The sequence below is a fragment of the Enhydrobacter sp. genome (assembly GCF_030246845.1).
GTDB lineage: Bacteria > Pseudomonadota > Alphaproteobacteria > Reyranellales > Reyranellaceae > Reyranella.
The window spans coordinates 2,283,323-2,393,163 of sequence record NZ_CP126889.1; the positions used below are offsets into that span (position 1 = coordinate 2,283,323).

At 66.8% G+C, this 109,841-nt stretch carries 113 protein-coding genes, 1 tRNA gene, 1 pseudogene and 1 riboswitch (1 of these 116 cut by a window edge); of the genes and pseudogenes, 64 read left to right on the forward strand and 51 right to left on the reverse strand.

Features of this window, described 5'->3' with window-relative positions:
* From OJF58_RS11420 to OJF58_RS11450, 7 genes are all read right to left on the reverse strand, one after another.
* Positions 1–540: the 5' portion of an FMN-binding glutamate synthase family protein gene (locus OJF58_RS11420; RefSeq protein WP_300784378.1), read on the reverse strand. The gene continues 1,083 nt to the left of window position 1, outside the view; only the first 540 of its 1,623 coding nucleotides appear in the window; its start codon is at positions 538–540; its stop codon lies beyond the left edge, outside the window.
* 70 nt (positions 541–610) lie between these two features.
* Entirely contained in the window at positions 611–961 is a 351-nt protein-coding gene (locus OJF58_RS11425) for a winged helix-turn-helix domain-containing protein (protein ID WP_300784380.1), read from the reverse strand.
* An 11-nt stretch (positions 962–972) separates the two neighbouring features.
* Positions 973–2,031, reverse strand: a complete 1,059-nt coding sequence (gene modC, locus OJF58_RS11430) for a molybdenum ABC transporter ATP-binding protein (protein WP_300784381.1) — start codon at positions 2,029–2,031, stop codon at positions 973–975.
* Positions 2,028–2,714: a molybdate ABC transporter permease subunit gene (gene modB / locus OJF58_RS11435; protein ID WP_300784382.1), complete on the reverse strand. Its 687-nt coding sequence runs from the start codon at positions 2,712–2,714 to the stop codon at positions 2,028–2,030. The genes modC and modB overlap by 4 nt, the downstream gene beginning before the upstream one ends.
* The gene (gene modA, locus OJF58_RS11440) at positions 2,711–3,514 is read right to left on the reverse strand and encodes a molybdate ABC transporter substrate-binding protein (RefSeq protein ID WP_300784383.1); all 804 of its coding nucleotides are present in this window, start codon (positions 3,512–3,514) and stop codon (positions 2,711–2,713) included. The genes modB and modA overlap by 4 nt, the downstream gene beginning before the upstream one ends.
* A gap of 10 nt (positions 3,515–3,524) precedes the next feature.
* Positions 3,525–4,376: a ferric reductase-like transmembrane domain-containing protein gene (locus OJF58_RS11445; RefSeq protein WP_300784385.1), complete on the reverse strand. Its 852-nt coding sequence runs from the start codon at positions 4,374–4,376 to the stop codon at positions 3,525–3,527.
* 47 nt (positions 4,377–4,423) lie between these two features.
* A complete protein-coding gene (locus tag OJF58_RS11450) occupies positions 4,424–5,101 on the reverse strand; it encodes a DUF4286 family protein (RefSeq protein WP_300784387.1) in 678 nt (225 codons plus the stop codon).
* A 59-nt stretch (positions 5,102–5,160) separates the two neighbouring features.
* On the opposite strand from OJF58_RS11450, the gene OJF58_RS11455 reads away from it, so the two are divergent.
* From OJF58_RS11455 to OJF58_RS11480, 6 genes are all read left to right on the forward strand, one after another.
* Positions 5,161–6,345, forward strand: coding sequence for a mandelate racemase/muconate lactonizing enzyme family protein (locus OJF58_RS11455; RefSeq protein WP_300784389.1), 1,185 nt, complete (start codon positions 5,161–5,163; stop codon positions 6,343–6,345).
* A gap of 12 nt (positions 6,346–6,357) precedes the next feature.
* A complete protein-coding gene (locus OJF58_RS11460; protein ID WP_300784391.1) occupies positions 6,358–6,996 on the forward strand; it encodes an NIPSNAP family protein in 639 nt (212 codons plus the stop codon).
* 50 nt (positions 6,997–7,046) lie between these two features.
* The gene (locus tag OJF58_RS11465; RefSeq protein ID WP_300784393.1) at positions 7,047–9,395 is read left to right on the forward strand and encodes a xanthine dehydrogenase family protein molybdopterin-binding subunit; all 2,349 of its coding nucleotides are present in this window, start codon (positions 7,047–7,049) and stop codon (positions 9,393–9,395) included.
* 78 nt (positions 9,396–9,473) lie between these two features.
* The gene (locus tag OJF58_RS11470) at positions 9,474–10,493 is read left to right on the forward strand and encodes an aspartate-semialdehyde dehydrogenase (RefSeq protein ID WP_300784395.1); all 1,020 of its coding nucleotides are present in this window, start codon (positions 9,474–9,476) and stop codon (positions 10,491–10,493) included.
* A 133-nt stretch (positions 10,494–10,626) separates the two neighbouring features.
* Positions 10,627–11,382 (forward strand): SDR family oxidoreductase, encoded by a 756-nt coding sequence (locus OJF58_RS11475; protein ID WP_300784396.1) that lies wholly within the window; start codon positions 10,627–10,629, stop codon positions 11,380–11,382.
* 10 nt (positions 11,383–11,392) lie between these two features.
* Positions 11,393–12,334, forward strand: a complete 942-nt coding sequence (locus OJF58_RS11480) for an acetamidase/formamidase family protein (RefSeq protein ID WP_300784397.1) — start codon at positions 11,393–11,395, stop codon at positions 12,332–12,334.
* On the opposite strand, the gene OJF58_RS11485 is transcribed toward OJF58_RS11480, so the two are convergent.
* Positions 12,331–13,554, reverse strand: a complete 1,224-nt coding sequence (locus OJF58_RS11485) for an MFS transporter (protein WP_300784398.1) — start codon at positions 13,552–13,554, stop codon at positions 12,331–12,333. The genes OJF58_RS11480 and OJF58_RS11485 overlap by 4 nt on opposite strands.
* 59 nt (positions 13,555–13,613) lie before the next feature.
* Here OJF58_RS11485 and OJF58_RS11490 point away from each other — a divergent pair, with 59 nt between their 5' ends.
* Positions 13,614–14,591: a tripartite tricarboxylate transporter substrate binding protein gene (locus tag OJF58_RS11490; RefSeq protein ID WP_300784400.1), complete on the forward strand. Its 978-nt coding sequence runs from the start codon at positions 13,614–13,616 to the stop codon at positions 14,589–14,591.
* Here the strand turns inward: OJF58_RS11490 and OJF58_RS11495 are convergent.
* Positions 14,588–15,778, reverse strand: coding sequence for a hypothetical protein (locus OJF58_RS11495; protein ID WP_300784402.1), 1,191 nt, complete (start codon positions 15,776–15,778; stop codon positions 14,588–14,590). The genes OJF58_RS11490 and OJF58_RS11495 overlap by 4 nt on opposite strands.
* A 35-nt stretch (positions 15,779–15,813) precedes the next feature.
* Between OJF58_RS11495 and OJF58_RS11500 the strand changes: the two genes are divergently transcribed.
* Positions 15,814–17,028 carry a glycoside hydrolase family 5 protein gene (locus OJF58_RS11500; RefSeq protein WP_300784404.1) on the forward strand — a complete coding sequence of 405 codons (1,215 nt, stop codon included), beginning with the start codon at positions 15,814–15,816 and terminating at the stop codon, positions 17,026–17,028.
* On the opposite strand, the gene OJF58_RS11505 is transcribed toward OJF58_RS11500, so the two are convergent.
* The 3 genes from OJF58_RS11505 to OJF58_RS11515 are packed head-to-tail and all read right to left on the reverse strand — an operon-like array spanning position 17,025 to position 19,691.
* Positions 17,025–17,738: an MBL fold metallo-hydrolase gene (locus tag OJF58_RS11505; protein ID WP_300784406.1), complete on the reverse strand. Its 714-nt coding sequence runs from the start codon at positions 17,736–17,738 to the stop codon at positions 17,025–17,027. The two genes, OJF58_RS11500 and OJF58_RS11505, sit on opposite strands and share 4 nt — an antisense overlap.
* A gap of 13 nt (positions 17,739–17,751) precedes the next feature.
* The gene (locus OJF58_RS11510) at positions 17,752–18,639 is read right to left on the reverse strand and encodes an alpha/beta hydrolase (protein ID WP_300784408.1); all 888 of its coding nucleotides are present in this window, start codon (positions 18,637–18,639) and stop codon (positions 17,752–17,754) included.
* Positions 18,636–19,691, reverse strand: coding sequence for a serine hydrolase (locus OJF58_RS11515; protein WP_300784410.1), 1,056 nt, complete (start codon positions 19,689–19,691; stop codon positions 18,636–18,638). Before OJF58_RS11515 ends, OJF58_RS11510 begins: the two co-directional genes overlap by 4 nt.
* 50 nt (positions 19,692–19,741) lie before the next feature.
* Here OJF58_RS11515 and pyrC point away from each other — a divergent pair, with 50 nt between their 5' ends.
* The 4 genes from pyrC to OJF58_RS11535 are packed head-to-tail and all read left to right on the forward strand — an operon-like array spanning position 19,742 to position 23,584.
* Positions 19,742–20,815, forward strand: a complete 1,074-nt coding sequence (gene pyrC / locus OJF58_RS11520) for a dihydroorotase (RefSeq protein ID WP_300784412.1) — start codon at positions 19,742–19,744, stop codon at positions 20,813–20,815.
* Between the two features lie 18 nt (positions 20,816–20,833).
* Positions 20,834–21,628 carry an NUDIX domain-containing protein gene (locus OJF58_RS11525; RefSeq protein ID WP_300784414.1) on the forward strand — a complete coding sequence of 265 codons (795 nt, stop codon included), beginning with the start codon at positions 20,834–20,836 and terminating at the stop codon, positions 21,626–21,628.
* Positions 21,629–21,632: 4 nt separating this feature from the next.
* Complete coding sequence (locus OJF58_RS11530) at positions 21,633–22,973, forward strand: ActS/PrrB/RegB family redox-sensitive histidine kinase (protein ID WP_300784415.1); 1,341 nt, start codon at positions 21,633–21,635, stop codon at positions 22,971–22,973.
* Positions 22,974–22,993: 20 nt separating this feature from the next.
* The gene (locus OJF58_RS11535) at positions 22,994–23,584 is read left to right on the forward strand and encodes an ActR/PrrA/RegA family redox response regulator transcription factor (RefSeq protein ID WP_300784416.1); all 591 of its coding nucleotides are present in this window, start codon (positions 22,994–22,996) and stop codon (positions 23,582–23,584) included.
* A 63-nt stretch (positions 23,585–23,647) separates the two neighbouring features.
* Here OJF58_RS11535 and OJF58_RS11540 read toward each other — a convergent pair whose 3' ends face one another.
* Both OJF58_RS11540 and OJF58_RS11545 read right to left on the reverse strand, forming a co-directional pair.
* Positions 23,648–24,985 (reverse strand): enoyl-CoA hydratase/isomerase family protein, encoded by a 1,338-nt coding sequence (locus tag OJF58_RS11540; RefSeq protein ID WP_300784418.1) that lies wholly within the window; start codon positions 24,983–24,985, stop codon positions 23,648–23,650.
* A gap of 26 nt (positions 24,986–25,011) precedes the next feature.
* A tRNA-Gly gene (locus OJF58_RS11545) sits at positions 25,012–25,086 on the reverse strand.
* A gap of 42 nt (positions 25,087–25,128) precedes the next feature.
* On the opposite strand from OJF58_RS11545, the gene OJF58_RS11550 reads away from it, so the two are divergent.
* The 3 genes from OJF58_RS11550 (at position 25,129) to OJF58_RS11560 (ending at position 27,824) form a co-directional block, all read left to right on the forward strand.
* On the forward strand, positions 25,129–26,301 hold the full coding sequence (locus OJF58_RS11550) for an acyl-CoA dehydrogenase family protein (protein WP_300784420.1): 1,173 nt from the start codon (positions 25,129–25,131) through the stop codon (positions 26,299–26,301).
* On the forward strand, positions 26,298–27,299 hold the full coding sequence (locus tag OJF58_RS11555) for a proline racemase family protein (RefSeq protein WP_300784422.1): 1,002 nt from the start codon (positions 26,298–26,300) through the stop codon (positions 27,297–27,299). Before OJF58_RS11550 ends, OJF58_RS11555 begins: the two co-directional genes overlap by 4 nt.
* A gap of 102 nt (positions 27,300–27,401) precedes the next feature.
* On the forward strand, positions 27,402–27,824 hold the full coding sequence (locus OJF58_RS11560) for a leucine-rich repeat domain-containing protein (RefSeq protein WP_300784423.1): 423 nt from the start codon (positions 27,402–27,404) through the stop codon (positions 27,822–27,824).
* Positions 27,825–27,847: 23 nt separating this feature from the next.
* On the opposite strand, the pseudogene OJF58_RS11565 reads toward OJF58_RS11560, so the two are convergent.
* Both OJF58_RS11565 and OJF58_RS11575 read right to left on the reverse strand, forming a co-directional pair.
* Positions 27,848–28,689 (reverse strand): annotated as a pseudogene (locus OJF58_RS11565) (IS5 family transposase).
* An 81-nt stretch (positions 28,690–28,770) separates the two neighbouring features.
* On the reverse strand, positions 28,771–29,925 hold the full coding sequence (locus OJF58_RS11575) for an aminotransferase class I/II-fold pyridoxal phosphate-dependent enzyme (RefSeq protein WP_300784424.1): 1,155 nt from the start codon (positions 29,923–29,925) through the stop codon (positions 28,771–28,773).
* Between the two features lie 185 nt (positions 29,926–30,110).
* On the opposite strand from OJF58_RS11575, the gene OJF58_RS11580 reads away from it, so the two are divergent.
* Positions 30,111–30,737, forward strand: coding sequence for a TetR/AcrR family transcriptional regulator (locus OJF58_RS11580; RefSeq protein WP_300784426.1), 627 nt, complete (start codon positions 30,111–30,113; stop codon positions 30,735–30,737).
* Here OJF58_RS11580 and OJF58_RS11585 read toward each other — a convergent pair.
* Genes OJF58_RS11585 through OJF58_RS11600 form a run of 4 tightly spaced genes read right to left on the reverse strand, consistent with a single transcriptional unit; the run spans position 30,734 to position 34,118 of the window.
* Complete coding sequence (locus tag OJF58_RS11585; protein ID WP_300784428.1) at positions 30,734–31,273, reverse strand: gamma-glutamylcyclotransferase; 540 nt, start codon at positions 31,271–31,273, stop codon at positions 30,734–30,736. The genes OJF58_RS11580 and OJF58_RS11585 overlap by 4 nt on opposite strands.
* Entirely contained in the window at positions 31,270–32,154 is an 885-nt protein-coding gene (locus OJF58_RS11590) for a prephenate/arogenate dehydrogenase family protein (RefSeq protein WP_300784429.1), read from the reverse strand. The genes OJF58_RS11585 and OJF58_RS11590 overlap by 4 nt, the downstream gene beginning before the upstream one ends.
* Entirely contained in the window at positions 32,151–33,242 is a 1,092-nt protein-coding gene (gene hisC, locus OJF58_RS11595) for a histidinol-phosphate transaminase (RefSeq protein ID WP_300784431.1), read from the reverse strand. The genes OJF58_RS11590 and hisC overlap by 4 nt, the downstream gene beginning before the upstream one ends.
* A gap of 24 nt (positions 33,243–33,266) precedes the next feature.
* Positions 33,267–34,118, reverse strand: a complete 852-nt coding sequence (locus OJF58_RS11600) for a chorismate mutase (RefSeq protein WP_300784433.1) — start codon at positions 34,116–34,118, stop codon at positions 33,267–33,269.
* Positions 34,119–34,221: 103 nt separating this feature from the next.
* Positions 34,222–34,297: riboswitch (SAM riboswitch) on the forward strand.
* A 113-nt stretch (positions 34,298–34,410) separates the two neighbouring features.
* On the opposite strand from OJF58_RS11600, the gene OJF58_RS11605 reads away from it, so the two are divergent.
* Together OJF58_RS11605 and metW are read left to right on the forward strand one after the other, a co-directional pair.
* Positions 34,411–35,544 carry a homoserine O-acetyltransferase gene (locus tag OJF58_RS11605; protein ID WP_300785252.1) on the forward strand — a complete coding sequence of 378 codons (1,134 nt, stop codon included), beginning with the start codon at positions 34,411–34,413 and terminating at the stop codon, positions 35,542–35,544.
* Positions 35,541–36,149, forward strand: a complete 609-nt coding sequence (metW, locus tag OJF58_RS11610; RefSeq protein WP_300784435.1) for a methionine biosynthesis protein MetW — start codon at positions 35,541–35,543, stop codon at positions 36,147–36,149. The genes OJF58_RS11605 and metW overlap by 4 nt, the downstream gene beginning before the upstream one ends.
* Before the next feature lie 9 nt (positions 36,150–36,158).
* Here the strand turns inward: metW and OJF58_RS11615 are convergent, their stop codons facing one another.
* The 4 genes from OJF58_RS11615 to OJF58_RS11630 form a co-directional block, all read right to left on the reverse strand.
* Positions 36,159–36,809, reverse strand: coding sequence for a LysE family translocator (locus OJF58_RS11615; RefSeq protein ID WP_300784436.1), 651 nt, complete (start codon positions 36,807–36,809; stop codon positions 36,159–36,161).
* A 117-nt stretch (positions 36,810–36,926) separates the two neighbouring features.
* Positions 36,927–37,430, reverse strand: a complete 504-nt coding sequence (locus tag OJF58_RS11620; protein ID WP_300784438.1) for a YbaK/EbsC family protein — start codon at positions 37,428–37,430, stop codon at positions 36,927–36,929.
* Positions 37,420–38,352 carry a DUF1932 domain-containing protein gene (locus OJF58_RS11625; protein WP_300784439.1) on the reverse strand — a complete coding sequence of 311 codons (933 nt, stop codon included), beginning with the start codon at positions 38,350–38,352 and terminating at the stop codon, positions 37,420–37,422. The genes OJF58_RS11620 and OJF58_RS11625 overlap by 11 nt, the downstream gene beginning before the upstream one ends.
* Complete coding sequence (locus OJF58_RS11630) at positions 38,352–39,131, reverse strand: methyltransferase domain-containing protein (RefSeq protein WP_300784440.1); 780 nt, start codon at positions 39,129–39,131, stop codon at positions 38,352–38,354. The genes OJF58_RS11625 and OJF58_RS11630 overlap by 1 nt, the downstream gene beginning before the upstream one ends.
* A gap of 35 nt (positions 39,132–39,166) precedes the next feature.
* On the opposite strand from OJF58_RS11630, the gene gloB reads away from it, so the two are divergent.
* The gene (gene gloB, locus OJF58_RS11635) at positions 39,167–40,030 is read left to right on the forward strand and encodes a hydroxyacylglutathione hydrolase (RefSeq protein WP_300784441.1); all 864 of its coding nucleotides are present in this window, start codon (positions 39,167–39,169) and stop codon (positions 40,028–40,030) included.
* A 144-nt stretch (positions 40,031–40,174) separates the two neighbouring features.
* Positions 40,175–40,972, forward strand: coding sequence for a hypothetical protein (locus tag OJF58_RS11640; RefSeq protein ID WP_300784443.1), 798 nt, complete (start codon positions 40,175–40,177; stop codon positions 40,970–40,972).
* A gap of 5 nt (positions 40,973–40,977) precedes the next feature.
* Here OJF58_RS11640 and OJF58_RS11645 read toward each other — a convergent pair whose 3' ends face one another.
* Entirely contained in the window at positions 40,978–42,120 is a 1,143-nt protein-coding gene (locus OJF58_RS11645) for an MFS transporter (protein ID WP_300784444.1), read from the reverse strand.
* Between the two features lie 75 nt (positions 42,121–42,195).
* Here OJF58_RS11645 and OJF58_RS11650 point away from each other — a divergent pair, with 75 nt between their 5' ends.
* On the forward strand, positions 42,196–43,083 hold the full coding sequence (locus tag OJF58_RS11650) for a LysR substrate-binding domain-containing protein (RefSeq protein ID WP_300784445.1): 888 nt from the start codon (positions 42,196–42,198) through the stop codon (positions 43,081–43,083).
* A gap of 7 nt (positions 43,084–43,090) precedes the next feature.
* Here the strand turns inward: OJF58_RS11650 and OJF58_RS11655 are convergent, their stop codons facing one another.
* A complete protein-coding gene (locus tag OJF58_RS11655) occupies positions 43,091–44,047 on the reverse strand; it encodes an alpha/beta hydrolase (RefSeq protein WP_300784446.1) in 957 nt (318 codons plus the stop codon).
* A 146-nt stretch (positions 44,048–44,193) separates the two neighbouring features.
* Between OJF58_RS11655 and OJF58_RS11660 the strand changes: the two genes are divergently transcribed.
* The 3 genes from OJF58_RS11660 to OJF58_RS11670 all read left to right on the forward strand — a co-directional run bounded on the left by OJF58_RS11660 (position 44,194) and on the right by OJF58_RS11670 (position 47,268).
* Positions 44,194–45,225 (forward strand): DUF2333 family protein, encoded by a 1,032-nt coding sequence (locus tag OJF58_RS11660; RefSeq protein ID WP_300784447.1) that lies wholly within the window; start codon positions 44,194–44,196, stop codon positions 45,223–45,225.
* A 312-nt stretch (positions 45,226–45,537) separates the two neighbouring features.
* Positions 45,538–46,089, forward strand: a complete 552-nt coding sequence (locus tag OJF58_RS11665; protein ID WP_300784448.1) for a NifU family protein — start codon at positions 45,538–45,540, stop codon at positions 46,087–46,089.
* 99 nt (positions 46,090–46,188) lie between these two features.
* Complete coding sequence (locus OJF58_RS11670) at positions 46,189–47,268, forward strand: glucosaminidase domain-containing protein (protein ID WP_300784449.1); 1,080 nt, start codon at positions 46,189–46,191, stop codon at positions 47,266–47,268.
* 7 nt (positions 47,269–47,275) lie between these two features.
* On the opposite strand, the gene ddpX is transcribed toward OJF58_RS11670, so the two are convergent.
* Positions 47,276–47,854: a D-alanyl-D-alanine dipeptidase gene (gene ddpX / locus OJF58_RS11675; RefSeq protein WP_300784451.1), complete on the reverse strand. Its 579-nt coding sequence runs from the start codon at positions 47,852–47,854 to the stop codon at positions 47,276–47,278.
* A gap of 51 nt (positions 47,855–47,905) precedes the next feature.
* Here ddpX and tsaB point away from each other — a divergent pair, with 51 nt between their 5' ends.
* A complete protein-coding gene (gene tsaB, locus OJF58_RS11680; protein WP_300784453.1) occupies positions 47,906–48,583 on the forward strand; it encodes a tRNA (adenosine(37)-N6)-threonylcarbamoyltransferase complex dimerization subunit type 1 TsaB in 678 nt (225 codons plus the stop codon).
* The gene (rimI, locus tag OJF58_RS11685) at positions 48,580–49,050 is read left to right on the forward strand and encodes a ribosomal protein S18-alanine N-acetyltransferase (protein ID WP_300784455.1); all 471 of its coding nucleotides are present in this window, start codon (positions 48,580–48,582) and stop codon (positions 49,048–49,050) included. Before tsaB ends, rimI begins: the two co-directional genes overlap by 4 nt.
* On the opposite strand, the gene OJF58_RS11690 is transcribed toward rimI, so the two are convergent.
* Positions 49,051–49,347, reverse strand: coding sequence for a sulfurtransferase TusA family protein (locus OJF58_RS11690; RefSeq protein ID WP_366526830.1), 297 nt, complete (start codon positions 49,345–49,347; stop codon positions 49,051–49,053). It lies immediately after the preceding gene.
* Between OJF58_RS11690 and OJF58_RS11695 the strand changes: the two genes are divergently transcribed.
* The 7 genes from OJF58_RS11695 (at position 49,346) to ybeY (ending at position 55,163) form a co-directional block, all read left to right on the forward strand.
* Positions 49,346–49,783 (forward strand): Fur family transcriptional regulator, encoded by a 438-nt coding sequence (locus OJF58_RS11695; RefSeq protein ID WP_300784459.1) that lies wholly within the window; start codon positions 49,346–49,348, stop codon positions 49,781–49,783. The two genes, OJF58_RS11690 and OJF58_RS11695, sit on opposite strands and share 2 nt — an antisense overlap.
* Positions 49,784–49,849: 66 nt before the next feature.
* Entirely contained in the window at positions 49,850–50,692 is an 843-nt protein-coding gene (locus OJF58_RS11700; RefSeq protein ID WP_300784461.1) for a GNAT family N-acyltransferase, read from the forward strand.
* Between the two features lie 58 nt (positions 50,693–50,750).
* A complete protein-coding gene (locus OJF58_RS11705; protein WP_300784463.1) occupies positions 50,751–51,527 on the forward strand; it encodes a lysophospholipid acyltransferase family protein in 777 nt (258 codons plus the stop codon).
* Positions 51,524–52,294, forward strand: coding sequence for an enoyl-CoA hydratase/isomerase family protein (locus tag OJF58_RS11710; protein ID WP_300784466.1), 771 nt, complete (start codon positions 51,524–51,526; stop codon positions 52,292–52,294). Before OJF58_RS11705 ends, OJF58_RS11710 begins: the two co-directional genes overlap by 4 nt.
* Positions 52,295–52,334: 40 nt before the next feature.
* A complete protein-coding gene (gene miaB, locus OJF58_RS11715) occupies positions 52,335–53,744 on the forward strand; it encodes a tRNA (N6-isopentenyl adenosine(37)-C2)-methylthiotransferase MiaB (RefSeq protein ID WP_300784468.1) in 1,410 nt (469 codons plus the stop codon).
* 44 nt (positions 53,745–53,788) lie between these two features.
* Positions 53,789–54,721, forward strand: coding sequence for a PhoH family protein (locus tag OJF58_RS11720; RefSeq protein WP_300785254.1), 933 nt, complete (start codon positions 53,789–53,791; stop codon positions 54,719–54,721).
* Complete coding sequence (ybeY, locus tag OJF58_RS11725) at positions 54,690–55,163, forward strand: rRNA maturation RNase YbeY (RefSeq protein WP_300784470.1); 474 nt, start codon at positions 54,690–54,692, stop codon at positions 55,161–55,163. Before OJF58_RS11720 ends, ybeY begins: the two co-directional genes overlap by 32 nt.
* Before the next feature lie 18 nt (positions 55,164–55,181).
* Here ybeY and OJF58_RS11730 read toward each other — a convergent pair whose 3' ends face one another.
* Complete coding sequence (locus OJF58_RS11730; protein ID WP_300784472.1) at positions 55,182–56,012, reverse strand: aldo/keto reductase; 831 nt, start codon at positions 56,010–56,012, stop codon at positions 55,182–55,184.
* A gap of 51 nt (positions 56,013–56,063) precedes the next feature.
* Here OJF58_RS11730 and OJF58_RS11735 point away from each other — a divergent pair, with 51 nt between their 5' ends.
* The 4 genes from OJF58_RS11735 to metK all read left to right on the forward strand — a co-directional run bounded on the left by OJF58_RS11735 (position 56,064) and on the right by metK (position 60,658).
* Positions 56,064–57,011: a hemolysin family protein gene (locus OJF58_RS11735; protein ID WP_300784474.1), complete on the forward strand. Its 948-nt coding sequence runs from the start codon at positions 56,064–56,066 to the stop codon at positions 57,009–57,011.
* Positions 57,012–57,028: 17 nt separating this feature from the next.
* Positions 57,029–58,531 (forward strand): apolipoprotein N-acyltransferase, encoded by a 1,503-nt coding sequence (gene lnt, locus OJF58_RS11740; RefSeq protein WP_300784476.1) that lies wholly within the window; start codon positions 57,029–57,031, stop codon positions 58,529–58,531.
* Between the two features lie 200 nt (positions 58,532–58,731).
* Complete coding sequence (locus OJF58_RS11745) at positions 58,732–59,190, forward strand: helix-turn-helix transcriptional regulator (protein WP_300784479.1); 459 nt, start codon at positions 58,732–58,734, stop codon at positions 59,188–59,190.
* 181 nt (positions 59,191–59,371) lie between these two features.
* Positions 59,372–60,658, forward strand: coding sequence for a methionine adenosyltransferase (metK, locus tag OJF58_RS11750; protein WP_300784481.1), 1,287 nt, complete (start codon positions 59,372–59,374; stop codon positions 60,656–60,658).
* A 6-nt stretch (positions 60,659–60,664) separates the two neighbouring features.
* Here the strand turns inward: metK and OJF58_RS11755 are convergent, their stop codons facing one another.
* From OJF58_RS11755 to OJF58_RS11765, 3 genes are read right to left on the reverse strand one after another with little or no spacing between them, the layout of a single operon-like run.
* Positions 60,665–61,129 carry an MmcB family DNA repair protein gene (locus OJF58_RS11755; protein WP_300784483.1) on the reverse strand — a complete coding sequence of 155 codons (465 nt, stop codon included), beginning with the start codon at positions 61,127–61,129 and terminating at the stop codon, positions 60,665–60,667.
* Positions 61,130–61,139: 10 nt separating this feature from the next.
* The gene (locus OJF58_RS11760; protein WP_300784485.1) at positions 61,140–62,339 is read right to left on the reverse strand and encodes a tetratricopeptide repeat protein; all 1,200 of its coding nucleotides are present in this window, start codon (positions 62,337–62,339) and stop codon (positions 61,140–61,142) included.
* Complete coding sequence (locus OJF58_RS11765) at positions 62,336–62,833, reverse strand: hypothetical protein (protein WP_300784486.1); 498 nt, start codon at positions 62,831–62,833, stop codon at positions 62,336–62,338. Before OJF58_RS11765 ends, OJF58_RS11760 begins: the two co-directional genes overlap by 4 nt.
* An 874-nt stretch (positions 62,834–63,707) precedes the next feature.
* On the opposite strand from OJF58_RS11765, the gene OJF58_RS11770 reads away from it, so the two are divergent.
* Complete coding sequence (locus tag OJF58_RS11770; protein WP_300784488.1) at positions 63,708–64,331, forward strand: TetR/AcrR family transcriptional regulator; 624 nt, start codon at positions 63,708–63,710, stop codon at positions 64,329–64,331.
* A 183-nt stretch (positions 64,332–64,514) separates the two neighbouring features.
* Here OJF58_RS11770 and OJF58_RS11775 read toward each other — a convergent pair whose 3' ends face one another.
* Positions 64,515–64,976 (reverse strand): cytochrome c, encoded by a 462-nt coding sequence (locus OJF58_RS11775; RefSeq protein WP_300784490.1) that lies wholly within the window; start codon positions 64,974–64,976, stop codon positions 64,515–64,517.
* A 239-nt stretch (positions 64,977–65,215) separates the two neighbouring features.
* On the opposite strand from OJF58_RS11775, the gene OJF58_RS11780 reads away from it, so the two are divergent.
* From OJF58_RS11780 to OJF58_RS11840, 13 genes are all read left to right on the forward strand, one after another.
* Positions 65,216–66,151, forward strand: coding sequence for a cytochrome c (locus OJF58_RS11780; RefSeq protein WP_300784492.1), 936 nt, complete (start codon positions 65,216–65,218; stop codon positions 66,149–66,151).
* A 118-nt stretch (positions 66,152–66,269) separates the two neighbouring features.
* Positions 66,270–67,118 (forward strand): MoxR family ATPase, encoded by an 849-nt coding sequence (locus tag OJF58_RS11785; protein WP_300784493.1) that lies wholly within the window; start codon positions 66,270–66,272, stop codon positions 67,116–67,118.
* Positions 67,119–67,137: 19 nt separating this feature from the next.
* On the forward strand, positions 67,138–68,319 hold the full coding sequence (locus OJF58_RS11790) for a VWA domain-containing protein (protein WP_300784495.1): 1,182 nt from the start codon (positions 67,138–67,140) through the stop codon (positions 68,317–68,319).
* 34 nt (positions 68,320–68,353) lie between these two features.
* Positions 68,354–69,985, forward strand: coding sequence for a thiamine pyrophosphate-requiring protein (locus OJF58_RS11795; protein ID WP_300784496.1), 1,632 nt, complete (start codon positions 68,354–68,356; stop codon positions 69,983–69,985).
* A gap of 72 nt (positions 69,986–70,057) precedes the next feature.
* Positions 70,058–71,116 (forward strand): TlpA disulfide reductase family protein, encoded by a 1,059-nt coding sequence (locus OJF58_RS11800; RefSeq protein WP_300784498.1) that lies wholly within the window; start codon positions 70,058–70,060, stop codon positions 71,114–71,116.
* A 409-nt stretch (positions 71,117–71,525) separates the two neighbouring features.
* On the forward strand, positions 71,526–71,975 hold the full coding sequence (locus OJF58_RS11805) for a (2Fe-2S)-binding protein (protein WP_300784499.1): 450 nt from the start codon (positions 71,526–71,528) through the stop codon (positions 71,973–71,975).
* 10 nt (positions 71,976–71,985) lie between these two features.
* Positions 71,986–74,145, forward strand: coding sequence for a molybdopterin cofactor-binding domain-containing protein (locus OJF58_RS11810; RefSeq protein WP_300784501.1), 2,160 nt, complete (start codon positions 71,986–71,988; stop codon positions 74,143–74,145).
* A 39-nt stretch (positions 74,146–74,184) separates the two neighbouring features.
* Positions 74,185–74,322 (forward strand): hypothetical protein, encoded by a 138-nt coding sequence (locus OJF58_RS11815; RefSeq protein ID WP_300784503.1) that lies wholly within the window; start codon positions 74,185–74,187, stop codon positions 74,320–74,322.
* Positions 74,323–74,326: 4 nt separating this feature from the next.
* Positions 74,327–74,773 carry a sulfur oxidation c-type cytochrome SoxX gene (gene soxX / locus OJF58_RS11820; protein ID WP_300784504.1) on the forward strand — a complete coding sequence of 149 codons (447 nt, stop codon included), beginning with the start codon at positions 74,327–74,329 and terminating at the stop codon, positions 74,771–74,773.
* Positions 74,774–74,822: 49 nt separating this feature from the next.
* Positions 74,823–75,593, forward strand: a complete 771-nt coding sequence (soxA, locus tag OJF58_RS11825) for a sulfur oxidation c-type cytochrome SoxA (protein WP_300784506.1) — start codon at positions 74,823–74,825, stop codon at positions 75,591–75,593.
* Between the two features lie 133 nt (positions 75,594–75,726).
* Positions 75,727–75,999 (forward strand): hypothetical protein, encoded by a 273-nt coding sequence (locus OJF58_RS11830; RefSeq protein ID WP_300784508.1) that lies wholly within the window; start codon positions 75,727–75,729, stop codon positions 75,997–75,999.
* 64 nt (positions 76,000–76,063) lie between these two features.
* On the forward strand, positions 76,064–76,555 hold the full coding sequence (locus OJF58_RS11835) for an Lrp/AsnC family transcriptional regulator (protein WP_300784509.1): 492 nt from the start codon (positions 76,064–76,066) through the stop codon (positions 76,553–76,555).
* 69 nt (positions 76,556–76,624) lie between these two features.
* Positions 76,625–77,422 (forward strand): class II aldolase/adducin family protein, encoded by a 798-nt coding sequence (locus OJF58_RS11840; RefSeq protein ID WP_300784511.1) that lies wholly within the window; start codon positions 76,625–76,627, stop codon positions 77,420–77,422.
* 134 nt (positions 77,423–77,556) lie between these two features.
* Here the strand turns inward: OJF58_RS11840 and OJF58_RS11845 are convergent, their stop codons facing one another.
* The 3 genes from OJF58_RS11845 to OJF58_RS11855 are packed head-to-tail and all read right to left on the reverse strand — an operon-like array spanning position 77,557 to position 80,814.
* A complete protein-coding gene (locus OJF58_RS11845; RefSeq protein ID WP_300784513.1) occupies positions 77,557–78,039 on the reverse strand; it encodes a DUF3237 domain-containing protein in 483 nt (160 codons plus the stop codon).
* Complete coding sequence (locus tag OJF58_RS11850; RefSeq protein ID WP_300784515.1) at positions 78,039–79,205, reverse strand: acyl-CoA dehydrogenase family protein; 1,167 nt, start codon at positions 79,203–79,205, stop codon at positions 78,039–78,041. The genes OJF58_RS11845 and OJF58_RS11850 overlap by 1 nt, the downstream gene beginning before the upstream one ends.
* Positions 79,206–79,218: 13 nt before the next feature.
* Entirely contained in the window at positions 79,219–80,814 is a 1,596-nt protein-coding gene (locus OJF58_RS11855; RefSeq protein ID WP_300784517.1) for a GMC family oxidoreductase N-terminal domain-containing protein, read from the reverse strand.
* Between the two features lie 76 nt (positions 80,815–80,890).
* Between OJF58_RS11855 and OJF58_RS11860 the strand changes: the two genes are divergently transcribed.
* Entirely contained in the window at positions 80,891–82,540 is a 1,650-nt protein-coding gene (locus OJF58_RS11860; protein WP_300784519.1) for a thiamine pyrophosphate-binding protein, read from the forward strand.
* A 58-nt stretch (positions 82,541–82,598) separates the two neighbouring features.
* Here OJF58_RS11860 and OJF58_RS11865 read toward each other — a convergent pair whose 3' ends face one another.
* Complete coding sequence (locus OJF58_RS11865; protein ID WP_300784521.1) at positions 82,599–83,381, reverse strand: aldolase/citrate lyase family protein; 783 nt, start codon at positions 83,379–83,381, stop codon at positions 82,599–82,601.
* Between the two features lie 51 nt (positions 83,382–83,432).
* Here OJF58_RS11865 and OJF58_RS11870 point away from each other — a divergent pair, with 51 nt between their 5' ends.
* From OJF58_RS11870 to OJF58_RS11900, 7 genes are all read left to right on the forward strand, one after another.
* A complete protein-coding gene (locus OJF58_RS11870; RefSeq protein ID WP_300784523.1) occupies positions 83,433–83,810 on the forward strand; it encodes a VOC family protein in 378 nt (125 codons plus the stop codon).
* A gap of 78 nt (positions 83,811–83,888) precedes the next feature.
* The gene (locus tag OJF58_RS11875; protein WP_300784524.1) at positions 83,889–85,484 is read left to right on the forward strand and encodes an ABC transporter substrate-binding protein; all 1,596 of its coding nucleotides are present in this window, start codon (positions 83,889–83,891) and stop codon (positions 85,482–85,484) included.
* Between the two features lie 140 nt (positions 85,485–85,624).
* Positions 85,625–86,572: an ABC transporter permease gene (locus OJF58_RS11880; RefSeq protein WP_300784525.1), complete on the forward strand. Its 948-nt coding sequence runs from the start codon at positions 85,625–85,627 to the stop codon at positions 86,570–86,572.
* Positions 86,573–86,577: 5 nt separating this feature from the next.
* Positions 86,578–87,471 (forward strand): ABC transporter permease, encoded by an 894-nt coding sequence (locus tag OJF58_RS11885; protein WP_300784527.1) that lies wholly within the window; start codon positions 86,578–86,580, stop codon positions 87,469–87,471.
* Between the two features lie 14 nt (positions 87,472–87,485).
* Positions 87,486–88,475 (forward strand): ABC transporter ATP-binding protein, encoded by a 990-nt coding sequence (locus OJF58_RS11890; RefSeq protein WP_300784528.1) that lies wholly within the window; start codon positions 87,486–87,488, stop codon positions 88,473–88,475.
* Positions 88,468–89,439 (forward strand): dipeptide ABC transporter ATP-binding protein, encoded by a 972-nt coding sequence (locus OJF58_RS11895; RefSeq protein WP_300784530.1) that lies wholly within the window; start codon positions 88,468–88,470, stop codon positions 89,437–89,439. Before OJF58_RS11890 ends, OJF58_RS11895 begins: the two co-directional genes overlap by 8 nt.
* A 193-nt stretch (positions 89,440–89,632) precedes the next feature.
* Entirely contained in the window at positions 89,633–91,249 is a 1,617-nt protein-coding gene (locus tag OJF58_RS11900) for a choline dehydrogenase (protein WP_300784532.1), read from the forward strand.
* Positions 91,250–91,331: 82 nt separating this feature from the next.
* Here OJF58_RS11900 and OJF58_RS11905 read toward each other — a convergent pair whose 3' ends face one another.
* The 9 genes from OJF58_RS11905 to OJF58_RS11945 form a co-directional block, all read right to left on the reverse strand.
* The gene (locus OJF58_RS11905; RefSeq protein WP_300784535.1) at positions 91,332–91,937 is read right to left on the reverse strand and encodes an alkylhydroperoxidase domain protein; all 606 of its coding nucleotides are present in this window, start codon (positions 91,935–91,937) and stop codon (positions 91,332–91,334) included.
* Positions 91,934–92,527, reverse strand: coding sequence for a CMD domain protein (locus OJF58_RS11910; protein WP_300784536.1), 594 nt, complete (start codon positions 92,525–92,527; stop codon positions 91,934–91,936). The genes OJF58_RS11905 and OJF58_RS11910 overlap by 4 nt, the downstream gene beginning before the upstream one ends.
* The gene (locus OJF58_RS11915) at positions 92,524–93,561 is read right to left on the reverse strand and encodes a putative FMN-dependent luciferase-like monooxygenase (protein WP_300784537.1); all 1,038 of its coding nucleotides are present in this window, start codon (positions 93,559–93,561) and stop codon (positions 92,524–92,526) included. The genes OJF58_RS11910 and OJF58_RS11915 overlap by 4 nt, the downstream gene beginning before the upstream one ends.
* 65 nt (positions 93,562–93,626) lie before the next feature.
* Positions 93,627–94,691, reverse strand: coding sequence for a 2-dehydropantoate 2-reductase (locus OJF58_RS11920; protein ID WP_300784539.1), 1,065 nt, complete (start codon positions 94,689–94,691; stop codon positions 93,627–93,629).
* Positions 94,692–94,703: 12 nt separating this feature from the next.
* Positions 94,704–95,468 (reverse strand): alpha/beta fold hydrolase, encoded by a 765-nt coding sequence (locus OJF58_RS11925; protein WP_300784541.1) that lies wholly within the window; start codon positions 95,466–95,468, stop codon positions 94,704–94,706.
* Positions 95,468–97,315 (reverse strand): alpha/beta hydrolase domain-containing protein, encoded by a 1,848-nt coding sequence (locus tag OJF58_RS11930; RefSeq protein ID WP_300784543.1) that lies wholly within the window; start codon positions 97,313–97,315, stop codon positions 95,468–95,470. Before OJF58_RS11930 ends, OJF58_RS11925 begins: the two co-directional genes overlap by 1 nt.
* 28 nt (positions 97,316–97,343) lie before the next feature.
* Positions 97,344–97,745: a VOC family protein gene (locus tag OJF58_RS11935; RefSeq protein ID WP_300784544.1), complete on the reverse strand. Its 402-nt coding sequence runs from the start codon at positions 97,743–97,745 to the stop codon at positions 97,344–97,346.
* A gap of 10 nt (positions 97,746–97,755) precedes the next feature.
* A complete protein-coding gene (locus OJF58_RS11940; RefSeq protein WP_300784545.1) occupies positions 97,756–98,955 on the reverse strand; it encodes an acyl-CoA dehydrogenase family protein in 1,200 nt (399 codons plus the stop codon).
* A 1-nt stretch (position 98,956) separates the two neighbouring features.
* On the reverse strand, positions 98,957–100,357 hold the full coding sequence (locus tag OJF58_RS11945) for an MFS transporter (RefSeq protein WP_300784548.1): 1,401 nt from the start codon (positions 100,355–100,357) through the stop codon (positions 98,957–98,959).
* A gap of 195 nt (positions 100,358–100,552) precedes the next feature.
* Here OJF58_RS11945 and OJF58_RS11950 point away from each other — a divergent pair, with 195 nt between their 5' ends.
* The 3 genes from OJF58_RS11950 (at position 100,553) to OJF58_RS11960 (ending at position 103,685) form a co-directional block, all read left to right on the forward strand.
* The gene (locus OJF58_RS11950) at positions 100,553–101,410 is read left to right on the forward strand and encodes an isocitrate lyase/PEP mutase family protein (protein WP_300784549.1); all 858 of its coding nucleotides are present in this window, start codon (positions 100,553–100,555) and stop codon (positions 101,408–101,410) included.
* Between the two features lie 401 nt (positions 101,411–101,811).
* Complete coding sequence (locus OJF58_RS11955) at positions 101,812–102,555, forward strand: SDR family oxidoreductase (protein WP_300784550.1); 744 nt, start codon at positions 101,812–101,814, stop codon at positions 102,553–102,555.
* Positions 102,555–103,685, forward strand: a complete 1,131-nt coding sequence (locus OJF58_RS11960) for a zinc-binding dehydrogenase (RefSeq protein ID WP_300784551.1) — start codon at positions 102,555–102,557, stop codon at positions 103,683–103,685. Before OJF58_RS11955 ends, OJF58_RS11960 begins: the two co-directional genes overlap by 1 nt.
* A gap of 10 nt (positions 103,686–103,695) precedes the next feature.
* On the opposite strand, the gene OJF58_RS11965 is transcribed toward OJF58_RS11960, so the two are convergent.
* From OJF58_RS11965 to OJF58_RS11980, 4 genes are read right to left on the reverse strand one after another with little or no spacing between them, the layout of a single operon-like run.
* Positions 103,696–104,532 carry an NADPH-dependent oxidoreductase gene (locus OJF58_RS11965; protein ID WP_300784553.1) on the reverse strand — a complete coding sequence of 279 codons (837 nt, stop codon included), beginning with the start codon at positions 104,530–104,532 and terminating at the stop codon, positions 103,696–103,698.
* Positions 104,520–105,773 (reverse strand): MFS transporter, encoded by a 1,254-nt coding sequence (locus OJF58_RS11970; protein WP_300784555.1) that lies wholly within the window; start codon positions 105,771–105,773, stop codon positions 104,520–104,522. The genes OJF58_RS11965 and OJF58_RS11970 overlap by 13 nt, the downstream gene beginning before the upstream one ends.
* Positions 105,757–106,599, reverse strand: a complete 843-nt coding sequence (locus OJF58_RS11975) for a fumarylacetoacetate hydrolase family protein (protein WP_300784557.1) — start codon at positions 106,597–106,599, stop codon at positions 105,757–105,759. Before OJF58_RS11975 ends, OJF58_RS11970 begins: the two co-directional genes overlap by 17 nt.
* Positions 106,600–106,656: 57 nt before the next feature.
* Positions 106,657–107,082 (reverse strand): Rrf2 family transcriptional regulator, encoded by a 426-nt coding sequence (locus OJF58_RS11980; protein WP_300784558.1) that lies wholly within the window; start codon positions 107,080–107,082, stop codon positions 106,657–106,659.
* A 58-nt stretch (positions 107,083–107,140) separates the two neighbouring features.
* Here OJF58_RS11980 and OJF58_RS11985 point away from each other — a divergent pair, with 58 nt between their 5' ends.
* Together OJF58_RS11985 and ric are read left to right on the forward strand one after the other, a co-directional pair.
* Positions 107,141–107,620 (forward strand): group III truncated hemoglobin, encoded by a 480-nt coding sequence (locus tag OJF58_RS11985; RefSeq protein WP_300784560.1) that lies wholly within the window; start codon positions 107,141–107,143, stop codon positions 107,618–107,620.
* Positions 107,601–108,281 (forward strand): iron-sulfur cluster repair di-iron protein, encoded by a 681-nt coding sequence (gene ric, locus OJF58_RS11990; protein WP_300784561.1) that lies wholly within the window; start codon positions 107,601–107,603, stop codon positions 108,279–108,281. The genes OJF58_RS11985 and ric overlap by 20 nt, the downstream gene beginning before the upstream one ends.
* Positions 108,282–108,450: 169 nt before the next feature.
* Here the strand turns inward: ric and OJF58_RS11995 are convergent, their stop codons facing one another.
* On the reverse strand, positions 108,451–109,824 hold the full coding sequence (locus tag OJF58_RS11995; RefSeq protein ID WP_300778536.1) for an IS1380 family transposase: 1,374 nt from the start codon (positions 109,822–109,824) through the stop codon (positions 108,451–108,453).
* Positions 109,825–109,841 lie beyond the last annotated feature (17 nt).

Below are 109,841 nucleotides of genomic sequence, written 5' to 3' on the forward strand. Positions count from 1 at the left end.
AATCGCATTGGCCGAGAGGGCGCCGAAGCTCATCGCCGAGACGTTGAACACCGAGGCCGAGTAGGGCTTCGTGCACTCCGGTCCGCCGATGGTGATGCGGAAGGGCTCCCGGCTCATCCGCCCCGGCGCCATCGAATGGTTCACCCATTCGAAGCCCGCGCGGTAGACGTCGTAGGTCGTGCCGAAGGGGCGCACGTCCAGCACCATCTTGGCGCGCTGGTAGACGACGGCCCGCTTGTCGCGGCCGAAGGGCAGGCCGTCCTTCTCGTCCTCGAAGAAGTACTGGCGCATCTCCGGACGGATCGCTTCCAGGAGGAAGCGAAGATGCGCGGCGATCGGGTAGTTGCGCAGCACCGAATGCCGCGTTTGCACCATGTCGTGCACGCCGACGAGCAACAGTGAGGCAGCGGCGCCGAAGCCGAGCCAGAGCCATGTCGTGTGCGGAGAGAGAACGAGGGCGACGGCGAACGCCACGCTCAGGAGAAGGGCCAGCAGAAAGGGCAGGAAGCGGATCTCGAAGATCGGGAAGAGGGTCGGCATCACTCGTGAGCAGTCGGTATCGGGTCGGAACATATCGGCGCCGCGCGTTGGCGGCGCTGCAGGATAGCGTCTAGCCGCGCTTGGGGCTGCGGGAAATCGCCTGCAGCGCCTTGAGATGCGCCGCGGTCGCCGACAGCGCCTTGCGCTCGATGGCGCGATAGTGCCGGATCAGCTCCTGGCCGCGTTGGGTGAGCGCCGCGCCGCCGCCGGACCGGCCGCCGGTCTGGGCCGTGACCAGCGGCTTCTCGAAGCTGCGGTTGATGTCGGCCACCAGCTCCCAGGCGCGCTTGTAGGACATGTTCATCGAGCGGCCGGCGGCGGAGATCGAGCCTTCCCGGGCGATGCGCTCGAGCAGCATCACCTTGCCCGGCCCGAGCCGGCCCTCGTCGTCGAAATCGATCCGGATGCTGAGGCGGGGCATGACGAGGACTCCTAGCTGCGCTCGAACGAGACACTCTTGATCACGGCATAGACCGGCCGCCCCGGCACGAGCGCTAGGCGCTGCACCGATTTGGCGGTGACGCGCGCCATCAGGATAGCGCCGTTGCAGTCCAGGCGGATATCGGCCTGCGCGCCGGCCGGCACGATCTGCACGATCCTTCCCGCCAGCACGTTGAGCGCGCTGATCTCCTGCGGCGGGTGAAGCGACAGCATGACGTCGCGCGCGCGAATATAGGCGCGGACCGGGGCGCCGCATGGCGCCGTCAGGCGCGGCACCTGCAGCTCGCCGGCCGCGGTAACGAGGGTGGTGAGCTGGAACCTTTCGTCGTGGTGCGCGATCCTGGCGTCGAGGGCACTGCCGCCATCGGTGGCATCGGCCAGCGGCAGGATGTCGAGCACCGGGCCGACGGCGGTGACCTTGCCATCCGCCAGAATGACGACGGTGGTCGCGAGCCGCGCCACCTCGGCGACCGAATGGCTGACATAGAGGATGGGAACGCCCGCCTTGTCCCGCAGCCGCTCGATATAAGGCAGGATCTCGGCCCGCCGCGCCTCGTCGAGCGAGGCGAGCGGCTCGTCCATCAGCAGGAGCCGGGGATGGGCAAGCAGGGCGCGGCCGATGGCGACACGCTGCTTCTCGCCGCCCGACAGCGACTCGGGCCGCCGGTCGAGCAGGGGAGCAATGCCGAGGAGTTCGACGACCGAATCGAAGTCCGCGGCGGCGCCGCCCTTGCCGCGCGAGAACCAGCGGCTGTAGAGCAGGTTCTGGCGCACGCTGAGATGGGGGAAGAGGCGGCTGTCCTGGAAGACATAGCCGATGCGGCGCCGGTGCTTGGGGACGAAGAGGCCGCGGCCGGTATCGACCAGCGGCTGGCCGTCGACCGTCACCCGGCCGCGCGTGGGCCTGATCAGCCCGCCTACGATATTGACGAGCGTGGTCTTGCCCGAACCGGAGCGGCCAAACAGCGCCGTCACGCCCGGCCGCGAGACGAAACGGGCCGCGAGATGGAAGGCGCCGTACTTGTGCTCGACGTCGACGTCGAGACTCATGTCGCCGCGCGCCGGGCGCCGATGCGGCGCGCCAGCAGCTCCGAGCCCAAAAGCGCCACCATGGAAATGATCACGGAAACGAGGGTGAGCCGGAGCGCGCCCGCATCGCCACCGGGCACCTGCGTCAGGGTGTAGATGGCCGAAGGCAGGGTCTCGGTCTCGCCGGGAATGTTCGAGACGAAGGTGATGGTGGCGCCGAACTCGCCCATCGATTTGGCAAAGCACAGGATCGCGCCCGCGATCACACCGGACAGGCAGAGCGGCAAGGTGATGGTGGCGAAGACCAAGAGCGGATGGGCGCCCAGCGTTCCGGCCGCGCTTTCCAGTCGCGTGTCGACGGCCTCGATGGACAGGCGGATGGCGCGCACCATCAGCGGAAAGCCCATCACGGCGCAGGCGAGCGCCGCGCCCGTCCAGCGGAAGGCGAAGACGATCCCGAAACTATCGTTCAGGAACTCGCCGATCGGCCCACGCCGGCCGAACAGGATCAGCAGCAGATAGCCCGTCACGACCGGCGGCAGGACCAATGGCAGGTGGACGACGGTGTCGAGCAGGCTCTTGCCCCAGAAACGTCGGCGCGCCAGCAGCCAGGCGATGGCGATGCCAAACGGCAGGCTGGCCGCCGTCGCGGTGACGGCGACCAGCAGGCTCAGCCGGACCGCCGACCACTCTTCCGCCGTCATGTCGAAGAATTGGACTTCACCAGCACCGTAAAGCCCTGTTTCTCGAAAGCGATCCGCGCTTTCGAGCCTTTCAGAAAATCGAGGAAAGGCCTGGCGTCGGCCGACTTCGACTCCTTGGTCACGGCCGCAGGATAGATGATCGGCTTGTGCGAATCGTCGGGAAAGGTGCCGATGATCTTGACGTCGGGCTCGACCGCCGCATCGGTGCTGTAGACGATCCCGAGCGGGGCTTCGCCGCGCGCGACCAGCACGAGGGCCGCACGGACATTGTCGGCCTGGGCGATCCTGCCCTTCACGCCGTCCCAGGCGCCGAGCTTCTGCAGGGCCGCCTTGCCGTACTTGCCGGCCGGCACGGCGTCCACGTTGGCCATGGCGAGCTTGCCGTCGCCCAGCGCCTTGGCGAGGTCGAAACCCGGCTTCACCTCGATTGTGGTTTTCGAATCGCGCGGCGCGATCAAAACGATCTTGTTGCCGAGCAGGTTCACGCGCGTCTCGTCGCGGATCAGCCCCTTCTTCGCGACATAGTCCATCCAGTCGATATCGGCCGAGATGAAGATGTCCGCCGGCGCACCCTGCTCCAGTTGCCTGGCGAGCGCCGAGCTTGCCGCATAGGAGATCTTCGGCCTCGCCTTGCCGGCTTCCTTGGCCCAGCCGCCGGCGATCTCGTCGAGCGCGTTCTTGAGGCTCGCCGCGGCAAAAATCACCAGGCTCGCGTCCGCCGCCTTCGCCGCCGCGAGCGGCGCCGCCGTCGACGCCAAAACCAGGCCGAGCAGGCTGCGGCGCCCTATCGACAAGCCCATGCCAACCTCCTTACGAGGTCGGTATAGTTGTCCGGATATATCGACGCGTCCAGTGGTGTTTCAAGGCGAGGGCGCCGCGGCGAACGCCGACGAGGACGATCGCGGCCAGCGATACGATCAGCACCTTGTGCACCGGACGCGGAAAGAGATCGGGGTCGATGTCGGCCGCGACGAGGCGCTGCGGGCCGATGCCGTTCACGATGCCGTACCAGGCGACTTCGAACACGAAGGCGGCCAGGGTCGCCCCGACGGCCAGGAGGAGAAGGCCCGCGAAGCCCGTGCGCAGCTTCGTGGGCATCGCACGCCACAGCATGAGCCAGGCGAACAGGCCGGCCGCCACGGTCGGTTCGCCGACATTGGCCTTCGACTGGATGAAGAAATGCAGGATGGCGAGCACCGCGGCGGGATAGATCAGCCAGTGCAGGCGCTTCCAGTTGCGCTTCAGCCGCCGCTGCCAGCCGTTGGTCGAGGTGATGGCGAGAGCCGCAAGCATGAGCAGCGCGGTGAAGCCGATGGTGAGGTAGAAGCGCCTCGCTATCTCCAGCGCCACCACGATCAGGTTCCATTTCTGGTCGGCGACATAGATCAAAAAATGCAGGCCGGCGTAGAGCGCCGCGGCCACGCCGATGCGGCGTCGGATCTGCACCAGCGGCATCCAGTTGAAGGTGGACCGCGCCGGCGTCAACGCCAGCGAGCAGAGCAGGAACACGACGGTACAGTCGCCCGTGACATGCGTCGCCTCGGTGACCGGACGCGCGCCGAGATCGTCCGTGTACCAGCGCCAGGCGAGATGAAGCGCCGGCAGGCACAGCAGCACCAGCGTCGCCTGACGCAGCCAGAAGATCAGCCCTTGAATGGACACATCGCCAACTTAGCGATTCGCCGGCTCACCTACAGGTCAAACTTGCGTTAGCGCTGATTGCCATAAAGAAGCCGATATGTGCCGATCGTGGGCGCTGCTTCGACGCCGAACGGCTTGAGAGTGGTTGCCTTGAACAGAAGACGGGCCGCCGTTCCGGTCGCCGCGGCTTCGGCGCCTTCGAGCAGCACCACCCATTCGACCTCGTCGGCTCGGGGATGGTCCATGCTCTTTTGCTGCGCCGGGGCGTTGGCGATCTCGAGGTCGTTCTCGCCGACCGCCGCGCCCAACATGCCGGGCCGCTTGATGGCCCGCGGCAGCGCCGTCTCGCGCAGCCATTCGATAAGGGCGCGCCGCCGCGCCGGATCGGGCACGAAGCGCACGACCGTGACCGCGCCACCGACGCCATGCGTCAGGTCGATCTGCATGCGCAGGGTCAGGCGATTGAAGTGGGTGAAGCGCGCCATCACCGACTGACTCCAGGGCGTCTGGTTGGCGAGCAGGGCGAGATAGCCCGGCGTCGCCAGATCGTTCACGCTGTCGCATTCGTAGGTGGCGAGGTACTTCGGCGAGCCGCGCACCGCGACGTAGCGCCGCGCCCGGTGAAAGCCCGGCAGGTTGACGCGCTCGTCGATATGTTCGCGGTTGTACCATTCGTTGAAATCGCGCTCGTCGCGCGGTTTCACCTCGGTGAGCACAACCAGCATCCCCTTGCCGAAGAGCGCCATGTCCATCCCCCGCCGTCGCCGTTCCAGTCTATGCTGGCGGACGTAGCGGAGGAAACAGCATGAAAATCGCCAAGATCGAGGATTTGCACTGCGATGCCGGCTGGCGGGACTTCTCCTTCCTGAAGGTGACGACCGACGACGGGCTGGTCGGCTGGTCGGAGTACAACGAAGGCTACGGCAGCGCGGGCCTCACGGCGGTGATCCGGCGCATGGCGGCGAGCCTGGTGGGCCAGGATCCGCGACCGATCGAGCGCATCATGACCACGCTCTACGCCGTCACGCGCCAGGCGCCCGGCGGCATCAACCAGCAGGCGATGGCGGCGATCGAGAACGCCCTGCTGGATGTCAAGGCGAAGGCGCTCGGCATTCCGGTCCATGCCCTGTTCGGCGGTCCGGTGCGCGACCGCCTGCCGCTCTACTGGTCGCATTGCGGCAGCTATCGCTTCCGCCACGCGCAGATGATGAAGGTCGAGCCGGTGCGCTCCCGCGACGACCTGGTGAAGCTCGGCAAGCACGTGAAGGAGCGCGGCTTCAGGGCGCTCAAGACCAACATCTTTCGCTTCGACCTCGATCCGCCCAACATGCACCAGCCGGGTTTCGGCCGCGGCGTTGGCGGGCCGGAACTCAATGCCGACGGCGCTACTCTGGCCGCGATCACCGAAGGTCTGGCGGCCTTTCGTCAGGGCGCGGGCCCGGACATGGGCATCCTTCTCGACACCAACTTCAACTTCAAGACCGAGGGCTATATCAAGGTCGCGCGCGCCTGCGAGCCCTTCGATCTCTTCTGGCTCGAGATCGATTCCTACGACCCCGAGGGGCTGCGGTTGGTCCGCGACCGCGCCGCGATGCCCATCGCCTCCTGCGAGTCGCTGTTCGGACGGCGCCAGTTCCGACCATACTTCGAGAATCGCTCGATCGACGTCTCGATCATCGACGTGCCGTGGAATGGGCTGATGGAGTCGCTCAAGATCGCGGCCATGGCCGATCCCTACGAGATCAACTGCGCCCCGCACAATTTCTACGGCCACATGTCGACGCTGATGAGCGCCAATCTCTGCGCCGCGATGCCGAACTTCCGCATCATGGAAATCGATATCGACGACGTGCCATGGAAGGACGATCTGGTGACGCATCCGCCGGTCATCCAGAATGGTGAATTGATCGTGCCCACCCGACCGGGCTGGGGCGCCGACGTCAACGAGGAAGCGGTGCGCGCGCATCCGCCCAAGAATCCGCATCCCTGAGAGGAAAACGCCATGGTCTACGAGCTTCGCTGCTACACGCTGTTTCCGGGCAAGATGCCGGAGTACCTGAAGGCCGCCGAGACGATCGGGCGACCGGCGCGCGGCCAGAAGTTCGGCATCAACTGCGGCTACTGGACGGCCGAGTTCGGCGCTCTGAACCAGATCTGGCATCTCTGGAAGTACGACAGCCTAAACGATCGCGAGCGCCTGCGCGGTGAGCTCGCGAGGCACAAACCGTGGATCGAGGGCTACGTGCCCGTCATCCGCCCCCTGATCCAGCGTCAGGATCTGCGCGTGATGAACGCCGTGATCGACATCCTGCCGGACGACGGCACCACCGGCAACGTCTATGAGCTGCGCATCTACCGCACGGTCATGGGCGGCGCGGCGCAGTATGGCGAGAACTTCAAGAAGGTCCGCGCGGCGCGCGACAAGTACTCCAGGATCTGGGGCGCTTGGACGGGCGAGTTCCCGCAGCCCAACGAATGGATTCATCTCTGGCGCTACAAGAATCTGCAGGAGCGGTTCGAGGCGCGGGCGGCGGCGATGAAGGATCCCGACTGGCAGGCCTATCTCGCCAAGGGGCCGGCACTGCTGGCCGAGATGCACTCGACCCTGCTGATCCCGACGAACTACTCACCGCTTAAATGAGTCCAGGGGATGCGCCACTCCAGTGGCGCGCTCCTATGAGGAGAGTCGCGATGGACGCTTTGAATGACGCCAGTCTTGCCTTGATGAAATTCGGCGTCGGCCAGCCGGTATCGCGCAAGGAGGACCCGGTGCTGCTGCGCGGAGAAGGGCGGTACACCGACGACATCAACCTGCCGGGGCAGGTCCATGCGGTCATGGTGCGCAGCCGCATCGCGCACGGCAGGCTCAGGGACGTCGGTGTCGAAGCAGCACGCGCGATGCCGGGCGTGATCGTCGTTCTGACGCATGCCGATCTCGACGCGGCGGGCTTCGGGCCGCTCAAGTGCGCGCTGAACATCCCGGATCGCGAGGGCAAGCCGATGAAGACGCCGCCGCGACCCTCTCTTGCCAAGGACAAGGTCCGCTTCGTCGGCGAGCCGGTGGCCTGCGTCGTCGCCCAGACCGCGCTCCAGGCCAGGAATGCCGCGGAGCTCGTCGAGCTCGATATCGAGGAATTGCCGGCTGTCACGAACCCGGCCGATGCACTGAAGCCCGGTGCGCCGCAGCTTCACGACGACGCGCCGGGAAATCTCGCGCTCGACTTCCACTATGGCGACGCGGAGGCGGTAAGGAAGGCCTTTGCCGAAGCCGCCCATGTCACGAGGCTGGAGATCGTCTCCAACCGCATCATCGTCAATCCCATGGAGCCGCGCTCGGCGATCGGCGCCTACGACCCGACGTCCGGACGCTGGACGCTCCATGTCGGCTGCCAGGGCGTGATGGGTCTGCGGGGCGGCCTTGCGCGCGACGTGCTGAACGTGCCGCCGGAAAAGGTCCGCGTGCTCACCGGCAATGTCGGCGGCTCGTTCGGCATGAAGTCGCAGGTCTATCCCGAGTACGGGCCGCTGCTGCTGGCGTCGAAGCTCGTCGGTCGCCCCGTGAAGTGGACCGACGAACGATCTGAAAGCTTCCTCAGCGATCATCACGGTCGCGACCACCAGCGCATCGCCGAGCTCGCGCTCGACAGGGACGGCAACTTCCTCGCCGTCCGCCTCACCGGCTACGGCAATGCCGGCGCCTACATCTACCCGCCGATGCCGGCCACGACCAACGCCGTGAAGAACCTGATCGATGTCTACAGGACGCCGGCCATGGAGGTGAATTCCAAGGTGGTGTTCACCAACACGACGCCGGTCGGCGCCTATCGCGGCGCGGGACGCCCCGAAGGCAATTACTACATGGAGCGGCTGATCGATCGGGCGGCGCGCGAGATGGGCATCGATCGTGTCGAGCTCAGGCGGCGCAACCACATCCAGCCGCAGCAGATGCCCTACAAGGCGCCATCGGGCATGAACTACGATTCGGGTGACTTCACCGCGCTCCTCGACAAGGCGCTGGCGGCCGCCGATTGGCAGGGCTTCGAGGCGCGCAAGCAGGGGAGCGCGAGGCGCAACAAGCTGCGGGGCCGCGGCATCGGCTCCTATCTCGAGGTGACGGGGCCACCCAGCAAGGAGTATGGCGGCATCCGCTTCGAGCCGGACGGCACCGTGACCATGCTGAGTGGCACGCTCGACTACGGCCAGGGCCACGCCACGCCCTTCGCCCAGGTGCTGAGCGAGAGGACCGGCATTCCCTTCGACCGCTTGCGGCTGCTGCAGGGCGATTCGGATCAGCTCAAGGTCGGCGGCGGCACGGGCGGATCCAAGTCGGCGCTGGTGGGAAGCCAGGCGTTCATCGAGGCCGCCGACAAGCTGATCGAGCAGGGCAAGCAAATCGCCGCTCATGTACTCGAGGCGTCGGCCGTAGACATCGAGTTCGCGCAGGGCCGCTTCACCATCGCCGGCACCGATCGCGGGATTGGCGTCATGGAGCTGGCCGGGAAGCTGCGCTCCGGCCTCGAGCTGCCGCCCGACATCCCGCAATCGCTCGACGTCAGCCACATCTCGGACAACCCGCCGTTCTCGTTCCCCAATGGCTGCCATATCGCCGAGGTCGAAATCGATCGAGAGACCGGCGAAGTCGACGTCGTCCGCTATTTCATGGTCAATGACTTCGGCACGGTCATCAATCCGATGCTGGTCGAGGGGCAGGCGCACGGCGGCGTGGTGCAGGGTATCGGCCAGGCGATCTTCGAGCGCACCGTCTACGACGCGCAGGGCCAGCCGCTTACCGGTTCCTATATGGATTATGCCCTGCCGCGCGCCTCGGACGCGCCGTCCTTCACCGTCCAGAGCCATCCCGTGCCCTGCAGGACCAATCGCCTGGGCGTGAAAGGCTGCGGCGAGGCGGGCTGCGCCGGCGCACTGCCGTCGGTGATGAACGCGGTAATCGACGCCCTCGCGGAAATCGGCGTGACGCAGATCGACATGCCGCTCACTCCGGAAAAAGTGTGGCGCGCAATCAACGGAAATAGGGTCTGAGCCGGCCCTTTTCGTGCTTCCCTTGACAGGCGGGCCCGCCTGGGACACACGGCGGGCGTCAACACCGGGAAAAGGGACATGCCAGCCAGGAATATTGCCGTCGTGGGTGCTACCGGAGCCGTCGGGGTCGAGATCCTGCGCGTGCTCGAACGCCGGAACTTCCCGGTCGGTAAGCTGAAGCTTCTCGCTTCGGAGCGCTCGGTCGGCAAGACCCTGGACTTCAAGGGCAAGCCTGTGAAAGTCGAGCTCCTCGAGCGCGACGCCTTCAAGGGCACCGACATCGCCTTTTTCTCGGCCGGCGCCACGCGCAGCCGCGAGTTCGTGCCGGCGGCCAAGGCGGCGGGCGCGGTGGTGGTCGACAACTCGTCGGCCTTCCGCATGGATCCGAACACGCCGCTGGTCGTCCCGGAGGTGAATGCGCGCGACCTCACGCGCCACAACGGCGTGATCGCCAACCCCAACTGCACGGCCGCGATCCTCGCCACCGCGGTCTGGCCGATCCATCAGGCGGTCGGCATCCGCAAGATCGTGGTGGCCACCTACCAGTCCGCCTCGGGCGCCGGGGCGGCGGCGATGCGCGAGCTCGAGGAGCAGGTGCACCAGTACGCCGAGGGCAAGGAGATCACCCACACGGTCTTTCCGCACCAGATCGCCTTCAATCTCTTCTCGCACAACACCAAAGTGGCCGAGAACGGCTACAACGAGGAGGAGAACAAGGTGATCGAGGAGATGCGCAAGATGTTCCATGCGCCCGATCTCCCGATCCTGCCGACCTGCATCCGCGTGCCGGTGCTGCGTGCGCATTCGGAGGCGGTGGCACTCGAGCTCGAGGCGCCGATGTCGCCGGAGGAGGCGCGCGAGATCCTGCGTCGCGCGCCGGGCATCAAGATCGTCGACGATCCGGCGGCCAACCACTTCCCGATGCCGCTGGAGGCCAGCGGCGATCTCGACGTGCATGTCGGCCGGATCCGCCGCGACCTCACCAACCCGAATGGCCTCGCGCTGTTCGTGGCGGGCGACCAGCTCCTTAAAGGCGCGGCCTGGAACGCCGTCCAGATCGCCGAGGAGCTGGCGAAGCTCACGGTCGAGGTCGCGTAGGGTTCCTCCGGCTCCCGGAATGATTTCAGCGGCGGCAGCGATGCCGCCGTTGTTACTTGGGCTCGATGCGCGATGCTGGCCGCAGCGGTGCGACCGTGGCACGCTGGCGCCCTCGATTGACAGGGGAACGGCCATGGACCTTGGATTGAAGGGCAGGAAGGCTGTCGTCACCGGCGGCAGCAAGGGCATCGGTCGCGCGATCGCCGACGGCTTCGCGGCCGAAGGAGCGGATGTCGCCTTGTGCGCGCGCAACGCACAGGAAGTAGCGGCCGCGGTGGGCGCTCTCAAGGCAAAGGGCGTCAAGGCCTTCGGCCGCGCGCTCGACGTCGCCGACGGGCCGGCGCTCAAGGCCTGGATCGCCGATGCCGCCGGCGAGCTCGGCGGCATCGATGCACTGGTCTGCAATGTGAGCGCGCTTGCGGTCGGTGATTCGCCGGAGAGCTGGGAGAAATCCTTCAAGACCGACATGATGCACACGGTGAACGCGGTTGCCGCGGCCGTGCCGTTCCTCGAGAAGTCGAAAAGCGCCTCGATCGTGCTGATCTCCAGCGTCTCCGGTTTCGAGGTCGATTTCGCCGCCGGTTCCTACGGCGCCATCAAGGCGGCGCTGATCCACTACGCCAAGGGACTTAGCCGGCAGCTCGTCGGCAAGGGCATTCGCGTCAACTGCGTGTCGCCGGGCAACACCTATTTCGAAGGCGGCATCTGGCAGAACATCGAGAAGAACATGCCCGATCTCTTCGCCTCGACGCTGAAGGTCAATCCGACCGGCAAGTTCGGCACGGCCCAGGAGGTCGCGAACGGCGTCGTCTTCATCTCGAGCCCGATGGCGAGCCGCATCTCCGGCACCAACCTCGTGATCGACGGCGCGCTCACGGTCGCGGTGTAGGGGGAGCGTCATGCACGATCACGCCAACCATACGATCCACCGCGACCACATCCATCACGGCTGGAACAACGCCTTCCCGCCGTGCCTCACCATCGCGCCCGGCGAGACCGTCCAGTTCGAGACCAAGGATGCGTCGTCGGGCCAGCTCTCGAAGACTTCGGCGGCGGCGGATCTCGCCAGGCTCGATCTCGCCTTCGTAAATCCGGTCACCGGGCCGATCTACGTCGACGGCGCGAGGCCCGGCGACGCCCTGAAGGTCACGATCCTGTCGTTCAAGCCGTCCGGCTGGGGCTGGACCGGCAACATCCCCGGCTTCGGCCTGCTCGCCGACCAGTTCCCGGAAGCGAGACTGCATCACTGGAACTACGATCCGGGCCTCGCACCCGCGATGTACGGGCCCGGCGGGCGCGTTCCGCTGAGGCCGATGACGGGCACGATCGGTGTCGCGCCGGCGGCGCCGGGGCTGCACAGCATCATCCCGCCGCGCAATGTCGGCGGCAACATGGACGTGCGCGACCTGTTCGAGGGCGCCGAGCTCTATCTGCCGATCGAGGTGGAGGGTGGCCTGTTCTCGGTCGGCGACACCCACGCGGCGCAGGGCGACGGCGAGGTCTGCGGCACGGCGATCGAAAGCCCGATCGACGTGGCGTTGAAAATCGACCTCGTGAAGGGTGCCAGCCTGCGCTCGCCGCGCTACGTGACGCGCGGTCCGGTGACCGACCATTTCGACAAGAAGGGCTACGAGGTGACGACCGGCATCGGTCCCGACCTGATGGCCGGCGCGCGCATGGCGGTGTCGGAGATGGTCGATCTCTTGAGCAAGCGCTACGGCTATGCGCCGGTCGACGCCTATATGCTCTGCAGCGTCTGCGCCGATCTGCGCATCAGCTCGATCGTCGATGTGCCGAACTGGGTCGTGTCGTTCTACTTCCCCCGCATCGTCCTCGACTAGCGGCGGCGCAGCGCGGCCGAAAGCGCGATCGTCGCGGCGAGGCCGAGGCTTGCCATCACGACGATGGCGTCGCGCGGACCGAGCATGCCGGCAAGCAGGCCAATCGCCAGCACGCCGAGCGGACCGGTGCCGATGCAGACGGTGACGATACCCATCAGGCGCGAGCGCATCTCGGCCGGTGCCTCGGTGAGCATCAAGGTCGACTGCATGTTGCCGAAGCCCGCCGTGCCGAAGCCGCCCGCGATCATCACGGCGACTGCCAGCCAGTAGGAGGGCGACAGCGCCATCACGATCAGGGTGCACATGAAGAAGGCGGCGCCGCCGGCGAAGGCGAGCCGGCGGTCCATGCGCAGGAAGCCCGCGGCGATCAATGCTCCGCCGACCAGGGCGCCCAGCGGCTCCCCGGCCGCGAGCAGGCCGACCAGCGTCGGCGAGACACCGAACTCGCCGAGGCCGAGCGGCGCCACCAGGGCCGAATAGGCGAAGGCAAAGGCGTTGGTGACGATCGTGATGCCGAACACCAGCAGAATCACCGACCTCGTCCGCGCGAACGCGAAGCCTTCGGCAATGTCGACGAAGATGTGGCCGAGGGCGAGGCGGCGCGTGACCTGGCTGTGGGCCAGCCCCGCCATGGCGAGCGCTCCGAGCAACTGCACGAGCGCCGTCATGGTGTAGGTGCCGCTCATATGCAGCCACTGGAATGCCGCCCCGCCCAGCAGCGGGCCGATCATGCGGGTCGCCGCCGAGGTCGTGGAGTCCAGCGCAATCGCCGGCACGATGCGCTGCGAGCCCGCGACCTCGCCCACCATGCGCCGCCGTGTCGACATCTCGGTGGCCCACATGCTGCCCGACACGAGATTGCCCAGCGCCACATGCCACAAGGCGAGATGACCCGTCATGGCGAGCGTCGCCAATACCGCCGACACACAGGCGGGTACGGTGAGCGACAGCATCACGATCAGCTTGCGATTGACGGCCTCGGAGACGGCGCCCGCGAAGGCGCCGAGGAAAAGCTGCGGCAGTTGGCGGGCGGCGACGACACCGGTGACGGCCAACGCCGATCCGGTGACCTCGTAAGCGAAAAGACCCGAAGCGAGGAGTTCCAGCCAGCGCATGGCGTTGGCAAAGGCGCCGACCAGCCACAGCCGCAGGAAATCCGGCGATGCCAGCAACTCGCGCGTCGCCGGCCGCGGCAGCGCCATTTCCTCCGTCGAATCCATTCGGCTTCACGCTAACGGCACCGCTATGGTCGGGCCAAGAAGAAAGCGTGGAGGGTTTCATGAAACGCCGTCATCTGTTGCTGGGCAGCGCTGCAGCGATCGCACCGTCTTTCGCAGCGCGCGCCGACACGGCATGGCCGGCCAAGCCGATCCGCTTCATCGTGCCGTTCGCGGCGGGGGGGGGGGGGGGAACCGATACGGTGAGCCGGCTGATCTGCGACCGGCTCGGCCATACGTTCGACCAGTCGTTCGTGATCGACAACAAGGGCGGCGCCGGCGGCAATATCGGCACCGCCGAGCTCGCCCGCTCGGCGCCGGACGGCTACACGATCGGCCTTATTTCCGTGTCGAGCCACACGCTGAACCCCATGCTCTACCGCAAGCTGTCTTACGATCCGGACAAGGATCTGGTGGCGATCTCGCGCGTGGCGCTGCTCGCCAATTTCCTCGGCGTGACGCGCTCGCTGCCGGTCAGTGACATGGCCGAACTCATTGCGCTCTGCAAAAAAGAACCCGGCAAGTACGCCTTCGCGTCGTCCGGTCCCGGGACGTCGCTGCACCTGAGCGGCGAGCTGTTCAAGACGATGGCGGGCATCGATATCCAGCATGTGCCGTACAAGGGTGCCGGCGTCGCCTACGGCGACCTGATCGCCGGCACCGTCCACATGATGTTCGCCAACATGCCGTCGATGCTGCCGCAGGTTCGTGACGGCAAGCTGAAAGGGCTCGCTGTCACCTCCGCCGAACGCTCCAAGGCGGCGCCGGACGTTCCGACGATTGCCGAGACGTTGCCGGGATACATCGCGACCTCGTGGTACGGCATTGCCGCGCCCGCCGGCACGCCGGAGCCGATCCTGGCGAAGCTCGAAGCGGCGCTCGCGGCGGCGCTCGCGACGCCGGAGGTCCAGAAGCGCTGGCAGGACGATCTCGGCCTCGACATGCCGCCGGCGGGCCGCGCCGGCTTCGCCGAGTTCCTGGCGGCGGACCGCGCGCACTGGGCGCCGGCCGTGAAGGCCTCGGGCGTGAGGCTCGACTAGAGAACGAGGCGCAACAGGGCGACCACGACCAGGGCGGCGCCGGCGACGACGACGCTGCCGAGCGAGATGGTTCGGAGTGCGCGCGCGGGCGAGAGCCCCGCGATGTGGGCGGCGATCCAGAAGAAGGGATCGTTGACATGGCAGATGGCGATCGATCCGGCGCCCGCCGCGGCGGCAGCGAGCGCACGCCCGGCGTCGTTGTCGAGGCCGAGCGCCGGCAGAAGCGGTTCGACCATGCCCGATGCCGTCAGCACGGCGGAGAGCGAGTTGCCCTGCATGGTCTTGACGATGGCGGCGGCGAGAAAAGGGACCAGCAGGCCGAGCCTGGGGTCGAGCACGTACTCCGCCAGCAGCTCGGCCATGCCCGTCTCGTCGAGCACGCGGACGAAGCCGCCGGCCGCGCCGACCGTGAGAAGCAAAGGTGCCCAGCGCATGTCGGCGAGCGCCTCCGGTTGCCAGCGCCGCGACAAAAGCAGAGCCAGCGCCACGGCAAGAACCAGCAAAATCAGAGGATGGCTGATGCCGGTGTAGAACTCGCGCGCGCCACCCTTGCCCAAGGGCTCCGTCGGCATCTGGGCAATCGCCTGGACGATCAACAAGGCCAGGGGAATGGCCACGGCCAGCCAGCTTACCGAGAGGCGGCCGCGTTCGGTGTCGCGCGCTGTGCACGAGAGGGCGAAGAGCCAGCCGGCCGTGGCTGCGACGATCGCGGTCGGCAGCGTGATCCACGGCTCGAACGAAGCTGCGGTCCCGAACACCGAGGTCGCCGCCACGGCGAGCGGGGCGGGAACGACCAGCGCCTGCACCGCGAGCAGGGTCAAGGCGAGTCCCAGCGTTCGGCGCGGTGCGCCGCTGCCGGCGGGCTGAAGCAGCGCCAAGCCGCCTGCGGCCGACCCGCCAAGGCCGGCCAATGCACCTGCCGCGGCCGCCGCCGGCCCGGGCAGGGGTTGCTTGATCAGCAGGAGGCACAGGAGACTCCCCGCGACGATCAGCAGGCCGGCCTGCTCCAGCGCCGAGGCGAAGCCGAGACCGAAGGCCTTGCCGATCGACTGGACGGTCATGTCGGCCGCGATGCCGTACCCGACCACCACGGCGATCAGGGCGAGAAACGTGGGAACTCGGAAGCGTTGCACGCAAAGCAGGAGAAGGCCGATCGCGACCGGCAGGAGCAGGGCGGCAAGAATCATGCGGCCCGACCTTATTCGCCTGCTAGAGTGACGTCATGCGCTTCGTGTCGGCAATCGTCGTGGTTCTGCTCGGCTTGTACGCGCCGGCTTTCGCGCAAGGGGGGCTCGTCCGAATCGAAGGCAAGCACTTCATCGCCCCCGACGGCCACGAGCTGCATCTCAAGGGCATCAATCTCGGCAACTGGCTGATGCCCGAAGGCTATATGTTCAAGTTCGAGGTCGCCAAGGCGCCGCACCAGATCTACCAGGCCTTCGACCGCCTGCTGGGACCGGCCGAGGCAGCCCTCTTCTGGGCGGAATTCCGCGATCGCTACGTGGCCCAGGACGATATTCGCTTCATCAAGTCGGTCGGCTTCAATGTCGTGCGCATCCCGCTCCACTACGGGCTGTTCATGGCCGACGATGGCGCGATGACGGGGCCGGGCTGGGCGCTGCTCGACCGGGTGATCGGCTGGGCACGCGAGGCCGGGCTCTACGTCATCCTCGACCTGCACGCCGCCCCTGGCGGCCAGACCGGCATCAACCATGACGACGGGCCGGGCTACCCGCTGATGTTTTACGTGCCGCGCGATCGCGACCTCACGGTGAAGCTGTGGCGGGCGATCGCGCAGGTTTATGCCGGCAATCCGACAATCCTGGGCTACGATCTCCTGAACGAGCCGATCGCGCCCTATCACGACACCGCAACCCTCAATCCACGTCTCGAGCCGTTCTACAAGCGGCTGACCGCGGCGATCCGCGCCGTCGATCCGGGCCGGGTCGTCTTTCTCGCCGGCGGCCAGTGGAGCTCGAGCTTCGACATGCTCGGTCCGCCGTTCGCGCCCAATCTGGCCTATACCTACCACTCGTTCTGGGCGAGCACGAAGCGCGACTCGATCCAGCGGCATCTCAACTTCTCAAACCGCTACAACGTGCCGCTGTTCCTGGGCGAGACGGGCGAGCTTACTGACCAGTGGAACGCGGCCTTCCGCACGCTGCACGAGGCGCACGATATCGGCTGGGCGTTCTGGACCTACAAGAACCTGGACTCGCCCTCGACGGTGGTCTCGATTTCGCGGCCCGAAGGATGGAACGAGATCGTTGCCTTCGTCGACGGCAAACGTCGCGACAAGCCGCCACCCGCCCTCGTCGATCGTGCCGTCGCGCAATACCTCGCGGGCATTCCTCTTGCCAACGCGACGATCCGATGGAGCTACCTCGCCTCGCTGGGCCTCAGGCCTGGACCTGATGCGCCTTCGGCGACCCGTTAGCTCATCTTGCCGGCATAGTAGTCGGCCAAGGCATCGAGAGCGGCGGCACCATCGCCCGTGAAGGCGGGGCCGTGCATCAGGGCGATGGTCTTCGGTGCAAGCGCCGCCAGCCGGCGGAGCGTCGGCGCGGCCTGTGGTGTCGCCGGCATGAAGGGCACGGCCTTCTCGGTTGCGATGGCAGGGGCGACGATGTCGGAGGCCGTGGTCGCGGGACAGGCGCCGCCCTGGGTGAAGAGGTCGCTGCTGAAGAGCGTGCCCGTCGTCTCCTCGTAGATGAGGCCGGCATCCCAGTTGTGAGGCACGTGCGGCGTGTCGAGCCAGCGCACCTTCTTGCCGCCGAGATCGACCGTCTCGTCGTTCTTCAGCACGCGCGGCTTGCGGTCTGCCATGTCGGTGAGCCAGATGTTGCAGCCGACCTGGCCGTGCGCCGGTGTGGCGTTGGGCGCCGCGGCCAGCCACTGGTTGAGCGCGCCGCTTTCGTCGGCCTCGACATGGCTGCAGGTTGTCCAGCGCAGCTTGGCGAGCGGAATCACGCTCTTCACCGCCTCCGACACGAGCGGAAAGAGCGAGCGCTGACCGTAGTGGAACAGCATCGGCTCATCGGCATCGATCAGGAACTGGTTGAACGCCAATCCCGTCGGCCCGACCGCGGGCACGAACGTGGACAGCCGGTAGATCCTGTCGGCGATCTCGGTGACTTCTGTCTTCATCGCTGGCTCCCAGCTAGCGGGCGAGAATCTCGATCAACGTGGCATTGAACGCCTCGGGCGCCTCATAGGCAACCCAATGGCCGGCGCCCTCGACGACGTTCATCTCGAAATCCGGCTGCAGTGCCCGGAAGAGGTCGATGCGCTCCTGGATGTAGGGATAGGTGGTCGAATCGAATTCGCCCCAGATGCCGGCGAGCGGCGTGCGGACCTGCGGCAGCACGTTGCTGAGGGCGCCGGCGATTCCCATGTCGCGGCTGCGCGTCCTGGCGCGCGTGGTGTTCAGGATCTGCATGTAGATCGCCACGCCATCGACCTTGGCCGGATCGTGCAGCATCAGGATCCCGAGGTTGCGCCGTGCTTCGTCGGCGAGCGTCTCGGCCGGCATCTCGGGCAGGAGCTTGTGCAGCTTCGGACCGGGTCTGCGCGTCGCCCGGAGGCCGCCGGCGCCGACCAGGACGATGCGTTCGATGCGTTCGGGCATCAGGGTGGCGAGATGCCCCGAAACCATGCCGCCGAAGGAGAAGCCGACGAGCCGGAACGGCTGGTTCCCCGGCAGGATTGCATCGACCGCGGTCCGGACGCATTTGGTGACCGACCAGATGTCGCGCACATCGTCCGGCGGGTCGCTGTCGCCGAGGCCCGGCAGGTCGGGTGCATAGACGGTATAGTGCTGCGAGAGCGGCACGACATTGCGGATCCAATGGATCCACGAGCCCGAGCCGCCATGGAACAGCATCAGAGCCGGCTTGCCCCGGCCGGCTCCCCAGATGTGCCACATCATCTGGCCGCCATTTCCCATCGGCACGCGCACGGCCTGGGAAAGAGCGGCAACGGATTCGATATGCTCGCGCGCCGTGCGGCCGTCCGGCAGGCGCGGCACGGCGGAGTAGTCGAGACTCATTTCGCGATCGCAGCCAGGAGACGCTCGACGAAGCCCGCCGCCTGCTTGCGGTCGATCCAGCGCAGCACGGTCATGAGGTCGTGGTCGGGATCGATCCAGACGATATGGCTGCCCCAGCCCAGCGCGAAATAGCTTCTCTCCGACGCCGCGGCGAACTGGCGCCGATCGGTGTTGAGCCACCACAACAAGCCGTAGAACGGCGCTACGGCACACGGCTTCACGAGCTCGTCTGTCCAGCCCTCGGGCAGGATCTGCCGGCTGTTCCAGCGACCGCCCCGTGCCACCAGCAGGCCAACCAGCGCGAGATCGCGTGCCGAGATCACGATGCCGCCTCCCCAGTGGCCGCCGCCCGGCACGGAGACCATTGGCTTGCCGTCGATCGTGACGGTCGAGTTGCGATAGCCGTCCCATCGCCAGCCCGACGAGGCGCCGATCGGGTCCATGATGCGGCGCCTCAGGACGGCGGGCAGCGGTTCCTTGAAGACCTGCAGCAGCGAAAGGCTGAGGCGGTTCACGCGGACGTCGTTGTATTCGTAGAAGCTGCCGGGCTTGCGGAGAGCCCGCCGCGTGCCCTTGGGCGCCTCGGCGACAGCGAGTCCGACGACCCGGTTGTGGTCGATACGGTCTTCCTTGCCGAACAGCGTGCCCTGCCATTCGCTGGTTTGCGTGAGCAGATGCCGCCAGGTGATGTCCTTGTTCTGCTCGCTCTGGAAGCCGTCGTCGAGCGCATAGGCCGCGACCTTGTCGTCGAGGCTCCGGATCAGCCCGTCGCCCAGCGCGAGCCCGGCCAGCAGCGAGAGAAAGCTCTTGGCGACGCTGAAGGTCATGTCGGCCCGAGCCGTGTCGCCCCATTCGGCCAGCAGCCGGCCGCCCTGGTAGACGATGCCCGAGGCGCCGCCGCGCGGTGCGACCGGTCCCAGCACTTCGTTGTCCGGCGGCCGTTCGCCGGAATCGTAGGTCATCACGAACTGCCCGTCGGGCATATGCATGCTGCGCGGCCACCGGGCTTCTGCGGCCTGGGCGAAGGCGATGGCCTCTTTCAGATCTGTCATGCCCGCAATCAACATTGGAGCCGGTCGCGGAGCAAGCGTAGAAAGCGGCGATGTCCACGCCCGCCACGCTTTCGATCCGCCGCCCCGACGACTGGCACGTCCATCTGCGCGACGGTCCCATGCTCGCCGCCTGCGCGGTCCATACCGCACGGCAATTCGCGCGCGGCATCATCATGCCGAATCTCGTGCCGCCGGTGACCAGGGTCGACGAGGCGGCCGCTTATCGCGAGCGCATTCGCGAGGCGATACCGGCCGGCCTCGCGTTCGAACCGTTGATGACCTGCTACCTGACCGACGACGCCGATCCTGCGGAACTTGTCCGCGGCAAGCGCGAGGGCGTCTGGGTTGCGGCCAAGCTCTATCCTGCGCATGCGACGACGAACTCGGCGCACGGCGTCACCTCGATGGAAAGAATCTCCCGGGCGCTGGACGGCATGGAGAAGGCGGGCATGCCGCTCCTCGTTCATGGCGAGGTGACGGATCCCGACGTGGACATTTTCGACCGCGAGGCGGTGTTTCTCGACAAGGTGCTGGTGCCGCTGCTCGAGCGCCATCAGGGCCTCAAGGTCGTGCTGGAGCACATCACGACCCGCGAGAGCGTGCAGTTCGTCGAGGTTCATTCCGGCCGGCTGGGCGGCACCATCACGCCGCATCATCTGAGCTACAACCGCAATGCGATCTTCAAGGGCGGGATCCGTCCGCACTTCTATTGCCTGCCGATCGCCAAGCGCGAAGAGCATCGTCTCGCTTTGCGGCGCGCCGCCACCTCGGGCCATTCCGCCTTCTTTCTCGGCACCGATACGGCGCCCCACACGGCCGATACCAAAGAATGCGCCTGCGGCTGCGCCGGCGTGTTCAACGCCCCGGTCGCCATGCAGGTCTATGCCCAGGTCTTCGCGGAGGAGCGGGCCCTCGACAGGCTCGAGGCCTTCGCCTCCCTGAACGGCCCACGCTTCTACGGCCTGCCGGCCAACGAGGAGCGCATCACCTTGCAGGCGCGGCCGCTCGAGGCGCCCGAGCGCGTCGAGGTGCCGGGCAGCAACAAGAGCATCGTCGTGTTCCGGCCCGATACGCCGGTCGGCTGGTCGTTCCGAGCCAAAGATCCCTCGCTTCGCTCGGGATGACAAATTATCGTCGCGTCCATGACCAAGAGAGCAGTACCTGCCGGCGCTGTCGTGCGCGGAACGGACAAAGGATACGACCATGCGGTCCCGACCCCGACACCGGGCAGCGAGCGTCCGGTCGAGAAGATCGACCAGAAGTATCCCTATATGCGGCCGCGCGATGCGGCGACGCTGATCCTGGTGCGCATGAAAGGCAAGGTGCCCGAGGTGTTGATGGGTTGCCGCGACGCCAGGCATGCCTTCATGCCCAACCGCTACGTGTTTCCCGGCGGAAGGGTCGATCTCGCCGACGCCCATGTGCCCATTGCGACGCCGCTCGACCGCCATGTCGACGAGCGGCTGCGGAAGGCCGCATCGGCCCGGCGTGCCCGCGCCCTCGGCGTCGCCGCAGTGCGCGAGACGTTCGAGGAGACCGGCTTGATGCTCGCCAAGCCGCTCGAGGGCGGTGCGCCGAAGAAGGACTATGGCGAGCATTGGCGCGGTTTTCTCGACACGGGCATGGCGCCGGCGCTCGACTGCCTCGACCTGATCGCGCGTGCCGTGACGCCGCCCGGCCGGCCGCGCCGCTTCAATGCGCGTTTCTTCATGGCGCGGGCCGAGGATGCGACCGGCGAGATCCGTCATTCGAGCGAGATGGGCGACATACGCTGGGTGAGGCTCGACGAGGCGCGCGAGCTTCCGTTGCCGACCATCACCGGCCTGATCCTGGGCGAGATCGGGCGACTCGTTAAGGAACCGCCCGACCGCAGCAAACAGCGCCGCATTCCGCTCTTCATCACCGTGCATCGCAAGCATCTGATGGTCGAGGAGTAGCGGCATGGCGGCGCCCAACGGCACTTCGTCGTCGCCGGCCGAGAGAGCGCCGCTCGCCGCCGCCAGCCCGATCCTGCCGCCGCGCGGCGGCGTACGGCTGCGCGCTTTGGTGCTGATCCGCTGGGGAGCGGTTGCCGGGCAGCTCTTCACCGCCGCCGTCGTCCATTGGGGTCTGGGTTTCAGCCTGCCGCTCTTGCCGGTCGGCGGCGCGATCGCGCTCTCGGCCCTGCTCAATCTCGCGGTCAGCCTCGGGCGGCCGGCCTCGGTCCGCATCGACGATCGCGAGGCCACGATCTTCCTCGCGTTCGACATCGTGCAGCTTGCGGTCCTGCTCTATCTCACCGGCGGCCTCACCAATCCCTTCGCGCTTCTGTTGCTCGCGCCGGTGGCGATCGGCGCCACCATCCTGTCGCTCGCCAGCAACATCGCGCTCTCGCTGCTCACGATCGCCAGCATCGGCGTGCTCGCGCTCGTCCACCAGCCGCTGCCGTGGCTCGGCATCGCGCCCGAGCTGCCGGAGATCTACCAGGCCGGATTCTGGGCGGGCCTCAGCCTCACCACGCTCCTGATCACGCTTTACGGCTGGCGGCTCGCCGAGGAGGCCCGCCAGATGAGCGATGCCCTGGCGGCAGCCCAGGCGGCGCTGGCACAGGAGCAGCGTTTGTCCGCACTGGGCGCGCTTGCCGCCGCCGCCGCGCACGAGCTCGGCACGCCGCTCTCGACCATCACCGTGGCCGCCAAGGAGATGCTGCGCGAGGTCGAGCCCGACGATCCGCTGCGCGAGGACGTGGAGCTGCTGGCGGCCGAGTCCGACCGCTGCCGGTCGATCCTCGCCCGGCTGTCCGTCGATCCGGCCGGAGATGTCTCCGAAGCCTATACCGTGGTGCCGCTGCCGGCGCTGATCGAGGCGGCGGCGCAGCACTGTCGGCGCGAGGGCATCACCATTTCCTTCGAAGCGGGGCCGATCGGCGAGGGCACGCCCAGGACCGCGCCTATCCAGGTGCGCAGTCCGGAAATCATGCAGGGCGTCGGCAATATTGTGCACAACGCGGTGTCCTTCGCGCGGCGCGAGGTGCAGATTTCCACACGCTGGACGGCCGAATGGTCGGAAGTGGAAGTATCGGACGACGGCCCGGGTTTCTCGGAAGCACTGCTCGATGAGCTGGGCACGCCCTTCATCTCGACTCGCCAGGGCGTGGAAGGCCACATGGGTCTAGGGGTCTTCATTGCGAAAACCTTGCTGGAACGCACCGGCGCTTCGGTCAGCTTCGGCAATCGCGGCGGTGGTCAGGATGGGGCCGCCGTCGTCGTGCGCTGGCCAAATCCGGTCTTCAAGGCTACATAGCCGCCAGATCGGAGGACCAGATGAGCCAGGACACAGGCGCCAATCGCTCCGTCTCGCCCGTTGCTGCTGGCGCGACGAACAGCAAGGACCGCACGCTGCTGATCGCCGATGACGATGCGGCTTTCCGCAATCGCATCGCGCGCGCGCTCGAACAGCGCGGCTTCGTGGTGACGGCGGTCGGCTCGGTGGCGGAGGCGCTGGCGCAGACCGCGCGGCCTCCGGCCTTCGCCGTGCTCGATCTGAGGCTGGGCGATGGCAATGGGCTGGAGCTGGTCGGACCCCTGCGTCAGGCGCGTCCCGACATCCGTATCGTCGTGCTGACCGGATACGGCAATATCGCGACCGCGGTCGCGGCGGTGAAGGAGGGAGCGGTCGACTATCTCGCCAAACCCGCCGACGCCGATGCGATCGAGCAGGCGCTCACCACGCACGGCCGCAAGCTGCCGCCGCCGCCCAGCAACCCGATGTCGGCGGACCGCGTGCGCTGGGAGCATATCCAGCGCGTGTTCGAGCAATGCGACCGCAATGTCTCCGAGACGGCGCGCCGGCTCAACATGCATCGCCGCACGCTGCAGCGCATTCTCGGCAAGCACGCGCCAAGGGAGCACTGATCTTCGGGGCCGCGCGCATCTTGCGCGCTCATGAGCGGGCCGGAGGCCCGCGGTCCCATTCTGTCAGGCCTTCCGGCTCTGGGCGTTCCAGAACTGCTCGAGGTTGGCGATCAGCGCCGGGCTGAAGTGGCACCAGGCCTGCTCGCGGGCATAGATCGCGGCATATTGCCGGAAGAGATCGAACGGCTCGGCCGCGAGCCGCATGGCGCGGCGGTTGCCGATCGCGCCCACGGTACCCGATGTTGCAAGCCGGTCGATCACGCGCACGATGGTGGCATCCACCATGTCCGGCGGCACGACCTCGTCGCAGATCAGGCGGCCGACATCGGAATCGCATTCGATGCGGCGCTCGTACATGATCGCCTGCCGTGTGACCCGGTCGCCCACGAAACGTGACATGCGCAGGTTGGCCATCGCCGGGATGATGCCTTCCTTGCGCGCCGGCAAGGTCATGTAGGCGTCGTTGGCGGCGATGTTGAAATCGGTGGCGAGCAGGATCTGGCAGCCGCCGCCGATGGCGAAGGTGTCGACGGCCGCGATCCAGAGCTTCTCGATCGAATCGCCCGACACTTCGTCGGGCGTCACCTCCGGCCGGGCGAGGCCGCGGAACATCTTGTTCACGAAGCCCATGTCGCGGATCAGGAACCACAGGAACGGGATCTTGCCGTAGTAAATGTGCGTGAGGTTGATGCCGGCGTTGAACACGCGTCTTCCGGCATATTTGCCTTCGGTCACCACATCGCCGCGCAGCACCGCCATCTGGCTTCGCGGGTCGAGGGTGCAGACGTCGACGCCGATCTCGGTCGCGATCTGGGTGGCGTTGTCCTCGGCATTGAGGAACCGCTTGTTGGCGAACAGGAGCACCGCCGCCTTGCCCTGGCGCTCGACCTTTGCCGTGCCGAGATCGAGCCGGCCGTCGCGCTGGAACTTCGCCAGCGCCTCGGCCGACTCGGGGCGCGGCAGCAGCATCGCATGGCAGAGGTGGCGGCCGCCCTCGGGATCGGCCAGGAACTGGTTGCAAAGAATGCCCTGGTCGATCTCGCAGCCGTCCTTCTCGCTTTGCCGCAGCTCGGCTTCGGCCGCCACCTCGGCGCGGGTCGGCGCCAGGCCCGGCACGAGATCGGCCGCATCGTAGACGAGCTCCTCCAGCCGCACGAACTTGCGCCGGCTGTCGGTCAGCTTGTCATAGAGCGTGCGGGCATGGGCGCGCAGGAAGACAAACCGCGCCTCGCGCGCCGCCTGCTTGATCGCTTCGGCCGTATCGAATTCGGCCGTGCTGCGCTTCGGCTTGGCCGGCAGGCGCGCGAGAAGGGAGGCCTGTTCGTGCCAGTATCGGGAAAAGGCGGCAACGTCGGCCGCGAGATCGCCGGTCGCCGCCGGCTTCGAAACGACCGAGTCCATGCGACGTGTCCTGCCCGGCGAAGATCTGGAGCGGGCGACGGGATTTGAACCCGCGACCTACGGCTTGGGAAGCCGACGCTCTACCCCTGAGCTACACCCGCGTTGACGATATTCTAGCCCGCGGTTGCGCCCGAGGTCCATTCGTGTATCTCACCGTCATGCTGGACGAAATTCTGACTGCGGAGGAGCGCGCGGTCGTGGCCCGGGCCCGGGTCTTCGCCGAGGAGCACGTCGCGCCCCAGGCCGCGCAGTGGGAGTGGGACCGGCGCTATCCCCTGGAGACAATCAAGGCCGCCTGCGCGACCGGCCTCAACACCATCGAGCTCGGCAGGGCGCTTGGCGGCCAAGGGCTTTCCTTCTCCTGCAAGCTGCGCGCCTACGAGGAGATCGCCAAGGCCGACTTCGCCTTCGCCTTCGCGCTGATCAATCACCACAATGCCTGCGCGCGGTTCGCGCGCGACGGCCAGCCCGGGCAGGTCGAGCGGCTCCTGCCGCGCATGATCGCGGGTGATCTGATCGGCTGTGCGGGTTTGAGCGAACCTGGCGTGGGCAGCGATTTCGCGGCGCTGGAAACCAAAGCCGAGCGTGTCGAAGGCGGCTGGAAACTGAACGGCGCCAAGGCCTGGATCACCAATGCCGCCGTCGCCGGCCTCTCGGTCGTCTATGCCCAGACCGACAAGGCGCAGGGCTGGCGCGGCATTGCCTGCTTCGCGGTCGAGGCCGAGCGGCCGGGCTTCCATCGCGAGCCGCCGTTCGCCCTGCATGGCGGTCACGCCATCGGTGTCGGCGGCTTTCGCTTGGTCGACTACGTCGCGCCGGACGAGGCGGTGCTGCAGCCGCCGGGACAGGCCTTCAAGTCGGCGTTGGCCGGCATCAACGGCGCCCGTGCCTATGTGGCCGCGATGTGCTGCGGCATGCTGCAGGCGAGCCTCGAGACGGCGGTGCGCTACACGCAGCAACGCCGGACCTTCGGTCAGCCGGTGCTGGCGCATCAGGGCGTGCGCTGGAAGCTGGTCGATGCAGCGGCCGACCTCGAGGCCGCGAGACTGCTCGCCTATCGCGCGGCGCGCCTGATCGACGAGGGCGGCGACGCGGTTCTGCCGGCGGCCTACGCCAAGAAGTTCGCGACCGAGAGGACGCTCGCCCGCATCGCCGACTGTATCCAGGCGATGGGCGCCAACGGCCTGCGCGCCGACCATCCCCTGGCACGCCATCTCGCCTGCGCCAAGATCGCGGCCTACACCGACGGTTCGATCGAGATGATGAACGAGCGGATCGGCGTCGCCCTGCCGCAGGTCTTCGGAACAGCCAAGTGATCGTCGGCACCGTCGAGATGCATACCGGCGGCGAGCCGACCCGCATCGTCGTCGAGGGCTGGCCGCCCTTCGAAGCCCGCACACTGCTCGGCAAGAGGCGGGAGGCGAAGGAGAGGTTCGACCATCTGCGGCGCGGCCTGATGCTCGAGCCGCGCGGCCATGACGGCATGTACGGCGCGCTCCTGGTCGAGCCCGATCATCCGGAGGCCGACCTCGCGGTGCTGTTCATGCACAACGAGGGCTACAGCACCATGTGTGGCCACGCGACGATCGCGCTCGCGCGCTGGGCGGTCGAGAGCGGTCGCGTGAAGCGGCAGGCGGGCGAGACGGTCGTGCGCCTGCAATGCCCCTGCGGCCTCGTGGTCGCGCATGTGGCGGACGATGGCTTTGTGCGCTTCGAGAGCGTGCCGTCCTTCGTCCATGCCCTCGACCGAACGGTGCCCACCAGGACCTGGGGGCCGCTCGCGGTCGATATCGCCTACGGGGGCGCGTTCTATGTGTTCCTGGCCGCCGATTCGATCGGTCTCGATTTGCACCATTCGCCGATGCAGGCGATCGCCGACGCCGGCGAGGAGATCACGCGTGCGGCTGCCAAGGCGATACCGATCGACCATCCCGAAGCGCCCGATCTCGCCTTTCTCTACGGCACCATCCTGACCGACGGCCGAGACGGTGCGAACGACGTGCCCAGTCGCAATGTCTGCGTCTTCGCCGGCCGGCAGGTCGATCGCAGTCCCACCGGCAGCGGCGTGAGCGCGCGGATGGCGCTGCAGATGGCACGACGCCAGGCACAGCCAGGAGAGCGACGGCTGTTCGAAAGCTGCACCGGTGCTGTCTTCAGCGGTTGCGCGTTGCGTTCAGCGCCTCCAATAGGCCTGCGCAGGGCCGTGGTGGTCGAAGTGGGTGGGCGCGGCCATTTCACCGGCGAAAGCCGCTTCCGCTTCGATGCCGACGATCCGCTGCGCGAGGGATTTTCCCTGACGCAGATTCCGCCATGACCAGTTTCTCCGGACTCCATCTTTCGCTGTGGAAGCAGAGACTGGGCGTGGTTCCCGATCAGGTGTGGCAGCAAACCGACCTACGGACGCGACTTCCTGTACTTGCACGACAACGAGCTCGCGGTGCTGCCGCCGTCGTTCAAGGCCCTCACGCGCCTGCGTTATCTCAACATCAGCGAGAACGAGTTCGATGTTCTGCCCGATCCGGTAACAGCGATGGTCGGCCTGATCGAGCTGAGGATCACCGACAACCGCCTGACCGAGCTGCCGGCGTCCATCTCGCGCCTGGTCCGGCTGCGCGAGCTACATCTGCGCAACAACCGACTCACCACCTTGCCGGACGCCGTCGTTGCCTTACGTGAATTGCGCCAGATCGATCTCAGGGGAAATCCTGTCAGGCGCCTCCCTGAAGGGCTCGTTACCCTGCCGCGGCTCGAAAAGCTCGACCTTCGCTGGGTCACGACCCTGGAGCCGCCGGAATGGTTCGCCGAACTCGAAGCCCGGGGTTGCGCAATCTACCTCTAAGAGCCGATCCGAGAAGTTGTGATTCAGGAACAATGTATTGGCCTGGTCAAGCGCCTGAGCATGAGTCGGATCATGGCAAGGCGAATGAAGGCGACGACGGTGCAGGCGTAGCGTTCGAAGTCACGAGCGAGCCTGCGGTTGCGAGAGATCCAGGCGAAGGTTCGCTCGACGATCCATCGCTTGGGCAGAACGCTGAAGTTGTGCGCCTCGGTGCGCTTGACGATTTCGATCTGCCAGGAGCCGATATCGGCAACGACTTGGGCGACGCGTGGCCCTTGATAACCGGCATCAGCGAAGAGTTTGAGGATCGAGGGAAAGCGGCGTCTTGCGTTGCGCAGCAGCCGGCGGACGCCGTCGCGATCCTGCACATTGGCGCGATGGACGACGACGTTCAGCAACAGGCCGAGCGTATCGACGACGATATGTCGCTTGCGACCGGTCACCTTCTTGCCCGCGTCGTAGCCTTGCGGATCGATCGAGGCCCCCCTTTTTGCGCCGCTTTGGCGCTCTGACTGTCGAGGATTGCTACTGTCGGCTCGGGCTTGCGTCCCGCCGCCTCGCGCACCTGGACATACAGGGCCTGATGCAGGCGCAGCAGAGTCCGATCCGAGCGCCAGAGCGCAAAATAGTCGTACACCGTGCTCTTGGGCGGCAGGTCTTTGGGCAAGGCGTCCCACTGGCAACCGGTCGACAGCAGATAGAACACGGCGTTCAGCACTTCCCGCATATTGACGTCGCGCGGCCGCCCGCCACGGCGGGCGGGGGGAATCAGCGGCGCCACCAGTGCCCATTCCGCATCCGTCAAATCGCTGGGGTAGCGCAGCGCCTTGCGCTCATGAGCCCGACGATGCTCTGTCGTCCACATCTGGCACCTGTCTCAAACCACAGAGTGCCGAACAATGAATCACAACAGATTCTTCCGACTCAAGTTCTTTCCGGATAGGCTCTAAGCGTTGTGCGCGCGGCGCAGGGCCTGGTCGAGATCGGCATAGAGATCGTCGCTGTCTTCGACGCCGACGGAGAGGCGCAGGAGGTCGGGCGGGCAGGGGGTGCCCGGCCCCTCGATGCTGGCGCGGTGCTCGATCAGGCTTTCGACGCCCCCCAACGATGTCGCCCGTTTCCAGAGCTCGACACGCGCCGCGGTGGCGATGGCGGCTCGCTCGCCGCCCTTCGTCCTGACCGACAGCATGCCGCCGAAGCCGCCTTTCATCTGCCGCGCGGCGATATCGTGGCCGGCAAACGAGGACAGGCCCGGATAGAGGACCTCGGCGACCATCGGATGGGCGGCGAAACGCTCGGCGAGGGACTGTGCCGAGCGGCAGGCCCACTGCACGCGCGGGAACAGCGTGCGCATGCCGCGCATGAGCAGCCATGCCTCGGTCTGGCCCAGGATCGTGCCGAGCTGGCTGCGAATGCCTCGCAGCTTTGCCCAGTGCGCGTCGTCGCGGGCGCCGATCAGGGCGCCGGCGATGATGTCGGAATGGCCGTTCAGGTACTTGGTGGCCGAGTGCATGACGATGTCGGCGCCAAGCTCGATCGGCCGGGTCAGCACCGGCGTCGCGACTGTCGAATCGACCGCCAGCGACGCGCCTGCCGCATGAGCGATCCTGGCCACGGCGGCGATGTCGCTGACGGTCCAAGTCGGATTGGCCGGCGTCTCGAGCCATACGAGTCTCGTGGCACCCGGCTTGACCGCGGATGCGATCGCGTCGGTTCTGGCCGCATCGACGAAGTCCACCTTGAGACCCCAGTGGGTGGCGAAGGTCGCGAGCCAGTTGCGCAAGGCCCAATACATGACCTTGGGCACGACGACATGGTCGCCTGGCGCGAGCGCCAGGAAACAGGCGCTGGCGGCGCTCATACCCGACGAGAAGACCAGCGCCTTGGTGCCCCCTTCGAGCGCCGCCAGGGTCGCCTCGACCTGGTCGAAGGTCGGGTTGTCGGCCCGCGCATAGATGCGGCCCGAACTGTAGCCGTTGTCCTCGTCGCGCTGGTAGGTGCTTGCCATGTGGATCGGCGGCACGACGGCCCGGGTGACGGGGTCGATCCAGCCCATCGCCTGCGCCGCGAGGGAAGCCCCTGAAAAGCCTTTATCTTTCATGGATCGCCCTTAACTTACAAAATGCTTACGCCGCACAAAATGATAGCGCATTCACCGCCTCGGTATTGGCGACGGACCGCAATTGTTTTATCGATTGTGAGGTCGATCGGTCGGCAATCGAGAATAGTGTCAGTCGTGCGACGTGATCGCAAATCATGAGCGACCATTCACAGGGGATGCAGAGTATGGAACTGGAAGCGTCGGTTCGGGCACCTCAGGTTCAGCACGCTGGTCGCGGTGACCGTGTCGCCCGAACACGGGAGGCCATCGTCTCGTCCACGCTGACACTCGCCATGGAAGGGGAGGTCGCGCCGATCGTGCGCGACATCGCCAAGCTGGCCGGTGTGTCCGCGCGCACGGTCTTTCAGCACTTCGCCGATACGGCCGAGCTCTATGTCGCCGTGCTCGGTCGGGCACTGGGCGGCTGGAAAGCGCAGCCGCAGGAGCCGGGGGTGCGCCAGCCGCTCGAAGAGCGCATCTCCACAGTCGTCAGCAGCCGCGCAGGGCGCTACGAGTCGCTGCGGCCGATGTGGACCTTCGTCGAGACGCTGTGCCGCCGCTCGAAGGAAGCCGCCGACAAGACGACCGAGATCTACTCGAACAATCGCGAGCAGATCGCCCAGTCGTTTGGCCAGGAGCTGACCGCGCTGCCGGGCGAGAGGCGGGAGCGCACGCTGAACGCGCTCGCGGCGGTGCTGGCGCCCGAAAGCTGGATCGTGCTGCGCGAGCGGCTCGGGCTCACCGCCGAACAGGCACGCGACGAGTGGCGCTTCATGATCAACGCGATCTTCAAGGACGGCATCGACCGCTAACGTCGTTGCGGGGGAGCGCTGCGCGCCAGTTTCTCCAGCGCCCGGTCGCGCAGGCCGAGCGCCGTCAGATGGGCGAGCGTGTTGCGGACATAGTCGAGGTTGCTGCCGGTGGCGCCGTTGCCCTGACGGATGAAGCGAAGCGCCTTGTCGGCGGCGAGCTTGCCGGCGAATTGTCGATGCTTGCGGTCGGCAAGGTAGACGAGCGCAGCAACGGTCCGGCCGTCGGCGAGACGGAGCGGCCGGACGCTCTCCTCGTAGACGCCGTCGTTGTCGATCTCGCGGACTATGAGATAGCGCCGTACGGCATCGTAGTCCTTCGTCGGCAGGCGGTGGGCGACGCCGCGACAGCTTCCGCCCGGCAGCAGCCCGAGGATGAGACCGGGCTTCTGCGGCGTGCCGCGATAGTGCTCGGAGTAGATGCAGAGGGCGCGGTGCCAGCCGTGCAGGCGCGCCGCGATCGTCTCGGGCGCGGCGAAGCCCGGATTCCACATCAGCGAGCCGTAGCCGAACACCCAGCGGGGACGCGCCGCGCTCACGCCTGGTTGAGGTGGATCAGCGCACGGCGGATCTCGCGGGTGCGCGTGAACAGCTCGAACAGCTTGTCGCCCTCGCCCCAGCGGATGGCGCGCTGCAGGTAGAACAGATCCTCCTGGAAACGCGACAGCACCTCGAGCACCGCCTCGCGGTTGTTGAGGAAGATGTCGCGCCACATGGTGGGATCGGAGGCGGCAATGCGCGTGAAGTCGCGAAAGCCGCCGGCGGCGAAGCGCAGGACCTCGGCGTTGAGATGGCCGCCAAGATCGTCCGCCGTGCCCACGATCGTGTAGGCGATGAGGTGCGGCAGGTGCGAGGTGATGGCGAGGATACGGTCGTGATCGGCAGGATCCAGCCGGTCGACCTGGCTGCCGAGGCCCTTCCAGAACGCCTCGGTGCGGTCGACCGCCCTGGCATCGCTGTCGGGCAGCGGCGTCAGGATGGTCCACCGGCCATCGAACAGCTCGGCGAAGGCCGCCTCGGGACCGGAATTTTCCGTCCCGGCGACGGGATGGCTCGGCACGAAGTGCACGCCGGCGGGAAGATGGGGCTTCATGGCCTCGATCACCGACTGCTTCACCGAGCCCACGTCGGAGACGATGCAGCCTTGCTTGAGCGCCGGTGCGATCGCCTTGGCCACGGCGCCGCAGGCGCCCACCGGGGTGCAGACGATCACCATGTCGGCGTCCTCGCAGGCGGCGGCGAGGTCGGTGCCGCAGTGATCGACCAGCTTCAGGCGACGGGCCGCGGCCGCCGTCTCGGCGCGCCGGGTGGCTGCCACGATCTGCCCGGCGAGTCCCGCCCGACGGGCGGCGAGCGCGATCGATCCGCCGATCAGGCCGATGCCGATCAGCGCGATCTTGTCGAACATCGCCGCCTTCATTTGCTGGCGGCGACGAAGCGGGCGAGCGAGGCGGCGACGGCTTTCACCTCGGTCTCGGTGCCGATGGTGATGCGCAGATGTTCGGGCAGCCCGTAACCTCCGACCATGCGCGGGATCAGCCCGTCCTGCATCAGCCAGTCGTTGGCCGCCCCGGCGCGCTCCTTGGAGCCGAACCCGACCAGCAGGAAGTTGCCGACGCTGGGCAGGGGCTTCAGGCCGAGCTTGGCGAGCTCCGCGCCGAGCCAGGGCAGCCAGATGTCGTTGTTGGTGCGACTGGCATCGGTGTGGGCGATGTCGGCCAGTGCCGCGATCCCGGCCATCTGGGCGGCGAGGTTGACGTTGAAGGGCTGGCGCAGTCGGTTGATCGTGTCGACGATGCCCGCCGGCCCGTACATCCACCCGAGCCGCAGGCCGCCCATGCCGTAGATCTTGGAGAAGGTCCTGGTCATGACGACGTTCTCGGCCCGATCCACCAGCTCGACGCCCGACTCGTAGTCGTTGCGGCTCACATACTCGGCATAGGCGGCGTCGATCACCAGCAGCACGTTCTTGGGCAGGCCGTCATGCAGGCGGCGCACCTCGTCCTTGGTGACATAGCTTCCGGTCGGATTGTTGGGGTTGGCGAGGCACACCACGCGCGTCCTGTCCGTCACCTTGGTGAGCATCGCATCGATGTCGGTGCGATAGTCCTTCTCCGGCGCGGCCACGGGCGTCGCACCGACGCCGAGCGCATTGATGGGATACATCAGGAAGCCATACTGGCTGTAGACGAGCTCATCGCCCGGGCCGCAATAGGCGCGCACCAGGAGATTGAGCAGCTCGTCCGAGCCCGCGCCGCAGATGATGCGTGCCGGATCGAGGCCGTAGTGGCGTCCGATCGCGCCGCGCAGCTTCTCCGCCGCGCCGTCGGGATAGCGATGCAGCTCGGTCGCCGCTTTGGCGTAGGCCGCCATCGCTTTCGGACTCGGCCCCAGCGCCCCCTCGTTGGAGGACAGCTTCGCGATCGGCTCCTTGCCGTCGACCGAGTCCTTGCCCGGAACGTAGGGCGCGATCTTCATGATGCCGGGCCGCGGCGCGAGCGCGCTCATGGCAATTCTCCCGTTACGAAACGATCAGGGCCGAGCGTTTGCCGGCACCGCATAGGCGCCGATTGCGGCGATGCTGCCGCGGTCGAGCTCCAAGGCCTTCTCGACGCTGCGCAACCGTTCGTCGCCATCGGCGATCACGCCCGGCACCTCGAGCAGGTAGTGATGCATGCCGCCGGCAATCTGGTCCAGCGCCGATGTGAAGGCGGGCAGGCCTGCCTTCGCAAGGGCGCCGGCGATGCGATTGCGGCTGATGCCCGATGGTGCCTGCAGGACGAGAAGGGCACGATCGTCGCCGCTCTCCTCCGGCTCGATGCGCGCCAGCATCAGGGCAGAGATGTCGCGCGCCCGGGCATTGGGCATGACCAGGAACGGCAGGCGCGCCACGACATTGGGCAAGGTCGGCTCGCCGCTGGCGAGCAGCGGCCACCACGCGGCCGTGTCGGCCTCGATCGGCGCGGGCACGACACCGATGGTGGCGGGGCTCGCCCGCACCTCGGCCAGCACCTGGGCCGGCGATTCATAGGCCACCATCGGGATCTGGCAGCCGAAATGGTCGCGCGCGACATCCCAATAGCCCGGCTGGTCCGCCGGCCGGCAGACGGCGATCCTGAGGTTCTTGGTCTGCATCAGCGCGAAAGCGCTGATCATCTCGCGCCACATGCGATAGACGGCAGCGACCGGAAAGACGCCGTCGTGCGTTGCGAGCCGTCTACGCAGGATCTGCGCTTCACGGCCCGGCCGCATGGCGAGACCGCCGGCCGTCTTGGCGGCGGCGATCTGGCCAACCAGGGACGCCCGTTGGCGGATGAGCCCGTGCAACTCGCCATCGATCTTGTCGATTTGCTGTCGCAGGGTTTCGAGACTGGGTGCGTCCATGGAGCCAGGAAAGAAAACCGAACAGCGCGGATACTACGTCCGGCGGCCCGGCGTAAAGCCAAACAACAGCGCAAGGCTTGCACGGCAGAGGCGCGATCCGTATAAAAGCTCGCGTGGAATTTGAGCCGACCGGCTTGCGGCCACGTTAAATCCCGCTAAAAGGTCGGAGCGCTCGAAAAAGCCCCCGTCCTTCCGGTCGGGGGCTTTTCGTTGCGCCGCGGCGTGGACCGGGGCGCGGGAGTGAGACGTGAGTGTCGAGCTGGACGACCTGACCGACGCCGAGCGCAAGGCTCTGGACCGATGTCACCAGGCGGTGCTGGGCCGGCAGCGACCGCTGCGGCTCGATTGCGGCGTCGAGCTCGGTCCCTATCGCATGGCCTACCAGACCTATGGCCGGCTGAACGCCGACAAGTCGAATGCCATCCTGATCTGCCACGCGCTGACCGGTGATCAGTTCGTGGTCGAGCGCCATCCCGTGACGGGAAAGCCGGGCTGGTGGGACTCGCTGGTCGGGCCCGGCAAGGTGATCGACCCGACGCGCTACTTCATCATTTGCGCCAATGTCCTGGGCGGCTGCATGGGCAGCACGGGGCCGACGGCGCTCGAGCCGGCGACCGGCCAGCCGTGGAACCTGCGCTTTCCGGTCGTCACCGTCGGCGACATGGTGCGCGCGCAGGCTGCGCTGCTCGACCATCTCGGCATACCGGACCTGTTCTGCGTGATCGGCGGCTCGATGGGCGGCATGCAGGTGCTGGAATGGACCGCGAGCTATCCGAAGCGAGTCTTCTCCGCCGTGCCGATCGCCTGCGCCGCGCGCCATTCGGCGCAGAACATCGCCTTCCACGAGGTCGGCCGCCAGGCCATCATGGCCGATCCCGAGTGGAAGGGCGGCGACTACCGCCTGCATGGTACGATGCCGGCGCGCGGGCTCGCGGTGGCGCGCATGACCGCGCACATCACCTATCTCTCCGAGCGCGCGTTGCAGCGCAAGTTCGGCCGCTCGCTGCAGAACCGCGACGCGCTGGGCTTCGGTTTCGACGCCGACTTCCAGGTCGAGAGCTATCTGCGCCACCAGGGCTCGACCTTCGTCGATCGCTTCGACGCCAATTCCTACCTCTACATCACGCGCGCCATGGACTATTTCGACCTGGCGGCGGCGCATGACGGCGTGCTGGCCAAGGCCTTCACCGGAACGCCCACGCGCTTCTGCCTGATGTCCTTCACCTCGGACTGGCTGTTCCCGACGCGCGAGAGCCGCGAGATCGTGCATGCGCTCAATGCTGCCGCGGCCAACGTGTCGTTCGTCGAGATCGAGAGCGACAAGGGCCACGATGCCTTTCTGCTCGACGAACCCGAAATGTTCCGCACGCTGCAGGGCTTCCTGCAGGGGGCCGCGCTGGTCCGCGGCCTCGGAGACGTGTCGTGAGTGCCGCCGCGATCCGTGTCGACCTGCAGCTCATCGCCGACATGGTCGAGCCGAAAACGCGCGCCCTCGATGTCGGCTGCGGCGACGGTTCGCTGCTCGCCTATCTGATGAGCTTCAAGCGGGTCGACGCCCGCGGCATGGAGCTGAGCCAGGCGGGCGTCAATGCCTGCGTCGCGAGCGGCCTGTCGGTGATCCAGGGCGACGCCGACGCCGATCTTCGTGACTATCCCGACGATGCCTTCGACTACGTGATCCTGAGCCAGACGCTGCAGGCTACGCGCGAGCCGCGCGAGGTGCTGCGCCAGATGCTGCGCGTGGGCAAGCGGGCGATCGTGTCGTTCCCCAACTTCGCGCACTGGCAGGTCCGGCTGCGCCTGGTGTTCGGCGGCCGGATGCCGGAGACCCTATCGCTGCCCTACAAGTGGTACGACACGCCCAACATCCATCTTTGCAGCATCGACGATTTTCGCGCGCTCTGCCGCGACATGGGCGTGCATGTCGAGCGCGCCATCGTGCTGAACAGCAAGAGCCGGCCCATCCATATGCCACCGCTGCTCGCCAACCTGTTCGGCGAGCAGGCGGTGTTCATGCTGCGGCGGGATTAGCCGCTCGGATCAGTTCTTCCGGTGGCCGGCGAGCGCCGCGGCCAGGCCGAGGCCGATGAACAGGGTGCCGCTCACGTAGCGCTCGATGCCGAGATAGCGCCGGCTGTGCTTCAGCCAGCGGCCTGCAGTGCCGGCCACGAGGGCATAGCAGCCATCGGTGACGAGGCCGAGGAGGGCAAACAGCAGGCCCAGGAAGGCGATCTGCATGGCCAGGTGGCCGCGCTCGGGATCGACGAACTGCGGAAGGAACGCGAAGAAGAACAGGGCCGTCTTGGGATTGAGCAGGTTGACGATGAAGCCGTCGCGGAAAAGTCGCGCATGGCTGTGGCGCACCAGCGTCTCGTCGCCGGCGGGAGCATCGGCATGGCCGAATATCTTCTTGAGGCCGAGCCAGACGAGATAGGCGGCGCCCGCGTACTTCACGATGCTGAAGGCGAGCGCAGACGACGCCAGCAGGGCCGACAGGCCGAGCGCCGCCGCGAGAATGTGGACCAGCGTCGCGGTGTGGATGCCCAGATCCGAGACGAAGCCCGCGAGCCGCCCCTGCTCCATCGAGCGCGCGACGATATAGAGCACGGCCGGTCCGGGGATCAGCAGCAGCACCAGCGCGGCGCCGATGAACAGGCTGATGTTGGCGGCGCTGGGAATGGCGATCTCCATGACTGGCTCCTCCTTCTCGCTTGCAACGTCCTATGTCGGCCGGCCGGACCGCTCATAGCGGGCCTCGAACGCCAGCAGCGGCTCGAAATCCGCCTCGCTCGTTGGCCGAGGCGCCACTCAGGCACGGGCTGCGATCTTCGCCACGCGCGGCTTCGCCGCCACGAGCCAATCCCCGGTTCGAAGCTCCATCGATCGGTCGAGGCGGCCGGCGTTGAAGAATACCGACTCGTTCTGGAGAAGATCCTCGTCGGCCACGATGGCAAGATCGGAATTGAGGGCGAACGGCGGCACCGCACCCATGACGCAGCCCGTCAGTGCCTGCGCCGTTTGCGGCGAGGCGAAACCGCACTTGCGGGCTCCGAACAGGGCAGCGACGGCCTCGAAGTCGAGCTTGCGGTTGCCGGACAGGACCGCCAGCACGTGGCGCCGCCCGCCGCCTCCGCCGCGCAGGTCGAGCACCATCGCCTTGGCTGCCTGGTCGGGCCGGTTGCCGCGGATGGTGCTGATCTTTTCGGATCGGCCTTCGGCTTCGTGCTCGATCACCCTGAACTTCGCCTCGGCCTCGGTCAGCAGCGCCACGAGCCGGTGGAAGACGTCCCCGCCCGGAACCTCATCGTCCACAGATCACCTTCTCCGACAGGATGGCGAGTGCCTCCTCGAGGCCCGGCACCTTGCCGTCAGCGGGTGCGACGCCGGCATCGACGGTGCGCCGGTGGCTGCGCTCGATGGTCTCGGTCATCAGCGGCTCGACGCCCGTCTCGCGCAACGTCCGGGCGACCAGGCCCATCTCCTCCCAGCGCCGCTGGGCATGCACGACATGGGTCTGCACCAGCATGGCGATGAAGTCGCGCAGGAGCATGGAGTCGGCATCGGACAGGCAGCCCAGCACCTCCTGCAGGATTCCCTGGCGCTGCGCAGCGACCAGGGCCTCGACGCCCAGCGCCTCCAGCCCCTTGATCAGCGTGCTGCGCAGCATCTTCACCGACGAGGCGCTGCCGGGCCTGGGCCCCAGCAACTCGGCGTCGAAGCCGTTGGCGTTCATCCAGTCCACCATGGCCGCAGCATCCTCGCCTGCCACCAGCATCGGCGCCCTGATGCCCTGCTTGAAGAAGCCGCCCATCACCGCGACGTCGACATAGCGGCCACCCGCGGCTTCGATGGGCGCCCGATCATCGTCCGACATGCTGCCGGTGACCGTGCAGAGGTCGAGGTAGTGCGCGCCGTTCTTGAGGAAGGGAGCGGCTGCTTTCGCCGCTTCGAGCGCGTGCTCGCCCTGCACTGCGCAGATCACGAGATCCGCTTCCCGCAAGGCGTCGGTGTAGATTCCCTCGATTGCAACATCGAGGCGTCGCGCTTCCCTGCCGAGTGCGGTGCCGCGCGCATCCTTGTCGAGTGCGGTGTCGATCGCGATCAGGCGGCGAGGCGCGTTGTCGCCGGGCTGCGATGGTCCGCGCCAGCCGCCCTCGACGGCGAGGCCACGTGCGATGGCAGAACCTGCCTCGCCGAAGCCGAGCAGGGCGATGACGCGAGGCGGGATCGGCATCAGGAGGCGGGCGCTTCGCCGTCCTTGTTGTGGGTGTTGCGGGCGGCGTGGGTGTCGCGCTGTGAAGCGATGCGGAGCTTGGGCCGCACCACGGCAAGGGCGGGCGTATGGCGCTCGGCGATGCCGGCGTAGAGCTGCTTGCCGGCCTCGATCACATTCACGCCCGCGAACCGGCCAAGCCAGCGCCGGCCGAAGCGCTCGACGGTGGGCGCCATGCGCAGCGCGAGTCGCGAATGGGTGGGCGGCATATAGAGGGCGCGCGTCTGGCGCAGCGGGGCAAACATGTTGGCGCGCAACAGGCTCGCCACCTGGCCCGCTGAGTACGGATGGCCCTGATAGAACGGCGAGCGGTCGATCTGCGACCATAGACCGGCACGTGTCGGCGCCACGGTGATCAGCCGGCCGCCATCGGCCATCACGCGCCAGATCTCACGCAGCATCGGCCGCACCTGCTCGGTGCATTCGATGGCATGGACCAAAAGCACGCGATCGACCGAACGATCAGGCAGAGGAAGATCCATCTCGTCGACCAGTGCCGTATGGTTGTTGCCCTCGCGCGGCCAGCGCGTCACGCCCTGCTGTGCCGGCATGAAAGCCATCACCCGAGCGGCCTCGTCCATGAACGGACGCAGGAAGGGCGCGGCATAGCCCAGCCCCAGCATCGTCTCGCCGCGCACGTTCGGCCAGACCTCGCGAAGCCGACTGCGCAGCAGGCGCACCGTCATCTGGCCCAGCGTGGTGCTGTAAAACTCGTTGAGATCGAGGACATCCGTCCACATATGCTTATCCTAGCAGAAACCTTGGGGCCCGAGCCATGCAGGGCAAGCGCGGCAGAGGCCGTGACGGCCGCAAGGGAGCTTTGCTAACGTTGCACCCCGACACCACCCCTTGTGAGAGTCCCGTGAGCACCACTCTGGAAATCGTCCGAATCCCTGTCCTGAGCGACAACTACATCTGGCTAATGCGCGAGCCGCAGTCCGGTTGCGTGGGCGTGGTCGATCCCGCGGTGGCGGCCCCGGTCCTGGCCGAGGCCGGGAAGCGGGACTGGAAGATCACCCATATCCTGAACACCCATCACCATGGTGACCATGTCGGCGGCAACCGCGAGATCAAGGCCGCGACCGGCTGCACGATTGTGGGCCCTCGCGCGGATCGGGCGCGTATCCCGGGCATCGACGTCGAGGTGGACGACGGCGACCGCTACCGTTTCGGCGAGGCCGAGGCGGAGATCTTCTTCGTGCCGGGCCATACCAGCGGCCACATCGCCTATGCGTTTCGTGACCAGCGGGCGCTGTTCTGCGGCGACACGCTGTTTGCTCTCGGCTGCGGGAAGATGTTCGAAGGCACGCCGCAGCAATTCTGGACGTCGCTCAGCCGCCTGCGCGCCTTGCCCGACGACATGCGGGTGTACTGCGCGCATGAATATACGCAGTCCAACGCCCGCTTCGCGCTTACGGTCGAGACCGACAATCAGCGACTCGCCGCACGTTCAGCCGGCATCGATGCCGCGCGCGCCCGCGGCGAGGCTACCGTGCCGTCTCTGTTGGGCGAGGAGAAGGAAACCAACCCTTTCCTGCGAGCCGACGTACCGTCGGTGCAGAAGGCCGTCGGTCTGTTGGGCGCCGACCCTGTCGAGGTCTTCGCCGAGGTCCGCCACCGCAAGGATGTGTTTCGGTAGCGTCGCCGGCCCTGACGCCGGTACGGGGCAGGAACGGACAGTGACAAAAGTGAGTCAATGACGTCGGGAATGACGGACGTCCGGGATCGCCAGCCGGGAACGTGTAGAAAATGATCGTTCCTTTCGGGCAGGCGATTCGAGGCGATGAGCGCGGCTGGCTACAGGTATCTGACGGTTCTTCTCGTTCTGGCACTCGTCGTGGCCGCCGTGGTGCTGTTTTCGGTGCTGGTGCCGATGCGCGGCATGATCTGCACCCGGAACGAATTCACCGGCCAGGCGACGTGCGGCTCCTATCCGATCGCCCTCGTGGTGATCTGGAACGCGATGAAGTCGATCAACGACTTCGGTGCGGCGATCGCCGCCATCGCCGCGATCTTCATCGCTGTCTTCGCTTACGCCCTGCTGCGTTCCGCCGAGGCGTTGCGCGCGGCGACCGAGAAGCTGTGGTCGGCCTCCAAGGAGCAGACGACGATCGCGAGCCGCGCGCTCGGCGAGCTCGAAAGGCCGTGGGTGTTCGTCGACATCTCACCCTGGATCCATGCCTCGGACGGGCATTACAGCGTGCCGCATGTGCGCTTCACCGTCGTCAACTACGGCCGTGCGCCGGCCATCGTGCAGTTGATGGACGCCGCCTTCAGCACCGGCCTGCGCCCGGCTGTGAAGCTGCGCGACTACGATCACCTGAGCGGCACGGCGCTGGGCGAGGGCCGCGAATGGAAGGATTGCGTCGCCACCCTCGACGACGAGCTGCGCAGCCGGCTGCGCCAGGAAGGCCCGCACATGGTGCCGGCCTTCGAGGACGAGAACCTCTTCTTCACCGTGCGCGTGGAGTACACCGACGCGCCCGGCAATCCGCACGTCAGCCGCTTCGGCTGGCGCTTCGATCCCGCCGCCGGCCGCTGGATCGGCCTGCGCGATCCCGACTGGTTCTTCGCGGACTAGAACGTCTACCGCCGCACGCATGCCAGCGCCGAGAGCGCAAGGCAGGCGGCGGAAACCGTGTAGAGCCAGAAGGGTGAGGCGACGGGCAGCAGGAGGCCGGCGACCATCGGACCGGTGCCGGCGCCGATGTCGCGCCAGACCGCGCGGGTCGCCAGCGCGTGGACGCGCCGGGGGCCCGGCGTGCGCTGTGCCACGATGGGCGGTACCAGCGGTAGCTGCAGCGCGCGCAGCACGACGATGGCGGCGGCGCAGGTCCACAGCCAGCCCGCGCCGAAGCCGACCAGCGCCAGCGCCGTCATCATCGACAAGCCGACCAGCAGGCGCTCGGCGCCCAGGCGCTCGGCCATGTGCCCGCCGGTCGGGCTCAGCACGATCTCCGAGAAATAGCGCAGCGCCATCAGGAGCGCCGCGGCGATCACGGCGCCGCCCGGCAGCAGATCCTTGCCGAGATAGGCGAGGCCGATCACGAACAGTCCGTCGAGCGTGAAGCCTTCGAGGAACGACCAGATATCGAGGCTGCCAGGAAGGGTAACGCGCCGCCTTGTCGGCGGCACCGGATGCGGCGCGCTGGGCAGCCGCCGCGTCACCGCAAGTCCGGCGACGGCGACGACGGCAAGCACGAAGAAGATCGCACGCGGTCCCCAGACCTCGGCCAGCACGGCGCCCAGCGGCAGCGCGAGCATCGGGCCGATTGCGATGATCGCCCGCGAACGGCCGGAGCGGCGTGAGGCGCCGCGGGCGTCCGCGGTCGCCATCGCCTGCGTGGAGAGGTTGAGCGCCGCGAACGAGAGACCCCACAGCAGGCGCACGGGCAGGAGCAGCCAGAAGCCCGACAGGGTCGCATAGCCCAAGGCACAGATCGCCGACGCCGCGACGGCCAGCGTATCGGTCGGCCGATCGCCGCGTCTCGCGTAGAAGCGCGCCACCCAGCTGTAGCCCGCGATCCGCACCAGCCGATTGGCGGCGAGCAGCACGCCCGCCTCCGCGACGCTAACGCCGAACTGCGGCGCGAACATCGGCAGCAGAAGGTAAAGGACGGTGTCGGAGGGCAGGGCAAGCGCCAGGGCGGCAGCCGAATGGCGGGCGTTCAGATCGGCGGAAGAGGGAGATCGGGGGGCAGGGACCGACGCAGACTCCGAGACCGACATGACCCCACCATGCGTAGCATTGCGGTCGGATGACAAACGATGTGATCTCCAGTGATGCGTGATAAAAACTCACGCATGTCTCGTGGCGCCTCCCTGCCGCCGCTCAACGCGTTGCGTGTATTCCTCGTCGCGGCGCGCCATCGCAGCTTCTCGCGTGCAGCGGTCGAGCTCAATGTCACCCATGGCGCGGTGAGCCGCCAAGTCCGCAATCTCGAGGAATTCCTGGGCGTCGCGCTGTTCGAGCGGCAGATCCGCAAGATCAGCCTGACCGCCGAGGGCCAGCAGCTTTTTGCCGAAAGCAGTCCCGCGCTGGAACAGGTCGGCAGTGCCGTCCGGGCCGTCATGGCGCGGCCGCCGGCGCGCGCAGTGCGAATCAATGCACGGCCCTCATTCGCCGTTCGCTGGCTGATCCCGCGTTTGCCGGATTTCGTGGCGCGTTATCCCCGTATCGAGCCGCAGCTCGTGACCAGCACGCTCTCGCCGGAGAAGGCGACCGAGGCGTTCGATATCGCGATCCGCCGGGGCGTCGAGGGCTGGCCACCGGCCTTCAAGGTGCAACCTTTCCTGGAGGACGAATTGATCCTGGTCATGGCGCCGTCGCTGTTGAAGGCAAAGGCTGTGAGCGATGCGCCATCGCTGGCCGCGCACGTACTGCTCGCCTGCAAGTCACGCCGGCAGGATTGGGACGATTGGAGGCAGCATCTCGGCCTGTCGCGATTGAAGCCGGCGCGGCGCCTGCAGTTCGACCACATACACCTCGTGCTGCAGGCCGCCGTGGATGGTCTCGGCGTCGCGCTGACGCCGACCTCGTTGCTCGGCGGCGACGTGGCTCAGGGACGGCTGGTCTGTCCACTGCCGCGGCTGCGCCTGCCGCTGCAGTCGATCTACTACGGCTGCGCGCCGGGCGCCGGCCGCGAGGCGCGTCTTTTCGCCGATTGGCTGGATACGCAGGCTGCCGCGTAACGCGTCGTTATTGTCGCCCGCGCAGCACCAGCGCCTCACGCAGCGCGCCGGCACAGACCGTCGCGCCGCGCCGCGCGCCGTGCAGGAGCATGGGCGACGAGAGGAAGCCATGCAGCATGCCGCCGAACTCGACCAGATCGGCTACCGTGCCCTCCTTCTGCAGGCGCCAGGCATAGGCACGGCCTTCGTCGCGCAGCGGATCGTAGCCGGCGGTGATCACCAGCGCCGGCGGCAGGCCGGCCAGCGACGGCGCGCGCAGCGGCGAGACGCGCCAGTCCGTCCGCGCCGCCTTGTCGGGGGTGTAGTGGTCGAAGAACCATTCCATCGCCGGCGCGTCGAGGCCGTAGCCTTGGTGGAAGAGTCGGTAGGAGTCGGTGCGTGCGGCGGCATCGGTCACGGGATAGGCGAGAAGCTGCATGCGGAGCGTCGGGCCGTTGTTGTCGCGCGCCCAGATGGAGACGGCCGCCGCCAGGTTGCCGCCGGCGGAATCGCCACCGATCGCCAGCCGGCTCGTGTCGATGCCGACCGACCCGCCCTGGCCGGCGACCCACTGCAGCGCCGCCACAACGTCCTCGAAGGCGCCGGGGAAGCGCGTCTCCGGCGCGAGGCGATAATCGACGGCGACGACCGCGATGCCGGCGTCCAGGGCGAGCTGGGCGCAGAGCACGTCGTGGCTGTCGAGATTGCCGAATACCCAGCCGCCGCCATGCGCATAGACGAGCGCCGGCAGGCGCGCATCGCTGGCCGAGCGCTCGGGCCGATAAAGGCGGAGGGGGATGCTTCCGCCCGGACCCTCGATCGAGCGTTCGGCGACCGTGACACCATCGGGCCGCGGTCCCTGGGCGTTCGGCCTGAGCGCCAGATACTGCTCGCGCGCCGCCGCGGGAGAAAGCGTATGCCAGGCTGGCCGGTTGGCCGCCGCCATCGCATCGAGCAGGCCTTGGGATTCAGGATCGAGCGCCATTTCCTTTCGCCTCCGTCCATTGCCGTCGTGGGACAAGGCCACTGTAGAGAGTCTCCGCCGCGCGGGAAATCGCGCCGGCTCGACTTGCAGAAGAGGGTCACGGCAGACGGGACTGTTCCGTCATCGGGCGGATGCTAAGCTGCCTCATGACCTTCGAACCGGACCAGGGGACGGCGCCTGCGCCGAGCTCGCGCTGGCGGCGGATGTGGGACGGGGTGCGGACATTCCGTGTCCGCCGGCCCTGGGCCGCTGCCGCGCCGTCGCGCCGGCGATCGGCGTGGAAATGGGCCGCCTGGATCGTCGTGGTCCTGCTGGTGATCTATTTCCCGATCGGCGCCCTGTTCGTGCAGAACATCGACGACGATCCGCAGTTCGGGCCGCAGAACGTGACGTCGGGGGAGAGCCGCGCCGTGGCCTTGGCGGCCGACCTCGTGACCCGCGAGGTCGACGTCCACACCTGGGCGCCGATGCAGCCGTTCTTCCTGCCGGCCGGAATCCTCGACAACATGCCGAACTTCCAGCGTGGCATCATGGCGGCGCTGGGCCGCTTCACGACCGAGATGATGGACCAGGTCGGCCGTACCCGCGGTTCCAGCCAGGTCGACCGCGACCTCGAGCAGGCGCGCGGTTTCCTGAACGAGCAGCCGAACGTCTGGATCTGGCAGCCCAGCGTCTCGCTGATGCCGTCGGCCACCTCGGCGCAGAAGTACCGCGCCGGCCGGGACAAGCTGATCGCCTACAACAAGCGGCTGGCGGCAGGACAGGCGGTGTTCGAGCGCCGGTCGGACAATCTCCAGGCGCTGGTCGACCGTATCGCCAACGATATCGGCTCGGACTCCGCCATTGCCGACCGGCACATCATCGAGCAGGCCGGCAACCTCTTCGATTTCCAGTGCGACGACATCTTCTACTTCAACAAGGGCCGGCTCTATGCCGACTACCTCCTGTTGCGCGAGCTCGGGTCGGACTTCCAGAACGTGATCCGCGACCGCGACCTCACCAATCCCTGGAATCAGATGGTCGACACCTTCCGGGTCGCGGCCGAGCTCGATCCCTGGATCGTCTGGAACGGCTATCCCGACGGCTTGCTGATTCCCAACCATCTGGCCGCCCAAGGCTTCTATCTTCTGCGCGCCCGCACGCAGCTCCGGGAGATCAGCGCCATCCTTCAGAAATGAAGATCGTCATGTTTATGCGTGCAAGATGCGGAAATTTATGCGACTCTTTTTCAGCAAGTCTTGGGGAACTTCCGTTTGCAATGCGCACTGCAGATTCGGCGACCCTTTGAATATAAAATATAACCCGCTGTATTATAATATTAATAATAGAATTTGACGTAATGTTTATACATAGTCACTCAAGAATGAACTTGATCCTGCCATTTTGCGTTCTTACGTCCGACGCACGAAGCGGGATGGCAACGTCCCATCCCTAACCCCGAACGACGCCAAGCGGACCTGCCGCCCCACGCGTTCGACAAGGAGGTAGGTTTGTTTATCCAGACCGAGCAGACGCCAAATCCATCGACCTTGAAGTTCCTTCCCGGCCGGGTGGTCATGGAGAAGGGCACGGTGGATTTCGCCGATGTCGATGCGGCCCAGTCGTCCCCGTTGGCCAAAAGGCTGTTCGCGGTCGAAGGCGTGGAGCGCGTCTTCCTGGGCGCCGACTTCGTGACCGTGACCAAGGCCGCCGCCGGGGACTGGCAGATGTTGAAGCCGGCAATCCTGGGCGGGATCATGGAGCATTACACGTCCGGCGAGCCCGTGATCGCGGGCGAGGCCGCTGCCATCGAAGGCGCGGCCGACGATGACGACGAGGTCGTTGCCCAGATCAAGGAACTTCTCGAAACGCGCGTGCGTCCGGCTGTGGCCCAGGACGGTGGCGACATCATCTTCCAGGATTTCCGGGATGGCGTGGTCTACCTGCACATGCAGGGATCCTGTTCGGGCTGCCCCAGCTCGACGGCCACGCTCAAGATGGGCATCGAGAACCTTCTGAAGCACTACGTGCCGGAAGTCGTCGAGGTTCAGGCGGCCCTGTAGGCCGGCCCAAGCCCAAGCGTTCAGCGTAGAACAGCCGCCGTTCCGGCCGGAACGGCGAACGGTAGCGCGTTGTCTTCGACAACTACCGAAGAGCGAGGCATGCAGTCGTCGATCCGCCATTATGCATTCCCTGCCGTGTGGCTCGCGGTGTTCACCACCGGCGTAAGCCTGCGGCATCCGGTGCCGCCGGCGGATGCGATGGCCGTCCTGTCGTCCCGCATCGGCCCGCCGGCGGATCCCGCCGAGCCGCCGAACTTCCTCTCCCATACGCCCTTTCCAACACAGCTTGCGTTCGTGGCGCCGGCGCCGCCCGAGCCTGAGCAGGCTGCCTCGGGCGGGCTGCACGATTTCCTCGGCGGCCATGGCCGCTTCGCCGCTCCCGGCAACGCCGTGCGTCGACAGGTCCAGTTGCGTCCCATCAACCCGCGCACCGCCGACGAGCTCGCCGGCGCGTTCCGCGAGGTCGCCTACACCCTCACCGACGTCCGGCAGGGCGAAGCGGTGCCGCCGATCAAGCTCCAGAAAGTGCCCGAGGATCTCGGCAGCAAGGATGGCAGCCTGCGCAAGGCACTGTTCATCACCGCGCTTCTGCCGGTGATCCTCGACGTCAACCAGCGCGTGCTGGCCGATCGCGACCAGCTTCTCTATTTGCGCAAGAAGATCCAGTCGGGGGTCGGCCTCACGCCGGACGAGGGCCTGTGGCTAGAGCAGCTCGCCGAGCGCTACGACAGCAGCTCGAGCGATCTCGACCAGCTCGTGCGGCGTGTCGACATCGTGCCGCCGTCGATGGCGATCGCCCAGAGCGGCGTCGAATCGGGCTGGGGCACGTCCTTCGCGGCCCGCGAGGGCAATGCGCTGTTCGGCCAGATCCAGTCGACGGGGCAGCACGCGGTGACGGTCTCGTGGCGGCCCGGCAATGGCATGCCGCAGCCTTTCGCCAATATCGGCGAGGCGACCGAGGCCTATGTCGACAACCTCAATTCCCATCCCGCCTATGCCGCCTTTCGCGCCGAGCGGGCGGCGATGCGGGCGCGGGGGCAGCCGCTGGACGGCTATCGTCTGATCGGCCAGCTCGCCCGCTATTCCGAGCTCGGCCAGAGCTATGTCGACTTCGTGCGCAAGATCATGCGCGAGAACGATCTCACCGACTTCGACAAGGCCAAGCTCTCGAGCTTCTGACGCTTCATCATGACTGCATCATCGATCGCGGCAGGTCGGCATCCGCCACCAGCGGATAGCGGCGCGCGTCGAAGAGCTGATAGTGCCACCACTCGTTGCGATAGAAGTCCCAGCCGGCCGCGGTCATGAGACCCATCAGCAGCAGCCGGTTGCGTTGCGCGGCGGGCGGGATGTCGGTCCGGCCGTGATGGGAGAGCGGTGTGAAGGCGTCGAAGCCGGTGCCCATGTCGAGTTCCTTCCCTTCGGCGTCGACGAGCGTGACGTCGACGGCCACGCCGCGCGAATGAGGCGAGCCGCGGCGCGGATCGGCGAGGAAGTCGGGATCCGGCCGGGCATTCCACAAGGCCCACTGCGCCTCGACCGGCCGCAGCGCGTCGAAGATGCGCAGGCGGTAGCCGAGCGGCCTCGCGAGCGCGATCGCTGCCGCGAGCTTCTCGGCTGCCGCGCGTCGCAGCCAGCATTCGGCATTCCGGTACACCGGGCGGCCCGTTAGATTGGCTTCGGTCGCATAGGCCAGCGTCACGTCGACATCGAAGTCGGGCGGGGCGACGGCCACCAAATCGGGCGCTACGAGATCGAACGTCATGACCGCACAATGCCCAGCCGCGCCCTCAGGCGCCAGCGATCCGCGCTTGATATGACTCTCGTGCTTTCGTTCGACTGTGCCGTGAGCGGTCTCGGCCTCGCCGTCGTGCGCGACAAGGAGGTTCTCGCAGTCCACCGCGAGGACGGTCGCGAGCAGGCGGCGCGCCTCCTGCCGGCGATCGCCCGCCTGCTGCGCGCCGCGGAAGTCGATCGCCGCGCCCTGTCGATGATCGCCGTCACGGTCGGACCCGGCAGCTTCACGGGCGTGCGTGTGGGCCTGGCCGCCGCGCGCGGACTTGCCATCGCGCTCGATGTCCCGTTGGCGGGATTTTCCACCACGACGACGCTGCTCGCTCAGGCGCCGAAAGGTTCGCGCCTCGCCCTGGCAGCAATCGACAGCCAACTCGGCGACTGGTTCTGCGCGCTCGACGAGGACGACCAGGCACCGTTCCTTGCCACGACGGCCGCACTGGCCGAAAGGCTGAAGGGCCGTGCGAGCTGCGTGATCGGACCGCAGGCGACGTCTCTCGCGGCCGAGCTCGATGCAGCAGGCCTCGATGTCGAGGCCGAGACGAGCCTGCCCGATCCGGTCGTGCTGGCGCGACTGGCGATTGCGCAGGGCGCCGCCGCGTGGCGTGCGCGCAATCGCGACGAGGGCCTGCCGCGGCCGCTCTATCTCCGCGGCGTCAACATCACCCTGCCGGACGGCCAGCGGCGGACCGTCGATTGACCGCCGCGTTTTCACATCGCCCGCTCGATGCCGTCGATCCCGGCCTCGTTTCGGCTCTCCATGTCGATGCCTTCGCCCCCTTGGGCGAGCGAGGCTGGACGGCGCAGGAGATCGCGGCATTGATGGCCGCTCCCGGCGTTGCAGGCGTCCTGCTGGAACAAGGCGGAGCGGGGATCGGCTTCGCGCTCTGTCGGATCGCAGCCGACGAGGCGGAGCTGTTGACGATTGCCGTGCGGACGGATCGACGCCGCCAGGGAGCGGGCCGCACGCTGCTGGAACTGATTGTTGCTCTCGCCCGCAAGCGTGGAGCGCACCGCCTGTTTCTGGAGGTGGGGGCGGACAATCCAGCCGCGCTCGCCCTCTATCGACGGGCAGGATTCCAGACAGTCGGCGGCCGACCTGCCTACTACAGCAGGCCGGGGCGGAGGGCCGCCGACGCGGTCGTGATGCGCCTCGCCCTGGATTGATCAACGTTTGCGAATAGTCACGACATGTTCATCGCCTTCGGCGACGATGCCCAGAATGATATGGCCCTCATCACGCGCCGCGCGCGGAACGTTGCGCAGCGGCTCCTCGCCGCGCAGCCTGACGCTCAGCACCTCGCCGGGCTGCATGCGCTCCAGCCGCAGCTTGGTACGGACGAAGGTCATGGGGCAGACCTCGCCGGTAATGTCGATGGCCTGGTGCGCCGCCTCGGAGGGAAGAGATTTGGCCATGGCCCGAACTATACCGCGCCTGCCGGCCGGTGTAGGGTGTTTCGACATGTCTGAGCAGAAATCAAAGCTCGAAGCACTGTGTGTCGAGCGCGGCCTCAAGATGACGGACCAGCGCCGTGTGATTGCGCGCGTGCTTTCCGAGTCATCCGATCATCCGGACGTCGAGGCTTTGCACAGGCGTGCCACCGCGGTGGATCCCAACATCTCCATCGCGACCGTTTATCGGACCGTTCGCCTGTTCGAGGAGGCGGGCATTCTCGCCAAGCACGACTTCGGCGACGGACGCGCGCGCTACGAGGAGACGCCGAGCGAGCACCACGACCATCTGATCGACATTCAGAGCGGCAAGGTTGTGGAATTCCACAACGACGAGATCGAGGAGCTGCAGCGGAGAATCGCGGAAAAGGCCGGATACCGGCTGGTCGGGCATCGGCTGGAGCTTTTCGGCGTTCCCTTGGACAGCAAGTCCGACCCCCAAAAATGAGTGGACGCAACCTTGGCCACCCCGATAATGGGAACATGATCGGGGCGGCCCCCTTGCGGATGACGCATGCGCATTGACCGCGCTGACAGTGAAGCCGAGCTCCTTGGCCCTCCCGTCTCGAACGCGGAGATCGTCAAGGTCGTCGCCGGCGACTTCGAGGTTCGACTCGCCCAGACGGCGGCCGAGATCGATGCCGCTCAGGCGTTGCGCTTCCGGATCTTCTACGAGGAGATGCAGGCCAACCCGACGCCGGAGATGGCGCGGCTGAAGCGCGACTTCGATGCGTATGACGAGGTTTGCGACCATCTGCTGGTGCTCGACCGCCGTCGTGGCGAGGGGCCCGAGGGCATCGTCGGCACCTACCGCCTGATCCGCCGTTCGGCGGCCGCCAAGCTCGGACGCTTCTACTCGGCCGCCGAATACGACGTCGGCCCGATGGTCGATTATCCCGGCGAGGTGTTGGAGCTCGGGCGTTCGTGCATCGCCAAGGACGCGCGCAACACCGCGACGATGCAGATGCTGTGGCGCGGCATCGCGCTCTATTCCTTCCACTACAACATCCAGGTGATGTTCGGTTGCGCCAGCCTGCCCGGCACGGAACCCGCGCACGATGCCTTGGCGCTGAGCTATCTCTATCACCATCATCTCGCGCCTCCCGAGATTCGGGTGCGTGCGCTCGAGCATCGCTATATCAAGATGGATATGCTCGAGCCCGGCAGCTACGAGCCGCGCAAGGCCTTGGCGCGCGTCCCGCCGCTCATCAAGGGATATTTGAGGCTCGGCGGGTTCGTCGGCGACGGGGCGGTCATCGACCCGGAGTTCAACACGACCGATGTTTTCATCATCGTCAAGACCGAGCTCGTGACGGAGAAGTACATCCGCCATTACGAACGCGGAATGCGCGAGTAAGCCCGACGCCTCCGACGCAGCGATGTGGCTCGGCTCTCCCTTGCGCGGTGCCTTCAGGTTGGCGAGCTATCTGTTGCTCACCTTGCTGTTGCTGCCCATCCACCTGCTGGCGCTGACGCTCGGCCTGCGCCCGGTGATGAACGGGCTGCCTGTGATCTATCACCGGATGGTCTGCTTCATCCTGGGCATCCGCGTACGCGTGCACGGCAGGCGCTCGAACGTGACGCCGACCTTGTTCGTCTGCAATCACGTGTCCTATCTCGACATCGAGGTGCTGGGCGGCCTCGTGCCCGGCAGCTTCGTCGCCAAGGCCGAGGTCGCGACCTGGCCGTTCTTCAAGACGCTGGCCAAGGCGCAGCGCACGATCTTCGTCGAACGGACGTCGAGCAAGACGAGTTCCAGCCGTGACGAGATGATGAAGCGGCTCGACACCGGCGACAACCTGATGCTGTTCCCGGAAGGCACGAGCAGCGACGGTACGCGCGTGCTGCCGTTCCGCACCGCCTTGTTCGGCGTGGCCCAGCTCAGGCGCGACGGCAAGCCGATCGTGGTCCAGCCGGTGGCGATCTCCTACACGCGCCTCGACGGCATTCCGCTCGGCCGTTACTGGCGGCCGCTCTTCGCCTGGTTCGGCGATCTCGATCTCGTGCCACATCTTTGGCAGATGGTGTGCCTCGGCGAGACTGAGGCGATCGTGACTTTCTTCCCTCCGGTCGATATCGACCGGCTGGGCGACCGCAAGAAGCTCGCCGAGTTCTGCTTCCGCCAGGTGTCGTCGGGTGTGCAGGCGGCCAACACCGGCCGACTCGAGCTGCTGCCGCCGGTCGAGGCATGACGGTCCGCTTCACCGTCGTGAACCATGTCGGCTGGCTGGAGTTCAACCGGCCGCCGGTCAACGCCTTCACGCACGAGATGGTGGAGGAGACATGCAGTGGCATCGCGGCGGCGCTTGCCGACCCTGCGGTGCACGTGCTGGTGCTGGCGAGCGCCGTCGAGGGCTATTTCAGCGCCGGGGCCGATCTCAACGTCTTCAAGGGTATGACCGGCGAGGGGATGCGTCGTTGGGCCGAACGCTGCCACGGCATCGTCCGCGGCCTTCGTGAATCGCCCAAGCCCCTGCTCGCGGCGATCCACGGCACCGCCGTCGGCGGCGGACTGGAGATGACGCTCCACTGCGACCTGCGCTTCGCTGCCGCGGATGCGCGGCTGGGCCAGCCCGAGGTCCGCATCGGCTTCATTCCGCCGATCGCCACCACCCAGGCGCTGGTGCGCCTGATCGGCCGCCCGCGGGCCATCCGCTATCTCTACGACGGCGGCATGGTGCCCGCCGCCGAGGCGCTGCAATGGGGGCTGATCGATGAGCTGGTCGAGCCGGCCAGCCTGCGCGGACGGGTGCAGGCCTACGGCGAGGAGTTGGCGGGCAGGTCGCCGGCCGCCCTCGCTGCCATTCGACGAACGGTCACCCTGGGCGGCGGCATGACTTTCGAGGAGGGGCGGGCATTCGAGCTCGAGACGGTGGTCGCGCTGGCCGACAGTTCGGATTTCGCCGAGGGCGTGGATGCCTTCCTGGCCAAGCGGCCACCGGTCTGGCGCCGGCCGTGAGACGGTGATAGAACGCGCCCGTTCCAGCAACGAAAGGCCGATGATCCCCATCCCGACCGACGGGAAGCGCAAGCGCGTGTTCATCCGCACCTACGGGTGCCAGATGAACGTCTACGACTCGGACCGCATGGCCGATGTCCTGCGATCGCTCGGCTATGCCCTGTCGGAAAGCCCCGAGCAGGCCGACCTCGTCGTGCTCAACACCTGCCACATCCGCGAGAAGGCATCGGAGAAGGTCTATTCCGAGCTCGGCCGCCTGCGCGACGTCAAGGCCGGGCGCCGCCGCAACGGCGGCGACCTCACCATCGCCGTGGCGGGCTGTGTGGCGCAGGCCGAAGGCGAAGAGATCGCAAGGCGGCAGCCGGCCGTCGACATCGTCGTCGGCCCGCAGGCCTACCATCGCCTGCCCCAGCTCCTGGCCGAAGCGGAGCGCCGGTCGGCCTTTCGCAGAGCCGGCAAGCGGCTGCCGGGAGCGGGCGTGCTCGACACCGAGTTTCCGGCCGAGAGCAAGTTCGACCACTTGCCCGCGCCCGGCGGCGTGCGCGCCGGCGCGGCCTACCTGTCGATCCAGGAAGGCTGCGACAAGTTCTGCACCTTCTGCGTCGTGCCCTACACACGCGGCGCAGAATACTCTCGGCCGGCCGAGGCGATCCTGCAGGAAGCCCGCACTCTCGTCGCAGCCGGCGCAGTCGAGCTCACGCTGCTTGGTCAGAACGTCAACGCCTGGCACGGCGAGGCGGTCGACGGATCGACCTGGTCGCTTGCGTGGCTGATCCGCGCCCTCGCCGAGATCGATGGCCTGGCGCGCATCCGATACACCACCTCCCATCCGCGCGACATGGACGACGACCTGATCGCCGTGCACGGCGAGGTGCCGCAGCTCATGCCGTATCTGCATCTCCCCGTGCAGTCGGGATCGGACCGGATCCTCGAGGCGATGAACCGTGGCCACGGGCGCGATCTCTTCCGCCGCATTGCTGATCGGTTGCGTGGGCGGCGGCCCGATCTTGCGCTTTCGTCCGATTTCATCGTCGGCTTCCCGGGCGAGAGCGACGCCGACTTCGACCAGACGATGCGGCTGGTCGAGGAAGTGGGCTTCGCCGCGGCGTTCTCGTTCAAGTACAGCCGTCGCCCCGGCACGCCCGGCGCGGCGCTGGCCGACCAGGTTCCCGAGGCGGTGAAGGCGGCACGGCTCGCGGCGCTGCAGACGCTGCTGGCGCATCAGCAGCGCGCCTTCAACCGGGCCACCCTCGGCTCCAGCGTGCCGGTCCTCTTCGCGGAGGCCGGCCGCAAGCCCGGCCAGATGCTGGGCAAGAGCCCCTGGCTGCAATCGGTCTATGTCGAAGGACCTGGCTCGTTGCTCGGCCGCATTGCCGAGGTCGAGCTGCTCGAGGCTCACGCAGTCAGCGTCGCCGGTCGGCTGACGTCCTCGTTCGAGGCGGCGGCGTGAGCGATTCCAGCGCCAGTGCCGGCCGGCCGGCCGATCTGCGCCGCATGACGTTCGATGACAATGCCCTGCTGGCGGTGCTCTATGGCGATCACGACCGCAATCTGGCGCGCATCGAGCAGCTCGCCGGCGTGCAGATCAGCGCCCGCGGCAACCAGCTCGCCATTTCGGGCAAAGCCGACGATGCGGGTGTCGCGCACAAGGCCATCGCCGGTCTTTACGAACGGCTGAAGCGGGGCCTGTCGATCGAGCCGGCCGATATCGACGCCGCGGTCCGCTTCGCACGGAGCAGTGACGTCGACCGTGGCGACGAAGAGGGCATCCGCACCCGCCGCCGGACGGTGCAGGCGCGCTCACCCGGTCAGCGCGTCTATCTGGCGGCGCTGCGCGAGCGCGACATGGTGTTCGCGCTGGGCCCCGCTGGCAGCGGCAAGACCTATCTCGCCGTCGCCATGGGCGTCTCGTTGCTGCTGGCTGGCAGGGTCGAGCGCATCGTCCTGTCGCGGCCGGCGGTGGAAGCGGGCGAGCGGCTGGGCTTCCTGCCGGGCGACATGAGGGAAAAGATCGATCCTTACCTGCGGCCGCTGTACGATGCGCTGCACGACATGCTGCCCGCCGAGCAGATCGCCAATCGCCTCGAATCGGGCGAAATCGAGATCGCGCCGCTGGCCTTCATGCGCGGCCGCACGCTCTCCCACTGCTACGTCATCCTGGACGAGGCGCAGAACACCACGCCCATGCAGATGCGCATGTTCCTCACAAGGCTCGGCGAGGGATCGCGCATGGTGATCACGGGCGATCCCAGCCAGACCGACTTGCCGGGGGGCCAGAAGTCGGGCCTCGCCGATGCTGTCGAAACCCTCGAGGGCGTCGATGGCGTGCGCTTCGTGCGGCTGGGGGCGAAAGACGTCGTGCGCCACGATCTCGTGACGCGGATCGTCGAGGCCTATGACGCGCACGACCGGCAGCGCAGGGCTTAGCTGCACGGTCGTCGTGCTCGATCGGGCGTGGCGCCGCGCGCTGCCTGGCGTCGAACGCCGGGTGCGCCGCGCCGCCCGTGCAGCCTTTGCTGGAAGTCGGCGCACGGCGCGCTCCTCGGTGGTCATCGCTCTCGCTGACGATGCGCGGGTGCGCACACTCAATGCACGCGACCGCAGGAAGGACAAGCCGACCAACGTTCTTTCCTATCCGTCCGGCGAAAAGGCCTTCCTCGGCGACATCATCTTGGCGCGGCAGACGGTGTGGCGCGAGGCGCGAGAGCAGGGCAAGGCCGCCGCCGATCACCTCACCCACCTCGTGGTGCACGGGACGTTGCACCTTCTGGGTTACGACCACGAGACCGGCGAAGCGGATGCCCGCCGCATGGAAGCGCTCGAGCGCCGCATCCTCACGAAGCTCGGCATCGCCGATCCGTACTCGTAGGAACGGCCTGCCCTTGAGTCACAGTATCTCCAGCGACTGCTTGCGCTTGGGCGGAGGAAAGACGCGGTCGAGCTCGGCCAGCACGTCGGGCGACAGCTTCACGTCGAGCGCGCCGAGATTTTCCTTCACCCGTTCGCGGGTCGCTGATTTGGGGATCGTGACGACGCCGGGCTGGGCAAGCAGCCAGGCGATGGCGAGCTGCGCCGGCGTGCAGCCGACGTCTGCCGCCAGTTTCCCGAGCACCGCCTTTCCCAGCAAACGGCCTTGATCGAGCGGGGAATAGGCCATGAGCGGCATCGAACGCGCGCGCATCCACGGCAGCAGATCGAACTCGGGGCCGCGGCGCGACAGGCAGTAGAGGACCTGGTTGGAAGCGGTCAGTCCGCCGTCGAGGCGCGCCGCCTCCGCCATGTCGTCGAGGTCGAAGTTGCTGACACCGAAGTTGGCGATCTTGCCCGCCTCGCGCAGGCGGTGAAATGCCTCGAAGGTCTCGGCGAGCCCCACGCCGCCGCGCCAATGAAGCAGATAGAGGTCGATGCGGTCCAGGCCCATCCGCTTCAGGCTGCGCTCACAGGCGGCAATCGTGCCGCGGCGAGTGGCATTGTGCGGATAGACCTTGCTCACGATGAACGGCCGAGGGGATCGATCTACCAGGGCCTCGCCCACGATCTCCTCCGCCACACCTTCGCCATACATTTCCGCCGTATCGACCATGGGATAGCCGAGGTCGAGAGCATGGCGAACCGCGTCGAGCTCCCGGCCCCTCCGCGCACTGCTTTCGCCCATGCGCCAGGTGCCGATGCCGAACAGGGGGAGTTGCGCGCCGGACGGCAGCGGGAAGGAACGCATCGGGAACTTCCGTGATTGCAACGCAAGGGCTTTGCCCTATCTTAGTCAATCATGCCTGACTCCACAGCGCGTGCATCGCAGCCGGGGCCATCCGGCCCGGCGTCGCCCGGAGAGTCGCCTTCCTCGCCGTCTACGACCACCGACTCGCCTGCCCGCAGTAGCTGGCTGCGCAGCGTCTGGCGGCGCCTGCGCCGGCGCGAGCGCAACGAGGCGGTACGCGAAGCCATCGAGGAACTGATCGAGGGCACGCCGGAAAGCGACACGCCGATCAGTGACGATCAGCGCGAGCTTCTGGGAAACATCCTGAAGCTGCGCGACAAGACGGTCGCGGACGTTATGGTGCCGCGCGTGGACATCGTCGGCATCTCGGCCGATACCCCGCTCGACGAGGTGGTACGGCTGATCCAGGCCGAGGCGCACTCGCGCTATCCGGTCTACCGCGAGTCGCTCGACGACGTGATCGGCATGATTCACATCAAGGATGTGCTGGCCTATTGGGGCACGCCGAAGAAGTTCAATCTTCGCGACATCCTGCGGCGTGTGGTCTTCGTGGCGCCGACGCTGCCCGTGCTCGACATGCTGCTCGACATGCGGCGCTCGCGCACCCACATGGCGCTGGTGGTCGACGAATTCGGGGGCACCGACGGCCTCCTCACCATCGAGGATCTGGTCGAGGAGATCGTGGGAGAGATCGAGGACGAACATGATGTCGCCCAGGCGCCTACGCTGGCCCGCCGCATGGACGGCACGCTCGACGTCAACGGCCGCACGCCCGTGGAGCTCCTCGAGCAGGAGATCGGCAATGTGCTGTCGGAGGACGAACGGCGCGAGATCGATACCGTGGGCGGCTTGATCTTTTCACTGCTGGGACGCATTCCCGAGCGCGGCGAGGTGGTGCGCCATCCGTCCGGCATCGAGTTCGAGATCCTCGACGTCGATCCGCGCCGCATACGGCGTCTGCGCGTGCGGCCGCCCGCCGCGCCGCAAGCGGCCGCCTGATCCGACAGTCTCCGCGAATGACGCTGGAAGGGAAACGCGCCCTGGTGGCGGGACTGGTCGCAGGCGCCCTCGCTGGCCTTGCCATGCCACCGCTCGACTGGCTGCCGCTGGCGGTGGCGGGCATCGTCGTCTTCGTCTGGCTATGGGACGGTGCGCCGACCGGCAAGGTCGCCTTGTTGCGCGGCTGGGCATGGGGCCTGGGTCATTTCGCGGTCGGCTCATACTGGATCGTCGAGGCATTCTTCGTCCCGCCGGCCGATTTCGAGTTGCTGGGACCGCCGATCGTGCTGGGGCTCGCGGTCGTGCTGGGCTTCTTCCCTGGGGTGGCGGCCGGCGCGGCGCGATGGATGGCCTTGCGCTGGCCCTATCTGACGGGCCGCTACCGCCGTCTGGTGCTGCTGGCGATCGCCTGGACCGTGGCCGAATGGCTGCGCGGCCACGTCTTCACCGGCTACCCGTGGAACCCGCTGGCCCATGTCTGGACGTTCGCGACACCTCTTCTGCAAGGCGCGGCCCTGTTCGGCGTCTACGGTCTCGGCACTCTCACCTTTCTCGTCCTCGCTGCCCCGGCGGCCGGCTGGCGCGCGTCGGTTGCGGCGCTTGCCGCAGTCGGTGCGGCGGCTGCCGCGGGACTTTGGATCATGATGCCTGTCGATTCGGGCCACGCCGGACCGGTCGTGCGCATCGTCCAGCCCAACATTGCCCAACAGGACAAGTGGCGACGCGACGATGCCGAGAAGCATTTGCGCCATCTGATCGAGATGAGTCGCCGGCCGGGATTTGCGCATCTCGCCGCCGTGATCTGGCCCGAAACGGCGGTGCCGTTCACGGTCGAACCGGATTCGCCGATCTTGCCGGTGCTCGCCGTGGCGGCGCCGCCGGGCGGCTACCTGCTGGCCGGCGCGGAGCGAACCAGCGGACCGCTGCGCGACGAGGTGTGGAACTCGCTGCTCGCGATCGACAGCAAAGGCACCGTGCTCGGCCACTACGACAAGGTCCATCTCGTGCCGCTCGGCGAGTACATTCCCTTCCACAAGGAGCTGGGCTTCCTCTCGGCTCTGGTCGGCCGCGGCTCCTTCGAGCAGGGCAAGGGCCACGTGACGCTCGATCTGCCGGGCCTGCCCGCCTTCGCGCCGGCGATCTGCTACGAGGCGATCTTTCCAGGCGAGATCGTCGGACCGGGACCACGGCCGCGCTGGATCATCAACATCACCAACGACGCCTGGTTCGGCGTTTCGAGCGGTCCCTACCAGCATCTCGCCAGCGCCCGGTTGCGCACGATCGAGGAAGGTCTGCCGATGCTGCGCGCCGCCAACACAGGCGTGTCGGCCGTCATCGACGCTTATGGCCGCGTCATCGCCTCGCTCGACATGGAGCATGAAGGCATCATCGACCATGCGATTCCGTCCGCCCGGCCACCGACGCCATACAGCAGATGGCACGACTGGACGTTGGTGATCCTGCTGGCGGTTCTCGGGCTGCTGGCACGCGTGCGAGCGCACACACTGATCACAAGATAAAGCTTTACCTTAGATGGACGGGCCAACGTTCAGCTTGCATTATATTGAAGAGCAGGTAATGTCATATGCACTCCTGACGTGTAGATATGCATTTTTGCACTGATGGATCGGTGGGGCCGGCACAATTGGGACGTGTCCGAGGCCCTATCTATGCAACAGCATCACGGTCGGGAAGCCAAGACCAAAAAGGATCAAGAATCATGGCGAGATCGCACCCTGTCGATGTTCACGTGGGAGCGCGCATGCGGCAGCGGCGGACTCTGCTCGGGATGAGCCAGGAGAAGCTCGGCACCGCGGTCGGGCTCACCTTCCAGCAGATCCAGAAGTACGAGCGAGGGTCGAACCGGATCGGCTCCAGCCGCCTGTTCGAATTCGCCAAGGTTCTGGACGTGCCGGTGTCGTACTTCTTCGACGAGATGCCATCGAACGCGCTGGCCGGCCGGCCGATGTCGGGCCGCGGCCGCAAGGGCGGCTTCGGCGAGGCGGCAACGCCCTTCGAGCAGGAGAAGGACCCTCTCATCAAGCGCGAGACGCTGGAACTCGTGCGCGCCTACTACAAGATCCGCGAGTCGCGCGTGCGCAAGCGCATTTTCGAAATGGTCAAGGCCGTCGGCGCAGCGAGCCATGCCGAGGTTCTGGGCGGCCGCAAAGGCCGCTGAAAGATCTCGGCAACGGCCTCTTGATTTCCTGGCGTACTTAGAGTTTTTAGCGGCGCGGCCTCGATGGTCGAAGCCGCCGCGGACGGATTTGGACGACTTGCCACCGCGCAAATAAAGGCTAAGCCGGACGGCGGCCCATCCGCCCTGCCCGGAGGTCCAGTGACATCTGTGGAGGGCTAAGTTGGCGCTCAAGAACTATATCTTCACCAGCGAATCGGTTTCCGAGGGCCACCCGGACAAGGTCTGCGACCAGATCTCGGATGCGATCCTCGACGCCTTCATCGCCAATGACGAGAAGCTCGGCATTGCCGATGACAGCCACGCCAATACGCGGCTCGGCTGCGAGACGCTGGCCACCACCAACAAGATCGTCATCGCCGGTGAAGGCCGCGCTTCCGAGCCGTACATGCGCAAGTACGGCAAGCACACGATCGTCAACCGCGAGGCCCTGGCCCAGATCGCGCGCGACGTCGTGCGCGACATCGGCTACGACCAGGATGGCTTCAGCTTCCACGGCGCCGACGTCGAGGTGCTGCTGCACGGTCAATCGCCCGATATCGCCAGGGGGGTCGACGCCAAGAAGAACGGCGGCAACCTCGGCGAGCAGGAAGGGGCCGGTGACCAGGGCTTGATGTTCGGCTTCGCCTGCCGTGACAGCGAGGAGTACGAGAAGAATTCCTTCATGCCGGCGCCGATCTACTTCTCGCACAAGATCCTGGAGGTGCTGAGCCAGGCCCGCCGTTCGGGCGAGCTGCCGGACCTGCAGCCGGACGCCAAGAGCCAGGTCACAGTGCGCTATGTCGACGGCAAGGCCGTCGGCGCCGTCAAGGTCGTGGTCTCCACGCAGCACAAGGAAGCGACGGCGAAGGGCAAGAAGTACAACTCGGGCGCGATCCGCGAGATGATCAAGCCGTATGTCGAGAAGTCTCTGCCCAAGGGCTGGATGCCGAAGAAGGCGTCCGACTTCTTCGTGAACCCGACCGGCAATTTCGTCGTCGGCGGCCCGGATGGCGATTGCGGGCTCACCGGTCGCAAGATCATCGTCGATACCTATGGCGGCTACGCGCCGCACGGCGGCGGCGCCTTCTCGGGCAAGGACCCGACCAAGGTCGACCGTTCGGCCGCCTATGCCGCGCGCTATCTCGCCAAGAACGTCGTCGCCGCAGGCTTGGCCGACCGCTGCCTGATCCAGGTAGCCTATGCCATCGGCGTCGCCGACCCGATGTCGCTCTATGTGAACACCGAAGGCACCGGCAAGGTCGACGAGCGCAAGCTGGAGAAGGTGTTGTCCGACATCTTCCCGCTGAGGCCCACCGCCATCCGCCGGGGCCTGGAGCTCAACAAGCCGATCTATCGGCGCACGGCCGCCTACGGCCATTTCGGCCGCAAGCCCGACCGCGACGGTGGCTTCTCCTGGGAGCGGCTCGGTCTCGTGCCGGAGCTGAAGCGCGCCTTCGGGGCGCGCTGAGGCGGCTCAGCCCAGCTCCACGAAGTCGGGGTCTTCCAGCCGGGCCAGCCGTTCCGAGGCGAGGCGCGCACAGTCGATCAGCAGCGACTTGCGACGGGCGGGCGCGACCGGCCGCCGCGTCGAATGGCGCAGGATTTCGCCGCCATAGCCGTCGGCCACGATCAGGCCGACCTCCTGCGGGATGAGCACCCGGGGAAAATCGACGGGCACGGCGAAATAGAGGAGGTCGCACCAGGCGAGATAATCCGGCCACTTGGTGTCGACCCGCCAGTCCTCGACCGAGGACTTCACCTCGACGATCGTCAGCTCACCGTTTGGCGCGACAATGAAGATGTCGGCGCGCCGTCCATCGGGCAGCGGCATCTCGAGCAGCACCGAACGGCCGCTCTGCCGCATCAGCCGGCAGGCGCCGCGGCAAACGGCGATCGTCGTGTCGGGCCGTGTCTGCCGGGCTGGAGCGCTTGGGATCATGGGCGGCCGTTCAGGGTGCCGGTCGGACGAGCCGGGGTGGAGCATCGTCCGTGGGGCGCTCCGGCTTCGGGATGAAGCCGGCGGCGAGCGCTTCGCCTCGGGCACGGTCGGCGGCAGAGATCTGTCCCGACACCTTCTCCTGCACCATACGGGATTCGGTCCGGCCGCCGCGCTCGGCCAGCAGCAGCCATTTGTAGCCTTCGGCCGGATCGGCCGTCCCCGCCGCGCCGCCCAGCAACAGGAGACCCAGGGCAAGCTGGGCTTCCGGCAAGCCCTGATGGGCGGCGCGCCCGTACCAGGTCATGGCCTGCGCGAGATCGCGTCCGACGCCGGAGCCGGCTGCATAGGCATTGGCCAGCTTGAATTGCGCCGATGCGACACCCGCATCGGCGGCGCGCCTGTACCAGGCCGCGGCGGTCTCCAGGATCTTCCGGTTGGCGTCCTTGTCTCGCGGCGAGAGCATGCGTGCGGTCATATCGCCCAGCGCCAACGCCGCTTCTGGAACGCCATCCTTTTGCGCCGCCAGCAGCCATCGCTGCGCGCCGGCCGCATCCGCCTTCACGCCCACGCCGTCGGCGAGGGCGAGGCCATAGCGCAGGGCCGCCAGAGGATGCCCCTTCTCGGCTGCACGCCGATAGAGGGCGGCGGCGCGAGTCGGATCGGCACCAGCCTCGCCGTCCCCTTCCTCGAGGGCGCGCCCGAGCGCGTAGAGCGCGTAGGGGTCGTCCGACAGGGCGGCCTTCTCGAGCCAGCTCCGCGCCTGCACGAGGTTGCGCGGCACACCCTGGCCTCTGAAGTAGAGGACGCCGAGATTGAGCTCGGCGCGGTAGTGACCTGCCGCAGCGGCCTTCTCGAAGAGCTGCACCGCCTGGGCATCGTCGCGCTGCACGCCGGCCAGACCTTGTGCGAACACCAGGCCGAGCTGATGGGCGGCTTCGGGCGACCCGGCGGCGAGGGCGTGCCTCAGCGCCTGCAATCCCTCTCGGGCCATGCCGCGAGCGACCAGCACGGCGCCGAGCCAGGCTTCGGCGTCGGCATTGGCGGGCGCCAGCCGTCGCAGCGCGGCTTCGGCGGTAGCGAGGTCGCCGGTGCGATAGCTCGCAATGGCGTCCTGCAATGCCGGTGGGGGGGCGCCGCCATGCGACTGGGCGGATGCCGGCCCTGCGACGCCGAGCAGCGCCGCAAGCAGCACCGCCCAGGCCGGCTTCATTTGGTCTTGAAGGTGAAGGCCGCGGCCGCCTCTTTGGCCTTCTCGATCTCGTCGGGCTTCAGTTCGGTCCCGATCCGGGCCAGCAGCGCATCGACGTTCGGGCCGTTCCATCGCTGGGCAATCAGCAGCCACTTGTAGGCTTCGGAGAAGCTCTTGGGCACGCCCTTGCCGTCGGCATAGGCGCTGGCGAGCGGCGGAATGGCAGTCGTGTAGCCGCGTTCGGCGGCGTCGAGCAGCAACGGCACGCCCTTGTCCATGTCGAACAGCTTGGAGTCGGGATTGCCATAGACATAGAAGCCCAGCAGAAATTGCGCGCGTGGATCGCGCTCTTTGGCCAAGAGCTGAAGCGCCTTCTCGGCGGCGGGCATGTCGCCCGCTTGCAATGCCTTGAGGCCGTCCTCGATGCCGGCCGCCGCCGGCTGGGCGAGGACGCCGAGCGTCAGCATGGCGGCGCAGATGGCAGGCACGAAGCGAAGGAGAAGGGGAGAGCGCACGGCCAAACTCCGGACAATGACGGAACGGGCGACCGTCTAGCATGGAAATTGGGCGCCAACACGTCGCCGTGCTGCGGCGAGACGCGGCACGGAAGCTGTGGGCCGACGTGGCCGCTTGCCGGCGGGCATTCCTGCTCAACAAATTGCACGACTTTTTTGGGGCAGGAGCAGTTAGGTTTTTCCTAAGTCTCTGATTCCGCTGGCGAAACAGTCGGATTCGGCCTGTCCATCGGCAAATTTGCATTCCCTTTTTCGGTTATCTGCTGGCAGTCAGGCTTCAAAAAAGCTAGGAAATTGAGGCACCTCCCAATTCCAGATATGCAATTTTGCAAGTGACAGACGGTAAGGTGTTTTGTTAAGGTTTGCTCATTACAAATCGTCGATCCAGTTTTAGTCATATCTGAAAGGTCTTCTGAACGTAGACAGGATGGCGCTCTTTTCGAGATGCGCGCCAAACCCAAGTTTCCCATAGCCCGCCGGCGGCTCCCCAGGCCGCTCATCGAAGCCCCCTTCCCACACACCCTAAGGCTTCGATAACCCCACACCCAGGCGGGCTCCAAGGAAGGCCGGTCGTTCCCCAAGCGACCGGCCTTTCGTATTTTTGTGGCTTGATCTCCACAGGCGGGACGTCGATGTTTCGCAGGAATGTGGGAGAACTCCTTATGCCGGCTGCCTTTTCGTCCAGTGCGGGCGAATTCAGATCCCCCAAAAATGCCTATCTCGAATAAAACAATGCAGCAAAATCAGGCATCGTAACGTCCGAGATATGCATTTTTGCAAGTTACGGGCTTTCCCATGCGTGTTAAGGTTCCTCCATTAGACAAATTCTTATTTAATTGGTTTTAATATGAAAATTGTCGGTTTTCCGATTGACGTGTCGCGGTCGCAGGACGGCCGCATCGTTCGCGGCCTGCGCACGCGCCAATCGCTGATCCAAGCCACGCTCGATCTGATCCATGCCGGCGACGTCGAGCCCACGTCGGCGGCGATCGCGACCATCGCCGGCGTCTCCAGCCGGGCCCTGTTCCAGCACTTTTCCAGTCTGGCCGATCTCTATGCCGCGGCATTCGACCTCGCGGTCAGCCGCGCTTTCGCGGCCAGCCGGCCGGTCGACAGCGCCGCGCCGCTTTCCAGCCGCATCGATCTTCTGGTGTCGGACCGTTCGGCACTGTTCGAGGAATGGCTGCCGGTCTGGCATTTCGCCGAACGCGTACGCAGCGTCGCGCCTGCCGTGGGACTGGGCGTGGCGCAGTTGCGCAAGCTCCTGCGCGAGCGGCTCGCTGCCTGGTTCGCGACGGAACTCGGCAATCTCGATTCGGCGGCGCGCGATCTCGTGCTCGATTCGCTCGATGTCGCCTTCGGCCTCGACAGCTGGATGAACATGCGCGAGCAGCTGCGCCTGTCACCGATCCATGCTTCGCGCACCTGGCGGTTCACCGCGGAGGCGATCGTCCTGCAAGCTCTTGCCGTACCCTCACAGCCCGTGGCGGTGGCCTGACGGCCACCAGGACGAAGCGGATCCTCCCACCCAGCGCTTCGTCACTTGATCCACCCTTCCCAGCCACGGGCATCTCAGAGGCCGGTCGTTCCCCAAGCGACCGGCCTTTCCTTTTCGGCCAACGAAAGAAAAAGGACGACCGGCGCGCCGTCGTCCTCTCCTTTCCCGCCTATCTCGAACCGTTCACTGCTGCTTCTTGACGCGATACTTCTCGTGACAGGCGCCGCAGGCCTTGCCCGTGTTCACGAAGGCCGTCTGGATGGCGGCGAAGTCGCCCGAACCTCCTGCCACGGCGAGCTTGTCGTATGCCGCATCGGCGTTCTTGCTGGCGGCCAGGAAGCCATTCCAGTCGGTCCAGACGACGGGAAGGGCCTCGGTCTTGCCCTTGTCGGAGCCGGGCGGGAACAGCTTCTCGAAGGCCGCCTCGAGCGTCTTGAGCTTGGCCGCCTGCTCGACGACCACCTTCGCGTCGCCTTTCGAGTCGATCACGCCCTTGATGGCGCGCATTGCGGCAGCGGTTTGCTTGCGATTGTCCTCGCGCTGCTTGATCACGTCGTCCTGCGCCAAAGCGGCGGTCGCGTTGCCCACCATCGCCCCGACACCCACCATGCCGATCAACGCCACAACCAGGATCTTCCGTCTCACGCTCGCCCCCCTTGTTTCGATTTCAGATCACATCCGATTCGTCGACACCCGACGTCTCGCGCCGGCATTTGTCGCAGAGCTCGGCGCCAAAGCGAACAGGACATACGCCGAAACTTCCATCACGACTGCGTGTGCTCGGCAAATATTCCGTAGAAGCCGAGGATTGTCACCGCCTCGCGGCCGGTAAATAAAAATCGGAACGGACGACGGCCACCGTCGCCGCGGCAAAGGGAGACGGCATGCGATTCTCGAAACTGGCGAAAGCGGCCGTGCTGGTCGCGATCGTTGCCGGTACGGCGGCCTTCGTGCTGACCATGCCGTCGCGGATTCCCGCGAGCGCGCTTTCGCCGCGCAGCGCCGATCTCGCCAATGGCGAGACGATGTTCAATATCGGCGGCTGCTCCTCCTGCCATGCGACGCCGCATCAGGGCGACCGGACGCGTCTGGGAGGCGGCCTCGCGCTCGCCACGCCGTTCGGCACGTTCAAGGCGCCGAACATCTCGCCCGATCCGACCCACGGCATCGGCGCCTGGAGCGAAGCCGACTTCGTCAACGCCATGAAGAAGGGCATCGGCCGCAACGGCGAGCATCTCTATCCGGCTTTTCCCTACACTTCGTATCAGCGCATGCGTCTCGCCGACGTGCGCGATCTCTATGCCTACCTGAAGACCTTGCCGCCGGTCGAAACACCATCGCAGCCGCATGATCTGGCATTCCCCTTCACCGTGCGGCGCGGGCTCGGTCTGTGGCAATTGCTCTATGTCGACGGCAAGGCGTTTGCGCCCGACGATTCAAGGGATGCCGTCTGGAATCGCGGCGCCTATCTGGTCGAAGGCCCGGGCCACTGCGCGGAGTGCCACAGTCCCCGAAACCTGATCGGCGGCATCGAGGCGAACCGGCGCTTCGCCGGCGGCCCCGATCCCACGGGCAAGGGATGGGTGCCCAACATCACGCCCGGACCCGGCGGCATCGCCGACTACTCGGTCAAGGATATCGCCTATCTTCTCGAGACCGGGTTCACGCCGGGCTTCGATTCGGTCGGCTCCAGCATGGCCGACGTGGTGAAGAACACGAGCAAGCTTTCGGCCGAGGACCGGCTGGCGATCGCCACCTACATCAAGTCCCTGCCGCCGCGGTCCGGCAAGGCGCCGCCCAAAGGCCCCAAGACCGATTGAATTTCATTGTCCGGATGGACGGTCGAAATCGCGGCCGCGGAGCGGGCGGCCGACCTTGCTGGCGGTTGGGGCGGCCTCTAGGGTGGTCCGGCACCCGAACGAACCTGGATTTTGCACGATGAAATTTACCGGTACCGACTCCTACGTTGCCCGCGACGATCTGCGCGTGGCGGTGAACGCGGCCATCGCGCTGCAGCGCCCGCTGCTGATCAAGGGCGAGCCCGGCACCGGCAAGACCGTGCTGGCCCACGAGGTCGCCAAGGCGCTGGGCGCCCCGCTGATCGAATGGCACATCAAGTCGACCACCAAGGCCCAGCAGGGCCTCTACGAATACGACGCGGTCTCGCGCCTGCGCGACAGCCAGCTCGGCGACGAGCGCGTGAAGGACATCGCGAACTACATCAAGCGCGGCAAGCTGTGGGATGCCTTCACCTTGGCCGAGCGGCCGGTGCTCCTGATCGACGAGATCGACAAGGCCGACATCGAGTTCCCCAACGACCTTCTGCTCGAGCTCGACCGCATGGAGTTCTACGTCTACGAGACGCAGGAGGTGGTGAAGGCGTCGCAGCGGCCGGTGGTGATGATCACCTCCAACAACGAGAAGGAGCTGCCCGACGCCTTCCTGCGCCGCTGCTTCTTCCATTACATCCGCTTTCCCGACCGCGAGACCATGACCCAGATCGTGGACGTCCACTTCCCCGGCCTGCAGCGCAACCTGCTGCGGGAGGCGCTGAACATCTTCTACGATATCCGCGAGGTGCCGGGCCTCAAGAAGAAGCCCTCGACCTCGGAGCTGCTCGACTGGCTGAAGCTCCTGATGGTCGAGGACATGTCGCCCGAGGCGCTGCGCTCCAAGGACTCCAAGCAGCTCATTCCGCCGCTGCACGGCGCCTTGCTCAAGAACGAGCAGGACGTTCATCTCTTCGAGCGGCTGGCCTTCATGGCGCGGCGGGAGCAGCGTCAGTAGCAGAACCGCGGAGTACGCGATGTTCGTGAACTTCTTCCTCGAGCTGCGACAGGCCAAGGTGCCGGTCTCCATCAAGGAGTATCTGGCGCTGATGGAGGCGATGGACAAAGGCGTCGCCGAGTACAGCGTCGACGATTTCTACTTTCTCTCGCGCTCGGTTCTGGTGAAGGACGAGCGCAACCTCGACAAGTTCGATCGCGTGTTCGGTCATGTGTTCAAGGGGCTGGAGGCGCCGGCCGGCGAGGGCACGACGGCGGAGATCCCGGAGGAATGGCTGCGCAAGCTCGCCGAGAAGCTCCTGACCGAGGAGGAGAAGAAGCAGATCGAGGCGCTGGGCGGCTGGGAGAAGCTGATGGAGACGCTGAAGAAGCGTCTCGAGGAGCAGCAGAAGCGCCATCAGGGCGGCAGCAAGTGGATCGGCACGGCCGGCACCTCGCCGTTCGGGGCCTACGGCTTCAACCCAGAGGGCGTGCGCATCGGCCAGGACAAGAACCGCGAGGGCCGCGCCGTCAAGGTGTGGGACAAGCGCGAGTACAAGAATCTCGACGACACGGTCGAGATCGGCACGCGCAACATCAAGATTGCGCTGCGCCGGCTGCGCAAGTTCGCGCGCGAGGGCGCCGAGGTCGAGCTCGACATGCCCGACACCATCCGCTCGACGGCGCGCAATGCGGGCTATCTCGACATCAAGATGATCCCCGAGCGGCGCAACAAGGTGAAGCTCCTGCTGCTGTTCGACATCGGCGGCTCGATGGATGCCCATATCCGCGTCTGCGAGGAGCTGTTCTCGGCGGCGCGCTCGGAGTTCAAGCACCTTGAGTTCTTCTACTTCCACAACTGCCTCTACGAGAAGCTGTGGAAGGACAATCGCAGGCGCCACGTCGACACCTTCCCGACGGCGCAGCTCCTGCACACCTATCCGCCCGACTACAAGGTGATCTTCGTCGGCGATGCCTCGATGAGCCCCTACGAGATCGCCTATCCCGGCGGCTCGGTCGAGCACTGGAACGAGGAGGCCGGCCAGGTCTGGATGCAGCGCATGGCCGAGACCTATCGCAGCCTGGTCTGGCTCAATCCCGTGCCCGAGCGGCACTGGAGCTACACGCCCTCGATCCAGCTCCTGCAGCAGCTCACCTCCAGCCGCATGTTCCCGCTCACCCTGGGCGGCCTCGACAGCGCGATGAAGGAATTGAACAAGTGACAGGCGCGGGCCTGTAGCCCGAAGGAGGAGCGAGATGAAGACCGGACCGGCGATCGCCGACATCCTGAAGAGGGAGGGCGTGGAGTATCTCTTCGCCTATCCGGTCAACCATCTGATCGAGGCCTGTGCCGCCATCGACATCCGGCCCATCATCGTGCGCCAGGAGCGCATCGGCCTGCACATGGCCGACGCCATGTCCCGCCTGACCAAGGGCCGCAAGATGGGCGTGTTCTGCATGCAGAGCGGCCCGGGCTCCGAGAACGCCTATGGTGGCGTGGCGCAGGCCTACGGCGAATCGATCCCGCTGCTGGTGATCCCGCAGGGCTATCCGCGCCGCATCGCGCACATCCCGCCCAACTTCAACTCGACACGCGCCATGGCGCATGTCGCCAAGCACTGCGAGCCGGTGACCTCGGGCAAGGAGGTGGCGAACATCATGCGCCGCGCCTTCAGCCTGCTGCGCAACGGCCGCGGCTCGCCCGTGATCGTCGAGCTGCCGGCCGACGTCTATGCCGAGGAGGCGCCCGATCCGCTGCCCTACGAGCCGGTCGTCGTCACCAAATACGGGCCCGATCCCGCCGCGGTGAAGCAGGCGGCTCAAGTCTTGATGGCGGCCAGGCGGCCGGTGATCTACGCGGGCCAGGGCGTGCACTGGGCCGAAGCCTATGCGGAGCTCAAGGAACTGGCCGAGCTTCTGGCGATTCCCGTCTGCACCAGCCTCGAAGGCAAGAGCGGCTTCGACGAGACCCATCCGCTGGCGCTGGGCTCGGGCGGGCGGGCCTATCCGAAGGCGGTGCGAAGCTTCCTCGACCGCTCCGACGTGATCCTGGGTGTGGGCTGCTCCTTCACCGAGACCAACTTCGGCATTTCCATGCCGCAGGGCAAGACCGTCATCCACGCCACGCTCGATCCTGCGCACCTCAACAAGGACGTGAAGATCAAGCACGGCCTGGTGGGTGACGCGAAGCTCACGCTCGCGGCGCTGGTCGCCGCCTGCAAGGCGGCCGGCGCCACCAAGCGCGACGCCTCGGCGGTGGCGGCCGAGATCAAGCAGATCGAGAGCGAGTGGCTGAAGGAATGGCTGCCCAAGCTCAAGAGCGGCGATGCGCCACTCAATCCCTATCGCGTGCTGTGGGACCTGCAGCATACGGTGGACATCGCCAACACCATCATCACCCACGATGCCGGCAGCCCGCGCGACCAGCTCTCGCCGTTCTGGAAGACCAGGGCGCCGCACACCTATATCGGCTGGGGCAAGACCACGCAGCTCGGCTATGGCCTCGGCCTCGCCATGGGCGCCAAGCTCGCCTGTCCGGACAAGCTTTGCATCAATGTCTGGGGCGATGCCGCCATCGGCTTCACCGGCATGGACTTCGAGACCGCGGTGCGCGAGCGCATCCCGATCCTGTCGATCCTGCTCAACAACTTCTCGATGGCGATCGAGCTGCACATCATGCAGGTCTCGACCGAGAAGTACCGCTCGACCGACATCTCCGGCGACTATGCCGCCATGGCCCGGGCCTTCGGCGGCTACGGCGAGCGGGTGACCAAGCCCGAAGACATCGTGCCGGCGATCCAGCGCGGCATCGAGCAGACCCGCAAGGGCGTGCCCGCCCTGCTGGAGTTCATCACCTCGAAGGAAGTGTCGATCTCGGTACCGAAGTAACGCGTTTTTGTCGTCCCGGGCACAGCGAGAGGTCTTTTCCGGACTGGGGAAAGATGCTTCGCTTCGCTCAGTATGACACGAATACTTACCCCGACTTCCGAGCATGAGGTCGCCGTCCATGACGGCCTCTGGATGAGCGCGACCGATGCGGAGAAGGTCACGGGCTGGACGCTGAAACCGGAAGGCATGTGCCGTGCCGACGTCTGCGTGCCGATGCCGGGCTCCGCCGTGGGCGCGAGCGAGGTCGACCTCGCGGCCTTCTGGAGGCAGCTCGGCGGTCCGGTTGTCACCAGCGATGCGCACGACGTCTGGGCGCTGGGCGCGCCGGCCGAGGAGCGCAACGCCGCGCTCGACGGTCTCGAGGCTCCCGATTTCACCCTGCCCGACGTCGATGGTGTCCCGCGCACGCTGTCTCAGCTCCGTGGCAAGAAGGTCTTTCTCGCCACCTGGGCCAGTTGGTGAGGGTGCCGCTTCGACCTGCCCGTGTGGCAGCAACTCTACGATGAGCTGAAGGACAAGGGCTTCATGGTGGTGGCCGTGGCGGAGGAAAGCCGCGGCGCCGAGCACGCCCGGCCCTGGATCGAGCAGGCCAAGTCGAGCTACTGGCAGCTCATCGACACCGAGCATCGGCTGAGCGACCTCTACAATCTCGTCAACGTGCCGCAGGCGGTGTGGATCGACGAGCAGGGCCGCATCGCGCGGCCGCCCGAGACGGCGGGATCGACGGATCATTTCCGCCGCATGGACCTCGCCACGCGCACCATGTCGCCGGAAGATCAGGCGGCGCGGCTCGCCGCCCGTCGGGCCTATCTCGACGCCGTGCGCGATTGGGTGACGACCGGCAGGCACGCGCTTGCCGCCGATGCGGCGCGCGCCGGGCTCCCCCGGGTCACGCCGGAGATCGCCGAGGCGCGGGCGCGCTTTCGGCTCGGCGTCTGGCTGCGCGCGCACGGCCGCGCAGAAGAGGGCGACCGGCAGCTCGCCGAGGCCAGCCGGCTGCATCCCGAGTCCTGGAGCATGTGGCGCCAGGCGGCCGATCTCGACGAGGTCGGCAAGGCCTCCGGTCCGGAGTTCTGGAAACGCGTGCAGGCGTTGGGCGACCGGCCTTACTATCCTCCGCCCAAGCTGTAGGGGGAGCCGATGCGCCTTGCCTGGCGTGATCTCGGAACGCTGGGGGCCGACAGGGCGCACGGCAGGATCGTCGGGATCAGTGGCCCGCGCTGCGGGTCCGTTTCACCCCCGACGAGACGGCAAAGCTTCTGGGCGGCAACTACCGGCGCGTGTTGGCGACGAGCCTTGGCTGATCTTGCTCAAGAAGAAGTGTCATTCTGAGCGAAGCGAAGAATCTTCCGCCAGCGCTGATCAAAGATCCCTCGCTGCGCTCGGGGATGACACAAAAGTTCGTGAGCGAGAGGACTTGAAGGGCGCAGCGTTTCTCACGCGAGTTTGAAGGAGCGCGAGCCCGGCGGCCTTTTTGCCGTCATGCGCAGGCGCTAGCGTTCTTCCATCTTCGAACAACGCTCCACCCCGGGAGATCGCCATGGCTGTCCTGAACGTCAATGGAAAGTCGCTGCAGGCGAATGCCGATCCACGCACGCCGCTTCTCTGGGTGCTGCGCGATACGCTGGGGCTTACCGGCACCAAGTATGGATGCGGCATTGCCCAGTGCGGCGCCTGCACCGTGCATATCGATGGCGTCGCCACCCGCTCCTGCCAGGTGCCGCTGAGCTCGGTCGGCGGAAAGAAGATCGTGACCATCGAGGGCCTGGCCGAGGACGGGCAGTTGAACAAGATCCAGCAGGCCTGGCTCGATCACGACGTGCCCCAGTGCGGCTACTGCCAGAGCGGGATGATCATGGCGGCGACGGCGCTGCTGGCCGCCAAGCCGCAGCCGACCGACGCCGATATCGATGCAGCGATGACCAATATCTGCCGCTGCGGCACCTACAAGCAGGTGCGCGAGGCGATCCGCGCCGCGGCCAAGGCGTGAGGAGGAAATCATGACGATCCAATCCCCGATCGGCCGCCGTGGCTTCCTGATCAGCGGCGCGGCCGTGGCTGGCGGCTTTGCCCTCGGGTTTCGCCTGTCCGCCGCCCGGGCCGCCGAGGCGAAAGAGATCGACGCCTGGGTGGTGATCCACCCCGACGACCGTGTGGTGATCCGCATTGCCCGCTCCGAGATGGGGCAGGGCACGCTGACCGGACTCGCCCAGCTCGTGGCCGAGGAACTCGAGTGCGACTGGAGCAAAGTCTCGACCGAGTACCCGACCCCGGGCGAGAACCTGCGACGCGCTCGCGTGTGGCGTGATCTTGCGACCGGCGGCAGCCGCGGCATTCGCGGCAGCCAGCAATACGTGCGCGAAGGCGGCGCTATCGCGCGCGAGATGCTGATTGCGGCGGCCGCGACCGAATGGAAAGCGCCCGCCAGCGAGTGCAAGGCGGCGGACAGCGTCGTGACGCACACGCCATCCGGCCGGACGCTGCGCTACGGCGAGCTCGCCGCCGCGGCGGCGAAACTCGAGCCGCCCCGGCAGGTGACGCTCAAGGAGCCGAAGGACTGGAAGCTGATCGGCAAGCCGGTCAAGCGACTGGACACGCTCGACAAGCTCACGGGCAAGCAGGTCTACGGTATCGACATGCGTCTGCCGGGTATGCTGACGGCCACGGTGAAGGCCTGCCCGGTGTTCGGCGGCAAGCTAAGGAGCTTCGATGCCGCCAAGGTCGAGAGGATGCGCGGCGTCAAGAAGGTCGTATCGATCGACGACAACGCGGTCGCCGTGATCGCCGACACCTACTGGAACGCGCACACCGCGCTCGAGGCCCTCCCGGTGCAGTGGGATGTCGGCAAGTTCGGCGAGCTGCAGCAGGATGCCGTCATGGCGATGCTGAAGGAGGGGTTGGAGGCCGGGGAAGCCTTCGTCGGAAACGAGGCGGGCGACGCCGCGGCGGCGATCACCGGCGCCGCGCAGAGGGTCGAAGCGGTCTATGCCTTTCCCTGGCAGTACCACGCCACGATGGAGCCCATGAATGCCACCGCACTCTACACGGCCGACAGATGCGAGGTGTGGTGCGGCACGCAGAATGGCGAGGCGGCCCTTGCGGTCGCGGCCGAGGCAGCCGGGCTGCCGGTCGCCAAATGCGACGTCCACAAGCTTATGCTGGGCGGCGGTTTTGGCCGCCGCGGCCGCAGCGACTACGTGCGCCAGGCCGTGCTGGTCGCCAGGCAGATGCCGGGCACGCCCATCAAGCTCCTCTGGTCGCGCGAGGAAGACGCAACGCACGATCAGTACCATCCCATCACGATGTGCAAGCTCACCGGCGGGCTCGACAGCGACGGCAGGCTGGTCGGTCTGCATATGCGCCTCTCCGGACAGTCGATCCGCGCCTCCTTGGCCCCGCAGAGCCTCCAGGCCAAAGGTGATCCCGGCGTCTTCCAGGGTCTCAACCCAGGCGGCCGGGAAGCGGCCTATGGTTACGACGTGCCGAATCTCCTGATCGATCACGCGATGCGCAACCCGCATCTTCCGGCTGGCTTCTGGCGTGGCGTGAACACGAACCAGAATGCGGTCTACATGGAATGCTTCATGGATGAACTGGCCCATGCCGCCGGTCGGGACCCGCTCGATTTCCGCCTCGGGATGCTGAAGCCCCGGCACGCCGAGGTGCTCAAGGCCGCGGCGGAGAAAGCCGGCTACGGCAAGCCACTGCCGGAAGGCCATGTCCATGGGCTGGCCCAGATCATGGGCTATGGCAGCTACGTCGCCGCTGTCGCCGAAGTTTCGGTAAGCGGCGACGGCATCCTCAAGATCCACAAGATCACGGCCGCCACTAATCCGGGCCATGCCGTCAATCCGGCGCAAATCGACCGTCAGGTCGCGGGATCGTTCGCCTTCGGCCTGTCGGCGGCCCTCTATGGCGAGGTGACGGTGAAGGACGGCGCCGTCGAGCAGACCAACTTCGACAGCTACAATGTGATGCGCCTGGACGAGATGCCCGACGTCGACGTTGTCCTCATGCCATCTGGTGATTTCTGGGGTGGGGTCGGAGAGCCGACCATCGCCGTCGCCGCGCCGGCGGTGCTGAACGCCATATACAAGGCCACCGGCAAGCGGATCCGCCAACTGCCGCTCATGAGCAACGACCTGAAGAAGGGTGCCTGATGTCGCGTCGGCCGATAGCGGCATCGGCCGGTTCTGTCGATGTTTGCCGACGCGGCCGAACCGCTGCTGCATGCGGTCATGCGCGCCCAAGCCGCGGCAAAGGCCGTGGTGCGCGGTCGCGGGGCACGATATGTCGAGGCAGGCTTCCGCATCCTCATGGGCGAGATGTTCAGATAACGGCATGCGTTTCATCATTTGCCTCGCCGCCGCCCTGGCGCTTCTGCCCCTCAATGCCCGATCGCAGGAAGGGCTTCGCTCCTACGTCATCGTGGGCGATTCGATTCCCGATTCGTTGACGGGGAAGGCGGGCGACGCTGCGCGCGGCCGCGCCCTCGTCGCCGATCGCAGCGCCGGCTTCTGCCTGCTCTGCCATCGCGCGCCCCTTCCCGAGGAGCGCTTCCAGGGCGATCTCGCGCCCGATCTCGCCGGGGCGGGCACGCGCTGGAGTGAAGGCCAGCTTCGCTTGCGTCTGGTCGATGCCTCCCGCCTGAACCCGGTTACGATCATGCCGCCCTACTATCGCCTCGATCGCCTGCAGCGTGTGGCGCGGAACTTCGCCGGCAAGCCCATATTGAATGCGCAGCAGATCGAGGATGTCGTGGCCTATCTCGCCAGCCTCACGAAGTGATGATCCGGGACCTTGCCGCGCGTCGCGCCCTCGCCGTGGAGTCCGCGACATGAGGAGGCTGCCGGTCGTCTTGGGATTGGTGATCGTTTTCCTCGCCTCGCTCGCCGTGGCGCAAGGCCGCAAGGACCAACGCCGCTCGGGTTACCAGGACATGAGCCCGGCACTGCAGCGGATGCAGGACGACGACGCCGCCAATCCCGCGATGCCCCGTGTGCGGGCGGGCGAAGCGCTCTGGAAGGGGAAGGCCGGCCGCGCGGACAAGGCCTGCGCCGACTGCCACAACGCCGACAGCATGAAGGGCGTGGCGGCCCGCTATCCCGCGATTCCGCCCGGCGCGGACAGGCCGGTCGACCTCGAAGGACGGATCGATCTCTGTCGCACCGAGCATCAGAAGGCCGAGCCGTTCGGTCCCGAGAGCGAGCCGCTCCTCGATCTTGCGGCCTACGTGGCCTTCCAGTCGCGCGGCATGCCGATCGCGCCGCCGGACGATCCTCGCCTTGCTTCCTTCCGTGCGCATGGAGGGGAGCTTTTCAAGGAGCGGCAGGGCCAGCTCAATCTCTCCTGCGCCAACTGCCACGACGACAATGCCGGAAAGAAGCTGGGCGGCGCCACCATCCCGCAGGGCCATCCGACCGGCTATCCGGTTTATCGTCTGGAATGGCAGGCGCTGGGCTCGCTGAAACGGCGGCTGCGCAATTGCCTGATCGGCATGCGCGCGGAGCCCTTCGACTACGACTCGCCGGAATACCTCGATCTCGAGCTTTACTTGATGGATCGGGCGAAGGGCATGGCGATCGATGCGCCGGCCGTGCGACCCTGATCCCACCCCTGTCTGCCGACATCAGAACATTCTGCGCCGTCGGCGGTTCGGGAATTTTCTTCCTCCCCGTGCCGGCGCATTCGGCAGCCGGTTTCATTGAGGCGCGGAACGGCCGCGTCTTAGATTGCCGCGTATGTCGTCCCTCGCTACCGAACTCCTTTCGCGCGCCGCGGGCTTCCTGGCGGCGAGCTATGGCGAAGCCGGGCTCTGGGTCGTCTCGGCGCGGGGCCGCATCGTCGGGTCGCTTGCCGATACCGAGGAGGGCTGGCGGCTGTCCTGGTTCGAAGGCGCCGATATTCGCCTGGCCAACTATGCCGGCAGGATCGATGGTGATCTCGAGGCGCTGTCGCAGGCCCTGACGTTGCGGCTGGGCGCCCCGGTCCGGCTGGACCCATTGCCGGGCTGAGACCGGTTGAGTTTGTGCCGCCCGGACCCGACACTGCGGGTCGCGGCGCCGGATAGGACTCCTCATGGACGCGATCGACCGGAAGATAGTGGCCCTCCTGCAGGAAGATGCCAGCCTTTCGCTGGCGCAGATCGCCCATCGCGTGGGCCTCTCGCAAAGCCCGTGCTGGAAGCGCATCCAGCGGCTGGAGAAGGCCGGTGTCATCCTGAAGCGCGTGGCGCTGGTGTCGCCGGAAGCGCTGGGGATGGGCCTCACCGTGTTCGTGTCGATCGAGACCGGCGACCATTCGTCGGCCTGGCTCGCGAAATTCGCCCAGACCGTGACCGCCATGCCCGAGGTGATGGAGTTCCACCGCATGGCTGGCGACATCGACTACATGCTGCGCGTCGCCGTGCCCAACATGCAGGCCTACGACGCCTTTTACAAGAAGCTGATCGACACCATGCCGCTCAAGAACGTCACCTCGCGTTTCGCCATGGAGCGCATCAAGTCGACGACGGCCTATCCCTTGCCGGCCGACCCGCGAAATCTGCGCGAGTTGAAAAAGAAGGGCTGACCGGCGGCGGTGGACGGCCGGCGTTGCGAAGCGCTACGGTTCGGCATTGCCGACAAACCGGAGCCCTCCATGAGCGTCCATGCGCTGAAGACGTCGAAAGTCGCCAACCTCCGCGCGAAGGTCTCGCCGGAGGAATGGCAGGCCCGTGTCGATCTCGCCGCCTGCTACCGGCTGATGGACCTCTACGGCATGTCCGACCTGATCGCCAACCACATCTCGGTGCGCGTGCCGGGCGAGCCCGATGCCTTCCTGATCAACGCCTACGGGCTCCTCTACGAGGAGATCACCGCGTCGAGCCTGCTCAAGATCGATCACGAGGGGAGCATCCTCGCCAAGCCGGATTTCGGCCCGGGCCTCGACTATGGCGTCAATCGCGCCGGCTTCGTCATCCATAGCGCGATCCACATGGCCAAGCCCGACGTCAACTGCGTGATCCACACCCACACCTGGCCCGGCATGGCGGTCTCGACCATGGAATGCGGGCTGCTCGCCAACACCCAGACCTCGATGCGCTTCGCCCATATCAGCTACCACGACTTCGACGGCGTGGTGCTCGACCTCGCCGCGCGCGAGGGGCTGGTGAGGGATCTCGGCGACAACAACGCGATGATCCTGCGCAATCACGGCCTGCTGACCACCGGCGCCACGATCCCCGAGGCCTTCAACGCCATGCATCGGCTGGAGCTTTCCTGCAAGACCCAGGTCGCGGCGATGTCGTGCAACACCAGGCTGATCGAGGTCCCGGCCGACGTGGTCGAGGCGACCTACCAGAACTACCAGCCGCATGTCCGACGCCCGTTCGGCCTGCTCGACTGGCCAGCGCTGCTGCGCAAGCTCGACCGCCTCGATCCGAGCTTCCGGGATTAGCCCGATTCGGGCTTCCGGCAAGCCCGTGTCATCCCGAGCGTAGCGAGGGGATCTTTCGCGGGGCCTTCAAAGATTCCTCGCTGCGCTCGGAATGACGCAGCAGTTGGAACAGGCTTTTGTTTACGATGCCCCAGTCAAAGCACCTCGTGGAAGCCGATCGCGACGCGGTCGGGGGTGCGGGCGGCGACGCCGACGAAGGTCGCGCGCTCCATCCATTTGAGCGACGGGTCGGCGGTCTCGAAGCGCGGCGCGGTGCGGAAATGGTAGCTGTCGAAGGGCACCAGCTCGCCTTTCGACATGCGTGCCAGCACCTGGGGACTGGCGACGCGCAGGCCATCGTTCTGCACGTAGACCAGCGCGCCCGACCTGCTGCGGATGGTGTAGCGCGCCACCACCTCGATCGCGCCGTCCGGGCGGACGATTTGCCAGTCGGCGCCGCCCGGCAGGATCTCGCCCTCGAAGCGCGGGCCATGCGCCTCGCCGCCCAGGATGTCGACGATGCGGCGATGGCCGCGTGCCGTCTGGCCGAGGTCCTGGATCGGTCCCACCTTCACCTTGACGGCGAAGGCAAAGCGCAGGGAAGGCGGCGTCGTGAGGAAGCGCTCGATCTCGTCCATCACGCCGCCTTCGGCTTGCCGAGGAGATGGTCGGAAATGATGCGTTGCTGGATCTCCGACGTGCCCTCGAAGATCTTGGTGAGACGGGCGTCGCGCCAGTAGCGCTCGACGGCATGCAGCGTGGTGTAGCCCGCGCCGCCGAAGATCTGCAGCGCCTCGGAGGTCACGCGCTCGGCCATTTCGGAGGCGTGGAACTTCACCATCGCGGCCTCCTTGTCGCATCGGCGCTTCTGGTCGATCTCGTCGCAGACGTAGTACATGAGCTGACGCGAGGCCTCGATCTCCGTCGCCATGCGGGCGAGCCGAAAGCGGGTGTTCTGGAATTCGCCGATCGCCTGGCCGAACTGCCTCCGCTCCTGCGCATAGGCGGTCGCATCCTCCAGCGCGCCGCGCGCGAGCCCAATTGCGCGGGCGGCCGTATGGGCTCGCGCCCGTTCGAGGCCGGCCGAGATGTAATAGAAGGCGCGGCCTTCCTCGCCGATCAGCGCCGAGGCGGGAAGCCGGCAATTGTCGAAGGCGAGCTCCCAGGTCTTCCAGCCGAAGTAGCCGATCTTGGGAATGGGCGCGCCGCGCACGCCGTCGGGCAGCGTGCCGCGCTTCTTCTCGATCAGGAACGACGAGAGGCCCACATGCTTGCGCTTCGGGTCCGCCGGATCGGAGGTGCGCGCGACCAGCATGATGTAGTCGGCGCCATCGGCGAAGGTGCACCAGTACTTGTTGCCGTTGATCACCCAGCTATCGCCGTCGCGACGCGCACGGCAGGAGATGTTGCCGAGGTCGGAGCCGACATCCGGTTCCGACATGGCCGCCGCGCCCAAAAACTCGCCGCGGGCGGCGCGCGGCAGGAAGGCCGCGCGTTGCTCCTCGGTCATGCCGCGGCCGGCGCTGAGGCCATTGCCGCGGGCGATGATGGAGGCGACGCTCATCCAGGCGCGCGCCAGCTCCTCGGTGATCAGGCAGTATTCGAAGACGCCGAGCCCCATGCCGCCGTATTGCTCGGGAATGACGATGCCGAAATAGCCCATGTCCGCCAGCTTCCGGATCAGCTCGGCCGGGATGTCGCCTTTTTCGGGATCGAGCTTGTTGGCGATCGGCAGCACCTCCTTCATGGCGAAGGCGCGCGCCGTCTCCTGGATCATGCGTCGCTCGTCGGTCATGTAACCCATCGTCTTCCTCTTTCTATTGCCGTGCGTCCTCGCGGATCATCGCCGCGCCCTTCTCGGCGATCATGATGGTGGGAGCGTTGGTGTTGCCGGTGGTGAGGGTGGGCATCACCGAGGCGTCGATCACGCGCAGGCCCTCGATGCCATGCACCTTGAGGCGCGAATCGACGACCGCGCGCGGATCCTCGCCCATCTTGCAGGTGCCGACCGGGTGATAGAGCGTGTTGCCGGACCGCCGGGCATAGGCCAGGAGGTCCTCGTCCTTCTGGATGTCGGGGCCGGGCTGGATCTCGCCGCGGCTGTGCTGGCCGAGCGCCGGCGCGGCGAAGATGCGCCGCACATGGCGCGTGCCGCCCAGAAGCGCCAGCTCGTCGGTGCGGGCCGTGAGATAGTTGGGCCGGATGGCCGGCCGCTCGAACGGATCGGGCGAGCTCGCCATGATCGTGCCGCGGCTGTCGGGCTTCACCACGCACACCACGCAGCTCATGCCGGGCCGTTCGTCGAGCTGGCCGAACTTCAGCGGGTGCGTGCTGCCCGGCGTGAACAGGAGCTGCAGGTCGGGCGAGGCGAGCCCTTCGCGGCTGTCGCAGAAGACCTGGGCCGTCGTGACGCCGAAAGTGAGGGCGCCGCGGCCGGTGGTGGCGAAGCGCACGATCTCCGGCAGGACGCGCGGGAAGCGCGCGATCTCGTTCACCGTCGGCGTGCCGTGCACGCGATGCACGACGCGGATCACATAGTGGTCGATCAGATTGGCGCCGACACCCGGCAGGTCGCGCACGACGGGAATGCCGAGCGACTGCAGATGCGCGCCCGGTCCGATGCCCGATATCTGCAGGAGGTGCGGCGAGTTGACCGTGCCGCCGGCGACGATCACCTCGCGAAGGGCGCGCACATGCGTGAGGTTGCCGCCGCGCCGAAAGGTGATGCCGGTGCAGAGCCGGCCCTCGAAGCTCAGCTTGCCGCCCTGCGCGTCTGTCTCGATGCGCAGGTTGGGCCGGCGGCGCGCCTCGCGCAGGAAGGTCTGCGCCGTCGAGCCGCGAAACCGGCCGCGCCGCGTCATCTGGGAATAGCCCACGCCGTAACGCTGCCTGCCGTTGAGGTCGGGATTGAACGGGAAGCCCGCCTGCTGGGCGGCTTCCACGAAGCGATGGGTGAGGGGCAGGATGGTGCGGTAGTCCTCGACCTTCAGCGGGCCGCCGTGGCCGCGCACCTCGGGATCGCCCTTCTGCACGTAGTGCTCGGATTTCCTGAAGTAAGGCAGCACGTCGTCCCAGCTCCAGCCGCGGCAACCCATCTGCGCCCAGCCGTCGAAGTCGGCCGGCGCGCCGCGGACATAGAGCATGCCGTTGATCGAGCTCGACCCGCCGAGCGTGCGCCCGCGCGGCCAGTCGATGCGGCGTTCGCCCGAGCCCTTCTCCGGCTCGGTGGTGAAATTCCAGTTCACCAGCGGATTTCGGATCAGCGATCGCATGCCGGCCGGGATATGGATCATCGGGTGCCAGTCGTTCGGCCCGGCCTCCAGCAGGATCACCGACGCGCCGGTTTCCGACAGACGAGACGCGACCACGCATCCGGCCGAGCCGGCGCCCACCACGACATAATCCGCCTGCATGGCGTTTCCTCCCGATAGCGCTCGACAAGCTCCATCGCTTTCTCATACCAAGCAAGGGAATTGAGGGAGCGGAAAGATGCGCGGTCGCCAGGTTCTCATGCAGACGCTCGTCAACCATGGCGTCGATCGCATCTTCGGCAATCCCGGCACGACCGAGAGTCCGCTGCTCGACTCGCTGCTCGACTACCCGCAGATCCGGTACATCGTGCACCTGCACGAAGGCGTCGCGGTCGGCGCCGCGAGCTTCTATGCGCAGGCGAGCGGCAAGACCGCGTTCGTGAACCTGCACGTGGCGCCGGGCCTCGGCAATGCGATCGGCATGATCTACGGTGCGCTCAAGAACAACTCGCCGATGGTCGTGACGGCCGGCCAGCAGGATACGCGCCTGCGGCTGCGCGACCCCGTTCTGGGCCACGATCTCGCGGCGATGGCGGCGCCCGTCACCAAGTGGAGCGTGCAGGTCGAGCGTGCCGACGAGCTGGGGCCCGTGCTGCAGCGCGCCTTCAAGACCGCCAACGAGGCGCCGGCAGGTCCGGTGTTCGTGGCGCTGCCGATCGACGTCATGGAGCAGGAGACCGCGATCCCGGCCGGGCGGCCGGCGACGCTGTTTTCGGCGAGCCGTCCCGATCCGGCCGGCATTGCCGCCATGGCGAAGCACATCGCCGCGGCAAAGGCGCCGGCGATCGTGGCCGGCGACGACGTCGCCCGCGCCGGCGCCGTCGACACGCTCGTGAGGCTGGTCGACAATCTCGGCGCCGCGGTCTGGTTCGAGGGCCTGCGCGGCCGCAATGCCTTCCCGACCGATCATCCGGCCTGGCGCGGTACGCTCGCTTTCGATGCGCCGGGCGTGGCCAGGCAGCTTGCGGCGAACGACCTCGTGCTGATGATGGGCGGACCGTTCTTCGAGGAAGTGTGGTATGCGCCGGGTTCGCCGTTCGCATCCGGCACGAAGGTGCTTCAGATCGAGGCGGCGCCGTCGCGGCTCGCCTACAATTTCGCGGTCGATGCGGGCGTGATCGCCAATGTGGGCGCCGCCCTCGAGGCGCTCGAAGCAGCGGTCAAGGTCGACGCGGCCGTCGCGAAGAAGCGCCGCGCCGCGCTCGAGGCGCAGAAGGAGGCCGAGGAGGCGGCGCAGAAGGCGCGGGTCGAGAAGGCCTGGTCGCGGTCGCCCACGTCGATGGCGCGCGCGATGGCGGAAATCCGTGCCGGCTCACCCGAGGGCGTCGTGGTCGTGGACGAGACGATCACGGCCAATCTCGACCTCTTCAAGACCTTCACCTTCAAGGGGGCCGGCGACTACTACAGCGGCCGCGGCGGCGGCATCGGGCAGGGCGTGGCCGGGGCGCTGGGCGTGGCGGTCGCCGACACGAGGCGGCCGATCCTCTGTCTCTCGGGCGACGGCTCGTCGATGTATTCCATCCAGGCGCTGTGGACGGCCGCACATCACGATCTGCCGATCGTGTTCGTGATCCTGGCCAACCGCGAGTACCGTGTGCTGAAGCATAATATCGACGCCTATCGCGCGCGCTTCGACGTCAAATCCAACAAGCCCTATATGCACATGGATCTGACGGGCCCGGCGCTCGGCTTCGTCGATCTCGCCCGCGGCATGGGCGTTGCCGGCACGCACGTCACCAAGGCCGACGATATCAACGCCGCCGTTGCCGCGGCCTTCGCGTCCGGAAAGCCGCATCTCCTGGAAATCGAGATCGAAGGGAAGCGGTAAAGGGGGATCGCGGGCTTCCAGCCCGCATCATGAGCGGGCTGGAGCCCGCGATCCCATCTCACTGCAACGCTCGCACCTTCGCCTGGTGCGCTCTCGCGGCGGCGGTGAGCATGGGGAGATCGTTGCCCGAAAGCAGGAGCTTCATGCCCTTGCCGGCGTAAAGCTTCAGCAGCTCGTCGCTGTAGGCGCCGCCCATGCCGGGCCACTTGCCGTGCTTCTTGCAGGCGGCAACCACCTTGTCGGCAGCGGCTTGCACCTTGGCATGCCCGTTCTCGCCCGGAATGCCGAGTTCCATCGACAGATCGCTCGAGCCAATCAGCAGGCAGTCGATGCCCGGCACGGCGGCGATTGACTCGGCGTTGTCGACCGCCTGGGGCGTCTCGATCATGACCGTGATCAGGGTGTTGTCGTCGCTTTGCCTGGTCATCTCGGCGAGCGGCATCGGCGCATAGTCGAACTGGGCCTGACCGCCGCCCACCGAGCGGTGGCCGCGCGGCGGATAGCGCAGCCGGTCGGCGATCTCGCTCGCTTCCTCCGCCGTGTCGACATGGGGGATCACGATGCCGAGCGCGCCGCCGTCGAGCACGCGCGTCGCCATGGTGAGTTCTCCGTGAGGTACCCGCACGATGGGGGCGATACCGGAGTCCTGGGCGGCGACCGAGATCTCGCAGGCGGTCTCGATCGACATCGCGCCGTGCTCGAGATCGAGGAACAACCAGTCGTAGCCGGCCGCCTTCATGACCTTGATGATATCGACATTACGCACCAGCCGCACGCCGATCCCGATGGCCAGCTCGTTCTTCTTCAACCGTGCCTTGGCGGCGTTGACCGCAATGCCCATCGTTTCCTCCGTGACTTCCGCCTTGTGTCGGGCGCGGCTAAGCTAGACGGCATGACTTTCCATGTCGAACGGATCGACCATGTCGTGCTGCGGGTGCGCAACCTCGCCGGCATGGTCCGGTTCTACGAGCAGGCGCTCGGCTTCAAGGTCGAGCGCACGCTGGACAGGCTCCATCTGGTGCAGATGCGGGCCGGCGCTTCGATGCTCGACCTGGTCCAGGCCGAACGGCCGGAATCGGGCGGCAATATGGATCACCTCTGCTTCCGCATCGAGCCGTTCGACCGGGAGGCCATCGCCGCCCGGCTGGCGCCGCTCGGCGTTGCGGTGGGCGAAACCGTGGAGCGCTACGGTGCCGAGGGCAACGGGCCGTCGCTCTATTTCGACGATCCCGAAGGCAACCAGATCGAGCTGAAGGGCGCGGCGCAATAGCGCTTGGCGAGTGCACACGATGTGTTAGCTTGGCGCGGCTCGATCAAGAAGCCGATCGCGTTCGTGGGAGGGAAATCGATGCGTTTTCGACTGGCATTGCTGGCAGCCGGGGTGGCTGGTTTGGTGACGGCTGCGTCACCGTCATTCGCGCAGAAGCAGGGCGGCACGTTGCATATTTCCCATCGCGACAATCCGCCCAGCGCCTCCATTCTCGAGGAAGCGACGATCTCCACCGTCCAGCCCTTCATGGCGGTGTTCAACAACCTCGTGGTCTTCGACCCCAAGGAGAAGATCAACAGCCCCGATCATATCGTGCCCGATCTGGCCGAGAGCTGGTCGTGGAACTCCGACAAGACCCAGCTCACCTTCAAGCTGCACAGCGGGGTGAAATGGCACGACGGCAAGCCGTTCACCGCCAAGGACGTGAAGTGCACGTGGGACGCGCTGGCTGGCAAGACCAAGTCTGACCTGATCCGCAAGGACCCGCGCGAGATCTGGTACAAGAACCTCAAGGAGGTCGACGTCAAGTCCGACACCGAGGTGACCTTCGTCCTGAACAGGCCGCAGCCCTCGTTCCTGTCGATGCTCGCCGCGGGCTATTCGCCGGTCTATGCCTGCCACGCCGATGGCCGCGAGATGCGGTCCAAGCCGATCGGCACCGGCCCCTTCAAGGTCGTCGAGTTCAAGCGCAATAATTCGATCAAGCTGGTGCGCAATCCCGACTACTGGAAGAAGGGCAAGCCCTACCTCGACGCCATCGAGTGGAAGATTGTGCCCAGCCGCAGCACGCGCTTGCTAGGCTTCGTCGCCGGCGAGTTCGACATGACCTTCGATTCAGACATCACCTTCCCGATGCTGAAGGACGTCAAGTCCCAGAAGCCCGATGCGGTTTGTGAGGCGCGGCCGACCGGCGTCAACGGCAACATCCTGCTCAATCGCGATGCGCCGCCGTTCGACAATGCCGAGCTGCGCAAGGCCTTGGTCCTGGCGATCGACCGCAAGCCCTTCAACGAGATCCTGTTCGAGGGCCATGCGTTGCCTGCCGAGCCGATGCTGCCGCCGCCGGCCGGTATCTGGGGCATGCCCAAGGAGATGCTGGAAACCATGCCGGGCTACGGGGCGGACGTCGAGAAGAACCGCGCCGAGGCGCGCAAGATCATGGAGAAGCTCGGCTACAGCAAGGACAAGCCGCTTAAGATCAAGGTCTCGACGCGCAATATCGCGATCTATCGCGATCCGGCCGTCATCCTGATCGACCAGCTCAAGCAAATCTACATCGAGGCCGAGCTCGACCCGATCGACACCACGGTCTGGCACACCAAGGTGCAGAACAAGCAGTACACGCTGGGCATGAACCTGACCGGCGTCGGCGTCGACGACCCCGACGTCAACTTCTATGAGAACTTCTACTCGACCTCTCCGCGCAACTATTCCGGCTACAAGAACCCGGAGGTCGACAAGATGATCGACCAGCAGTCGGCCGAGGTCGACCACGAGAAGCGCAAGAAGATGGTGTGGGAGATCGAGAAGAGGCTGATCGAGGACGGTGCCCGGCCGGTGCTCTACCAGGGCGTGGGCAACACCTGCTGGTCGCCGAAGCTGAAGGGCCTCGTCCTCCAGGATAACAGCATCTATAACGGCTGGCGTTTCGAGGACGTCTGGCTCGACCGCTAGGACGGCTTTCCGGCTCTCCCCCCGTTCGCGAGGGGAGAGACCGCGGCAGAGGGAGGGGGCGTGAGGCATCTCGGGAAGCTCATCGATCCGGTCCGGCGGATCGGCGGCCGGTTTCGTCGGATCACGGAGGCGGACGGCTGATGGCCGCCTACCTGACGCGCCGCATCCTCCTGATGGTGGTCACGCTGTTCGGCATGTCGGTGTTCATCTTCGTGCTGCTGCGCCTGGTTCCCGGCAATGTCGTCGACATCCTGGTCGACTCGGCGGGTATCGTCGATCCCCACGAGAAGGCCAAGATCGCCCATGAGCTCGGCCTCGACCGACCGATCCTCGAGCAGTACACGCAGTGGATCGGCGGGCTGGTGCATGGCGACCTGGGCTATGCCTATGTCTCGGAGCGTCCGGCCATCGAGGAGATCGCCCCGCGCGTGCCAGTCACTGCCAAGCTGGCGGGCCTCGCACTGTTCTTCTCGGTGCTCTTCGGCGTGCCGCTTGGCGTGATCAGCGCCGTCAAGCAGAACACCCGGCTCGACTACCTGTTGCGCGTCGTCAGCCTCAGCGGCCTCTCGTTGCCCTCGTTCTGGCTCGGCCTGCTGATCCTGATGGCATCGGTGCAGTGGTTCGGCGACATCCCGATCTACTCCAACCAACCGAAGAGCGTGCTCGACGAGCTGCTGCTGCTCAGCATCCCCGCGGCGGCCGTCGGCTTCCGCAGCTCGGCGCTGATCATGCGGCTCACGCGGTCGTCCATGCTCGAGGTGCTGCGCCAGGACTATATCCGCACCGCTCGGTCGAAGGGCGTTTCGCTGATGTCGGTCAACTACAAGCACGCGCTGCGCAATGCGCTACTGCCCGTGGTCACGATCATCGGCATCGAAGCCGCCTTTCTGATCGGCGGCCTGATCGTGACGGAGACAGTGTTCAATATCCCAGGCGTCGCGCGCTTCCTCGTCGAATCGATCCAGTGGCGCGACTATCCTATCGTGCAGAACCTGGTGATGATGATCGCCCTGATCGTCGTCATCGCCAACTTCCTGGTCGACATGGCCTACATGGCGCTCGACCCACGTATCAAGTACTCGGACTGAGGCCGATGACCGTTATCGACCACGACGCCGAACTCGGTCGCGCCGGAGCGAATGTCACCGGCTGGGTCAGTCGTCTCGCCTTCCTGGCGCGGCGCTACCCGCTGGGCACGGTGGGCGCGCTGATCGTGGTGGTGTTCGTTCTCACCGCGGTGTTCGCCAATGTCATCGCGCCGGTCGACCCAACGGCGACCAACGCCCGCGCCTCGCTATCGCCGCCGGGCGGCGCGTTCTGGCTGGGCGCCGACTTCATGGGGCGGGACATGTACAGCCGCATCGTCTACGGCGCGCGTGTCTCGCTCTCCGTCGGCGTCGGCGCCACGCTTCTCGGCGGAATCCTGGGTGTCGCCGTCGGCCTGATGAGCGGATATATCGGCGGCTGGTTCGATCTCGTGACCCAGAGGCTGATGGACATCATGCAGGCCCTGCCGCTGCTGGTGATGGCACTGGCGATGGCGGCGGCACTCGGTCCTTCGCTGCAGAACACCATAATCGCCATCGCCATCCCGCTCGTGCCGAATGTGGCGCGGGTGGTTCGTTCCAGCACGCTCTCGTTGCGGGAGCAGCCTTTCATCGAAGCCGCCAGGGCGATCGGCATGAGCGAGCTGCGCATCGCCGTGCGCCATGTGCTGCCCAACACGCTGGCGCCGCTGATCGTGCTGGGGACCGCGCAGCTCGGGTCGGCGATCCTGGTCGAGGCTTCCCTGTCGTTTCTTGGCCTTGGCATTCCCGAGCCTTATCCGTCATGGGGCAGGATGCTGTCCGAATCGGCCGCCGAGTACGTGCGCACCGCGCCGTGGCTGGTGATCTTCCCTGGCCTAGCCATCAGCCTCACGGTGTTCGGCACCAATCTGCTGGGCGATGCGCTGCGCGACATCCTCGATCCTCGCGAACGGTCCTGAGGAAAAAATCGGCCATGAGCGCACTTCTCGAGGTCGACGACCTCGGCACCTGGTTCTACACGCGACAGGGCATCGTCAAGGCCGTGGACGGCGTCGACTTCAAGGTCACATCAGGCGAAACGCTGGCGATCGTGGGCGAGTCGGGCTGCGGCAAGAGCATGACGGCGCTGTCGCTGATGCGTCTCGTGCCCGAGCCGCCCGGTCGCATCGTGTCGGGCTCGATCCGGCTCGGCGGCCGCGATCTGCTGACGCTCGGCGAAGAAGAGATGCGCAAGGTGCGCGGCAACGAGATCTCGATGATCTTCCAGGAGCCGATGACGTCGCTCAACCCGGTGATGACCATCGGCAAGCAGATCACTGAGGCATTGACCCTGCATCGCAGCCTGAACCGCAAGCAGGCCATGAAGCGCGCCATCGAGATGCTGGACCTGGTGCGCATTCCGGAGCCCAAGCAGCGTGCGAAGGAATATCCGCATCAGCTCTCCGGCGGCATGCGCCAGCGCGCCATGATCGCCATGGCGCTCGCCTGCAATCCCAAGGTTCTGATCGCCGACGAGCCGACCACGGCGCTCGACGTCACCATCCAGGCGCAGATCCTCGATCTGATCGTCGACCTGCAGCGCGAGTTCGGCGCCGCCGTGCTCCTGATCACACACGATCTCGGCGTCGTGGCCGAGACGGCCCACCGCGTGATCGTGATGTATGCCGGCCGCAAGGTCGAGGAGGCCGAGGTGGGCGAACTCTTCGCCCGGCCGCTCCACCCTTATACCTCTGGCCTGATGGCCTCGATCCCGCGGCTGGACCTGATGCGCGGCGAGGGCAAGCGCAACGATGCGCGGCTGCAGGAGATCCCCGGCATCGTGCCGCCGTTGTTCGCCCTGCCGCCAGGCTGCGCCTTCGCCCCACGCTGCCCCAAGGCGGACGACCTTTGCCGGCGCGAGCGGCCCGACTACAAGGAGAAGCGGCCTGGCCATTGGGCCGCCTGCTGGCACAGCGATGGTTGAGACGACGCCCATCCTGGAGGTCAAGGACCTCAAGAAGCATTTTCCGGTGCGCAAGGGCCTGCTGCGCCGCACGGTCGGGCACGTCTACGCGGTCGACGGCATCAGCTTCTCGATCGGCGAGGGCGAGACGCTTGGTCTCGTGGGCGAGTCGGGCTGCGGCAAGTCGACGGCGGGCCGCGCCGTGCTGCGCCTGATCGAGCCTACCTCGGGCAAGGTCGCCATGACCGGCCGCGATATCACGCGTCTGTCGAAGAAGGAGCTGCGTCCCTACCGGCGGCAGATGCAGATCGTCTTCCAGGATCCTTTCTCATCGCTCAATCCGCGCATGACGGCAGGCGAGATCGTGGGCGAGCCGCTTCTGGTCCACGGCATGGCGCGCAGCAAGGAACGGCGCGAGCAGGTGGCGGCGCTGTTCGAGCGGGTGGGCCTCAGGCCGGCGCAGATGGCCAACTACCCGCACCAGTTCTCCGGCGGCCAGCGCCAGCGCATCGGCATCGCCCGCGCCCTCGCCCTCGGGCCGAAACTGATCGTGGGCGACGAGCCCGTGTCGGCTCTCGATGTCTCGATCCAGGCGCAGGTGATCAATCTCCTGCAGGACCTGCAGCGCGAGCGGAAGCTTTCCTACCTCTTCATCTCGCACAATCTCGCCGTGGTGGAGCATATCAGCCACCGAATCGCCGTGATGTATCTCGGCCGGATCGTCGAATATGCCGACACGCGTTCGATCTTCACCCGGCCGCAGCATCCCTACACAGAGGCGCTGCTCTCGGCCGTGCCCGTGCCCGATCCGACGATCAGGCGCGAGAAGCGTCTCCTGCAGGGCGATGTGCCCAGCCCGGTCCATCCGCCGGCCGGGTGCCACTTCCACACCCGCTGCCCCTATGCCGTGGCACGCTGCAAGACGGAATCGCCCTCGCTGCGCGAAATCGCGCCCGGTCACCACGTCTCCTGTCATCTGCGCTAGACTGTCGTCCCGCCTCCCCTTAACGGGTAAGCGATCGCATACGGTCGAAGAGTCTGTTGCAAAAGGTAGTGTCATCCCGAACGAAGTGAGGGATCTTTCATCTGCGCCATGAAAGATCCCTCGCTTCGCTCGGGATGACACGAGCGACCACAGCCGTAGCGAGCGGGAGGAACGGACGGAGGAAACGGGAACGATGGCCGATTGGGACTACATCATCGTGGGCGGCGGCTCGGCGGGCTGTGTGCTGGCCAATCGTCTGACCGAGGATGCGAACGTCAAGGTGCTGCTCCTGGAGGCGGGGCCGCGCGACAAGTCGATCTGGATCGATGTCCCGGTGGGCTTCACCAGGCTGTTGAACCACGACAAGTTCAACTGGAACTTCGAGATGGAGGCCGAGGAAGGCGTTGCCGGCCGCCGCATTCCCTGTCCGCGCGGCCGCACGCTGGGCGGCTCCAGCTCGATCAACGGCATGCTCTATGTGCGCGGCCAGCCGCTCGACTACGACACCTGGGCGCAGCTCGGCAATCGCGGCTGGTCCTACGAGCAGATCCTGCCCTACTTCAAGAAATCCGAGAACTACGAGGGCCAGGGCGATCCGTCACGCGGCAAGGGCGGTCCGCTGAACGTCGCCGACATGTACGAGCGCCACGAGCTTTGCGACGCCTTCATCGATGCCGCCGCGGCGAGCGGCTACCCCAAGAACAGGGACTACAACAACGGCAACCAGGAAGGCTTCGGCTACTACCAGGTGACGATGAAGAACGGCAAACGCTGGTCGGCGGCGCGTGCCTTCCTCGATCCGATCCGCCACCGTCCCAACCTGCGGATCGAGACGGACGCCCTGGCGAGCAAGGTGGTGCTGGAAGGCAAGCGCGCCGTCGGTGTTGCCTATACGGTGCACGGCCAGGCGCGCGAGGCGCGTTGCGGGCGCGAAGTGATCGTTTCCTGCGGCGCGGTCCAGTCGCCGGGCGTGCTCGAGCATTCCGGGATCGGCCAGCCCGAGCTGCTCAAGAAATTCGGCATCGAGACGCGGCACGAGCTCAAGGGCGTCGGCGAGAACTACGGCGACCATTTTGCGCCGCGCATGAACTGGCGCGTGAAGCTGCCGATCACGCTCAACGACCAGACGCGCGGCCTCAACATGGTGAAGGAGATCATCAAGTATTGCGCGACCGGACGCGGCATCCTCACCTGGACCGCCGGCATCGTGTACGGCTTCGTGCGCACGCGGCCGGGGCTGGAGACGCCCGACATGCAGTTCCACATGGCGCATGCCAGCTACGATTCGGCGCAGAAGCGGCTCCTGGAGCGCGAACCCGGCATGACGGTCGTGATCGGCCAGTGCCGGCCCGACTCGCGCGGCTCGATCCACATCAAGTCGGCGACGCCGGGGACGGAACCGGCGATCCGGCCGAACTTCCTCTCGGCCCAGACCGATCGGGACTGCACGGTGGCAGGCATGCAGATCGCCCGCAGGATCGTCTCCCATCCGTCGCTGGCGAAATACATCGCGTTCGAGAACAAGCCCGGCAAGGACGTCAACACCTACGACGAATGGCTGTCCTTCGCACGCGCCAACGGCCAGACGACCTATCACGTCATCGGCACCTGCAAGATGGGCCACGATCCCATGGCGGTGGTGGACGACCGCCTGCGGGTGCACGGGCTCGCGGGCCTCCGGGTGATCGATGCCTCGATCATGCCGACGGTGACCTCGGGCAACACCAACGCGCCCACGATCATGATCGCCGAAAAGGGCGCCGACATGGTCAAGGAGGATGCCAAGGCCGGCGTGAAGCTCGCGGCCTGATCGAATGGCGGCAACGCCCGTTGCACGTTTCAGGAGATCGGTCCGAGGTTGCCCTTCGCAATGCGGGCCTCCCGAGATCGTTCTAACCGGCGGTCGTCGCTGGCTCGCCGAGGGAGAGCATCAGCCGGTTGGCCCAGTTGAAGAACGAGGCGGCGTTGATCACGTCGACGATGGCGAGATCGTCGAGGCCCGCGCTGCGCAGCCGGTCGATATGCTCCGGGCCGAAATCGATCGGAATGGCGGTAAGGGCGGCCGCGGCGGCGATGATGGCGTTCCAGCGCGTGTCGAGATCGGCTCTGACGCCCTGGTCGAGGAGCTTCTGTACATCGCCGTCGCGCTTCGAGTAGACGGCGGCATGGCGGGCATGCACGGAGGCGCAATAGATGCAGCCGTTCAGCCGCGATGTCGCTGCCGCGGCGAGCTCGCGCTCCGCCCGGGGAAGGCCCGCCTGCGGATTGTAGAAAATATCCTTGTCGGTGCGCGTGCGCGCCTCGAGGATGTCCGGGTCGCGCGCGAGCAGGCGGAAATAGGCCGACTTCGCGCGCGCCGCATCGACCAGGCTTTCCCTCTGGCGGGCCGTCAGCGTTTCTTCCGCCACCGGCTCCAGCCAGGGCAGCCAGTCGAGCTGGTCGCGGGTGAAGGCGGCCGGTTCGGTGTGCGGCGGCGGCGTCAGGGTTTTCTCGCTCATGCAGGCCTCGCGTTCAGGGCCTTGAGCCCGGCGACGACACGGATCTGAAAGGCCAGGAAGGAAACGAGCTGGGACAGGGTGACGACGTCGGTCGTCGACCAGCCGGCGTCGAGCATGGCCTGCAGGGAAGCCGGGGCGGCATCGCGCGGATGGAAAACCAGCATGTGCGTGTGCTCGAACGCCGTCGCGAGCCGTTGGCCCAGGATATGTCGCGCGGTCGGGCCCACGGCGTGGACCATGCCGTCGCTGTTCTCGAGGCTGAGCGGTCCGACGGGATAGTGGCCGTAGGGGCCGTGTGTCCTGGCCTCGAAAGCCTCCGACGCCACGGCGACCTGCAGCTCCGGCGACGCACCGGTCCGGACGAGCTGCTCCTTGTAGAAATCCCGCGTCTCCTCCCGCCCGTGCAGTCCGGCGACAAAAGCCGCGACGGCGAATCGTTCCTGGAGCGTGAAGGTGCCCGGGTCCTTCGGCGCGAACAGCGCGTCGTAGCTCGCCTGCGCCTGCTTGCGCGCCTCCGGCCGATTGTCGCGCGCCTTGTCCAGCGCCGAGCCCGGCGCAATGCCGGCCAGCCCGTCGATCACGTCGTTCATGCCACTCTCCGCGCCCCTTCCGACCGGCCAGGCAGCCAGCCGAGCGCGGGCGCCACCTTCTCGGCGAAGAGCTCGATCGAGCGCAGGATGTAGGGATGCGGCGGGTCGATCGAATGGACCTGCATCGTGAGATCGGTGGCACGCCGCAGCGTGTCGTCGGCCTGCAGCGAGGCGATCACCTCGTCGGCCGTGCCGACATGCACGTCCATGGCGGCGATGATGTCACCCACCAGATTGCCCGAGGCAAGGTCGCCCGTGGCCGCGAGCCGGTGGCGCATGCGCATGAGCCCCTTCTCGGCCAGCCGCATGGCCTCGTCATGGTCGTCGGCCACGAACACCGTGCGCGAGGCGAGGATGCGCGGCGCCTGCCCCCTGGGCAGGGCCTCGAGATAGGCGTCGATCATCGGGTTCTGGATGTCGGCAAGCGAGGCTCCCAGTGCATCGGGCGCTCTCGGCTGGGTGCGCGAGAGCATCAACCCGTCGCCCGCGAGACCGGCCCGACGGGCGCCCGAAACAGTAAAGGTCGCCTGCCAGATTCGGTCGACCAGCGGCGGATTGGCCGGATAGAGATGGTCACCGCCCGGCAAGGGGCGGTTGGCCAAGGCTGTGCGCAGCAGGTCGAGATGACGGTCGAACAGGCTGTGACGCCTGTCGCTGTCGAGCCCGAAGGCGGCGAAAGCGGTCATGTTACCGCCCGGGCCGACGCCGAGTTCGAGACGGCCCTCGTTCATCAGGTCGAACACCGACGCATCCTCGGCGACGCGGATCGGCAGCTCGAGCGGCAGGGTGACGATGCCCGTGCCCAGCCGGATGCGCGGCGTCCGGGCGGCAACATGCGAGAGGAAGACGAAGGGCGCGGGCAGCCCGCCTTCGGCCTCATGGAAATGATGTTGCGCGATCCACGCGGAATCGAAGCCGCAACGCTCGGCGTGAGCGATCTGCGCGGCGGCAAGCCGATAGCGCTCGGCGGCATCGGCTTCGTCCAGCAACCGGGTGAAAAAGCCCAGTCGCTGGATGGAGATAGGGGCGGTCATAGCCCCAACTTGGCGCGGAAGCCGGGGCCGATGCAAGCAGGCTGGCGGAATGGCAGCCTTCTGCCTTAACCGCCTAGGAGGGCAGGGGCGGCCTTGACCTCCTGCCGCTCGACCTTCTTCACGATTTCCGTGAGCTTGGCATGGGTCGGGGCCGGCACGCCGATGTAGTTGCCGCGCTCGGCGATGTAGCCGTTCATGAACTCGATCTCGGTGCGGCGGCCCTTGCGGATGTCCTGCGCCATCGAGGGACGCTGGATGTCGGCGCGCGGGTTCGGGTTGGTGTTGGAGCCGGGGCGCATGATGGTCTCGATCTCGTCCAGCGCCGCCTTGTCGCCTTCGGACGCCTTGGCGAGCGTCTCCGGCTCCATCTTGCCGATCTTCTCGATGTGATAGCCCAGCGCCTGGCCCACCCGCACGGCCTCGCCGCCCAGCTTGATGGCGAAGCGGCGGATCGCGTCGTTGCGATCGCAGTCGGTGCCGGTAAGGCCGGTCGCGGCCGATACGCCGTTCTTCATGCCGTTCTGGCAGAGCTTGGACCAACGCTCGCCCCAGAGGTTGGTCGTGGTCTTGGCACTGTCGATGCGGCTCACCATCTCATGCAGCTCCTCGACGCGCTTGGTGATGCGGCCGTGCACCTCGCCGACACGGAACACCGTGTGCTTGCCGCCCCCCTTGGCGACGGTGCGGCGGATGCGGGCCGGCTCGTACATGTCGACCGAGATCAACGACGCCACCATGCCGACCGTCTTGCCCCAGCCGACGACGCCCGCGATGCGCTCCTCGTTGAGGCAGTTCTGCAGCGACACGACATAGCCGTCCGGCGCCAGATACTGCTTGACGAGGGCCGTGGCCCATTCGGTGTCGTAGGACTTCATCGCCACGAAGGCGATGTCGATGGGCTTCTGGCGCGCGAGCTCCTGCATCTCGGTGAGATGCATGGTCTTGGCGTTCTTGACCGTGAACTTTTCCTCCGGCGTGACGCCGTCGAGCTCCAGGCCGCGGCTGCGGATGGTCTCGATATTCTCCGGCCAGAAGTCGATCAGGGTGACATCTTCGCCGGTCCTGGCGAGGTAGCCGCCGACATAGCCGCCCAACGCGCCGACCCCGACGACCGCAATCCGCTTGCCCATATGCTGCACTCCCTAGGCTGCCGGCAGCGTGGCGAGGAACGCCTCGACCGCCTGATTGAAACGCGCGGGCTGATGCAGATTGGCGGCATGGCCCGCATCGGGAACGACCGCCTTGGTCGATCCTCTGATCTTGGCCGCCATGTAGTCGGTGGCGGCGAGGAAGTTGGTGTCGTTGGCGCCGACCAGCACCAGCGTCGGCACGGCGATAGTGTCGAGCGAGCGGATCACCCGGTCGTTCTGCTGGGCCAGCATGCCGCGCGCGGCCCGCGCAAGGCCCGTTGCGTCGCGATGCCTCGTGAGCTTGACCTCGTCGCTGGCATTGAGCGCGGCGAGCCCCTCGGCGTCGAAGGCTTCGGCGCGCTTGTGCGCCGTCTCGTTCCATTTGGCGCGCGCCTCGTCGTTCTTGAAACCCGGTCCCGTGTCGAACAGCATCAAAGCGCGCACGCGCTCGGGATGGCTGGCATGGAAGGCGAGCGACATGTAGCCGCCCAGCGACAGGCCAGCGACGATCGCCTTGCCCGCGCCTGCCTTGTCGAGCAGGGCCAGCATGTCGCCGACCGTCAGCGCTTCGGAGTAGCGGCTTTGGTCGTCGGGGTAGTCGCTTTCGCCATGGCCGCGCATGTCCCAGACGATCACCTGATAGCGGTCCTTCAGCGCCGCGACCTGGCCGTCCCACATGCGGCTCGTGGAGCTGTAGCCGTGGCTCAGCAGGATCGTGGGCCCTCGGCCATGGATCTCGTAGTGGATCTTCACGCCGTCGCGATCGAGCCTGGCCATCATTCCTTCACGCGCGTCTCGGCGCGCGCCCTTTCGAGGTAGCGATCGGCATCCTCCTGCAGGAGCAGCCGGTCCTTCACCAGTTGGTCCACGGTCGCCTTCACCCGGGCGACGTAGTCTCCGCGGTTCTTGTAGCGTGCCGCGATCTTGTCGGCCGGGAAGGCAAAACAGCTGCCGTCGCGGTCGGCGAGCTCGCCGCGCGGGTAAGGTGCCTTGTACTCGTTCCAGCCGGTATAGGCCGCGAGCGGCACCGCTATGTCGGGCAGGCGAACGCCTGCCATCTCGTTGCCGTCGCCGTCGACGCGGCAAACCAGCGTGCGATAGGCGCGCTCGGCCGGGCGGGGATCGACCCAGTCGCCGGGCGGCGCGACCTCGTTGGTGACGGTGACGATGGCCGCGCCCGGAAGCGGTGGAAAGCCCGTCTTGTCGGGTTCGACCAGCGTGCCGTCCTGAAGCGTGGGCACCGAGCTCGGCGGCGGCGCCTTGCCGGACACCACCCACTCGTCCAGGGCGACGAGCAGCGCTCGCAGGGCCGGCATCGGGCTGTGCGGATTGCGTGGATTGACGTTGGGCCCGGGGTCGGTGGTGGCGCCGGCACGGCCGCCATGCTGGGTTCCCGCGATCATGTAGACGCGCGAGTTCTCGGGCAGGGCGACATCCTTCATGCCGAGCGGGTCGGTGGTGAGCAGCGAGGCGCCCTTCTGCCAGTACTCGGTCGAGGTGTTGGTCTCCATCAGCTTGGGATCGCTGCCGTCGCCCCGCAGCAGCGCTCCCTTGGCGCCGGTCAGGGGATCCTCCAGCGTCGCGGTCGAGAAGGGGAACCAGGCCTCGGGAAAACCGTGATCCTCGTGCTGGGTGCTGGTACGCGCCGGCTGGCCGAACGGCACGTTGAAGAAAATGCGGCCGGCGCCGGCGGTATGGGTATGGACGCCGTCGAAGACCTTGCGGCCCTGCTCGTCACGATTGAAACCTGCGCCGATGTGATGGCGCAGATAGCGGCCGGCCTGGGAGAAGCCGATGGCGATCGCATGGCTGATCGGTCGGCCGGTCGCCCTGGCCGCCGCCGGCTCGTATTTCAGGTAGCTGACGACATCGCGCGTGGCGGCGAAGCCGAGCCCCTGCACCCTGGGATTCCGCGCCTCGTAATGGAACTCATACAGGAAGCCCGGCTTGGCCTTTAGGCCTTCGCGCAGCCTGATCGTGCGGCCATCGAGGAACATCCACTCGCCGATCGGCAGCTCTTCGGGCGGGTCCGAGGCCCGCTCGCGTACCGTCAAACGCGCGCGCGACTGATCCAGCGTCGCCGCCTCGTGGGAAAGCTTGAACGCTTCCAGCACGCCGACGCGCGTGCCCGAGACGTATTCCTCGCGCACGCGCTGCACGATCGGCTGGCCCTTGTCGGTAGCGATCGGCGCCGTCAGGGCGAGGCCCATATTGGTGCGCGGCGCGTCGGGGTCCCAGCCGGACCAGACGAGGGTATGGCCGCGCCGCAGCGGAAAGCCATTGCCGAGATCGGCCGTGGTCCTGGGATCGTTGATGCCTTGCGGGCCGTCGGCGATGTTGGCGAACAGCATCTTGCGGCCGCGATTGGTGACCTCGTAGAGGATGCGCCCGTTGCCCTTCGCGGGATCCTTTGGCCGCAGGATGAAGATGTCGGTCGAATACTCGACCCTGCCCCGCGCATTGCGCGGCGCCTTGTCGAGAAGCGCGATCGTCTTGTTGGCCGGATTGTCGGGATCGACCTCGCCGCGGGCGATGCCGATCACACGCTCGTAAGCGCCGGCTTCGGCAAATGCAGCCCCTTCGGCGAGCGGTTCGATCTTCTGGATTTCGAAGGAAACGATCACATCGCCTCACCCAATCAAGCTCCTGCACTCACGGCGCGGGGAAGTTCAGCTCCACGCCGATGCCGTCGGGATCGTAGAGGAAGATCTGTGCGGCGCCGGTCCGGGGCACGATCTGCTCGCGGAACTTGACGTTCTTGGCCTTGAGCCGGTTGCGCACGCCCTCGAGGTCGGTCGCGGCAAAGGCGATGTGGTCGAAGCGGCCGGTGTCCTTGAACTTCTTTTTCGTGCCGCGCACGACGATGCCCTCGCGCGGCTGGCGATCGCCCAGCAGATGCACAGTGGCGACGCCTCCGGAATAGAGCCAATATCCCGGGAAGCCGAGCGGCGGACGGTCGCCGTTCTCCAGCCCCAGCACGTCGCAATAGAAGTCCTTGGTGGCCTCGAGGTTCGAAGGCTCGATCGTGTAATGCTGCAAGGCGCCAAGCGGCATCGTTCGCTCCCTAGACGAAAGTGAGATCGGGATCGAGGCCCATCATCCAGGCGCCGACGGTCTCGAAATGGCTGAGCCGGCCCTGGAGCTGCTGGGTCACGGTATGGATGTCGCGAAAGCGCCGTTCCAGCGGATGGTTCTCGAAGATCGCCGTGGCGCCCGCGGCATTGTAGGCGAAGTCGACCGCCTCGCGCCCCTTGTGGATGGCGTTGGTCGAGGCGCCGCGAATGGTGATGCGCTGCTCGACGGTGATCGTGTTGCCCGCCGACAGATCCTTCCAGATCACCGCCATCGACTGCAGCAGATAGGCGCGCGCCGCGCGGATATTGATCTCGGCCTGCGCGAGATTGGTCTGGACCACCGCGTTGTCGCGGATCGGGCTTTTCTGGCCGCGCGGGACCTTGTTGCGCGCCACATCGACGAAGTTGTCGAGCGCACCGCGCGCGATGCCGAGGGCGACGCCGGCGAAACCCACCTGATAGCAGGTCGAGGCTGACATCCGGTAGAGCGGGCCGGACTCGCGGCATTCCTTCTCGAAGTCGCGCGTGATCGAATGGTCGGCGCGCACGAAGTGGTCGTCGAGCGCGAACTGGTCGCTCGCCGTGCCGCGCAGGCCCACCACGTTCCAGATGTCGGTCCATTGCACGTCCTCGGTGCGGACCAGCATGGTGCGCTCGACCTGTCGGCCTGCCGCGTCGCGCCGAGGCGTGCCGTCGGCCTTGTAGATCGGACAATGGGCGCCGAGCCAGGTGGCGTGCCGTCCGCCCGAGGCGAAAGCCCAGACGCCGGTCACCTTGTAACCTCCCTCGCACTCGACCGCTTTGACGCGCGGCCCGGGACCCCAGGCAAGCACCGCCCTGGGGTCGTTGCCGAAGATCGCCTGCGCGACCGGCAGGTCGAGATAGGCGGCGGCCATGGCGCAGCCGCCGGCCTGGCTCAGGCACCAGGCGGTCGAGGCGTCGCTGCGGGCAATGGCCTCGATCACGTGGAAGAAGGTAACAGGATCGGTCTCGATACCGTTGCAGGCGCGCGGCAGCAGCAGACGGAACAGCCGCGCCTCGTGCAGCTTGTCGAGCAGGGCCGGCGGCAAACGTCGTGTCTCCTCGATCTCGCTCGCCGCGGCTTCGACCGCCGGGCGAAGCGCCTCGGCCCGTGAGATCACGGCCTGGTCGCCAGCGAGGTCGGCGGAAGTCGGAATGAACGTGTCCAAGTCAGTCCTCTCCGAATGCAGGCTTGGGGCGGGCGGTCGTACCCATCAGCTCGCGGTCAATCTGCTCGTTCGACTTGCCCCGGGTCTCGATGCCGAAGAAATAATAGACCACACCGGCCATCAGGAACCAGCAGCCGAGATACAGGAAGGCCGTCGGGATCTGCGGCAGCGGCACGTCGGGCTTGAGATAGTTGTTCGAGCCCACGATCAGCGCCAGTCCTACCGGGCCCAGGATCTTGCCGATGCCGCCGAAGCCATAGGCCGAGCCCATGCCGCTGGTCTTGAGGTGCGAGGGCCAGATCTCGGCGCCGTAGGGGCCGACGATGGCGAAGCCGCCATCGGCGAAGAACATCGCCGCCGCCAGGATCAGCCAGAAGGCCGAGATGCCGAACAAGACGGCATCGTGATTGTAGCCCGCGAGAATGATCAGGACGCCGGCGCCGAAGCCCAGCAGGCCGCCGCAGTTGCGCCGCCCGATGCGTTCCGACAGCCAGGAGAACGACACGCGGCCCAGGAAGCCGACCACGGTCAGCAGGAGCATCATCTTGGAGGCTTCCTGCGGCGTTACCTTCAGGAGCAACACGAACAGCGCCGGCGCCCAGAGGGCGATGCCATAGACGCCGGTCTGCGCTCCGGCATTGCCGAGCCACGAGACGAGCAGGCTGCGCGGGTAGCTGAAGAGATCGAACCAGTTGGTCTTCACGACCCGGACTTCGTCCGGCGTGGGCGCAGGCAGGGTCCCGGGATCGACCTGCAGCGCCCAGGCCAGCGACTTGCGGGCCTCGTCGACACGGCCCTGGCGCGCCAGCCAGCGCGGCGACTCCGGCACCCACAGGCGCACCAGCAGCACCACCAGGGCCGGCAGCACACCGATCGCAAAGAGCAGACGCCACTGCGCCGCGCCCAGGAAGGCCCCGAGGATCGATCCGAGCCCGACGCCGATCGGGATGATGCAGGTGACGAGGCCGCCAATCCAGCCGCGCTTGGAGGTCGGCATGAACTCCTGCACCAGCGGAAGATCGACGCAATAGAGTCCGCCGACGCCCAGGCCGACGAAGAAGCGCATGACGGCGAGGTAGACCCAGCCGTTGTCGGGCGTGAAGTAGAGCAAGCCGGTCGCGATCGAGAAGTTCAGCACCGTGCCGATGAATACCTTGCGCCGGCCGATGCGGTCGGCCAGCCAGCCCCAGCCATAGGCGCCGATGATGGCGCCGATGCCCGAGCTCATCAGCACGATCGCCGACTGGCCGAAGGTGAGCTTCCAGGGCCCGATCAGGAAGGCCAGCACAAAGGCGATCAGGAAGTAGTCGAAGAACTCCAGGGCGTCGCCGATGATCGCGGCGGCCAGGATCTTCTTTTGATTGACTGTCAGTCTGTCTTGCCGATCGAGAGCCTCGAACATTGTGGCATCCCCTCCGTGCGCTTATCGAGTTTGAAGGCGGACGGGGCGCTGCCGTGCCGCCAGTGCCGCAGACGCTACGCTTTCACTATCGGTCACGGAAGTATCTGCACGGGCTGCGTTTGCTGATCGAAACGCAGCGCTGCATTGCATCGACGGCCTTGCTAGGAAGAACAGGTGGAATCTCGAGGAGCCATCATGCACTGGACCGACCGCCGCAAACGCTTCCGTGCTGTTCTCGCTGCAGAACGCTGCATCCATCCGGCTTCGGTCCATGACGCGATCTCCGCGCGGATTGCCGAGGATCTCGGCTTCGAGATCGGCATGTTCGCCGGCTCGGTTGCCTCCATGGCGGTGCTGGGCGCGCCCGATCTGATCGTGCTGACGCTGTCGGAATTCGCAAGCCAGGCCTATCGCATCAATCGCGCCGGCAACCTGCCGCTTCTCGTCGACGCCGATCACGGCTACGGCAATGCGCTCGGCGTGAAGCGCACGGTCGAGGAGCTGGAGACCGCCGGCGTCTCGGCTCTCAGCATCGAGGACACGGAGCTGCCGCAGCCCTTCGGTGCGACAAGACCGCGGCTGGTCAGCCTCGCGGAAGGCGTGGGCAAGATGAAGGCGGCGCTGGCTGGCCGTCAGGATCCGACGCTCTGCATCGCCGGCCGCACGAGCGCCGTCCAGATCAACGGGCTGGACGACGCCATCGCGCGCGGCAAGGCCTATGAGCAGGCTGGCGTCGATGCACTGTTCTTCGTCGGTCTGCGCACGCGGGCCGAGCTCGACGCGATCTCGTCGGCCACGACCTTGCCGCTCGTCCTGGGCAGCGCCTCCGGCGAGCTCGCCGATCCTTCCTATCTGGCGGCGCGCCGCGTGCGCGTCGCGCTGCAGGGGCATCAGCCCTTCGCAGCGGCGGTGAAGGCCGTGCACGATACCTTGAAGGCCTTGCGCGAGGGCACATCCCCGGCGAAGCTCGCGGGCATCGCCGACGTCGAGCTCATGAAGCGCGTCACGCGCGATGCGGACTATGCGGGCTGGACGAAGGCCTTCCTGTCCTGACGGTCCGCGATCGGCAGGACAGGAGGGTCAGCGCCTCAGGCTTTGCTTCGAAGACGCCCGATCGCTGACCGCAGGCCGGGGGAAGCCTGGCGGACGCTTTCCTTCGGAGGCTTCCTCGGCGGCGCCATTGGAACTGGATTGCTGACTGAGGGCGTCGTGCACCAGCATCCGGCGTACGGCAGCATCATGTCCAGGATTGAGCTTGTCGGGGACAGGCTTCGCCATGGCAACACCCGTATGAAGTCCAACACCTGCGCAACCGTGGCCTATATAGCGCGCTCCGCGATTTATGGGTAGGGGGCGGAACGATCGCGCCGGCGCCATCGCTATCGTTCCGCTCCTCAAGACGCTCGAGGAACTTAAATCGTGACAGGTCGGCAGCAAACGTCTTGAGTGTGGCGATGGAAAATCTGTTCGATCTTACGGGCAAGGTGGCATTGGTGACCGGCGGCAGCCGCGGACTGGGCTACCAGATGGTCAAGGCGTTCGCCCGGCACGGGGCCGATGTGTTCGTCACCAGCCGCAAGCTCGAGGCCTGCGAGAAGGTCGCCGCTGAGGTGAAGGCCCTCGGCCGGCGCGCCGTGGCCCATGCCTGCAACGTCGCCAACTGGCAGGAACTGGACGGTCTCGTCGACGCGGCCTACGCCGCGTTCGGCAAGGTCGATATCCTGGTGAACAATGCCGGCTCCTCGCCGCTCGCGCCGTCGTCGCTGGAAACGCCCGAGCAGCTCTTCGACCGCATCGTGTCGCTGAATTTCAAGGGGCCGTTCCGCCTCATGTCCCTGGTCGGCAGCCGCATGGCGGCGGGCGAGGGCGGGTCGATCATCAACATCTCGAGCGCCGGCGCCCTGCGCCCGCGACCGCAGATCGCGCCCTACGCCGGCGCCAAGGCGGCGCTCAACGCCATCACCGAGGCCTTCGCCTTCGAATATGGACCGAAGGTACGGGTGAACACCATCTCGCCCGGACGCTTCCTGACCGACGTGTCGAAGGCGTGGAGCGAGGAGCACAAGCTCAACAGCACGGCGGCTCTGAAACGCAGCGGCCGGCCGGAGGAGATCGTCACGGCCGCGCTCTATCTCGCCTCGCCGAGATCGAGCTTCACCACCGGATCGGTCGTGCGCGTCGATGGAGGGATCGCCTGATGAAGATGAAAGCTGCCGTCCTCACCCGCTGCGGCGCCCCGCGTCCGTTCGCCAGGAGCAAGCCCATCGAGGTGCTCGAGGTCGATCTCGATCCGCCCGGCGAGGGCGAGGTGCTGGTGAAGGTGGGCGGCGCCGGGCTCTGCCACTCGGATCTGTCGATGGTCAACGGCGACCGCCCGCGGCCGACGCCGATCGTGCTCGGCCACGAGGGCTCCGGCGAGATCGTTGAGGTCGGCGCGGGCGTGCACGACGTCAAGGCGGGCGACCATATCTGCTTCACCTTCAACGTGAGCTGCGGCCGCTGCCGGCGCTGTCTCGAGGGCCGGCCCTATATCTGCGAGCGCGCGATCACGCCGCGCGCCGCCGGACAGCTCCTGTCGGGCCACCATCGGCTCCATCTCGACGGCAAGCCGGTGAACCACCAGTCCGGGGTCTCCTGCTTTGCCGAATACGCCGTCGTCGATCGCGGCTCGGTGGTGGTGATCGACAGCAGCCTGCCGCTCGACCTCGCCGCGCTGTTCGGCTGCGCCGTGGTGACCGGCGTCGGCGCCGTGGTCAATACCGCGCAGATCCAGCCGGGCAGCTCGGTCGCGGTCGTGGGTCTGGGCGGCGTCGGCCTGAGCGGATTGCTGGGCGCCGTCCTCGCCGGCGCCGGCAAGATCGTCGCCATCGATCTCTCCGACGAGAAGCTCGGCCTTGCCCGCCAGCTCGGCGCCACCGACACGGTGAACGCCAGGGACGCCGACCATGTGCAGCAGGTGCGCGACCTCACGGGCGGCGGCGTGGACTACGCCTTCGATTTCGCCGGCACGATCAAGGCGATGGAGACGGCCTATCTCGCGACCCGGTGGGGTGGCACGACCGTCTCGGCCGGCCTGTCGCCGATCACCGCGGACTTCTCCTTCAAGCAGAGCCTGCTGGTGAGCGAGGAGAAGACCATCAAGGGCAGCTACATGGGAAGCTGCGTGCCGGTGCGCGACATCCCGCGCTTCATCTCGCTCTACCAGCAGGGACGGCTGCCGGTCGACCGCATGGTGAGCCAGCGCGTCGGATTCGCAGAGCTGAACGAAGGCTTCGATCGCCTGCAGGAGGTCGCCACCGTGCGCCAGGTCCTGGTGCCGCACGGCTGACAAAGCTGCGTCAGCGGATCTCGAAGCCGAGGCTCGCCAGCGCCGTGCGCATCCGTTCGCGGCCGTTCATCGACTTGATGGGGCCCAGGCGGTTCAGCACGCGCTGCGTCCAGGTCGCCGCCTGCAGCTCGTGACGCTGCGAGAATTGGGTCATCTCGGCGTCGTACATCGGGCGGAGCGCTGCCTCGCGTCCGGCATCGTAGTGCTCGCGATGGAGCACCACGCCCTGCGGCAGGCGCGGCTTCACCTCGCCCGCGCCTGTTTCCGTCGCATAGCCGACGCAAAGACCGAACACCACGAAAGCCTGCTTCGGCAGGTGGAGCAACCCGGCGACGCGCACCGGATCGTTGCGCATCGCCCCGATATAGACCGTGCCGAGACCGAGCGACTCGGCCGCAACCACGGCATTCTGCGCCGCCAGCGCCACATCGATGCAGGCGACCATGAAGGTCTCCAGCCAGGGCATGCACTCGAAGCCTGTTTTCTGCGCATCGGAGACTCGCTGATTGCGCGCCATGTCGGCGACCCAGGCGATGAAAAGCGGGCACTGTTCGATGTGCTTCTGGCCGCCGGCGATCTCGGCCAGGACCTTCTTCCTGGCAGGATCGGTCACCGCGATGGCCGAGCACCACTGCATGTTGGAGCTGGTGGCGGCCGATTGCGCCGCCGCGACCAGCGTCTCGAGCGTGCCGTCCGGCACCGGATCGGGCTTGTAGCCGCGCACCGATCGATGCTCCATCAGGCCCGCGATGGTCGCGTTCCATGGGCCTGCGGGCGGAATGGCTGCGCCGTAGCGCCGACCGAGGGCTCCTTCCTTGTCCGGGTGCTTCGGCGTCAGCGTGTCCATGCGGGGCTTCCTTGTGGCTTGTGGCGGGTGACGGCCGTCACCAGCGCGAGAAGGATGAAGGCGACGACGATGGCGTAGATCGTCTGTGGCCGGCCGTGGTCCATCAGCCAGCCGTAGGTCAGGGGCGCGATCATGCCGCCGAGATTGAAGCCGGTGCTGACGAAGCCGAACACCTTGCCGAACGAGCCCGGCGGCGTCACCGCCCGCACCATCATGTCCCGGCTGGGCTGGATCATGCCGTTCAACAGCCCGCCGACGGACATCACCAGAACGAGGACGATGCCGGGCATGGCGACCCAGCCCATGAGAATCGCCATGGTCGAGGTGAAGGCGAAGCCGACCGCGGCCACCCGTTCGTGATGCGGCGTGCGATCGGCGACGACGCCGCCCAGCAGCACGCCGAGCGCGCTCATCAGCAGGAAGCCGGAGAGAGCGACGTTCGAGATCGCCGCCGGCGTGCCGTGCAGGGCCTGCTGGCTCACGACGGTGTAGGTCTGGATGCCGCCATTGGCCATCGCCAGGCACAGGAAGAAGAAGAGGTTGCGCAGAACCGGCGCGCTGAGCAGCAGGTCGAGCCCGACCTTGTGATCGGTCTGCTTCACCGCCGGCGCCGCCTTGCGCGTCCACTTCGGCAGGACATGGCCGGCGACGACCAGCAGCATCGCCGCGGCGAAGGAGAGGACGGCGGCGGCAAGGAAGGCGCCATGCCAGCCCCAGATGGCCGCACAGCCGATGACGAAGGCGGGCGTCACGCCGCTGCCCGCGTAGCCCGCGAAGGTGTGGATGGAAAAGGCCTTGCCGATACGCTTGCCGTCGATCGTGGCCGACAGGATCGAATAGTCGGCGGGGTGATAGACCGTGTTCGCCACACCCAGAAGCCCGTAGGCGATGATGAAGGCCCAGTAGCTGGGCAGCAAAGCGGCGATGGCGATCGCGACGGCGCCCACGATCAGGCCGGCGGTCAGCATGGCCCGCGGCCCGATGCGGTCCACCAGGAAGCCGGCCGGCGTCTGCAGCAGCGCCGAGGCGACATTGAAGGCGGTGAGCGCCAGCGCGATGTCGGTGTAGCTGACGCCGAACGCCTCGCGGACCTGCCCGAAGATCGGCGGCAGCAGCATGATGTGGACATGGCTCACGAAGTGAACAGCCGAGATCAGCGCCACGACCTTGGCGTCCTTGCGCCAACCCTCGGTCAATCCGGGATCGGCCGCGAGGTCGAGCGGTTCACTCGTCGACGACATTGACGTTCAAAGTCCCGATTCCGGAGATCTCGACCTCGACCTTGTCGCCCGCCTTCATCCAGAGCGGCGGCGTTCGGCCGAGCCCGACGCCTTCCGGCGTGCCCGTCGCGATGATGTCACCGGGTTCGAGCCAGGTGACGGTGGAGAGATACTCGATGATGGTGGCGACGTCGAAGATCATGTGGTCGGTCGTATCGTGCTGCACGACGGTGCCGTTCAGCCGCGTCGTCAGCGTCAGCGCCTGCGGATCGGGGATGACGTCGGCGGTCACCAACCACGGGCCGAGCGGGCCGGTTGCCGGGAAATTCTTGCCGGCGGTCACCGAATGCTTCTGGAAATCGCGCACGCTTGCATCGAGGAAGCAGGTGTAGCCCGCGATCACCGACAGGGCCTGCGCCCGGGGCACGTGCCGGCAGCGTTGGCCGATCACGACGGCCAGCTCGCCTTCGAAGTCGAAGGCGATCGAGGCGCTGGGACGAACGATGTCGCCGCCGGACGCAACCAGCGTGCTGTGCAGACGAGAGAAAACGCTGGGCTGTGCCGGACGCTCGCGACCGACCTCGCCGACATGGCTCGCATAGTTGAGGCCGATGCAGAGGATCTTGTCGGGGTTGGGGACGACGGGCAGCAATTCCACCGCATCGAGGGTGAAGTCCGCCTTGTGGTTGCGAGCGGCGGCGGAAAGATCGGCGAGTCCGTTGTCGGCAAGGGCGTCACGCAGTGTTGCCCAACGCCCCTCGAACCGCGTCGACAGATCGACGATTCCTTCCTCGACGACAGCGCCGAACCTTTGCACGCCCGCATGGCGGAAACTGGCCAACCGCATCGGCAGACCATGCCAGTGGACCGTTAGGTGTCAAGGCACGGGAACGTGACGCCGCTCTCAGGCGGCTTTCGAGCGCGGCTTTCCGGGGTAGGCGCAGTCGGCCAGGGAGGTCCGGTCGAGCTCGGCCAGGAAGGCCTCGCGCGCCGCCGCGAGCCGCCTGCGCAATCTGCATCGCGGCGTGAGCAGGCAGTGGCCGCCGTCGGCGCGGTAGCATTCCACGATCGGCTGATCCTCCTCGAGATCGCGGACGACCTCGCCCAGCGTGATCGACTCGGCGGCTCGGGCGAGCTGGAAGCCGCCGCCCGCGCCGCGCTGCGTCCGGACATAGCCCGCATCGGCCAGCCGTCGCACGACCTTGATCAGGTGGTGCCGCGAGATCGCAAATTCGCTCGCGATCTCCTCGCTGGTGAACGAACGATCGGGCTCGCCCGCGAGCCGCATCAGGGCGCGCAGGCCGAAGTCGGTGAAGGCCGTGAGGCGCATTGTCGCTCCGCGCTAAGAGGCATTGTAAATACCTGTTTGACGACCTCAAATAGGTACCATGGATACCGATTTGCTGCGAGCGGACATTGTGGCGCGGACCGGCATCGACGAGGCGATGATCGAGCGCCTGGTCCACGGCTTCTACGCCAAGGTGCGAAAGGATGTTCTTTTGGGGCCGGTCTTCGAGTCGCGTGTCGAGGACTGGAACGTGCACCTCGTCCGCATGTGCCGCTTCTGGTCGTCGGTCGCACTGTTGTCGGGAGCCTACAGCGGCAATCCCATGGCCAAGCATGTCCGGCTTCCGGTCGACGCCGCACATTTCGACCGCTGGCTCACGCTCTTCGAGGCGACGGCGGCCGAACTCTGTCCACCGTCGGCTGCCGTGCACTTCGTCGAGCGCGCCCGTCGCATCGCGCAGAGCCTCGAGCTCGGAATCGCCGTCACGGCGGGCAAATTGCCGGCGAGAGGCCAGCGCTTCTACCGCGACGGCGCTCCCGCCTCTGCCCAAGGAGAGTACCATGACAACGCCAGCCAATGACCTTCTTGTCCGCGGCCGCACGGTCGGCGAGATCGCGGCCAGCCTTCCGGGCGCGACGGCGGTCTTCCGGCGCTTCGGGCTCGACTTTTGCTGCAAGGGCGATGTCGCGCTGGAAGAATCGGCACGGCAAGGCGGCATTGACGTCACCGAGCTCGAGCGGGCGCTGTCCGAGCTGCCGACGGACGGTAAGTCGGACGCACCGTCGGCCACGTCGGAACTGATCGACCACATCCTCGCTCGCTACCATGAAGTGCACCGGCGCGAGCTGGCCGAACTGGTGCGGCTTGCACGGAAGGTCGAACAGGTTCATGCGAAGCACGCGGCGGTGCCGCGCGGCCTCGCCGACCTCCTGGAACAGATGGCACGCGAGCTCGAACAGCACATGTCCAAGGAGGAGCTGATCCTGTTCCCGGCAATGAGGAGCGCGATGCGAGGGCTGGAAGCGCCCATCGCACGCATGCGTCACGAACACAACGACCACGGCCAGACGCTGCGGAAGCTGGAAGCGCTCACCAACGGCTTCACGGTGCCGTCCGGCGCCTGCCGTACATGGCACGCGCTCTATGCCGGCGCCTCGAAGCTCGCCGACGACCTGCAGCAGCATATCCATCTCGAGAACAACGTCCTGTTCCCGAGATTTGCCAAGGGGATGGCCAGCTAGCCCGGATTTCTCAAACCATCATCTCTGACGTCATGATCGGCGGGCAGTCGAAGATGGTGGCCCGCGTGGATGCGGCGAAGAGGGAGCGGGCGTGAACGCGGGCGAGCGGCAACACGCCGCGGGCTGCGACGCTATCTGGGCGAATGTGGCCTATGCGCTGTCTGGGTCGTCAGCGGGCGGCGGCAGCGAGTGAGATCCAGGCCTGCTTGAAGGAGCGCTGGTTGGGCCAGGCCGAGGCCATGGCGAGCCTGATGCGTCGCACGCTGATGGTGATCAGCGCCCCGATCTTGAGCAGCGCCAGGCGGATCGAGCCGCAGCTCGCCTGGGCGAAGCGGGTGTGCCTGAGCCCGATGCGGCGCAAGGCGCAGAGCAGCACATAAGCCATCGAGGCAAACCACAGGCGCAGCTGGTTGGCGCACATGGTGGCGGCCGAGGTACGGTCGGCGAACAGCTCGCCCTGGCACTCCTTGAGGCGGTTCTCCATGTCGCCGCGCGCGCAGTACAGCTTCTCGTAGATCGCCCGGGCCTTGCCGCCCTTCAGCGAGGTCACCACGAAGCGCGGGTTGGCCTCGCCGTGCGTCCATTCCGCCTTGGCGATGACCCGTCGCCTGCTGCTCCAGCTGTCGCGCGTCGACCACAGGAAGTCCTTGAAGCGGCGGGCCGGCCGACCGGTCCGCCGGCTTTCGGCCTGGGCGGCCGCCAACTCGGCCTCGATCTCGCCCGCCAGCCGAACGTTGCGCGCCAGGCCGAAGAGGTAGTCCACCCCGTTGGCCTCGCACCAGGCCATCAGCGACTCGCGAGCGAAGCCCGAATCGGCCCGCAGCAGGATTTGCACCCGTGGCCAGTGTCGGCGGAGCTGCGCCACGATCCGCGCCACCTCCTCCGCCGCCCCCGCCGAGGCATCGATGTTGGAGCGTCGCAGCTTGGCCGCCAGCAGATGACGGCCGCAGAAGATGTAGAGCGGCAGGTAGCAATAGCCGTCGTAGTAGCCGTGGAAAAACCGCCCCTCCTGCTCACCGTGCAGCGGATCGTCGGTGGCGTCCAGGTCGAGCACGATCTGCGACGGCGCCCGCTTGTGCGCCTCCACAAACACCGCCACGAACAGCCGCTCGATCGCCGCCGGGTCGTGGTCGATCTTGTGGTACAGCGAGCGCCCAGGCCCGCTCAGTTCCAGCCGGTTCAGCGTGCTCTTGCCGGCCACCGGCGCGCAGTCCCGGCGGCGCGCCGTGAGCTTGCCCGCCAGCACCGCAAACAGCCGATCGTGGCGCAGATGGTCGTGGTCGTTGAGGTCCTCGTAGCCCAGCGCCAGCCCGTACACCCGCTGCCCCACCAGCGTCCGCACCGCGTGCTCGACCAGCGACGGGTCTCGAAAGTCCCTAAAGCAGCCGGCTAACCGATCGATCAGTCCGAGCGCCCGATCCGTCGCTCCCAGCAACAGCCCGCCGGCGTCCGGTGTGATCGACCCGCCGTCGAACGACGCAACCACCGCCCGCCTTTCAACAGGTGCAAATCCAAACAAATCCGCAATACACTCTGTCGGCATCGGAGCGGCTTCCTTTC

What these genes read in the sequence shown, in the direction of transcription:
- OJF58_RS11450 (WP_300784387.1), bottom strand. Translation starts at nt 5,101, where the DNA reads ATGGCGCTCTTCGGCAAGGGGATGCTGGTTGTGCTCACCGAGGTGAAA.
- OJF58_RS11875 (WP_300784524.1), top strand. Translation starts at nt 83,889, where the DNA reads ATGCGTTTTCGACTGGCATTGCTGGCAGCCGGGGTGGCTGGTTTGGTG.
- OJF58_RS11955 (WP_300784550.1), top strand. Translation starts at nt 101,812, where the DNA reads ATGGAAAATCTGTTCGATCTTACGGGCAAGGTGGCATTGGTGACCGGC.
- OJF58_RS11615 (WP_300784436.1), bottom strand. Translation starts at nt 36,809, where the DNA reads ATGGAGATCGCCATTCCCAGCGCCGCCAACATCAGCCTGTTCATCGGC.
- OJF58_RS11525 (WP_300784414.1), top strand. Translation starts at nt 20,834, where the DNA reads ATGACCAAGAGAGCAGTACCTGCCGGCGCTGTCGTGCGCGGAACGGAC.
- OJF58_RS11900 (WP_300784532.1), top strand. Translation starts at nt 89,633, where the DNA reads ATGGCCGATTGGGACTACATCATCGTGGGCGGCGGCTCGGCGGGCTGT.
- modB (WP_300784382.1), bottom strand. Translation starts at nt 2,714, where the DNA reads ATGACGGCGGAAGAGTGGTCGGCGGTCCGGCTGAGCCTGCTGGTCGCC.
- modA (WP_300784383.1), bottom strand. Translation starts at nt 3,514, where the DNA reads ATGGGCTTGTCGATAGGGCGCCGCAGCCTGCTCGGCCTGGTTTTGGCG.
- OJF58_RS11670 (WP_300784449.1), top strand. Translation starts at nt 46,189, where the DNA reads ATGCAGTCGTCGATCCGCCATTATGCATTCCCTGCCGTGTGGCTCGCG.
- OJF58_RS11920 (WP_300784539.1), bottom strand. Translation starts at nt 94,691, where the DNA reads ATGGGCAAGCGGATTGCGGTCGTCGGGGTCGGCGCGTTGGGCGGCTAT.
- OJF58_RS11995 (WP_300778536.1), bottom strand. Translation starts at nt 109,824, where the DNA reads ATGCCGACAGAGTGTATTGCGGATTTGTTTGGATTTGCACCTGTTGAA.
- OJF58_RS11945 (WP_300784548.1), bottom strand. Translation starts at nt 100,357, where the DNA reads ATGTTCGAGGCTCTCGATCGGCAAGACAGACTGACAGTCAATCAAAAG.
- OJF58_RS11885 (WP_300784527.1), top strand. Translation starts at nt 86,578, where the DNA reads ATGACCGTTATCGACCACGACGCCGAACTCGGTCGCGCCGGAGCGAAT.
- OJF58_RS11840 (WP_300784511.1), top strand. Translation starts at nt 76,625, where the DNA reads ATGAGCGTCCATGCGCTGAAGACGTCGAAAGTCGCCAACCTCCGCGCG.
- ric (WP_300784561.1), top strand. Translation starts at nt 107,601, where the DNA reads ATGACAACGCCAGCCAATGACCTTCTTGTCCGCGGCCGCACGGTCGGC.
- OJF58_RS11805 (WP_300784499.1), top strand. Translation starts at nt 71,526, where the DNA reads ATGGCTGTCCTGAACGTCAATGGAAAGTCGCTGCAGGCGAATGCCGAT.
- OJF58_RS11810 (WP_300784501.1), top strand. Translation starts at nt 71,986, where the DNA reads ATGACGATCCAATCCCCGATCGGCCGCCGTGGCTTCCTGATCAGCGGC.
- OJF58_RS11780 (WP_300784492.1), top strand. Translation starts at nt 65,216, where the DNA reads ATGCGATTCTCGAAACTGGCGAAAGCGGCCGTGCTGGTCGCGATCGTT.
- OJF58_RS11510 (WP_300784408.1), bottom strand. Translation starts at nt 18,639, where the DNA reads ATGAGTCTCGACTACTCCGCCGTGCCGCGCCTGCCGGACGGCCGCACG.
- OJF58_RS11910 (WP_300784536.1), bottom strand. Translation starts at nt 92,527, where the DNA reads ATGAACGACGTGATCGACGGGCTGGCCGGCATTGCGCCGGGCTCGGCG.
- OJF58_RS11745 (WP_300784479.1), top strand. Translation starts at nt 58,732, where the DNA reads ATGGCGAGATCGCACCCTGTCGATGTTCACGTGGGAGCGCGCATGCGG.
- OJF58_RS11735 (WP_300784474.1), top strand. Translation starts at nt 56,064, where the DNA reads ATGCCTGACTCCACAGCGCGTGCATCGCAGCCGGGGCCATCCGGCCCG.
- OJF58_RS11700 (WP_300784461.1), top strand. Translation starts at nt 49,850, where the DNA reads ATGCGCATTGACCGCGCTGACAGTGAAGCCGAGCTCCTTGGCCCTCCC.
- miaB (WP_300784468.1), top strand. Translation starts at nt 52,335, where the DNA reads ATGATCCCCATCCCGACCGACGGGAAGCGCAAGCGCGTGTTCATCCGC.
- OJF58_RS11860 (WP_300784519.1), top strand. Translation starts at nt 80,891, where the DNA reads ATGCGCGGTCGCCAGGTTCTCATGCAGACGCTCGTCAACCATGGCGTC.
- hisC (WP_300784431.1), bottom strand. Translation starts at nt 33,242, where the DNA reads ATGAGCGCGCTCGCGCCGCGGCCCGGCATCATGAAGATCGCGCCCTAC.
- OJF58_RS11815 (WP_300784503.1), top strand. Translation starts at nt 74,185, where the DNA reads ATGTTTGCCGACGCGGCCGAACCGCTGCTGCATGCGGTCATGCGCGCC.
- OJF58_RS11720 (WP_300785254.1), top strand. Translation starts at nt 53,789, where the DNA reads ATGACGTTCGATGACAATGCCCTGCTGGCGGTGCTCTATGGCGATCAC.
- OJF58_RS11470 (WP_300784395.1), top strand. Translation starts at nt 9,474, where the DNA reads ATGCCAGCCAGGAATATTGCCGTCGTGGGTGCTACCGGAGCCGTCGGG.
- OJF58_RS11500 (WP_300784404.1), top strand. Translation starts at nt 15,814, where the DNA reads ATGCGCTTCGTGTCGGCAATCGTCGTGGTTCTGCTCGGCTTGTACGCG.
- OJF58_RS11465 (WP_300784393.1), top strand. Translation starts at nt 7,047, where the DNA reads ATGGACGCTTTGAATGACGCCAGTCTTGCCTTGATGAAATTCGGCGTC.
- OJF58_RS11535 (WP_300784416.1), top strand. Translation starts at nt 22,994, where the DNA reads ATGAGCCAGGACACAGGCGCCAATCGCTCCGTCTCGCCCGTTGCTGCT.
- modC (WP_300784381.1), bottom strand. Translation starts at nt 2,031, where the DNA reads ATGAGTCTCGACGTCGACGTCGAGCACAAGTACGGCGCCTTCCATCTC.
- OJF58_RS11645 (WP_300784444.1), bottom strand. Translation starts at nt 42,120, where the DNA reads ATGTCGGTCTCGGAGTCTGCGTCGGTCCCTGCCCCCCGATCTCCCTCT.
- OJF58_RS11475 (WP_300784396.1), top strand. Translation starts at nt 10,627, where the DNA reads ATGGACCTTGGATTGAAGGGCAGGAAGGCTGTCGTCACCGGCGGCAGC.
- OJF58_RS11630 (WP_300784440.1), bottom strand. Translation starts at nt 39,131, where the DNA reads ATGTGGACGGATGTCCTCGATCTCAACGAGTTTTACAGCACCACGCTG.
- tsaB (WP_300784453.1), top strand. Translation starts at nt 47,906, where the DNA reads ATGACTCTCGTGCTTTCGTTCGACTGTGCCGTGAGCGGTCTCGGCCTC.
- OJF58_RS11760 (WP_300784485.1), bottom strand. Translation starts at nt 62,339, where the DNA reads ATGAAGCCGGCCTGGGCGGTGCTGCTTGCGGCGCTGCTCGGCGTCGCA.
- OJF58_RS11495 (WP_300784402.1), bottom strand. Translation starts at nt 15,778, where the DNA reads ATGATTCTTGCCGCCCTGCTCCTGCCGGTCGCGATCGGCCTTCTCCTG.
- OJF58_RS11985 (WP_300784560.1), top strand. Translation starts at nt 107,141, where the DNA reads ATGGATACCGATTTGCTGCGAGCGGACATTGTGGCGCGGACCGGCATC.
- OJF58_RS11515 (WP_300784410.1), bottom strand. Translation starts at nt 19,691, where the DNA reads ATGACAGATCTGAAAGAGGCCATCGCCTTCGCCCAGGCCGCAGAAGCC.
- OJF58_RS11730 (WP_300784472.1), bottom strand. Translation starts at nt 56,012, where the DNA reads ATGCGTTCCTTCCCGCTGCCGTCCGGCGCGCAACTCCCCCTGTTCGGC.
- OJF58_RS11650 (WP_300784445.1), top strand. Translation starts at nt 42,196, where the DNA reads ATGTCTCGTGGCGCCTCCCTGCCGCCGCTCAACGCGTTGCGTGTATTC.
- OJF58_RS11485 (WP_300784398.1), bottom strand. Translation starts at nt 13,554, where the DNA reads ATGGATTCGACGGAGGAAATGGCGCTGCCGCGGCCGGCGACGCGCGAG.
- OJF58_RS11785 (WP_300784493.1), top strand. Translation starts at nt 66,270, where the DNA reads ATGAAATTTACCGGTACCGACTCCTACGTTGCCCGCGACGATCTGCGC.
- OJF58_RS11625 (WP_300784439.1), bottom strand. Translation starts at nt 38,352, where the DNA reads ATGCCGATCCCGCCTCGCGTCATCGCCCTGCTCGGCTTCGGCGAGGCA.
- OJF58_RS11575 (WP_300784424.1), bottom strand. Translation starts at nt 29,925, where the DNA reads ATGAAAGATAAAGGCTTTTCAGGGGCTTCCCTCGCGGCGCAGGCGATG.
- OJF58_RS11865 (WP_300784521.1), bottom strand. Translation starts at nt 83,381, where the DNA reads ATGGGCATTGCGGTCAACGCCGCCAAGGCACGGTTGAAGAAGAACGAG.
- OJF58_RS11755 (WP_300784483.1), bottom strand. Translation starts at nt 61,129, where the DNA reads ATGATCCCAAGCGCTCCAGCCCGGCAGACACGGCCCGACACGACGATC.
- OJF58_RS11870 (WP_300784523.1), top strand. Translation starts at nt 83,433, where the DNA reads ATGACTTTCCATGTCGAACGGATCGACCATGTCGTGCTGCGGGTGCGC.
- OJF58_RS11455 (WP_300784389.1), top strand. Translation starts at nt 5,161, where the DNA reads ATGAAAATCGCCAAGATCGAGGATTTGCACTGCGATGCCGGCTGGCGG.
- OJF58_RS11460 (WP_300784391.1), top strand. Translation starts at nt 6,358, where the DNA reads ATGGTCTACGAGCTTCGCTGCTACACGCTGTTTCCGGGCAAGATGCCG.
- OJF58_RS11490 (WP_300784400.1), top strand. Translation starts at nt 13,614, where the DNA reads ATGAAACGCCGTCATCTGTTGCTGGGCAGCGCTGCAGCGATCGCACCG.
- OJF58_RS11880 (WP_300784525.1), top strand. Translation starts at nt 85,625, where the DNA reads ATGGCCGCCTACCTGACGCGCCGCATCCTCCTGATGGTGGTCACGCTG.
- OJF58_RS11660 (WP_300784447.1), top strand. Translation starts at nt 44,194, where the DNA reads ATGACCTTCGAACCGGACCAGGGGACGGCGCCTGCGCCGAGCTCGCGC.
- OJF58_RS11915 (WP_300784537.1), bottom strand. Translation starts at nt 93,561, where the DNA reads ATGACCGCCCCTATCTCCATCCAGCGACTGGGCTTTTTCACCCGGTTG.
- ybeY (WP_300784470.1), top strand. Translation starts at nt 54,690, where the DNA reads ATGACGCGCACGACCGGCAGCGCAGGGCTTAGCTGCACGGTCGTCGTG.
- OJF58_RS11925 (WP_300784541.1), bottom strand. Translation starts at nt 95,468, where the DNA reads ATGGCCAGGCTCGATCGCGACGGCGTGAAGATCCACTACGAGATCCAT.
- OJF58_RS11640 (WP_300784443.1), top strand. Translation starts at nt 40,175, where the DNA reads ATGAGCGCGGCTGGCTACAGGTATCTGACGGTTCTTCTCGTTCTGGCA.
- OJF58_RS11935 (WP_300784544.1), bottom strand. Translation starts at nt 97,745, where the DNA reads ATGCCGCTTGGCGCCTTGCAGCATTACACGATCGAGCCTTCGAACCTC.
- OJF58_RS11905 (WP_300784535.1), bottom strand. Translation starts at nt 91,937, where the DNA reads ATGAGCGAGAAAACCCTGACGCCGCCGCCGCACACCGAACCGGCCGCC.
- gloB (WP_300784441.1), top strand. Translation starts at nt 39,167, where the DNA reads ATGCAGGGCAAGCGCGGCAGAGGCCGTGACGGCCGCAAGGGAGCTTTG.
- ddpX (WP_300784451.1), bottom strand. Translation starts at nt 47,854, where the DNA reads ATGACGTTCGATCTCGTAGCGCCCGATTTGGTGGCCGTCGCCCCGCCC.
- OJF58_RS11695 (WP_300784459.1), top strand. Translation starts at nt 49,346, where the DNA reads ATGTCTGAGCAGAAATCAAAGCTCGAAGCACTGTGTGTCGAGCGCGGC.
- OJF58_RS11655 (WP_300784446.1), bottom strand. Translation starts at nt 44,047, where the DNA reads ATGGCGCTCGATCCTGAATCCCAAGGCCTGCTCGATGCGATGGCGGCG.
- OJF58_RS11795 (WP_300784496.1), top strand. Translation starts at nt 68,354, where the DNA reads ATGAAGACCGGACCGGCGATCGCCGACATCCTGAAGAGGGAGGGCGTG.
- soxA (WP_300784506.1), top strand. Translation starts at nt 74,823, where the DNA reads ATGAGGAGGCTGCCGGTCGTCTTGGGATTGGTGATCGTTTTCCTCGCC.
- OJF58_RS11850 (WP_300784515.1), bottom strand. Translation starts at nt 79,205, where the DNA reads ATGGGTTACATGACCGACGAGCGACGCATGATCCAGGAGACGGCGCGC.
- OJF58_RS11855 (WP_300784517.1), bottom strand. Translation starts at nt 80,814, where the DNA reads ATGCAGGCGGATTATGTCGTGGTGGGCGCCGGCTCGGCCGGATGCGTG.
- OJF58_RS11480 (WP_300784397.1), top strand. Translation starts at nt 11,393, where the DNA reads ATGCACGATCACGCCAACCATACGATCCACCGCGACCACATCCATCAC.
- OJF58_RS11890 (WP_300784528.1), top strand. Translation starts at nt 87,486, where the DNA reads ATGAGCGCACTTCTCGAGGTCGACGACCTCGGCACCTGGTTCTACACG.
- soxX (WP_300784504.1), top strand. Translation starts at nt 74,327, where the DNA reads ATGCGTTTCATCATTTGCCTCGCCGCCGCCCTGGCGCTTCTGCCCCTC.
- OJF58_RS11960 (WP_300784551.1), top strand. Translation starts at nt 102,555, where the DNA reads ATGAAGATGAAAGCTGCCGTCCTCACCCGCTGCGGCGCCCCGCGTCCG.
- OJF58_RS11505 (WP_300784406.1), bottom strand. Translation starts at nt 17,738, where the DNA reads ATGAAGACAGAAGTCACCGAGATCGCCGACAGGATCTACCGGCTGTCC.
- pyrC (WP_300784412.1), top strand. Translation starts at nt 19,742, where the DNA reads ATGTCCACGCCCGCCACGCTTTCGATCCGCCGCCCCGACGACTGGCAC.
- OJF58_RS11950 (WP_300784549.1), top strand. Translation starts at nt 100,553, where the DNA reads ATGCACTGGACCGACCGCCGCAAACGCTTCCGTGCTGTTCTCGCTGCA.
- lnt (WP_300784476.1), top strand. Translation starts at nt 57,029, where the DNA reads ATGACGCTGGAAGGGAAACGCGCCCTGGTGGCGGGACTGGTCGCAGGC.
- OJF58_RS11425 (WP_300784380.1), bottom strand. Translation starts at nt 961, where the DNA reads ATGCCCCGCCTCAGCATCCGGATCGATTTCGACGACGAGGGCCGGCTC.
- OJF58_RS11830 (WP_300784508.1), top strand. Translation starts at nt 75,727, where the DNA reads ATGTCGTCCCTCGCTACCGAACTCCTTTCGCGCGCCGCGGGCTTCCTG.
- OJF58_RS11835 (WP_300784509.1), top strand. Translation starts at nt 76,064, where the DNA reads ATGGACGCGATCGACCGGAAGATAGTGGCCCTCCTGCAGGAAGATGCC.
- OJF58_RS11975 (WP_300784557.1), bottom strand. Translation starts at nt 106,599, where the DNA reads ATGCGGTTGGCCAGTTTCCGCCATGCGGGCGTGCAAAGGTTCGGCGCT.
- OJF58_RS11530 (WP_300784415.1), top strand. Translation starts at nt 21,633, where the DNA reads ATGGCGGCGCCCAACGGCACTTCGTCGTCGCCGGCCGAGAGAGCGCCG.
- OJF58_RS11965 (WP_300784553.1), bottom strand. Translation starts at nt 104,532, where the DNA reads ATGGACACGCTGACGCCGAAGCACCCGGACAAGGAAGGAGCCCTCGGT.
- OJF58_RS11580 (WP_300784426.1), top strand. Translation starts at nt 30,111, where the DNA reads ATGGAACTGGAAGCGTCGGTTCGGGCACCTCAGGTTCAGCACGCTGGT.
- OJF58_RS11690 (WP_366526830.1), bottom strand. Translation starts at nt 49,347, where the DNA reads ATGTCGAAACACCCTACACCGGCCGGCAGGCGCGGTATAGTTCGGGCC.
- OJF58_RS11895 (WP_300784530.1), top strand. Translation starts at nt 88,468, where the DNA reads ATGGTTGAGACGACGCCCATCCTGGAGGTCAAGGACCTCAAGAAGCAT.
- OJF58_RS11710 (WP_300784466.1), top strand. Translation starts at nt 51,524, where the DNA reads ATGACGGTCCGCTTCACCGTCGTGAACCATGTCGGCTGGCTGGAGTTC.
- OJF58_RS11790 (WP_300784495.1), top strand. Translation starts at nt 67,138, where the DNA reads ATGTTCGTGAACTTCTTCCTCGAGCTGCGACAGGCCAAGGTGCCGGTC.
- OJF58_RS11980 (WP_300784558.1), bottom strand. Translation starts at nt 107,082, where the DNA reads ATGCGCCTCACGGCCTTCACCGACTTCGGCCTGCGCGCCCTGATGCGG.
- OJF58_RS11600 (WP_300784433.1), bottom strand. Translation starts at nt 34,118, where the DNA reads ATGGACGCACCCAGTCTCGAAACCCTGCGACAGCAAATCGACAAGATC.
- OJF58_RS11845 (WP_300784513.1), bottom strand. Translation starts at nt 78,039, where the DNA reads ATGGACGAGATCGAGCGCTTCCTCACGACGCCGCCTTCCCTGCGCTTT.
- OJF58_RS11540 (WP_300784418.1), bottom strand. Translation starts at nt 24,985, where the DNA reads ATGGACTCGGTCGTTTCGAAGCCGGCGGCGACCGGCGATCTCGCGGCC.
- OJF58_RS11590 (WP_300784429.1), bottom strand. Translation starts at nt 32,154, where the DNA reads ATGAAGGCGGCGATGTTCGACAAGATCGCGCTGATCGGCATCGGCCTG.
- OJF58_RS11970 (WP_300784555.1), bottom strand. Translation starts at nt 105,773, where the DNA reads ATGTCGTCGACGAGTGAACCGCTCGACCTCGCGGCCGATCCCGGATTG.